The organism is Microbacterium sp. BDGP8, assembly GCF_029991045.1.
Taxonomy (GTDB): domain Bacteria; phylum Actinomycetota; class Actinomycetes; order Actinomycetales; family Microbacteriaceae; genus Microbacterium; species Microbacterium plantarum.
The window spans coordinates 2,782,036-2,897,378 of record NZ_CP120712.1 but is presented as its reverse complement, the minus strand read 5'-3'; the positions used below and the strand labels follow the sequence as shown (position 1 = coordinate 2,897,378).

The 115,343-nt window shown below is 70.2% G+C and carries 92 protein-coding genes (2 of these 92 only partly in view); 51 read left to right on the top strand and 41 right to left on the bottom strand.

Translation table 11 applies throughout. The annotated features are described in order from the left end of the window. A protein-coding gene (locus tag P6897_RS13890) for an excalibur calcium-binding domain-containing protein (RefSeq protein ID WP_205289239.1) crosses the window boundary here: on the top strand, positions 1-67 show its end. Its footprint begins 524 nt before the window's first position; only the last 67 of its 591 coding nucleotides appear in the window; its start codon lies off the left edge, out of view; the stop codon is at positions 65-67. Between the two features lie 11 nt (positions 68-78). On the opposite strand, the gene P6897_RS13885 is transcribed toward P6897_RS13890, so the two are convergent. After that, positions 79-1,014, bottom strand: a complete 936-nt coding sequence (locus P6897_RS13885; RefSeq protein WP_274179419.1) for an aldo/keto reductase — start codon at positions 1,012-1,014, stop codon at positions 79-81. 59 nt (positions 1,015-1,073) lie between these two features. On the opposite strand from P6897_RS13885, the gene P6897_RS13880 reads away from it, so the two are divergent. After that, positions 1,074-1,562 carry an SRPBCC family protein gene (locus tag P6897_RS13880; RefSeq protein ID WP_274179418.1) on the top strand — a complete coding sequence of 163 codons (489 nt, stop codon included), beginning with the start codon at positions 1,074-1,076 and terminating at the stop codon, positions 1,560-1,562. Between the two features lie 34 nt (positions 1,563-1,596). Here P6897_RS13880 and P6897_RS13875 read toward each other — a convergent pair whose 3' ends face one another. Continuing rightward, positions 1,597-3,039 carry an HNH endonuclease signature motif containing protein gene (locus tag P6897_RS13875; RefSeq protein ID WP_282501522.1) on the bottom strand — a complete coding sequence of 481 codons (1,443 nt, stop codon included), beginning with the start codon at positions 3,037-3,039 and terminating at the stop codon, positions 1,597-1,599. A 196-nt stretch (positions 3,040-3,235) separates the two neighbouring features. Further along, on the bottom strand, positions 3,236-4,633 hold the full coding sequence (locus tag P6897_RS13870; protein WP_282501521.1) for a hypothetical protein: 1,398 nt from the start codon (positions 4,631-4,633) through the stop codon (positions 3,236-3,238). Between the two features lie 1,364 nt (positions 4,634-5,997). Between P6897_RS13870 and P6897_RS13865 the strand changes: the two genes are divergently transcribed. The 4 genes from P6897_RS13865 (at position 5,998) to P6897_RS13850 (ending at position 11,025) form a co-directional block, all read left to right on the top strand. Then, positions 5,998-6,180, top strand: coding sequence for a hypothetical protein (locus P6897_RS13865; protein WP_282501520.1), 183 nt, complete (start codon positions 5,998-6,000; stop codon positions 6,178-6,180). Between the two features lie 285 nt (positions 6,181-6,465). After that, on the top strand, positions 6,466-7,662 hold the full coding sequence (locus P6897_RS13860; protein WP_282501519.1) for an acyltransferase: 1,197 nt from the start codon (positions 6,466-6,468) through the stop codon (positions 7,660-7,662). 559 nt (positions 7,663-8,221) lie between these two features. Then, positions 8,222-9,586, top strand: a complete 1,365-nt coding sequence (locus tag P6897_RS13855; protein ID WP_282501518.1) for a hypothetical protein — start codon at positions 8,222-8,224, stop codon at positions 9,584-9,586. A gap of 275 nt (positions 9,587-9,861) precedes the next feature. Continuing rightward, positions 9,862-11,025 carry a hypothetical protein gene (locus tag P6897_RS13850; RefSeq protein WP_282501517.1) on the top strand — a complete coding sequence of 388 codons (1,164 nt, stop codon included), beginning with the start codon at positions 9,862-9,864 and terminating at the stop codon, positions 11,023-11,025. A 31-nt stretch (positions 11,026-11,056) separates the two neighbouring features. Here the strand turns inward: P6897_RS13850 and P6897_RS13845 are convergent, their stop codons facing one another. The 11 genes from P6897_RS13845 to P6897_RS13795 form a co-directional block, all read right to left on the bottom strand. Then, positions 11,057-12,118, bottom strand: a complete 1,062-nt coding sequence (locus P6897_RS13845; RefSeq protein ID WP_282501515.1) for a glycosyltransferase family 4 protein — start codon at positions 12,116-12,118, stop codon at positions 11,057-11,059. Continuing rightward, a complete protein-coding gene (locus P6897_RS13840) occupies positions 12,115-13,212 on the bottom strand; it encodes a glycosyltransferase family 4 protein (protein ID WP_282501514.1) in 1,098 nt (365 codons plus the stop codon). The genes P6897_RS13845 and P6897_RS13840 overlap by 4 nt, the downstream gene beginning before the upstream one ends. Beyond that, positions 13,209-13,763: a glycosyltransferase gene (locus P6897_RS13835; RefSeq protein ID WP_282501513.1), complete on the bottom strand. Its 555-nt coding sequence runs from the start codon at positions 13,761-13,763 to the stop codon at positions 13,209-13,211. The genes P6897_RS13840 and P6897_RS13835 overlap by 4 nt, the downstream gene beginning before the upstream one ends. 623 nt (positions 13,764-14,386) lie before the next feature. Next, entirely contained in the window at positions 14,387-15,517 is a 1,131-nt protein-coding gene (locus P6897_RS13830) for a glycosyltransferase (RefSeq protein ID WP_282501512.1), read from the bottom strand. Then, a complete protein-coding gene (locus P6897_RS13825; protein ID WP_282501511.1) occupies positions 15,501-16,451 on the bottom strand; it encodes an NAD-dependent epimerase/dehydratase family protein in 951 nt (316 codons plus the stop codon). The genes P6897_RS13830 and P6897_RS13825 overlap by 17 nt, the downstream gene beginning before the upstream one ends. Then, the gene (locus tag P6897_RS13820; RefSeq protein ID WP_282501510.1) at positions 16,448-17,455 is read right to left on the bottom strand and encodes a GDP-mannose 4,6-dehydratase; all 1,008 of its coding nucleotides are present in this window, start codon (positions 17,453-17,455) and stop codon (positions 16,448-16,450) included. The genes P6897_RS13825 and P6897_RS13820 overlap by 4 nt, the downstream gene beginning before the upstream one ends. A 28-nt stretch (positions 17,456-17,483) precedes the next feature. Next, entirely contained in the window at positions 17,484-18,884 is a 1,401-nt protein-coding gene (locus P6897_RS13815) for a sugar transferase (protein ID WP_348997227.1), read from the bottom strand. Positions 18,885-19,361: 477 nt separating this feature from the next. Next, positions 19,362-21,326 carry a beta-L-arabinofuranosidase domain-containing protein gene (locus P6897_RS13810; protein WP_282502599.1) on the bottom strand — a complete coding sequence of 655 codons (1,965 nt, stop codon included), beginning with the start codon at positions 21,324-21,326 and terminating at the stop codon, positions 19,362-19,364. A gap of 2 nt (positions 21,327-21,328) precedes the next feature. Further along, positions 21,329-22,252 (bottom strand): carbohydrate ABC transporter permease, encoded by a 924-nt coding sequence (locus P6897_RS13805; protein ID WP_274179402.1) that lies wholly within the window; start codon positions 22,250-22,252, stop codon positions 21,329-21,331. Between the two features lies 1 nt (position 22,253). Beyond that, on the bottom strand, positions 22,254-23,159 hold the full coding sequence (locus tag P6897_RS13800) for a sugar ABC transporter permease (RefSeq protein ID WP_282501508.1): 906 nt from the start codon (positions 23,157-23,159) through the stop codon (positions 22,254-22,256). Between the two features lie 57 nt (positions 23,160-23,216). Further along, a complete protein-coding gene (locus tag P6897_RS13795) occupies positions 23,217-24,518 on the bottom strand; it encodes an extracellular solute-binding protein (RefSeq protein ID WP_282501507.1) in 1,302 nt (433 codons plus the stop codon). Positions 24,519-24,676: 158 nt separating this feature from the next. On the opposite strand from P6897_RS13795, the gene P6897_RS13790 reads away from it, so the two are divergent. The 9 genes from P6897_RS13790 to P6897_RS13750 all read left to right on the top strand — a co-directional run bounded on the left by P6897_RS13790 (position 24,677) and on the right by P6897_RS13750 (position 46,622). Continuing rightward, the gene (locus tag P6897_RS13790) at positions 24,677-25,699 is read left to right on the top strand and encodes a LacI family DNA-binding transcriptional regulator (RefSeq protein WP_269268067.1); all 1,023 of its coding nucleotides are present in this window, start codon (positions 24,677-24,679) and stop codon (positions 25,697-25,699) included. Positions 25,700-25,800: 101 nt separating this feature from the next. Then, entirely contained in the window at positions 25,801-32,067 is a 6,267-nt protein-coding gene (locus P6897_RS13785; RefSeq protein ID WP_282501506.1) for an Ig-like domain-containing protein, read from the top strand. Positions 32,068-32,185: 118 nt separating this feature from the next. Then, positions 32,186-33,199 (top strand): LacI family DNA-binding transcriptional regulator, encoded by a 1,014-nt coding sequence (locus P6897_RS13780; protein WP_282501505.1) that lies wholly within the window; start codon positions 32,186-32,188, stop codon positions 33,197-33,199. Between the two features lie 65 nt (positions 33,200-33,264). Further along, on the top strand, positions 33,265-37,392 hold the full coding sequence (locus P6897_RS13775) for a LamG-like jellyroll fold domain-containing protein (RefSeq protein WP_282501504.1): 4,128 nt from the start codon (positions 33,265-33,267) through the stop codon (positions 37,390-37,392). Positions 37,393-37,646: 254 nt separating this feature from the next. After that, positions 37,647-41,276 (top strand): family 43 glycosylhydrolase, encoded by a 3,630-nt coding sequence (locus tag P6897_RS13770; protein WP_282501503.1) that lies wholly within the window; start codon positions 37,647-37,649, stop codon positions 41,274-41,276. Next, complete coding sequence (locus P6897_RS13765; protein ID WP_282501502.1) at positions 41,273-43,222, top strand: discoidin domain-containing protein; 1,950 nt, start codon at positions 41,273-41,275, stop codon at positions 43,220-43,222. Before P6897_RS13770 ends, P6897_RS13765 begins: the two co-directional genes overlap by 4 nt. 21 nt (positions 43,223-43,243) lie before the next feature. Next, a complete protein-coding gene (locus P6897_RS13760) occupies positions 43,244-44,956 on the top strand; it encodes a LuxR C-terminal-related transcriptional regulator (RefSeq protein WP_282501501.1) in 1,713 nt (570 codons plus the stop codon). A 191-nt stretch (positions 44,957-45,147) separates the two neighbouring features. Beyond that, a complete protein-coding gene (locus tag P6897_RS13755) occupies positions 45,148-45,501 on the top strand; it encodes a helix-turn-helix transcriptional regulator (RefSeq protein ID WP_282501499.1) in 354 nt (117 codons plus the stop codon). After that, the gene (locus P6897_RS13750; RefSeq protein ID WP_282501498.1) at positions 45,498-46,622 is read left to right on the top strand and encodes a hypothetical protein; all 1,125 of its coding nucleotides are present in this window, start codon (positions 45,498-45,500) and stop codon (positions 46,620-46,622) included. Before P6897_RS13755 ends, P6897_RS13750 begins: the two co-directional genes overlap by 4 nt. Before the next feature lie 148 nt (positions 46,623-46,770). Here P6897_RS13750 and P6897_RS13745 read toward each other — a convergent pair whose 3' ends face one another. Beyond that, positions 46,771-47,226, bottom strand: coding sequence for a MarR family transcriptional regulator (locus P6897_RS13745; protein ID WP_282501497.1), 456 nt, complete (start codon positions 47,224-47,226; stop codon positions 46,771-46,773). Between the two features lie 111 nt (positions 47,227-47,337). Continuing rightward, entirely contained in the window at positions 47,338-48,093 is a 756-nt protein-coding gene (locus P6897_RS13740; RefSeq protein WP_274179390.1) for an SDR family oxidoreductase, read from the bottom strand. Between the two features lie 78 nt (positions 48,094-48,171). On the opposite strand from P6897_RS13740, the gene P6897_RS13735 reads away from it, so the two are divergent. Beyond that, complete coding sequence (locus tag P6897_RS13735) at positions 48,172-48,438, top strand: hypothetical protein (RefSeq protein WP_282501496.1); 267 nt, start codon at positions 48,172-48,174, stop codon at positions 48,436-48,438. 31 nt (positions 48,439-48,469) lie between these two features. Here P6897_RS13735 and P6897_RS13730 read toward each other — a convergent pair whose 3' ends face one another. After that, complete coding sequence (locus P6897_RS13730) at positions 48,470-48,847, bottom strand: MerR family transcriptional regulator (RefSeq protein ID WP_274179388.1); 378 nt, start codon at positions 48,845-48,847, stop codon at positions 48,470-48,472. A 155-nt stretch (positions 48,848-49,002) separates the two neighbouring features. Between P6897_RS13730 and P6897_RS13725 the strand changes: the two genes are divergently transcribed. After that, entirely contained in the window at positions 49,003-50,532 is a 1,530-nt protein-coding gene (locus tag P6897_RS13725; RefSeq protein WP_282501495.1) for a SulP family inorganic anion transporter, read from the top strand. Positions 50,533-50,562: 30 nt separating this feature from the next. Here P6897_RS13725 and P6897_RS13720 read toward each other — a convergent pair whose 3' ends face one another. Next, positions 50,563-50,751, bottom strand: coding sequence for a hypothetical protein (locus P6897_RS13720; RefSeq protein ID WP_282501494.1), 189 nt, complete (start codon positions 50,749-50,751; stop codon positions 50,563-50,565). Between the two features lie 779 nt (positions 50,752-51,530). On the opposite strand from P6897_RS13720, the gene P6897_RS13715 reads away from it, so the two are divergent. The 4 genes from P6897_RS13715 (at position 51,531) to P6897_RS13700 (ending at position 55,590) form a co-directional block, all read left to right on the top strand. Next, a complete protein-coding gene (locus P6897_RS13715; RefSeq protein ID WP_282501493.1) occupies positions 51,531-52,874 on the top strand; it encodes an HNH endonuclease signature motif containing protein in 1,344 nt (447 codons plus the stop codon). A gap of 377 nt (positions 52,875-53,251) precedes the next feature. Further along, a complete protein-coding gene (locus P6897_RS13710; protein WP_282501492.1) occupies positions 53,252-53,572 on the top strand; it encodes a helix-turn-helix transcriptional regulator in 321 nt (106 codons plus the stop codon). A 52-nt stretch (positions 53,573-53,624) separates the two neighbouring features. Further along, on the top strand, positions 53,625-53,921 hold the full coding sequence (locus tag P6897_RS13705) for an ATP-dependent DNA ligase (RefSeq protein ID WP_112617853.1): 297 nt from the start codon (positions 53,625-53,627) through the stop codon (positions 53,919-53,921). A gap of 118 nt (positions 53,922-54,039) precedes the next feature. After that, positions 54,040-55,590: a UDP-N-acetylmuramoyl-L-alanyl-D-glutamate--2,6-diaminopimelate ligase gene (locus tag P6897_RS13700; RefSeq protein ID WP_282501491.1), complete on the top strand. Its 1,551-nt coding sequence runs from the start codon at positions 54,040-54,042 to the stop codon at positions 55,588-55,590. Here the strand turns inward: P6897_RS13700 and P6897_RS13695 are convergent. After that, on the bottom strand, positions 55,524-55,910 hold the full coding sequence (locus P6897_RS13695; protein ID WP_282501490.1) for a hypothetical protein: 387 nt from the start codon (positions 55,908-55,910) through the stop codon (positions 55,524-55,526). The two genes, P6897_RS13700 and P6897_RS13695, sit on opposite strands and share 67 nt — an antisense overlap. A 163-nt stretch (positions 55,911-56,073) precedes the next feature. Here P6897_RS13695 and P6897_RS13690 point away from each other — a divergent pair, with 163 nt between their 5' ends. The 4 genes from P6897_RS13690 to P6897_RS13675 all read left to right on the top strand — a co-directional run bounded on the left by P6897_RS13690 (position 56,074) and on the right by P6897_RS13675 (position 59,596). Next, on the top strand, positions 56,074-56,442 hold the full coding sequence (locus P6897_RS13690) for a hypothetical protein (RefSeq protein ID WP_112617855.1): 369 nt from the start codon (positions 56,074-56,076) through the stop codon (positions 56,440-56,442). A gap of 133 nt (positions 56,443-56,575) precedes the next feature. Next, positions 56,576-57,598, top strand: coding sequence for an SDR family oxidoreductase (locus P6897_RS13685; protein WP_282501489.1), 1,023 nt, complete (start codon positions 56,576-56,578; stop codon positions 57,596-57,598). A gap of 25 nt (positions 57,599-57,623) precedes the next feature. Then, positions 57,624-58,139: an ASCH domain-containing protein gene (locus tag P6897_RS13680; RefSeq protein WP_282501488.1), complete on the top strand. Its 516-nt coding sequence runs from the start codon at positions 57,624-57,626 to the stop codon at positions 58,137-58,139. A gap of 152 nt (positions 58,140-58,291) precedes the next feature. Further along, positions 58,292-59,596: an alpha/beta hydrolase-fold protein gene (locus P6897_RS13675; protein ID WP_282501487.1), complete on the top strand. Its 1,305-nt coding sequence runs from the start codon at positions 58,292-58,294 to the stop codon at positions 59,594-59,596. Positions 59,597-59,603: 7 nt separating this feature from the next. On the opposite strand, the gene P6897_RS13670 is transcribed toward P6897_RS13675, so the two are convergent. From P6897_RS13670 to P6897_RS13635, 8 genes are all read right to left on the bottom strand, one after another. Beyond that, positions 59,604-62,114, bottom strand: a complete 2,511-nt coding sequence (locus P6897_RS13670; RefSeq protein WP_282501486.1) for a DUF2156 domain-containing protein — start codon at positions 62,112-62,114, stop codon at positions 59,604-59,606. Positions 62,115-62,169: 55 nt separating this feature from the next. Further along, a complete protein-coding gene (locus tag P6897_RS13665) occupies positions 62,170-63,060 on the bottom strand; it encodes a hypothetical protein (protein ID WP_282501485.1) in 891 nt (296 codons plus the stop codon). A 47-nt stretch (positions 63,061-63,107) separates the two neighbouring features. Then, positions 63,108-64,121, bottom strand: a complete 1,014-nt coding sequence (locus P6897_RS13660; protein WP_114587642.1) for a LacI family DNA-binding transcriptional regulator — start codon at positions 64,119-64,121, stop codon at positions 63,108-63,110. Next, entirely contained in the window at positions 64,114-65,649 is a 1,536-nt protein-coding gene (locus tag P6897_RS13655; protein ID WP_282501484.1) for a sugar ABC transporter ATP-binding protein, read from the bottom strand. The genes P6897_RS13660 and P6897_RS13655 overlap by 8 nt, the downstream gene beginning before the upstream one ends. 55 nt (positions 65,650-65,704) lie before the next feature. Further along, the gene (locus P6897_RS13650; RefSeq protein ID WP_274179375.1) at positions 65,705-66,724 is read right to left on the bottom strand and encodes a sugar ABC transporter permease YjfF; all 1,020 of its coding nucleotides are present in this window, start codon (positions 66,722-66,724) and stop codon (positions 65,705-65,707) included. Continuing rightward, positions 66,721-67,764, bottom strand: a complete 1,044-nt coding sequence (locus P6897_RS13645) for an ABC transporter permease (RefSeq protein ID WP_112617864.1) — start codon at positions 67,762-67,764, stop codon at positions 66,721-66,723. Before P6897_RS13645 ends, P6897_RS13650 begins: the two co-directional genes overlap by 4 nt. Continuing rightward, positions 67,761-69,278: a sugar ABC transporter ATP-binding protein gene (locus tag P6897_RS13640; protein WP_240309640.1), complete on the bottom strand. Its 1,518-nt coding sequence runs from the start codon at positions 69,276-69,278 to the stop codon at positions 67,761-67,763. Before P6897_RS13640 ends, P6897_RS13645 begins: the two co-directional genes overlap by 4 nt. A gap of 92 nt (positions 69,279-69,370) precedes the next feature. Continuing rightward, positions 69,371-70,351, bottom strand: coding sequence for an ABC transporter substrate-binding protein (locus P6897_RS13635; protein WP_114587640.1), 981 nt, complete (start codon positions 70,349-70,351; stop codon positions 69,371-69,373). Positions 70,352-70,855: 504 nt separating this feature from the next. On the opposite strand from P6897_RS13635, the gene P6897_RS13630 reads away from it, so the two are divergent. The 5 genes from P6897_RS13630 to P6897_RS13610 all read left to right on the top strand — a co-directional run bounded on the left by P6897_RS13630 (position 70,856) and on the right by P6897_RS13610 (position 74,791). Further along, on the top strand, positions 70,856-71,215 hold the full coding sequence (locus P6897_RS13630; RefSeq protein WP_282501481.1) for a linear amide C-N hydrolase: 360 nt from the start codon (positions 70,856-70,858) through the stop codon (positions 71,213-71,215). Positions 71,216-71,354: 139 nt separating this feature from the next. Continuing rightward, positions 71,355-71,525, top strand: coding sequence for a CsbD family protein (locus P6897_RS13625; RefSeq protein ID WP_094260399.1), 171 nt, complete (start codon positions 71,355-71,357; stop codon positions 71,523-71,525). A gap of 159 nt (positions 71,526-71,684) precedes the next feature. Then, positions 71,685-72,056 (top strand): sigma factor, encoded by a 372-nt coding sequence (locus tag P6897_RS13620; protein WP_282501480.1) that lies wholly within the window; start codon positions 71,685-71,687, stop codon positions 72,054-72,056. Between the two features lie 75 nt (positions 72,057-72,131). Then, on the top strand, positions 72,132-73,142 hold the full coding sequence (locus P6897_RS13615; protein WP_282501479.1) for an LLM class flavin-dependent oxidoreductase: 1,011 nt from the start codon (positions 72,132-72,134) through the stop codon (positions 73,140-73,142). Further along, positions 73,139-74,791 carry an alpha-amylase family protein gene (locus tag P6897_RS13610; protein ID WP_282501478.1) on the top strand — a complete coding sequence of 551 codons (1,653 nt, stop codon included), beginning with the start codon at positions 73,139-73,141 and terminating at the stop codon, positions 74,789-74,791. Before P6897_RS13615 ends, P6897_RS13610 begins: the two co-directional genes overlap by 4 nt. Before the next feature lie 153 nt (positions 74,792-74,944). Here the strand turns inward: P6897_RS13610 and P6897_RS13605 are convergent, their stop codons facing one another. From P6897_RS13605 to P6897_RS13595, 3 genes are all read right to left on the bottom strand, one after another. Then, entirely contained in the window at positions 74,945-75,865 is a 921-nt protein-coding gene (locus P6897_RS13605) for a hypothetical protein (protein WP_282501477.1), read from the bottom strand. A gap of 6 nt (positions 75,866-75,871) precedes the next feature. After that, complete coding sequence (locus tag P6897_RS13600; RefSeq protein WP_282502598.1) at positions 75,872-77,398, bottom strand: polysaccharide biosynthesis tyrosine autokinase; 1,527 nt, start codon at positions 77,396-77,398, stop codon at positions 75,872-75,874. Between the two features lie 96 nt (positions 77,399-77,494). After that, positions 77,495-78,094, bottom strand: a complete 600-nt coding sequence (locus P6897_RS13595; RefSeq protein WP_282501476.1) for a low molecular weight phosphatase family protein — start codon at positions 78,092-78,094, stop codon at positions 77,495-77,497. A 23-nt stretch (positions 78,095-78,117) separates the two neighbouring features. On the opposite strand from P6897_RS13595, the gene P6897_RS13590 reads away from it, so the two are divergent. After that, positions 78,118-78,885: a CPBP family intramembrane glutamic endopeptidase gene (locus P6897_RS13590; RefSeq protein WP_240309639.1), complete on the top strand. Its 768-nt coding sequence runs from the start codon at positions 78,118-78,120 to the stop codon at positions 78,883-78,885. 25 nt (positions 78,886-78,910) lie between these two features. Continuing rightward, a complete protein-coding gene (locus P6897_RS13585) occupies positions 78,911-80,545 on the top strand; it encodes an ATPase (protein WP_282501475.1) in 1,635 nt (544 codons plus the stop codon). On the opposite strand, the gene P6897_RS13580 is transcribed toward P6897_RS13585, so the two are convergent. Continuing rightward, on the bottom strand, positions 80,537-81,598 hold the full coding sequence (locus tag P6897_RS13580) for a PAS domain-containing sensor histidine kinase (RefSeq protein ID WP_112617938.1): 1,062 nt from the start codon (positions 81,596-81,598) through the stop codon (positions 80,537-80,539). The genes P6897_RS13585 and P6897_RS13580 overlap by 9 nt on opposite strands. A gap of 51 nt (positions 81,599-81,649) precedes the next feature. Then, positions 81,650-83,347, bottom strand: a complete 1,698-nt coding sequence (locus P6897_RS13575) for a PAS domain-containing sensor histidine kinase (RefSeq protein ID WP_282501474.1) — start codon at positions 83,345-83,347, stop codon at positions 81,650-81,652. A gap of 228 nt (positions 83,348-83,575) precedes the next feature. On the opposite strand from P6897_RS13575, the gene rplM reads away from it, so the two are divergent. The 3 genes from rplM to glmM are packed head-to-tail and all read left to right on the top strand — an operon-like array spanning position 83,576 to position 85,907. Then, positions 83,576-84,022, top strand: coding sequence for a 50S ribosomal protein L13 (gene rplM / locus P6897_RS13570; RefSeq protein ID WP_112617876.1), 447 nt, complete (start codon positions 83,576-83,578; stop codon positions 84,020-84,022). A 29-nt stretch (positions 84,023-84,051) separates the two neighbouring features. After that, entirely contained in the window at positions 84,052-84,543 is a 492-nt protein-coding gene (gene rpsI / locus P6897_RS13565) for a 30S ribosomal protein S9 (RefSeq protein ID WP_023954328.1), read from the top strand. Positions 84,544-84,548: 5 nt separating this feature from the next. Then, positions 84,549-85,907: a phosphoglucosamine mutase gene (glmM, locus tag P6897_RS13560; protein WP_112617877.1), complete on the top strand. Its 1,359-nt coding sequence runs from the start codon at positions 84,549-84,551 to the stop codon at positions 85,905-85,907. A gap of 72 nt (positions 85,908-85,979) precedes the next feature. Here the strand turns inward: glmM and P6897_RS13555 are convergent, their stop codons facing one another. Together P6897_RS13555 and P6897_RS13550 are read right to left on the bottom strand one after the other, a co-directional pair. Next, positions 85,980-90,029, bottom strand: coding sequence for an IPT/TIG domain-containing protein (locus tag P6897_RS13555; RefSeq protein WP_282501473.1), 4,050 nt, complete (start codon positions 90,027-90,029; stop codon positions 85,980-85,982). A 174-nt stretch (positions 90,030-90,203) separates the two neighbouring features. Next, positions 90,204-91,220 (bottom strand): NAD(P)/FAD-dependent oxidoreductase, encoded by a 1,017-nt coding sequence (locus P6897_RS13550; RefSeq protein ID WP_274179362.1) that lies wholly within the window; start codon positions 91,218-91,220, stop codon positions 90,204-90,206. Between the two features lie 157 nt (positions 91,221-91,377). Between P6897_RS13550 and P6897_RS13545 the strand changes: the two genes are divergently transcribed. Then, the gene (locus tag P6897_RS13545) at positions 91,378-93,108 is read left to right on the top strand and encodes a hypothetical protein (RefSeq protein WP_282501471.1); all 1,731 of its coding nucleotides are present in this window, start codon (positions 91,378-91,380) and stop codon (positions 93,106-93,108) included. A gap of 7 nt (positions 93,109-93,115) precedes the next feature. Here the strand turns inward: P6897_RS13545 and P6897_RS13540 are convergent, their stop codons facing one another. Further along, a complete protein-coding gene (locus P6897_RS13540) occupies positions 93,116-94,060 on the bottom strand; it encodes a Ppx/GppA phosphatase family protein (protein ID WP_269268822.1) in 945 nt (314 codons plus the stop codon). 56 nt (positions 94,061-94,116) lie between these two features. On the opposite strand from P6897_RS13540, the gene coaA reads away from it, so the two are divergent. The 10 genes from coaA (at position 94,117) to P6897_RS13490 (ending at position 102,978) form a co-directional block, all read left to right on the top strand. After that, positions 94,117-95,082, top strand: a complete 966-nt coding sequence (gene coaA, locus P6897_RS13535) for a type I pantothenate kinase (protein ID WP_274179360.1) — start codon at positions 94,117-94,119, stop codon at positions 95,080-95,082. A 93-nt stretch (positions 95,083-95,175) separates the two neighbouring features. Beyond that, entirely contained in the window at positions 95,176-96,390 is a 1,215-nt protein-coding gene (locus tag P6897_RS13530) for a hypothetical protein (protein ID WP_282501470.1), read from the top strand. A 37-nt stretch (positions 96,391-96,427) separates the two neighbouring features. Continuing rightward, positions 96,428-98,278, top strand: a complete 1,851-nt coding sequence (glmS, locus tag P6897_RS13525) for a glutamine--fructose-6-phosphate transaminase (isomerizing) (protein ID WP_274179358.1) — start codon at positions 96,428-96,430, stop codon at positions 98,276-98,278. Positions 98,279-98,303: 25 nt separating this feature from the next. Further along, entirely contained in the window at positions 98,304-98,660 is a 357-nt protein-coding gene (locus tag P6897_RS13520) for a holo-ACP synthase (RefSeq protein WP_112617885.1), read from the top strand. Continuing rightward, entirely contained in the window at positions 98,657-99,793 is a 1,137-nt protein-coding gene (gene alr, locus P6897_RS13515) for an alanine racemase (RefSeq protein ID WP_282501469.1), read from the top strand. The genes P6897_RS13520 and alr overlap by 4 nt, the downstream gene beginning before the upstream one ends. Continuing rightward, positions 99,790-100,293 carry a tRNA (adenosine(37)-N6)-threonylcarbamoyltransferase complex ATPase subunit type 1 TsaE gene (gene tsaE, locus P6897_RS13510; RefSeq protein WP_269268828.1) on the top strand — a complete coding sequence of 168 codons (504 nt, stop codon included), beginning with the start codon at positions 99,790-99,792 and terminating at the stop codon, positions 100,291-100,293. The genes alr and tsaE overlap by 4 nt, the downstream gene beginning before the upstream one ends. A gap of 36 nt (positions 100,294-100,329) precedes the next feature. Next, positions 100,330-100,992, top strand: a complete 663-nt coding sequence (gene tsaB, locus P6897_RS13505; RefSeq protein WP_274179356.1) for a tRNA (adenosine(37)-N6)-threonylcarbamoyltransferase complex dimerization subunit type 1 TsaB — start codon at positions 100,330-100,332, stop codon at positions 100,990-100,992. Further along, on the top strand, positions 100,989-101,456 hold the full coding sequence (gene rimI, locus P6897_RS13500) for a ribosomal protein S18-alanine N-acetyltransferase (RefSeq protein WP_269268830.1): 468 nt from the start codon (positions 100,989-100,991) through the stop codon (positions 101,454-101,456). Before tsaB ends, rimI begins: the two co-directional genes overlap by 4 nt. Continuing rightward, positions 101,453-102,520 (top strand): tRNA (adenosine(37)-N6)-threonylcarbamoyltransferase complex transferase subunit TsaD, encoded by a 1,068-nt coding sequence (tsaD, locus tag P6897_RS13495; protein WP_274179355.1) that lies wholly within the window; start codon positions 101,453-101,455, stop codon positions 102,518-102,520. The genes rimI and tsaD overlap by 4 nt, the downstream gene beginning before the upstream one ends. Next, the gene (locus tag P6897_RS13490) at positions 102,517-102,978 is read left to right on the top strand and encodes a hypothetical protein (protein WP_274179354.1); all 462 of its coding nucleotides are present in this window, start codon (positions 102,517-102,519) and stop codon (positions 102,976-102,978) included. The genes tsaD and P6897_RS13490 overlap by 4 nt, the downstream gene beginning before the upstream one ends. Here P6897_RS13490 and P6897_RS13485 read toward each other — a convergent pair. Beyond that, complete coding sequence (locus P6897_RS13485) at positions 102,957-104,192, bottom strand: class I SAM-dependent methyltransferase (RefSeq protein WP_282501468.1); 1,236 nt, start codon at positions 104,190-104,192, stop codon at positions 102,957-102,959. The genes P6897_RS13490 and P6897_RS13485 overlap by 22 nt on opposite strands. A 142-nt stretch (positions 104,193-104,334) precedes the next feature. On the opposite strand from P6897_RS13485, the gene groES reads away from it, so the two are divergent. The 3 genes from groES (at position 104,335) to P6897_RS13470 (ending at position 107,227) form a co-directional block, all read left to right on the top strand. Continuing rightward, entirely contained in the window at positions 104,335-104,631 is a 297-nt protein-coding gene (gene groES / locus P6897_RS13480; RefSeq protein WP_023954390.1) for a co-chaperone GroES, read from the top strand. Positions 104,632-104,753: 122 nt separating this feature from the next. Continuing rightward, positions 104,754-105,695: an EamA family transporter RarD gene (gene rarD / locus P6897_RS13475; protein ID WP_274179352.1), complete on the top strand. Its 942-nt coding sequence runs from the start codon at positions 104,754-104,756 to the stop codon at positions 105,693-105,695. Between the two features lie 173 nt (positions 105,696-105,868). Next, positions 105,869-107,227 carry an ABC transporter substrate-binding protein gene (locus tag P6897_RS13470; RefSeq protein WP_112617893.1) on the top strand — a complete coding sequence of 453 codons (1,359 nt, stop codon included), beginning with the start codon at positions 105,869-105,871 and terminating at the stop codon, positions 107,225-107,227. Between the two features lie 305 nt (positions 107,228-107,532). Here the strand turns inward: P6897_RS13470 and P6897_RS13465 are convergent, their stop codons facing one another. From P6897_RS13465 to P6897_RS13445, 5 genes are all read right to left on the bottom strand, one after another. Then, a complete protein-coding gene (locus tag P6897_RS13465; protein WP_282501467.1) occupies positions 107,533-108,513 on the bottom strand; it encodes a hypothetical protein in 981 nt (326 codons plus the stop codon). 114 nt (positions 108,514-108,627) lie between these two features. Beyond that, the gene (locus P6897_RS13460; RefSeq protein ID WP_091503903.1) at positions 108,628-109,350 is read right to left on the bottom strand and encodes an ABC transporter ATP-binding protein; all 723 of its coding nucleotides are present in this window, start codon (positions 109,348-109,350) and stop codon (positions 108,628-108,630) included. After that, positions 109,347-110,336: an ABC transporter ATP-binding protein gene (locus tag P6897_RS13455; RefSeq protein WP_240309641.1), complete on the bottom strand. Its 990-nt coding sequence runs from the start codon at positions 110,334-110,336 to the stop codon at positions 109,347-109,349. Before P6897_RS13455 ends, P6897_RS13460 begins: the two co-directional genes overlap by 4 nt. Before the next feature lie 37 nt (positions 110,337-110,373). Then, on the bottom strand, positions 110,374-111,354 hold the full coding sequence (locus P6897_RS13450) for a branched-chain amino acid ABC transporter permease (protein ID WP_269268837.1): 981 nt from the start codon (positions 111,352-111,354) through the stop codon (positions 110,374-110,376). 5 nt (positions 111,355-111,359) lie between these two features. Next, complete coding sequence (locus P6897_RS13445) at positions 111,360-112,634, bottom strand: branched-chain amino acid ABC transporter permease (RefSeq protein WP_274179350.1); 1,275 nt, start codon at positions 112,632-112,634, stop codon at positions 111,360-111,362. A 251-nt stretch (positions 112,635-112,885) separates the two neighbouring features. Between P6897_RS13445 and guaB the strand changes: the two genes are divergently transcribed. Further along, the gene (gene guaB / locus P6897_RS13440) at positions 112,886-114,391 is read left to right on the top strand and encodes an IMP dehydrogenase (RefSeq protein ID WP_094261156.1); all 1,506 of its coding nucleotides are present in this window, start codon (positions 112,886-112,888) and stop codon (positions 114,389-114,391) included. A gap of 195 nt (positions 114,392-114,586) precedes the next feature. Continuing rightward, positions 114,587-115,343, top strand: the 5' portion of a protein-coding gene (locus P6897_RS13435; RefSeq protein WP_282501466.1) for a DUF559 domain-containing protein. 104 nt of this gene lie beyond the right edge of the window; only the first 757 of its 861 coding nucleotides appear in the window; the start codon lies at positions 114,587-114,589; its stop codon lies beyond the right edge, outside the window.

The following is a 115,343-nucleotide window of genomic DNA, read 5'->3' as shown; positions in this document are numbered from 1 at the left end:
CCGGACGGGGGATCCCGGTTACGGGCGTCACCTCGACCGGGACGGCGACGGCATCGGCTGCGAGTAGGTCTCCCGGGCTCAGGGCACCTTGTGCCCGGCGGCCTGGATCAGCCCGTACCACTCGCCTCGCGTCAGGGGGATGTCGCTGCCTTCGGCGGCATCCGCGACGCGCTGGGGGTTCGTGGTGCCGAGCACGACCTGCATTCCGGCGGGGTGGCGGGTGATCCACGCCGTCGCGATGGCGGTCGGGGTGACGCCGTACTTCGCGGCCAGCTCGTCGAGCTTGGCGTTGAGCTCCGGGTACTCCTCGGCACCGAAGATGACGCCGTCGAAGAAGCCCTTCTGGAACGGAGACCAGGCCTGGAGCGTGATGCCGTTGATGCGCGAGTAGTCGACGAGTCCGCCGCCGTCACGGGTGATCGAGTCGTCTTCGCCGGCCATGTTCGACGCGAGCCCCTGGGCGATGATCGTCGAGTGCGTGATCGACAGCTGCACCTGGTTGGCCACGAGCGGCTGAGTCACCGCCGTCTTCAGCAGGTCGATCTGGCGGGGCGTGTGGTTCGAGACGCCGAAGGCGCGGACCTTGCCCGATGACTCGAGGTGGTCGAACGCGCGGGCGACCTCGTCGGGCTCGACGAGAGCATCGGGGCGGTGGAGCAGCAGCACGTCGATGCGGTCGGTCCCGAGCGCTTCGAGCGACTCCTCGGCGGAGGCCACGATGTGCTCGTACGAGTGGTCGAAGTGCCAGTCGTCGGCGACGATGCCGGTCTTGGTCTGCAGCGTGATCTCGTCGCGCTCGGATGCCGTGAGCTTGAGCGCTTCGGTGAAGCGTCGCTCGCACGCGTGGCGCGACGAGCCGTAGAGGTCGGCGTGGTCGAAGAAGTCGACGCCGACCTCGCGGCAGCGGTCGTAGAGGGCGCGGATGTCGTCGTCGGAGAGCTCCTCGATCCGCATCATGCCCGCGACGACGTTGGGGACCTGGATGTTGCTCTGACCGAGGGGGACGCTGCGCATGATTCTTAGTATGCGCCGCGGGAGCAGGACGCGCGGCGGGGGCATGCCACGATGGGCGGATGCCGGTCGTCGAGTCGCGTTGCGTCGTTCCCGTGCCCGTCGACGTCGCGTTCGCGGTGTCGCAGACGCAGGGCGAGGTACGGAAGCGGTGGGATCCCTTCATCCGGCGACAGCACCTGATCGGCGCGGATCGGCCCGCGAAGGGCGTCCGCACGTACACGGTGCAGCGATTCGGGCTGGCGATGGAGAGCGAGTACGTCTCATACAAGCCGCCGTCGAACGTCGGGATGAAGATGACGAAAGGCTCGTGGTTCTTCGCTCGGATGGGCGGCGGATGGCGGTTCAGTCCGGTCGAGGGTGACCCCTCGCGCTCGCTCGCGGTGTGGCGCTACAACTTCGCCTGCCGTCCGGCGTGGCTCGCGCCGCTGGCGGAGCGCATCGGCGCGATCATCCTGCAGCGCGACATCGACCGGCGGATCGCGGGGTTCGCACGTGGATGCGAGGATCCGGTCGTGCTCGCCGAAGCGGAGCGCATCCGGGGCGTGTGACGGCGCCGGGCAGCGTCGGCCAGCGCCGGCCAGCTCAGAAGGGCGGTGGCTCGTCGTTGCCCACCACGGGTGGTGGCGCCCCGCCGGCGTCGGGAACGAAACACACCGACGGGATCGGAACGTCTTCGCGGTACACCCGGCCCAGCGGTGAGGTCCACTCCAAAACCCCGCCGCCGACCTGCCTGACCTCCCATTTCGTGAATTGCTTCATCGAATGGTGTCGTTGGCACAGGTGGGCGAGGTTGAAGATGTGGGTGTGCCCGCCGAGGGCGTAATCGATGGTGTGGTCGAGTTCGCATCGGATCGCGGCTCTGCGGCATCCGGGGAATCGGCAGTGCTGATCGCGCGCTTTGAGTAGGCGGCTCATCGCCGCGGTGGGCCGGTAGGTGTCGACTTCGACCGGGGTGCGGGTGATCGGGTCGATGAAGAGCCGGTTCCAGATTTTGGCGCGGCCGGCGAGCTTGCGGGCGGTGTCGGCGTCGATGAGCGCGGCGCCCACGAGCTCGGCGGGGGCGTCGTCGACGCCGGTCACCGTCTCGGATGTCAGCGTCACCTGGACCTGCGCCCGGATCGCACCCAGCGGCCCGGCGGCGTCGCTGCCGTACGTCGGGTCGACGACGGGGGCGCCGCCCAGCAGCAGGTCGCCGAGGATGTCGGCGCGCAGCTGATCCATCGTGCGGACATCAGGCGCGCCACCATCGGCCGGCGCCGCAGCATCCGCCGCCGCAGAACCCTCACCCGCCGCGGAGCCCTCACCCGCGGCAGCATCCCCAGCCGGACCATCCGCAGGCGCCTCCCCGGCGGCGGCACGAGCGTCTTTGACGGACTGCGCCATGGCGGTGAGGCGGTCGTGGATGCCCGCGGCGATCACGGTCGGCAGGGTGGCGCCGAGTTCGGACATGCCGTCGGTGCCGTGCGTCACCCAAACGCCTCGCTTTGCCGCGGCGGTGCGGTGTCGCTCGGCGAAGGACTCGGACCCCATGCGGGCGGCGAGGTTGCGGAGCGGCTCTCGCACGCGCGAGGCGATATCGCGCTCGCAGATCGAGATCGCCTCGCGCGCATAGTCGTCGCGGATGTCGTCGGCGAGGCCGCATCCCATCCGGACGACGACGTCGACGTGGTCGCGCGTGATGCGCTGCTGCTCCCACGCCTCGAACACAGCGGGGTAGTCGTCGACGATGGTCAGCGCGTGGTCGATCTCGCTCTGCGCGCGGCGGTCGTGCGACCGACGCACCCCGGCGATCTCGGCGGCGATCGAGCGCATCTCCATGTCGGAGCCCATGCCGCGCGGCCGCTCGCCCGAGCGCGCAGCGACGCGCAGAGCGCTGCGCCCCGCCTCGGCGAGCGCACGGGTCATCGCGATGTTCGCCGCGTGGAGCAGATCGTCTGCGTGAGAGACCCGATCGACGATGCCGGCGTACGGCGAGCTCGACGAGCCGGCATCCGGTTCGTGTGCGCTGTCGCCGTTCGTTGACATGTTCCCATTATTGCCAGGGGGTCAGACATTCGCCTCGAATATCCGTACATCTGGGGAGAACAATTTTGCGGCTCGGTTGGGGAGGAATGGGCGGCCCCGGCGCAGCCCGTTTCTCTACAGCGAGCTCCTGGATTTGTCGTCTCTCCATGACGAATCGAGGGATAGATCGAGAGACGGGCTGGTTGGCAGTGCCGACTCACGTGGTGGTTGCGGTGGAAATCGCGAGTGCCACGGCGGGGACGATCAGCACGAGGCTTGCAACGGCCCACGAGATCACCTCCGCGGCTCGCGCCCACCCTTCGCCGCGCTCTTCCGGCGGTGAGACCGTGGCGATCTGTTCGCGCGCTGCGGCGGCGAGTATCAGCCCGAGGGGGAACATGACGCTGACGAACGGACTGATGACAGCGAGCCGGTTCAACGGCAGCGTCGCAGGGCGCCTGCTCTCGTCCCGCAGGACACCGTCGTCGAGCCGGTTCGCCTTGCTTTCTGCGAGCTTGATTGCGATCGCTCGGAGAAGCCGGCTCTCGGCGGGACCATCGTCGGAGCGCGGCCGCCGTCGCCGGCCGGTGAGATAGAACGCCATGCCGGCGTTGCTGCAGGTGACGACGGCGAATCGAAGAAGAGCGTCGGCCGCAGCGCGGACCGGGTTCGTCCCGTCGGCCGATTCGATACTCGCGATGACGATCGTCCCCGAGACGCCGACCACGGCGAGGATGAACGGCAAGAACGCGGGTGTGAGCGGTGACCACCGGCGGCGAGCGGCCGCGACGAACGTGTCGTACACGGCAGCCGTGACGAAGACGGCGAAAGCCGTCAATGCGGCGGCGCGCGCCACGACCACCTCAATGTCGGCAGGTGTGACCGCGTTGAGCACGAGGAGCTGAGCAACCACAAGACCGACGATGCGCGCAATGTCGCCGATCACCCCACGCACGGATGACGGCCCCGCGCGGAGCTTGAGCGCGGAAAGGGCTGCGCGCTGTTCTTCCGCGGCAATCTTCCCGCGCGTGCGACGCACAGCTGGGTCGGTCGGTGGGAGGGGGACTGCCGCAGCGGCGTCTGCCGCGAATAGCGCTAGGAGGATTCCGATAGCTATCGGGCCGAAGCCGCGCACCAGGTCGATGCCGGTCGGCGCGGATTCGATCATGTAGGGGATGGCGATGTAGATGCCCAAGCCGAGCGAGGTGGGCACGAGCAGCGCGGCGATCAGTGTGAGTAGTTGCTGCCGTCCTGCCGATGCTGTGGGCTGTTGAAGCGCCCCGGGGTCTCGTACGGCGAGTTGCAGAGTGGTGACGAACAGGCCGACGACACCGAACGCGGCGAGTGCGTCGCCGCCGTCGAACCGTGGCAGGACGAGCCGGGGCGCGTCTGGGTTGAGCTGGGTGAGGGCGAAGAGTGAGACGAGCGCGAGGGCGGCGACTCCGCGACCCAGCGTTGCGCCCAGAGTCCGTGCGTACTGCGAGAAGTCCTCGTCATGGGCTCGCAGCAAGTCGGCGAGATCGTCCGCGACCGATTCCTCTTCGGCAACCGGATCGGTGTCGGCGGGTGCGCTCAGCGAGGCATTACGAGGCGGCCGTCGGCTACGCAAGAGCATTGTCGCGAGGACTCTCATAAGGCGATTCTGCCGGTGGGCGCCTCGCCGTCGTGACGGCGCCGGGCATGTGACTTCGCCCGTCAGGTTGCGCCGATGTCACTCGCGTGGACGCGCGAAAGGCACGCAGGTGACCGTGATCGCTAGAGTGGCGCCGCGGGGACATCCGGTCGCTTCGGCAGACGCGGCAGCGGCCGCTCGAGCCGGGCGGTGACCGATTGGACGTGATGCGACGGAGTGCGGCGCGAAGGCCGCGCCGCCTGTTCGTCGCGACCGTCGGGTGCGTCGCCCTCGTGCTCGCGATGGCCGCGTGTTCGCAGGGGCGCGTCGACCCGCAGGAGTACGACCCGTACACGGTGGCGCAGCGTGCGGATGCGGCGGCGGCGGCCGAAGCAGCGCTTTCGCGCGCGGCGGGCGGGGTCGTGCTGACCACGGAGACCACGGATGTCTGCTCGCCGGGGCAGAGGAACTGGTGGGTCCACGATCTCAGCGCGTGGACCTGCTCGCGTTCCTCTCGGTGGCTCATTGCGCCTGCGAGCGGCGACCCGGGGGAGGTGATCGCCGGATACCGGGCTCATCTGACCGCCGCCGGATGCACGGTCGATGAATCGTCATACGGGATGGTCGAACGCTACGGGGCTGACTGGGGAGTCGCGGGGATGTATGAGAACGGTGAGCCCTACACCGTCGACGACCTTCCCTCGGCGTCTGCGATGTGCGACAACCAGTCGGTGGGCGTCGCTTTTCGGACGCTCGCTGCGGTGCGGGCCCCTGCCCCCGCGCTGTCATCCTCACTAGTGATCGAATACGACGCGCTCGACCTCGAAGCGGTGACCGGCGCGGGAATACCTTTCGGCGTTGTGCTCCGCACGAGCCGGGGCTACCACTCTGTCGACTGGACAGGCGAGATCAGCGGGAAGAAAGAGGATGACGCGCAGTCGGACTTCCCGCCCGGCTGGTGCGCCTGCCATAGCGGCGGCGACTGCGACTCCCGGGCGGATGGGGGCGTCACGGGTGAGAGCCACGTGTGCGTTCGGTCAGCGACTGCGGCGTCGGCCGTAGGCGGCGGCCGTCGCGATCATAGCGACGGAGAGCAATGCGGAGATGAAGAAGACGGTGGTGTCCACGGTGGCTCCTCACGGTCGTCGGGTGCACGCCACGCTACGCGGAAGACGGATGCCGCGGGCGGCCCGTTTGTGGCGGAACCTCAGCGCCGGCGCAACCCGACCGGTAGTCGATACGGGTGGTAGCCCTGGGTTTGCTCAGGCCTCCTGTGCCCGCGGCGTAAGCGGCGTATCGTCGCGTCGTGTCGGGAGCGGGGTGCCGACGTGCATCGATCAGGGGCGGTCCGCGGAAGGGGAGTAACCATGCGCAAGTATCGAGTGACTCACATCTACGACGCAGCCGATGGCTGGCGCCAGGTGCAGCCCTTCGTCCTGACCGCTGACATCCGCGATGAGCTCGTGCGGGGCGGATGCAGCATGGTTCGAGTCCGCTCAGGGCTCACGCATCGCAAGCTCTCGCTCCTCCGGGTGCGCGACCTGCACTGAGGCGGACACTTAGACATCAGTGGGCGCTAGGCTCGGGTCCCGTGAGCGGGACCGGGGATAGCGCCGAGCGATGCCTTCTCCTCATCTGAAAGGGAAGCTGCTCACGCCTGAAATCGACGCCGGCGAGGCGGAGGTAGTCGTGGCGGGGGAGAACCGCGCCCACAGGCGCGCCGGAAGCTCACGATGTCGCCGGTTGCGCCCGTCGCCCCGATTGCCGAGCGCGCCGATGCCACCGGGTAAGCATGCCGCAAGGCGCCAAGAACGGAGTTCGACTGTATGGCAAGCGTGACCCCGATCGAGAAACCCTCCGGACGCGTAAACCTAGCGATGAACGCGGTTCGCTTCATCGCCGCGGTTCTCGTGGTCATCTTCCATCTGCGCACCCTGTTCATCGAGGACTACTCGCAAGTCGTCGACCCCAGCCCCGTTACAACCGGGATCTACGCCTTCGCTTCGCTGGGCCATCAAGCTGTCATCGTGTTTTTCGTTCTGAGCGGCTACTGGGTCGGAGGGTCTGTCATCCGTGCCCTGCAGCAGGAGAGATTCTCCGCTGGGGTGTATGCAAGCGCGCGGCTCGTCCGACTCTGGCTTGTCCTCGTTCCAGCGATCGCGCTAACGCTCATGCTTGATGCCATCGGTTTCGCGGCACGGCCACAGAGTGACATCTACTCCGGGTCCGTCGCATATCATTCGCTGCTCCCAGCCGAAGGCGTTGGATCCCGATCTGGCCCGGGCGAGGTGATCGGCAACGCCCTGTTCCTCCAGGACGTCTACGTGCAGCCGCTCGGAAGCAACAGCCCGCTGTGGTCGCTCGCTGCGGAGTTCTGGTACTACGTCAGCTTTCCCGCATTGCTGATTCTGGTGTGGCGTGGGGTGTCGATTCGAGCACGCGCTACAGCCGCCGCGGTCGTCTTCGTCGCCGTCGCTGCCATCGCGGCCGGCCCGCTTGAGGGTCACGCTCGTGTGGCCCTGCTCGCGCCGACCTGGGCGATTGGGGCTGCGGTCGCTGCCATGCGCGGGCCGGTATCGCGGAAGCTCTTGTCCATGTCGCGGCTGAGTTCGACCATTCTTCAGGTTGGACTCGGGATGCTCGTCCTCGGAGCCGCGGTCGTTGACAGCAGGGTGTGGAGCACCGGCACCACCTACTTCCTCGCTATAGCGACTGCTCTTTGGCTAGCGAGCCTCGTCGTCGATGCGCCATACCCAGTGGTTGGGCGAGCGCTCGCACCAATCTCGTGGTCGGCCGAGTGGTCCTACTCGCTCTACGCGATCCACATGCCCGTGCTGACGCTGATCGCCGCACTCCTCGTTCCGCGCGCGTCGGACCGGTGGGCGATCAGCCCCCTAACGGTGGGTCTCTGCGCGGTGTTGACGCTAAGCGTCATGGCGGTCGCCATGGCCTTCTACTTCTGCTTCGAGCGAAACACGAACGCGGTGCGAGGTTTCTTGCGCAGAATCCCTAACTCCGCGGTGGTCAGTTGATCGACGGTGTGCGCGTCGTGCGCGTTACACGGTCGCCGTGGCCCTCGTGCGGTGATCACCTGGCTCGTCTGGCTCGGCTCTCGCGATGCGGATGCGCAGTGGCTTCGGTTTGCTCACGCCGCCTGGGTCAGGCGTGCGCGCCATAGCCTCCGGTTACTCCCCGCGCCGAGGCAGAGCCCCGCGCACAGGTGGGCGCCAGCCCGTTTCGCTACAGGTAGTCGACCCGGTGGTGCTGCTGCGGATGGCTTGCCAGGCCGCTTTTCGTGTCGAATCACTGGGCGCCCGGGATCGCGGGTCTCGCGAGCGAGGTCGACTCCCATAGGCGCGCAACCGCAACTCCCGCGCTCGCGCGGTCGGATCGGACAGAGTCGCATGGGTTACGAAGGGGCAGCCTGTCCTGAACAGCCGAGGACGTCTGCGGGGTGATGCCCTACGGCTCGATCGCGGGGCTCGTCGCCCGAGGGATGTCGAGTTTCGACGCTCAGCACTCGACCTCGATACTGAGCCCGACCGGGCTGCCATCATCTACGTCGGGGATCCCACTGCGATACGAGGAGTTTTGCTGCTGTACGTTGGGAAAGTGTCCGTATGGCCGACGCTTACCGTAATCACGATCGACGTGGTAGCGCTGTTCTTCGTTGGCCTTCGGCTACGGGGTGTGGTCGGTTCGTTGCTGGTTGTTCAGGCTGTCTACTGGGGCCTCGGCTACATTGCCCGCCCCGTGGCTCTGTTGACCTTCAATCCAGCCCCCCAGCTCGGCGACCCGCTAGCTGACGTGAGGCTAGCTTCTGCCGGTTACGAGCGGACCATCGCCGCGGCGCTATCGCCGACAGTCTTCGGCATGACTCTGTATGTGGGGTTGATGACTCTCGTGGTGCTCGTCGTTCGCCGAAGGGCGGTCGCGGGAACGACGCGCTTCGAGCTCGCTCTGGCGCATGGGTTCGTGCTCTTCAGCCTTGGATGGACATTCCGAGTTGTCTACCTCGTTCTCCGGGACAATCTCACACTCACACTGAGCGCCATCGCCGCGATCGCAGCAGGGGGCATTATCCTCTTCGCCCGCAAGCCGTTCACTCCCGTTGTAATCGCCGCGCTTGGCGGGAGTGAGCTGATCTGGTCGGTGTTGACCCAGAGCAAGACCCCGTTCCTGGCGCTCGCGCTTTGGGTTCTCATCCGGCTGATCAGCCGAGGTGGGATCACCTGGAGGGTTGCGGGCATCGGCGCTGTAGCTCTTGGAGTCTTCTTCTTCATCCAGGATCTTCGTGTTGACGCGGGGCGTCTTCAGAACACCGAAAGCTATGCGAGCGCTTACCCGCTCTGGGTGCGGCCCATGCTCCCCCTCATCGCGCGCTTCGACGCGCTCCAGAGCTCGGCCGACGCCTGGTTCGCGGGACCGGCATCGTGGATGCCGCCGTTAGAAGCGACGGGCCAGTGGCTTACCTCTTTGCTGCCGCAGTTCCTTCTGCCTGACGCTAAGCCGCTCGCGGGAGCTCAGTGGGGCGAGGAGGTTCGTCGGATGTCGCTGAATGTAACCCCTGGTGCGGCCCTTGCGGAGGGACCGTTCGCGGAGGGCTGGGTCATAGCGGGGTGGCCCGGCGTGGCCTTCGGCGCCAGCTTCATGGCTCTCGCCGTGATCGTGATTGCCGCACTGCTGACTGCTCGCAACACGGCAGCCGCGTTACTGGGCTTGGCCATGACGAGCGCCCCTCTGCTTTTTGAGCGAGGGGTCCTCGCATTCGGCGAGGGCCTGGGGAAGGGGCTGCAGACGACCATCGTGGCAGGAGCAGTGCTATTTCTCTTACGAATGAAAACCTCTCGCGGAAAACCGCGCGGCATCGTTGCAACGCGCGGACGAGGTTCGCGGCCGTTGGGAGCGCCGGACGCTCGGCTGCCCGGTGTCAGTCGCCGCGATCGTGAGGAGTGAATCGTTATGCCGGTCAGCCGCCTCGAGCACCGTGGGGGTGCCCCCAGCACTTGGCGCCCCGAACGCCGCGAGACATCATTGGCTGCGCCTGCATCGTGGGCGCGTTGGCGGCGGGAACCCAGCTCCAGCGCGGGGCCAGTGAATGGTGCTCGACGAACAAGTCGTCACGCATCCGATCGCCGAAGTTACGAACCGTGATCGATCGATTGAAGCGTCTCTTTCATTCCCCGCAAGCGCGGCAGGCGGCGCTCGCAAGCCTCGTTTCGTACAGTGGAATGGGTTTGTCCCTCATCTCGGCGCCGATCATCGCACAGACGCTCGGTGCCGATGGCCGCGGCGTGCTCGCAGGAGCGTTCGTAGCTCTACAGGTGGTTGGTTGGGTAGCATTCCTCGGTCTCCCTGGCGGGCTCGCGTTGCAGGTGGAGAAGCGCGCGGAGGTATCTATCGCCGGGGTCGTTGTGGTGGGTGCGATTGGTGTGGTCGCGGCGCTGCTGACATTCTCGATCGCGCCGATCTTGGCGAACGGGGATCCGCGCGTGGAGTTCGGAATCAGGATCGGGGCGGGTCTACTCGCGTTCTGGGGCCTCGGAAACGTGGGGGATCAGCTGGCCGTCATCAGCGGCAAGGTGATCACCTACAACGTGATCCGCTCGGCAACTCTCGTTTTTCCTTCGCTCGCCATCATCGTTCTGTTTCTCATCGGACAACTCTCCTTGGTCTCGGCGTACATCTCGATGTTTCTCGGCCAGGTCTTATCGATAGTTCTTGGTTGCTCCGTTGCGGTCACCGGGCTACGTGCGCCGAATCGAGCTTCGATCCCGTGGCGGTTCAGCCTTCGAAGCTGGTTCGCCGTTGTATTCGACTCTGTCGGTGGTCGCGGTGATCAGTTGGCACTAACCGCGATGACTTCGCCCTCCGTTGTCGGTGTCTACGCCATTGCGGTGACGTGTGCCAACGCGGCCAGCGGGTTGGCTCAGGGAGTCGCGCAAGCGAGTCTCACCGCGTTCGTCCGCGCAGTGAAGAACGGCGCGCACGTCTCGCTTGGCCGGATTACAACCATTTCCATCGCGTGCACCGCCGTCGCGGGGGCCTTCATCCTGTGGGTCGTGACCGTCTTCGGGCAGAGCATCTTCGGGCCAGATTTCGGCGCCCTCCCGCCGATTGTTGCCGTACTCATATGCGCGAGCCTGCTCCAGGACGCCTGGAAGTTGCGGGTCGCGCGTGATTCTGCTCAGGAGACGGCTGGGAAACTGGCGATCGCGTCGGCCGCCGGCCTCGCGGTGATGATCGGCGTCATCATCGCCCTAGCATGGTTCGGCGTCGTCACGGGCTTGACCATGGCCGCCGCCTTTCTCACGATGTGCGGTGTCAGGCTGATCGTTCATGTAGCGCTGACGGCCCTGAGTAGAGGTGGCGGACGATGGTCTGCGCGGGGATGATGCGGTGGCACGTGGACGAGCGAGTAGCGTGCTACCCATAAGCGACGTCAACCAGCGTATTCACGGACGCCTGCGTCACCAGCCTGTCGACCGCGGTGCGGTTCGCTATCTTCTGATCTGCAGTGAGCTCGGCGCCCCGGATCATTCGAGCGCGTAGATCGTCGAAGAGCTGCTCAGGTGTCTGAGCAATATGCAGGCTGCCTCCCTGCCCGACCATCTGCGCCTGATAGAGCGAGCCGGGATTAGGTGATGCAATGACAGCCGTCCCCAGCGCGAGGCCCTCAAATATCGGAATTCCGAAGCCTTCATACTCAGAGGGGGAAAGCAGTGCCCACGAAGCAGATATGGCCTGCTGGACCTCTGCGTCGCTAGCTCCCGAACGGTGGTCAGTAGCGGCAGACCAGTTCCGTGCGTCATCCGCGGGACCGAAGACGATCAGCCGTATCTCGGTGCCGATCTCAGCAGATACACGTCTTACCGCCTCTTCCGCCAGACGCCCCCGTTTCCTGCCGCTGTAGGAACCGACGAACACGACAGTGGGTTCCCCGGTCTTCTTGGTCGCAGGCGTCTGTATGGGGACGACCGGAGGCATGATCACGTCGCAGCGGAAGGCATCACGGCTCTCGGGTCCGATCGCTATCCGGAAGTCCGCGCGGAACTGCGAGTACTTCTCGAGGGCAGCGAGCACATAGTGGTTCAGGCGGCGCAGACCCTTGGAAGATCTGGCTTCAGAGAGCGACAGACCGAGGAAGTGCCTGACGCGCTTCCACGGGCCTCGGCCGAGCGCCCAATCGTCGCCGAAAGCATGTACGACATCAGCATTCCGAAGGGCTTTCACCATGCGACGAGCACGGAGCGGTTGCACGTAGTAGCGATCGATCCTGGAGGACGACGCCGGGAGGTACCGCATGCGGGCGCCCGGCAGCGGCTCTCCGTCCGACTCTGTGATGATCGTGAGGTCTACGATCGGCGCCAGTTCCGCGGCGAGGCGATAGGCATATCTGGCGACGCCGCCGCGGTGGTTGGGGCCGGGCCATTCGAGGCACAGCCACACGACGCGCAACCGGCGCTGAGCGTCTTCCGACAAACTCACGCCCCGAGTTCCCGATACAGAGCGAGGTGTCGCTGCGCGACACTCTCCCACGAGAAGGTCTTCGCGTGAGCTACGCACTCTGCGGCGCTCGGCCGTTTTCCGAGCAGTGCTTCTGTGATCCGACGTGCGAGTTCTGTTTCGTCTCCTGGCGTAACGACCAGGGACGGATCCAACCCCTTCACGCCGTCGGGGAGGCCGCCGCAATCAGTCACCACGACGGGCTTGCCGGCGGCCAGCGATTCGAGCGCAATCAACCCGAAGCCTTCGAGTTGCGTCGTGGGAACTACAGAGATGGTGGCAGCGCTGTAGGCCGCCACGAGCGCCTCGTCGCTCAGCCGTCCAGCAAACGTGATGGAGCCGGGCTTGGCGGATCGCGTAGCGAGCTCTCGTAATTCGTCCTCCGCCGTGCCAGTCCCGACGATCCTCAACTCTGCGTCGGGCACGGAACGCGAGATGTCGTCCCAGGCGCGAATCAGGACGTCGATCCCCATCCGATGCTCGAGGCGACGCACGCAGAGCACGGTCGGTCGCTCCGCCGCCTGCGATGCGCCATCGCCACGAGCGGCGGCGAATCGGCCGGCGTCGACGCCAGGAGCCAGGATCGTGACCCGTTCGGGCGCGATTCCGTACTTCTCGACGAGGATCGCCTTGAAAGGCGCGGACAGCACGATTAGATGATCTGCGTCGTGATACCGGCGGCGCTCGACGACGCGCTTCATCGCGGTGCTCGCTCGACCGCCCCCAGCGACGCGGCTCTCGTCGGCCCAGGGGCCCTGGAAGTGGACGATCTGAAGCGCATCGGGATACCGGCGACGCGGCGGCCCGTACAGGGAGAAGTGGCGATCAACCACGCGCGGACGTACACCCGGGATCGGGCGTCTGGAAGCCAGGACGCGGGAGCGGGTATCGCCCCCCGCCTCCCAGGACAGCGCGCCGGGGATTTCGGGGGCGTCGCCGAACGCCGCCCCCGACGGGGAAGCGTCCTCTAGGCGCGCGGTGGCGCTGAACAGTTCGTAAAAATAGCGATTCAAGCCTCCGGGACGGGTGGCGAACCACTCGGACCCCGTCATGAGTATGGGGAGGGGCTGACTCATCGCTCTGTCCTTCTGGTCGCGGCTCGGTGAACGGCTTCGAAAACATCGCCGTGCGCATCGGTCACTTGGCGGTCGGTGAGGAGGTTCGGGGTGCGGGCCGCGTTGGCCGCAACATGCCGGCGGAGCTTCGGGTCCCGTGCTGCCGTCAGGGCATCGCTCAGGGCGTCCACGCTCCCCATCTCGAAAGTCCACCCGTTCCAGCCATCTCGGACCCATTCAGAAGGGCCCCCCTGGTCTGTGACGATTGCGGGCTTGCCGGCGGCGAGGTACTGCAGGACGTTCTGCCCTAGCGGCTCGGGCCTGATCGACGACTGCACGCAGAGGTCCCAGGAGGCGATCAGGCTCGGAACGTCGGTGACGTGGCCCAAGAAGTCGACCCGAGAGGCTATGTCCAACTGGGCCGCGAGCGACCGCAGGCTCTCGAGGTATGCGTCGTGCCCGAAATCGGCGCTGCCCGCCAGAACGAGACGGGTGGAACCGCTGGGAAAGGCGCGCGCGAACGCGCGCAGAAGCAGATCCTGACCTTTCCATGTGTCGATTCGAGCGACCATGCCCACAGTCTGGATCTCAGACGCGATGGATGACTGCGACGCGTCGCCCGAAGAGCCGAAGGCGCTATGAATCACCTTCACATGAGCGGCCGGTTTGACGAAGGGGCGTGCAGAGCGCAGCGAGGCTTGCGAGTTAGCGATGACTCCATCAGCCCGCGGCAAGACGAACCGTGTCGTCAGCCTGTACCCCAATCCGCCGAGGTTTTGCCGGTCGACGAGGTCCCTGAGATGGACGACGACCGGTTTATTGGTCCCAAGGCAAGCGATCGTGCAATAGAGCCCAGCGCGGGACGTGTTGGCGTGCACTACGTCTGCGGCACGAAAGGAGCGACTCGCTCGTAGTCGGAAGGCTTGATCGAGGACCTGCGTAGCGAACCGTCTCATGCGCGCGAGCCCGCTGCCCTTGCTCGCTCCGGCCGTGTGGGGGCCGCCTATGAACTCCATCACCGCCGCGTCACTCCGCGCTACCTGGCTCCAGACTCCGGGTGATGTCCCGTCACCCGGGACAGCTACGGTGGCCGACCACGGGTGGGGGTTGGACAGCATTCGGATGAGCGCATACTCCGCGCCACCGCGTGCCGTCGAGTGGTCGGCGTGCAGGACCCGTATCGAATGGCGTTCGTTCATGCCGACCCGCCGCTTTCGTCTATGGATTCGATCTCCGCGCGCAGGCGCCGCGCGAAGTGCTCCTCCGAGAAGATCTCGGTGTGGCTTCTGATCAGATCCGCGTCCCAGCTGACAGTGCGTGCAGCCTTTACTGCGGCCACTATCGCGGCCGGCTGTGGGTCGTCGAAATACACGCCGGTCTCATTTTCGCGGACCGTGTCGAGAAAGCCGCCCCAACGCAGAACTATCGAGGGCTTCCCGTACGCGGCCGCTTCGATCGGGGTCAGGCCGAAATCCTCAAAGCTGGCGGAGACCACTGCCTGCGTCCGCTGGTACAGCCATCGCATCTGAGCGTCGCTGAGATTCTTTCGCATCACCACGTTCGGCCCGGCAAGAGAGGCCAGGTGCTTCTCCTCCGGGCCGGTGCCGACGACGACGAGGGGGAGCCCGAGCTGGTTGAAAGCCTCGACGACCGCATGCACGTTCTTGTATGGCAACAAGCGTGAAATGCAGAGATAGAAGCCTGCCTCATGTTCTGAGCTCAAGTCGACGGGGTCTTGGGGTAGCGCGGTGTCGATGGAGTGGGGCGCAGGCAGCACCTCCGCCTCGATCCCGTAGGCATCTCTGATGCGTTGCTGCACGACGGTGGATATGGCGAAGTACTTTGTCGCAGTGGCAGCTTGTCTTCTATCCCACCGTTTGAGGAAGGGCGACAGAATTGTGAGAACCATACGCTGAGGGTTCAGTCCTCGAGAGCCGAGATACGCCTCCCGCTGGTACAACCACCGCGCCGGTGAGTAGCAGTAGACGATCTTGCTCCCGGTGGTACGGAAGCCATGAGCCCAACCGCTTGAGCTGACGATGGTGTGGTCCGCATCAACTGACATGCTGTTCGCTATTGGGGCGAGGAACGGTAGGGCGAGGCGGTGGGACCGTCTGAAGATACGGAAGGCGTTGAGCTTGGAGGGAACGACATCGACACCCTGGAACTCCGGGTACGTAAGGTCGGGCTCAAAGAGGGTCGTGTGTACTGGCGCCTCGGGGAACGCGCGATGCAGTGCTAGGACTACCTTCTCCGCGCCGCCGCGTTGGGTCAGGTAATCGTGGGCGATCGCTACGTTCGCCCGGGGTTCACGCTTTGGCGCCACTGGCAGAGCTCCCCGCTCGGTCTGTCAGGTAGTCGCGGATCGACTGTGTCCATGGAATCGCCGGCTTCCACCCGAATTCTGCGGTCAGGCGCCTGGCGTCGCCAACGATGCGCATCGGGTCGGAAGGGCGAAGCCGACCCGGGTCGATGCGGACCTCGGGGACAGGACGGTTGCTGGCATCACAAATCGTTGCGAGAACATCGAAGCCGTTGTGGGCGGCCCCCGAGGCGACGTTGTAGAGATCGTGGTCGTGACTGGGCGCCACGCTCAATGTGACATATGCACTCGCCACATCGCGCACGTCAGTGAAATCACGGGCCGCATGCAGGTTGCCGGCTTCCAGGGACTGCTCGGGCGGTAACGCATCGAGTGACTGTGCAAGGTCAGGCACAAGAAAACCGGATGCCTGACCCGGACCGATGTGATTGAACGGCCGGGCGACGATCGTGTCGAGGCCTCGACGAGCGTAGTACGCGGCCTGACTCTCGACGAGCATCTTGGCCACCGCGTACGGCGAACTGGCCGACACCGGTGCGGATTCGTCTAGCGCGGTGCTTTCGTCTCGTGGTGGCGCGTAAACCGACCCCGAGCTCACCACCACCATTCGCGGGCGCCGGTTCGCCGCCATGAGCGCTTCGCACATGTTGGTCATGATGCTGCTGTTGACCGAGATGTACTCCTGGGGGCGCTCGAACGACGGGCCTACGGCCGCGAGCCCCGCGAGGTGAACCACGAGGTCGACCTCCGCGGGGATCCGCCATTCCTTACTGAGGTCGCGCGAGAAGTACTCGTCGCAATGCGGAGCTAGCCGATCGGAAGGCTTGGCCTCGCGGCCGGTGGCCCAGACACGCAAGCCATGGCCCGCGGCGGTCGCCGCGACGTGGGGCCCGACGAAGCCGTTAGAGCCGGTGATGAGAAGCGTGCGGCCAGTCACAGCGCTGCGGAGGCGAGGCGCGCCTGGTCCTCAAGGTCGTGCGCCACCATGAGCTTCACCAAGCCGGGGAAGTCGACCTCGCGCTTCCACCCGAGAACTTCCTCCGCCCGGGTCGGGTCACCCAGAAGGATGTCAACCTCCGCTGGGCGCATGTAGGCCGGGTTCTGAACGACGTAGGGCCGCCAGTCCTCGATCCCCACCTCGCCGAACGCGAGGGTGAGGAACTCCTCGATGGAATGCGTCTCTCCAGATGCCAGGACGAAGTCCTCCGGGGCGCTGTGTTGCAGCATGCGCCACATCCCGTCGACGTAGTCACCCGCGTACCCCCAGTCGCGCTTCGGCCAAAGATCACCGAGTTCCAGGTGGGTTTGGAGGCCAAGCTTGATGCGCGCCACGGCGTGAGTGATCTTGCGGGTCACGAACTCGACACCTCGGCGCTCGCCCTCATGGTTGAAGAGGATGCCGCACGAGACGAACATGTCGTAGCTCTCGCGGTAGTTCTTCGCGATCCAGTGGCCGTACAGCTTTGCGACCCCGTAGGGGCTACGGGGGTGGAACAGCGACTGCTCGTTGTAGCCAGCCCCGGGGCGGTTGTAATCGAGGCCGCCGAACATCTCCGAGGTGGAGGCTTGATACACCCGCGTCTGAGCTGTGCGGTTCGTGACGCGCACAGCCTCGAGCACGTTGAGAACGCCCTTCGCCGTCACGTCTGCCGTCAGCGTGGGGTTCTTGAAGGAGTAGCCGACGTGGCTCACGGCGGCGAGGTTGTAGAGCTCATGGGGATCGGCGGCCTCCACGGCGCGCACTAGCGACGTCGGGTCCGTCAAGTCACCCTCGATGAGGCTGACGTACGGGAACTCCGCCTCCACGGCCGTGCGGCGAGGGTTGTTCTGGCCCCGGATGAGACCGAAAACCTCGTAACCCTTCTCGTGGAGCAACTTCGCAAGGTGCCCCCCGTCCTGTCCGGTGATTCCGGTGACGAGCGCGCGAGACTTCTCAGGCAAGTGTTTCTCCTCGGTTGGAAGGGGAGGGTCAATGGGCGGTCTCACCGGGCGATAGCGCGGCGCGGGCGGTGCGGGCGACGATGACGAGGTCGCTCACGAGCGACCAGTTCTCAACGTACGACAGGTCGAGGCGAACGGATTCCTCCCACGACAGGCTGGAGCGCCCGCTGACCTGCCAGAGGCCGGTGATGCCGGGCTTCACCAGAAAGCGGCGGTGCACGTGGTCGGCGTACTTCGCGACCTCTGAGGGCAGCGGCGGGCGGGGGCCGACGAGCGACATCGATCCGCCGATGACGTTGAAGAGCTGGGGCAGCTCGTCGAGGCTGAACTTGCGCATCACACGGCCGACGGGCGTCACGCGCGGGTCGTTCTTCATCTTGAAGAGCACCTCATTGCCCGAGTCGCGTTGCTGTTTGGCAAGCGCCTCGAGCATGTCCTCAGCGTTGACGATCATTGTGCGGAACTTCAGCATCGTGAACTCACGCCCGCGCAAGCCCACGCGCGTCTGCCGGAAGAAGACCGGTCCCTGGCTCGACAGTCGAACGCTGAGCGCCAGGAACAGCAGAACGGGGCTCAGGAAGATGACACCGATCACACTGGCGACAATGTCGACGGTGCGCTTGAGGAAGAGCTGACCGCGACTGAACTTCGGCGTCTCGACGTGCATGAGAGGCACGCCGGCGACGGGGCGCGTCTGCACGCGCGGCCCAGCGACGTCGACGATGCTCGGCGCGAGCACGAGGTGCTGGCGGCCGGCTTCGAGCCCCCACGAGATCTGCTTCACCTTGTCGGGTGGCAGCTCGTCGGTGCTGGTGACGGCGACGGTGTCGGCACCCGTTGCGGCCATGGCCTGGGCGACGGCATCCACGCTGCCCATGATCGGGATCTTGGTTCCCTTGACGGTGCCGGCGACGCGACCCGACGGAACGCACGCTCCGACCACGCGGTAACCCGAGCCGGGCATCCGCTTCAGCTCGCGCGCGAGATGGGTGACGGATGCCTCAGACCCCACCAGCAGCACGCGTGCCGAGTACTCTCCGACGGAGCGTTTCGCGACGAGCCACTGGCGCCAGAGCCAGCGCGAGAACAGCAGCATCCCGACGCCGACGGGCAGGCTGATGAGCAGGAACCCGCGCGCGACGTCGACCCGCGCGAGGAAGGCGATGATCGCGATGACGCCGAACAGCGACAGGCTCGATCGTGCGATGCGCGCGTACTCCTCGGCCCCGGCGCCGATGATGCGGTGGTCGCGGGTGTCGGCGAGGCTGAGCGTCCACATCCAGACGGCGACGAGGCCCCCGGAGAAGAGCCAGTAAGAGATGTCGGTGATGCGCGAGTCTTCGCGGATCGCGACCTGCGCGTTGCCGAAGCCGAACCAGGCGATCTGCGTGCCGTAGACGACCCAGACCAGCACCAGCAGATCGGTCACCCTCAGCAGCGAGGCATAGCGGCGGCGCCAGTCGCGCGGGCCGCGGTGTGCTGTTGCGGACGGTGGCTCGGGTGCGGCCGCCGTGGGCAAAGGCGCGGAAGCCTCGCGCGTTCGGGTGACGCCAGGCGCTGTGGCAGCGGAGAAGTCGTACGGCATGACATCCTCCTCGCGCTGTGTGATGTGGTGCTGAGGGGGAGATCGTATGCCTGAGATGTGTCGGGCATGTGAACCAGGATCGCCAAAATCGGCAAACTTCCCCCACGCCGATGGTACCGGTGCCACGCCTCGGCGTGATGTCGGCCATTCGGTGGACAAGGCTCGAAAAAGCCCGGTCAGGAGCCGGCTTGTCGCTGGGTGGCGGCCGGACCGACTCGTAATCCGTACTAGTGGTCACGCAAGCGGGACATCGCCTCGATCAGCTGCCCCGGACATGCGTCCGGCTCGTGCGGCGCAGGGACCGCACGAGCCGGACGAACATCACTCGACGGGCAGCCAGACCCGCATCGTCGAAGGGCCGCGGTTGGCCCAGTCGTGGTACGCCACGAGGGGGACCAGGTCGCCCTCGCCAGCCGGCGCGGTGCCGCTCGCAGTCCGATTGCCATATGGCCATCCGTCGCTTTCGTCAGGGCGCAGCCCGACCCGCAACCACACGCGACCGTCGCGCTCGACCGGCTCGGCGTCGCCCGCGATCGCCGCCCGGCCGACGTCGGCACCGCCGGGCAGGTCGGTCGATTCGAGCGCGAGCACCTCGGGGCCTCGCTCGACCGCGACGCAACCGCGCACGGCGTCGATACGCGCATCGGGGGCGACGAGGCGCGGCGCCATCGGCAGCTCGAGCTCGACGACCTCGCCGGTGCGGAAGTCGCGGCGCACCTCGACGCGGCCCGGAGCGGCGGCGTCATCGTCGATGACCGCGCCCGCGGCATCCCGAACGCGCAGGCGCGCACCCTCGGCCCACTCGGGCACGCGCAGCGACAGGGTCCACGCGCCGCCGGCATCCTCACTGACCACCACCCGCACGACGCCGTCGGCGGGGTAGGCCGTCTGCACGTCGAGCGACACCATGCGGCCGTCGGGGAGAACCGTGCGGATCTCTGCCGGCGCGTACTGGTGCAGCTGCACGCCCTCGTCATCGGCGGTCGCCACGTAGGCGTCGAGGCTCGCGAGCGTGCGCGCCACGTTGGGCGGGCAGCACGACACCTCGAACCACGGCGCGCGCAGCGACGACGACGCGCGCGGCGACGTGCCCTCGGGATCCGCTTCGACGCCGGGCACGCGCTGGTGCAGCGTGTTGGCGTAGAAGAAGCTGCGACCGTCGGCCGCGGGCGAGGTGGCTACAACGTTGTAAAGCGTGCGTTCGATGAGATCGGCATACGCGGCATCGCCCTCGGCGAGCAGCAGCCGCCACGAGAACATGATCGACGCGATACCGGCGCACGTCTCGGAGTAGGCGCGGTCCGGCGGCAACTCCCAGTCGTCGCCGAACGCCTCGTCCTGGTGGTGCGACCCCTGACCGCCGGTGATGTAGGTGCGGCGGCCGCGGGTGCGCTCCCACTGGCGGCGCAGGGCGGCGAGCAGCTCGTCGTCACCCGCGTCGACGGCGACGTCGACCGCTCCCGCGGCGAGATAGTTCGCGCGAACGGCGTGCCCCGCGAGGGCATCGGCGTCGCGGACCGGCACATCGTCCTGGAAGTAGGTGCGCCCGAACTCGATGTCGCGGAGCGTCTCGTTTCCGCGGCGCTCGACGAACAGCTCCGCCTGCGCGCGATAGCGCTCGTCACCGGTCACGCGGGCGAGCTCGGCCAGCGCGGTCTCGACCTCGGGATGCCCGCAGAAGGCCGGGATGCCCGTCGGCCCGAAGACCTCGCACACGAGGTCGGCGGCACGTCGGGCGACGCCGAGCAGGCCGTCATCCGCTCCCGGGCGCGTGCGCTCGCGGGCGACGGCCGCCTGGAACAGGTGACCGAGGCAGTACAGCTCGTGCCCCCACTCGAGGTCGGACCAGCGCGGCTCCTGGCCGGGACGGCCGAACTTCGTGTTGAGGTAGCCGTCGGGCTCCTGCGCTGCGGCGACCCGGGCGACGACCGAGCGCAGCGTCGCCTCGAGCTCGGGGTCGTCGCTGCGACCGATCTCCCAGGCCACGGCCTCGAGGTACTTGTAGACCTCCGAGTCGGAGAACTCGCGCCCGCGGCGTCCGGCGGGAAGCGTGCCCGCGGCGGCGCGATCGAAGTTGGGCAGCCAGCCCTCGGACTCGAGGCGGCCGAGCACATGGCCGAGGGTATGCGCCGCGTTGATGCGCTGGCGCTCACCCCAGAAGCCTCCGGTGATCCGCACCTCGTGCAGACCGAGCGGACGCAGCCGCGAACGCGCGGGCACGACGGGAGCGGCAGCGGCGGCGGATGCCGCAGAGCCGAGGGGGCGGGTGGGGAACGTAGTCGACATGGTCATCCCTTGAATGCGCCCGACATGAAGCCGCGCACGTAGTGACGTTGAAGGATCAGGAACAGAACGATGCAGGGCAGCGCGAGCACGACGACACCGGCTTCGGTGACCCCGTAGTCGATGACGCCCATCGTTTGGCCGCGCAGGTTCGCCACCGCGAGGGGCAGCGTGATGCGCGAGGTGTCGTTGATGAGGATGAGCGGTGCGATGAAGTCGTTCCACGCGGTGAGGAACGCGAACAGACCCACCGTGATGAGGCCCGGCTTGACCGCGGGGAGCAGCACGCGCCACAGGGCGGTGAGGCTCGTGCATCCGTCGACCAGCGCCGCCTCGTCGAGCTCGCGCGGCACCGATTCGAACGAGATGCGCATCATGAACATCGAGAACGGCAGCTGGAACATCGTGAGCACGAGCGCGACCCCGACGAGCGAGTTCTGCAGGCCGACGGCATTGAGGATGACGTACAGCGGGATGAGCAGCGTCGCGTACGGCACCATGAGGATCGCCAGCACGAGCAGGAACAGCGCGTTCTTGCCGGGGAAGTTGAACCGCGCGAACGCGTACCCGCCGAGGAAAGAGGTCAGCAGCGTCAGCGCTACCGTCAGCAGCGACACGAAGAGCGAGTTGCCGAGGTAGACCCAGATGCCCGACTGGAAGTTGGCGAGGGTGACGTAGTTGCCGAACCCCCACCCGTCCGACTGGCTCGTGCCGGCCTGCGGGCTCACCGAGGCGACACCGGTCCAGACGAGCGGGTACAGGAAGATGATCGCCAGCGCGCCCGTGAACACGGTCGACGGAATGCCCCACAGCAGGCGACCGGTCGGCCGGCGCCGCGTGCGCGGCCGGGACTTCGGGATGACGATCGTGCGCGTGGTGTCGGGGGCGGCGGGCGGGACGGAGCCCGCCGGGGCGTCGGTCAGAGCCATGTCAGGCCTCCTCGGGGCGACGGAACGCGCGCAGCTGCACGACGTTGATGACGACCAGGGCGAGCAGGATGATGACCGACAGCGCCGCGGCGACGCCGAGGTTGTTCTGCCCCTGGAACGCGATGTTGTAGATGAGCTGCACGACGGTCATCGTGCTGTTGTCGGGTCCGCCCTTGGTCAGGATGTAGAACTGGTCGAACGCCAGCAGCGACCCGGTCACGCACATGACGGTCGTCAGTGCGAAGGTCGGACGCAGGAGCGGCACCGTGATGTCGCGGAAGATCTGCCAGCGCGAGGCGCCGTCGATGCGGGCGGCCTCGTAGACGTCTTCGGGGATGCCCTGCAGGCCCACGAGCAGCAGCAGCATGTAGAAGCCCGCGTACCGCCAGACGATGAGGAACACCGTCGACCACAGGGCGCCTTCGGGCGTTCCCAGGAAGGTGATGCCCCACGATTCCATCAGCCCCGCGAACGGGCCGGCGATGGGGGAGTAGAGCACGTAGAAGAGGAGGGATGCCGACGCCAGGCCCAGAGCGCTCGGCAGCAGGAACGCCGTGCGGAGGAAGCCCTTCCAGGCGGTCGACTCCTGCACGAGCAGGGCGAGTCCGAGACCCAGGCCGATCAGCAGCACGGTCGTGATCGCGGTGTAGACCAGGGTGAATCGCACCGAGTCCCAGAACAGCCGGTGGTCGAGGGCCTCGGCGAAGTTCGTCGGGAAGTTCGGCCCCATGTTGCCGCGCAGCAGCGGCCAGTCGGAGCCCGACATCTGCAGCACCAGCACGAGCGGGATGAGGAACAGGGCGATGACGAAGAGGGCGGTCGGGGCGGCGTACAGCCAGCCCTGGACCGGTCCGCCGAGGGCGGTGCGCCGATATCGGGTGCGGCGCGGTGATGTGGTGAGTGCCACGTCATTCCTTTCGGAGGGTGGGGGCGCCGCCGCGCGGCGGCGACGCCCCCGGGTGTGTCACTGACCGAGGATCGCGGTGATCTCGTCGTTGTCGGCGTCGACCGTCGAGGTGCCTTCGAGCACGGCGTTGCGCACGAGGGTCAGCCAGGGGCTGCCCGGGGCGTTGAACGCCTGCTGGAAGTTCAGCGCGACGGGCGTCTGACCTTCGGCGGCGACCTGGTTGATCGTCACCTGGCGCGGGTCGGCCGAGGCGTAGGTGTTCTCAGCGAGGTCGCCGCGCGAGACGGCGTTGCCGTCCTTGGCGAGCACCTCGACCTGAGCGTCCTCCGACATCATCCACGAGAGGAAGTTCCACGCCTGCGCGGACTGCTTCGAGTCCTTCGAGATGCCGATGCCGTCGCCACCGACGAACGTCGAGGCGCCGCCGTCGACACCGGGGATGCCGGCGACCCCGGCCTCGAAGTCGAGGCCGGACAGCAGGGTGGCCGGGAACGGCATGACGCCGACCTTGCCTTCCTGGAAGCCCGCGACCCAGGTTGCACCGGTCTCGTCGGCCGAGCCGGGAGCGACAGCGCCGGCAGCCTCGAGGTCCTTCCAGGTGTTGTAGACCTCCTGCGCGGCGTCGCCGGCGAGAAGCGACTCGGTGCCGTCGTCGCTGAGAACCTGCTCACCGGATGCCCAGACCGAGGGGAACCACGTGAAGACGAGGCAGCCACCGCAGTTCAGGCCGGTCGAGGTGCCCGAGACGCCCGGCTTGCCGAGCTCCTGAACCGCCTTGGCCGCGTCGGCGAACTCCGACAGCGTCGCGGGAGCCTTCTCGGGGTCGAGGCCGGCTTCGGCGAAGAGCTCCTTGTTCCACATCAGCATCGACAGGTCGAGGACGAAGGGCAGTACGTGCTCCTTGCCGTCGACCGTGCCGGCCGACAGGTGGCCCTGGTTGATGTCGTCCTTGTAGTCGAGGCCGTCGACCTGCGCCGTGATGTCCTGGAACAGGCCCTGCTCGACCCAGTTCGGCACGTAGACGATGTCGGCGGCGAACAGGTCGGGGAGTCCTCCCGAACCGGCGGCGGCGCCGACCTTGGCGACGTAGTCGTCGTTGGGGACGACGGTCAGCTCGACCTGGTTCTCGTGGCTGGCGTTGTACGCCTCGACGAGCAGCTTCGCCTGACGCTCGAGCGGTGCGCGCGTCCACAGCGTCAGCGTCGTGCCGTCGTCGGTTCCTGCGGCGGGAATGTCGGCCGGGGCAGCGGTGTCGCCACCGCCGCTGGTCGAACACGCGGCGAGGCCGCCGACGAGGACGCCGGCGACGAGCGCGGCGGTCGCGGCCCGGAATGCCGGGCGGCGCCGGAATGGGGTCATTGCAGTCTCCTCTTGCTCTTCATTGAGCGGCTGCGCCGTTCGGGCGGGCACCGCGTGAGTCCGGGAATCCGAAAAAACCGAAATCCCTTTCGGGAAGGTAACCTAGGTTAGGACGGGCGTCAAGACGGCCGGATGTAACGATGAGGAAACGGATCAACATGGCACCGACCGATGGGCAACGCGCCACGACTCTCAGCGATGTGGCACGTCGCGCCGGTGTCTCGATCGCGACAGCATCCAAGGCTCTGAACGGTCGCGGCGACGTCGCCCCGGCCACCCGCAAGCGCGTGCTCGCCGCCGCCGACGAGCTGACCTTCACCCCGAACGCGGCGGCGCGCAGCCTCCTGGCGGGGCGCACCGGAACCGTGGGACTGCTCACGAGCGACCTCGAAGGCCGCTTCATGATTCCGATCCTCTCCGGCGCCGAAGACGCCTTCGGGGCCGGGCAGGTCAACGTCTTTCTGTGCGATGCGCGCGGTGACGCCATCCGCGAGCAGCACCATCTGCGGGCGCTCCTCAGCCGCCGCGTCGACGGGATCATCGTCGTCGGGCGGCAGACCGACCCGCGCCCCTCGCTCGGGCAGGAGATCCCGGTGCCCGTCGTCTACGCCTACTCGCCCTCGGACGACTCCCGCGATCTCTCGCTCACGCCCGACAACTACTCCGGCGGGCGCCTGGCGATCGAGCACCTGCTCTCGTGCGGCCGCACCCGGATCGCCCACATCACCGGCGATCCGACCTACGCCGCCGCGCAGGACCGCCTCGCCGGTGCGCGCGCCGCGCTCGGCGCCGCCGGCCTCGACTTCGTCGCCGAGCCGATGTTCGCCGCTTGGACCGAGCACTGGGGTCGTGACGCGGCCGCGATGCTGCTCGAGCGGCATCCCGACGTCGACGCGGTCTTCTGCGGCTCGGACCAGATCGCGCGCGGGGTGCTCGACACGGCGCGCGACCTCGGGCGCGACGTGCCGGGTGACCTCGCGGTCATCGGCTACGACAACTGGGAGCTGCTCGCGGGCAATGCGCGACCGCCGCTGACCACCATCGACGCGAACCTGCAGCAGCTCGGCCGGCAGGCGGCGCAGCGCATCTTCGACGCGATCGACGGTGCCGACATCGGATCGGGCACCCACCAGCTTCCTGTCAAGCTCGTCATCCGCGGCTCGACGATCGCCCACCGCTGACGCTACCGGGGTCACAGTTTTTCGGGCTGTTTCGAAATTCCCGAAAAGCGTTGCGGAACCCGGCATCCTCTCTGTAGCGTCCGAGCACGCACGCGTCGCTCATGGACGAACGGCGCCGAGAGGAATCAATCACCGTGGACTGCACTCCGACGACCTCCGGTCGGCTCGGGCGAACCGCGATCGCTACCGCAGCGGTCACGGCCGTGCTGGCGACGACCTTCGCGGTCGCGCCCGCCTACGCCGCCAACACAGACATCGGCTATCCGACCTTCACGGGCAGCCCCAACCCCGTGCCGGACACGGGGGTGACCTACACTCCCGGCAACCAGCTCATGCGGATCTTCGACGCCGACGTCGCCGCAGGCGCGGGTAGCAACGCCCAGAACGACTTCTGGATGGACGAGATGCTCGCCCGCACCGGCACCGCCGGCAGCTTCGGCGACAACAACCAGTGGCTCTTCACGCGCGGCCGCGCCGCGTTCATGAAGGAGCACAACCCCGCCGTCCTCGGCTTCGCGGGGCAGTTGGCGTACTGGGAGTCGATCGACGGCCGGAGCGCCTACACGATCACCGCTCGCGTCGGCGGCGCCGACATCGCCCTCACCGAGGACACGACCAAGCGTAAGCAGACCCCGAGCTACTGGCAGAGCGTGCACACCGACGCGGGCACCGGCATCGAGGTCGTGCAGACGAAGTTCATCACCGACGCGAACGTGCTCGTGACGAACCTCGACGTGCGCGCCACGGGCGGCGCCGTCGACGTCGAGCTCATCGTGAGCTCTCCCTACGCCGCGACGGCCGAGGGCGACGAGCTCGTCGGTCACGTCCAGGCGCTGAACGACCTGACGAAGCTCTCGCCGCGGCTGTCGGGTGACCAGTTCGCCCCCGCCGGCGCGACCCTCGTGCGCACCCTCGCGGTGCCCGCAGGAGGGACGGCGTCGACGAAGGTGCAGCTCGGCCTCGTCACCGACGAGATCGCCGACTCGCGCGCCGACTACGACGCGATCCGCGAGGCCACCTCGGCGGCGGCGTACACCGCTCACGTCACGCTCTACAACCGGTGGTGGGCCGAGAACGTGCCCTACCTCGACACCCCGGAAGACAACATCGACAAGACGCTCTACTACCGCTGGTGGCTGATGCGTTACAACTTCCTCGACGCCGACATGCCGGGCAACACCTACCAGTTCCCGACCTCGATGGAGGGCGTGCTCGGCTACAACAACGCGATCGTGCTCACGACGGGCATGTTCATCGACGACCTGAAGTACTTCCGCGACCCGATCTACTCGTACGGTCCGTGGGTCTCGGCAGGAGAGACGAGCAAGAGCTACAAGTTCGTCGACAACCCCGGCGACCCCGCGAACTGGTCCAACAGCTACACGCAGTACATCTCCGAGGCGGCCTGGCGCGCCTACGAGCTGCACGGCGGCCCGACCCCGATCGCGCAGAACCTCGCCGAGTACGCCGAGTACGACGTCAAGGGACTCGTCGACGCCTACGACCACAACGGCAACGGCCTCATCGAGTACGACTGGGGCGCGATGACCGGCAACGACGCGGATGCGGTGTCGTTCCACTGGAAGGGCGGGTTCCAGGACCGCGCCGAGAACGCCTACCTGTACTCCAACGCGCTCGCCGCGGCGGAGGCCTACCGCGTCGCGGGCAACACCGCCAAGGCGGACGAGATGGAAGCCTTCGCGCAGAACATCAAGACCCAGGTCATGGACGTGCTGTGGAACCCCGACCGCAAGCTCCTCGAGCACGCGATGGCGAACAACGGCGAGCACGTGCCCTGGAAGGAGATCAACAACTACTACCCCTTCACCGTCGGGCTCGTCCCCAAGCCCGGTGACGCCGACTACGACGACGACTACGTCGAGGCGCTCCGACTGTTCGCCGACGACAAGCAGTACCCGATCTTCCCGTTCTTCACCGCCAACCAGGCCGACCAGGCCGCGTACAACGCGACCGGCGGCCAGGGCAGCAACAACTTCTCGGTGATCAACTCCACGGTGACGTTCCGCATGCTCTCCACCGTGCTGCGCGACTACCCCACCGATGCCATCAACGCGGAGTGGTACAAGAAGCTCCTCTACTGGAACGCCTGGGCCCACTACCAGAACGGCGGCGACAACCGCCTGCCGGACCAGAACGAGTTCTGGGCGAACGGATCGGCCGACCCGCAGAAGATCGACTACCGTTCGTGGATCCACCACACGATCCTCGGTGCGACGAACTTCACGATGATCGAGGATGCGATGGGCGTGCGCACCCGCAGCGACGCCAAGATCGAGCTCGACCCGATCGCGATCGGCTGGGATCACTTCACGGCCAACAACATCCGCTACCGCGACCGCGACCTCACCGTCACGTGGGACCAGCCGGGCGGCGAGCGCCACTACGGCGACGACGTCCCCGAGGGCTACTCGATCTTCCTCGACGGCGAGCTCGCGTTCACGGTCGACGACCTCGCACACGTCGTCTACGACCCCGCCACCGGTGAGGTCGAGGTGCTGGGCGGCGACGCCGAGGTCGTGACGGCCACGGCATCCGCCGTGCAGACGCCGCAGGAGGTGCGATTCGCCGACGACGCCCGCATCGTCGACCTGTTCGCCAAGGCCGGTGCCGACATCCGCACCGCCAGCACGGGCAGCGCCAACCTCGCCGAGTCGGCGACCGCGACGTTCTCGGCTCCCGGGCGCGAGCCCGCGGGCGCCGTGAACGGCACGACGATCAACGAGCCATTCTGGGGCACGGCAGGCTCGCCCAACGAGAAGGACGCGCTGACCGTCGAGCTCGGCGGAGAGCAGACCTTCGACGACGCACGGGTGTACTTCTACGACAGCTCGTCGTCGGCGACGGCGGCCGGCTATGCCGAGCCGTCGGTGTACACGCTCGAGGTGCGCCGGAACGGTCAGTGGACGCCGATCCCGCAGCAGGCACGGATGCCCGCCTACCCGCGCGCGAACTACAACCACGTGCAGTTCGCCGAGGTCACCGGCGACGCCGTGCGACTGACGGTCACCCACGCTGCCGGCGCCAAGACCGGTGTCAAGGAGCTGCAGGTGTTCCGCACCGGTCTCGCAGCGCCGGAGTCGACCAACCAGGCGCCGCTCGTCACCGCGTGGGAGAACCCGCAGGCATCCGTCGGTGGAGCCGCCGCACTCGTCGGCTCGGTGAAGGACGACGGACTGCCCAGCGGTGAGCTCAGCTCGCAGTGGACGGTGCAGAGCGCGCCCGACGGCGCCACGGTGCTGTTCGACGACGCCGCCTCGGCATCGACGACGGCCCGGTTCTCGGACGCCGGCGAGTACGTGCTGCGCCTGACCGCCACCGACGGCGAGAAGACGTCGCAGGCCGATGTCACCGTGCAGGGCGAGCCGGCCACCGCCGGAGCCAACGTCGCACCCGACGCGGTGCCGACGGCCGAGTACACCGCGTCGTGGAACAACGTGCGCGCGGTCAACGACGGCAAGGTGCTCTTCACCGGTGGGGCCCAGAGCGACATCTGGGGAACCTGGTCGGGCAACCACCCGGCCACCCGCTGGCTGCAGTACGAATGGCAGTCGCCGCAGCGCATCGCCGGTGCCGAGATCAGCTTCTGGAGCGACCAGGCCGACCCGGCTTCGACGAGCGGCGTGAATGTTCCGAAGAGCTGGAAGGCGCAGTACTGGACCGGCTCGGCGTGGGCCGACGTGACCGGCGCCTCGGCGTACGGCGTCGACCGCACCTCTCCGAACAACGTCACCTTCGACGCCGTGACCACCACCCGCCTGCGGGTCGTGCTCGAGGCAGCCGGCACCGGTTCAGCGCGCGCCGCCGTGGCCGTCAGCGAGCTGGAGGTGTACGCCGACGCTCCGACGGCGATCGAGCCGATCGACGTCCGGACGGCGGTGGGCACCATCCCGCAGCTGCCGACGACGGTCGACGCGACCTACTCCGACGGCAGCCACGCCGACCTCCCGGTCTCGTGGGCTCCCGTCACCGAGGACCAGGTCGCGGGCGAGGGCAGCTTCCCGCTCTCGGGCATCGTCCCGGGATCGCCGCTGCCGGCGAAGGCGACGGTCTGGGTGCGTGCCACCGCCCCCGGCCAGATCAACCAGGTCGACACGGTCACCACGCGCACCCTCGTGGGTGTGGCTCCGGTGCTGCCGAAGAGCGTCGGCGTGCTGTTCAACGACGGCTCGCGGCAAGACCTCCCGGTGACCTGGAACGCCGTCGAGCCCGCTTCGTATGCTCAGGCCGGCGACTTCACCGTCGCCGGAACGGTGCAGAGCGACCTGCCGGGCACGAAGGCCGCCTCGGCCGCCGTGACCGTCGGGGGCGGGGGAGACGACGCCACGGCGCCGACCGTCGCCTTCGAGGTCTCGCCCGCCGCGCCCGACTCGGGCTGGCACACGCAGGCGGTCACCGTGGCCGTCACTGCGACCGACGACCAGGACTCCGCTCCCCGCACCGAGGTGCGCGTGGACGAGGGGGCCTGGACGGCCTACACCGCGGCCGTCTCGGTCGACGGTGACGGCAGCCACGTCGTGCAGGCACGGTCGACGGATGCCGCCGGCAACCAGTCGGCGGTGGCTGAACAGGTCGTGCGCATCGACACCACCGCCCCGGTGGTGGAGGTCACCGCCGACGCCGTCTCGCGGACCGTGAAGGCGACCGCCACAGATGCGGCATCCGGGGTCGTCTCGGTCGAGTACCGGCTGAACGACGACCAAGCCTGGACGCCGCTGACGGGCAGTGTGCTCGTCGGTCTCGACGAGACGCGGGTCGCGGTGCGGGCCACCGATACCGCGGGCAACGTCTCGCAGATCGTGGAGCGCACCGTTCCCCGGGCCGATGGTGAGCAGCGCCGCAACGTGGCGCTGCTGGCGACCCCGACCGCATCGGGGACGGCAGGCTGGAACACGGTCGACGGTCTGAACGACAACGTCCAGCCGACCTCATCGGGCGATGTCACCCCCAACGACAACGCCAACGTGTGGGGTGTGTGGCCCGAGGTCTCGCCGCAGTGGGTGCAGTACGAGTGGACCGAACCGGTGCGCGTCAGCTCGCTCGGAGTGTACTTCGTCTCGAACATCGACGCGCAGGGACTCGGCATCGACGTGCCGAAGGACTGGGCGGCGGAGTACTGGGATGCGGATGCCGAGGCCTGGGTCCCCGTCGAGGCGACCGGTGACTACGGCGTCGCGAAGGACGCCTACAACACGGTCGACTTCGCACCCGTCGAGACGACGCGTCTGCGCCTGAACCTCACTCCGGCGGGGACCGAGTCGGGCAAGGGCAGCGTCGGCATCAAGGAATGGCAGGTCTGGGAGCAGCCCGAGGTGGTCGTCCCCGACACGCAGGCCCCGGTGGTCGAGGCCGCCGTGTCGCCGGCGGCGCCGGCCAGCGGCTGGCACACCGGCACGGTGAGCGTCAGCGCGACGGCGATCGACGATCGCGACGACGCACCGGCGATCGAGGTCCGCGTCGGCGACGGTGCCTGGGCGGCGTACACCGCGCCCGTCGAGGTCGCCGCGGACGGAACCACGACCGTGTGGTTCCGTGCCACGGATGCCGCAGGCAACACCTCCGAGCCCGGCTCGGTCGAGGTGAAGCGCGACGCGGCGGCGCCCGAGGCGAGTGTCGGTTGGAATGCGGCATCCCGCACCATCACCCCCACGGGGACGGACACCCTCTCGGGAGTGGCGCTGGTCGAGTACCGGTTCGGCGAAGGCGCGTGGGCGACGGCGACGGGCGGGGCGATCCCGACCGGCGATGCCGCGACGACCGCGCAGGTGCGGGTGACGGATGTCGCCGGCAACGTCTCGGCCGTGGCCGAGGCAGCCGTCCCGGCCAAGACGACCGGCGGCACCGACCCGGGGACGGATCCCGGAACGGGTCCGGGCACCGACCCCGGGACGGGTCCGGGCACGGATCCCGGCGGCGAGCCGAGCGGTTCGCTGACGGGCGACGAGGTGCTGCGCCTCGGCGTCACGCAGGTCGCCCCCGGCGGTCAGCTGCCGGTGAGCGTCTCGGGCGCCAAGCCGGGCACGGTGTTCGCGGTGGAGTTCCGGTCGACCCCGGTCCGCCTGGGCACCCTGACCGTGGGCGCCGACGGGACGGCATCCGGTGTGTTCACCGTTCCCGCCTACGCCGAGGCCGGCGTGCACACCGTGGCACTGGTCGTGCCCGGCGGTGTGCTGACGGCGCAGGTGACGGTGGTCACGCCCGGCGCGACGTCTCCCACCGTGTCGGGTCTTCCCGCCACGGGTCAGGAGGCCGGCGTCGTCGCGAACACCATCGGAATCGGCGCGAGCGTGGTCCTGCTCGGACTCGCGCTGGTCGCCATCGGCATCATCCGCCGCCGCCGCGCGGCGTGACGCCGAGGGGCCGGGGGATCACACCCCCGGCCCCTTCCCCTCTCCTTCTTCCTCTCCCGAGAACTCCGACGGCGCGGTGAACCGGTTCACCGTTGAACCGGTTCACCCGAAAGGCATCATGGCCACTATCACCGACGTCGCCCTCGCGGCGGGCGTATCCCGGGCGACCGTCTCGTATGTGCTGTCGGGCAAACGAACGATCTCCGAGCCCGTCTGCCAGCGCGTCCGGGAGGCCGTCGAGTCGCTGGGCTACACCCCGAATGCCGGCGCACGCGCGCTGGCGACATCGCAGACCAAGGTGCTCGCCCTGATGGCGAGATTCCTCTCCGACGAGTTCGCGCCGGCCATGCTCGAGTTCATCAGAGCGGTGACCGACGGCGCTCGTGATCTGGGCTACGACACCCTGCTGGTGTCGGACGAAGACGGCGTCGCGGCGCTGCGGCGACTCGCGGCGTCTCGCATGGTCGACGGGATCGTGCTGCTCAACGTCGGCGAGAACGACGACCGGCTTCGCGTCCTGGTGGAGATCGATCAGCCCAGCGTCCTCATCGGGTCGCCGGGCGACCCCGCGGGCCTCATGGTCTTCGATCTCGACTTCCGCTCGACGGGGCGACTGATGGTGCGTCACCTCCACGCCTTCGATCACCGCGAGGTCGTCCTCGTGTCGCAACCCCGCCACGTCGTCGACCGGGGCGGGGCCTACGTCTGGCGTCTGGCCGCCGGGGCGAAGGAGATGGCGGATCGGCTGGGCGTGACCCTGCACCGTCACCACGCTGCCGCATCGCAGCCGGACGTCGGCCGCCAGCTGCACGACATCCTCGACATGCACCCCGATGCGACCGGCATCCTGCTGAACAACGAGGCCGCCGCGGCGGCGCTGCCGTTCGTCCTGCGGGAACGCGGCCTGCGCGCGCCCGACGACGTCTCGGTCATCGGGCGGTACTCGGACGACTTCGCCCGCGCGTTCTCGCTGCCGTTCACCGCGATCGACAGTGCCGCCGGAGAGCTCGGGCGCCGCGCCGTGGCGCAGCTCGTCGGCGCCATCGAGGACGCCGCGCCCCGCGACGCCCACCTCCTGCTTCCGCCGGTCGTCATCGACCGCGGCTCGGTCGCGCAACCGCCGCAGCCGTGACGACCCGCTCCTGTTCCCACCCCCCGCACGACCCGAACTCCACCGTTCCGAAGAGAGGCAACGACATGACCCATCCACGATCGCGCCACCTGCGCAGACGCGTCACCGCCGTGACCACCGCATTCGCGGTCGGCGGCGGCCTCGCGCTGACCGGCGCCGCCCTGCCCGCCGCGGCCGCGGCGCCCGAACCCGACCTGCACTATTCGATGGACGGCGTCGCCGACGGCGTGGTTCCCGACTCGTCGGGCAACGGCTGGAACGGTGCACTCTCGGGCGCGGCAACCACGATCGCGGGACCCGACGGCGCCGCGCTCGACCTGAGCGGCGGATCCATCCGCATCCCGCGCGACCCCATCGCCGGGGCGACGGACCTCAGCGTCACGACGCGGGTTCGCTGGGACGGCGGCGCGAACTGGCAGTGGCTCTTCGGGATCGGCACCGACAACCAGAAGTACCTCTTCTTCACGCCGCAATCGGGCGACGGCAACCTCCGCACGGCCATCACACGTGCCAGCGGCGGTGCCGCCGAGAAGCAGATTTTGGGCTCGAACCCCCTCCGCGTCGGCGACTGGGTAGACCTCGCCTTCACCCTCGACACCGACGCCGACGAGCTGACCGCGTACATCAACGGCACGGAACTGGCCACCACCACGACCGACATCACCCCCGGCGAACTCGTCACGGCGACGTCGGAGTTCGGCGGGTCGATCGGCCGGTCGTTCTACCCCGATCCGGCCTTCGACGGAGCCGTCGACGACTTCCGCATCTACCGGGCGGCGCTCACCGCGTCCGACGTGGCGGAGATCAGCCGAACCGCGCAGCCCACGCTGCAGTCGCTGACGCAGCAGGTCTTCACCGCATCCACGCGGATCGGCGAAGCTCCCGCGCTTGCACCGGCGGTTCGCGGAGCGTTCTCGGACGGCTACGCCCGAGACATCGCCATCGACTGGGAAGACGTCCCCGCCGAGCGCTACGCCGAACCCGGCACCTTCACCGTGTCGGGCGTCGCGGCAGGCCAGAGCGTCCGCACCGACGTGACCGTCGCCCGGGGCGAGCTCACGGTCGACCTGTCGGCGCGCACCGGCGAATTCCAGGGCGGCGCGTCGGGCCTGCTCTACGGCCTCTACGGCGACGGCATGCCGACCGACAACCTCATCGAGGGGATGAACGTCCGCTCGGTCGCGACCAAAGCGCAGGACGGCGGCCAGCACCCCGGGTCGGACGCACTGGAGATCCTGCCGAACCTCGCCCGCGCGGGCGGCGACGTCTACCTCCGCATCACCGACTACTACCGCGGCTTCCCTTATCAGGTGCCGGGCAGCACGCCCGAAGAGCGGCGCGCCGACTACACCCAGCGTCTAAACGACCAGCTCGAGATGATCGAGCAGTTCGCCGCGGTCGACGACACCCAGCGCGGCTACGTCGCCGATCACCTCGTCATCGAGCCGTTCAACGAGCCCGAGGGCAACATGTTCAGCAACCGCAACGTGCCGTGGTCGCTGTCGGGCAACGTGTCGTGGCTCGATGACCCCACCGTCTACTTCGCGATGTGGGACGACACCTACCGCACCATCCGCGACTGGTCGGAGCGCACCGGCATCCCGCTGCGCATCGCCGGCCCGGGAACCGAGCACCTCTTCGCACAGGTCGAGGGGTTCCTCCGCCACACGGTGCAGGCCGACACCGTGCCCGACATCGTCACCTGGCACGAACTGTCGCACCCGCAGGCCATCCGCGAGTCGGTGGCGCGCTACCGCGGCTGGGAGGCCGCGGCATTCGCCGGCACCGCCTGGGAGGGCGAGCCCCGTCCGATCAACATCAACGAGTACGCGTTCAACTACCACACCTCGGTCCCGGGCCAGATGGTGCAGTGGATGTCGGCGATCGAAGACACCAAGGTCGAGGCGATGATCGCCTTCTGGAACATCAACGGCAACCTGTCGGACTCGGCGGTGCAGCAGAACCGCGGCAACGGGCAGTGGTGGCTGTACAACGCCTACGCGCAGATGAGCGGTCAGTCCGCCACCGTCACCCCGCCCTCACCCGGGGTGAACTACACGCTCCAGGGCGTGGCCTCCATCGACGACGACAAGCGCGTCGCGCGAGCGCTCGTCGGCGGTGCCAACGGCAGCGCGCCCGTCGACGTCACCGGCATCTCGAGCGAGACCTTCGGAACGTCGGTGCGCGTCCAGGTGCGCGAGATCGGGTGGACCGGGCAGATCGGCGACTCGTCGGAGCCGCGGCTCCTGAGCGACCGGGTGGTCGCCGTCGAGAACGGGACGATCACCGTGCCGTTCGGCCGTGACGGGCTGCCGGCGATGACGGACTCCGATGCCTACGAGATCGTCGTCACCCCCGGCGAGAACGCGCAGCCGATCGACGTCGCCGCCACCTGGCGGGGCTCGTACGAGGCGGAGGATGCCGCCCTGACCGGCGACGTGACGCGCAACGGTCCCGAGGGATCGCCGAACGCCGTGGGCAACTACTTCACCTCGGGGGCCTACAACATCGGCGGGTTCCGCACGGGCGCCGATTCGACCGCGGTCTTCACCGTCGAGGTGCCCGAGGACGGCTCGTACGACCTGTCGGTCTTCTCGAGCAGCCTCAACACCGACCCCGAGATCGCCGACAACGGCCCGACGAACGTGTTCCTCACCGTCGACGGCGGCAGCGAACAGGAGATCCACCTGCCCCTCAGCTACCGCTGGGTCGTGTGGGACCACGCTGACACCCGGGTCGAGCTGAGCGCCGGACGTCACGAGATCGCTCTCTCGACCTCGAGCGTGGACGGATCGCGTTCGACCCAGGGTGACGCCATCATCGATCGCATCACGCTGGAGACGACCGAGGCGGCCCCGAGCACCGTGTACGAGGCCGAGCACTCCGACCACAACGGCGAGGTGTCGGTGCAGAACCCCGGTTCCGTCGTCCTCGACGCCGCGGACTCGGCGACCTTCTGGGTCTACAGCGACACCGACGGCGAGGCCTACCTCGAGGTCGCGGGCGCGGGCGGCGGAACGGTCAGCCTCAACGGTGACGACATCCTCGACCTCTCGCGCGCGGGAGCGGCCAACGTCCAGCTGCAGGGCGGCGTGAACAAGATCGTCGTGCGCGGTGCGGCATCCCTCGACAAGATCACCGTCTCGGGCTCACGCGACAAGATCGAGCACCGCACCTACCAGGCCGAGGACGGAGCACTCGCCGGGACGGCGACGGTCGTCGAAGCCGACCTCGCCGACGGCGGCGCGGCGGTCGACGGCATCGGCGGCGAGCCGGGTAACGACAACACGCTCACGTTCACGGTGGATGCCGCCGAGGCGGGTCCGCACGCGGTCGTCGTGCGGTTCTCGAACCCCGAGCAGGTTCCGGCCACGCACTACAACCCGAACCCGATGGCCCGTCACGCCGACATCTCGGTCAACGACGGCGCCGCGCAACGAGTGCTGTTCGTGCCGACCTTCCACCGCAACAACTTCTGGGAGCGCACCCTGGTGCTCGACCTCGCCCAGGGGCAGAACCAGATCCGGTTCGCATCGTCGGAGCAGCCGAACTTCGATGGCGAGACCTTCGCCGAGGACAACTTCCCCGGCATCCCGTTGCGGGCGGAGCTGTCTCCGATCATCGACCGGATCGTCGTGTCGGCGCTCACGGCGTCCGCCGGCTCGACCCCGGACCCGGACCCGGAGCCGGAGCCGGAGCCGACGCCCGGGCCCTCGACCCCGCCGACCCCCGGCCCCACGGCGGGACCGACGCCGAGTTCGACGACGCAGCCGACGACCTCGAAGGCTCCGACGTCAGCGGAGCTGACGGAAGCGACGCGCGACTCGGTGTCGGGTCCGACGACGCTCGTGCGCGGTGAGACGGTGAGAATCACCGTCGGAACCGCCGCGGCCGGCCGAGACGTGTCGGGCTGGCTGCTCTCGACGCCGAGCGCGCTCGGATCGGGAACCGTCGCCGCGGACGGAACCGTCTCGCTCCGCGTGGCCAGCGACGCGCCGCTCGGCGAGCACCGTCTCGCGATCACCGGCGCGGACGGCCGCGTCATCGGGTGGTACGGGGTGACCGTCGTCGAGCCGGGATCGCTGGCGGCCACGGGCGGCACGTTCGCCCTCGGTGCCTGGGTGCTCGGCGGCGCCGCGCTCGTCGGCGCGGGTGCCGCGCTGGCGCGGTCTCGCCGACGTCGCCTGAGCTGACCCGGTCGTCGTCAGGGGGTGCGCACGCAGACCGCGCGCCCCTGACGGCGCGCCTCGGCGCCGGCGCGCCGCGCCCCGATTTCGAGCTGTTTCGAAATCACCGAAAAGCATTGCGGTCGCATGGGCGGGCTGGATAGCGTGCCATCCACGCACGTCTCCGGTCCACCTTTTCGGCGGGCCGGCCGGCGCTGTTTGACCCCGCCGCACCCCGTTTCTCTCCGCGGCACCCGTCGCTCCGGTCGAAGGAGACCGTCATGCCCCGCTCGCTTCCCCGCCGCGCATCGGCCGCCCTCATCGCGGGTGCCGTCGTCGCCGGTCTCGCCGTCGCCGTGCCGGCCCCCGCGGCCACCGCGCTCGACAACCCGATCCTCGGCGACGGCTCGGTGTACTCGGCCGATCCCGCCACGCTCGTCGTCGACGACACCCTCTACGTCTACGCGGGGCGCGACGAGGCGGGGCCGACCACGAACGACTTCATCATGAACGAGTGGCAGGCCTTCTCGACCGCGGACGTCGGCGGCGGAGAGTGGGAGCGGCATCCCGCGCTCATGCGTCCCGAGCAGGTCTTCGACTGGGCGACACCCGGGCGCGCGTACGCCGGACAGGTCGTCGAGGGCGCCGACGGCCGCTTCTACTGGTACGTGCCCGTGCACGAAGCCGGCAGCGACTCGCCCGACCCCTTCGGCATCGGCGTCGCGGTGTCGGACACCCCCCTCGGCCCCTGGACCGACGCGGTCGGGGCGCCGATCGTGTCGCAGGAGATCCTCGGCAACGACGCCCACAACATCGACCCGACCGTGTACGTCGCGAGCGACGGGCGCGTGTGGATGTACTGGGGCAGCTTCGGCCGGCTGTTCGCGATCGAGCTCGGCGCCGACATGACCAGCCTCATCGGTGAGCCCACCGCCATCACGAGCGGCGTCGACGGGTTCTTCGAGGCGGCGTGGCTGTTCGAGCGCGCCGGCACCTACTACCTCGCCTACGCCGCGAACACGGCCGGCCCCGACAGCTGGTGCACGCCCGCGGTCTACCACGCGTGCATCGCGTACTCGACGGCGCCCGGACCGCTGGGGCCGTGGACATCGCAGGGCCGCATCCTCGCGCCGGTCTCGTCGACGACCAGTCACCCGGCGATCACCGAGTTCCAGGGGAAGTGGTACATGGCGTACCACACGGCCGACGCCGAGGGCGGCAACCACTTCCGCCGCTCGGTCGCCGTCGATGCCCTGCGCTGGGACGACTCCGTCACCCCCGCCCGCATCCTGCCGGTCGTCCCGACGCTCGGTGCCGAGCAGGTCGAGACCCCGAGCGCGAACGTCGCGCCGCAGGCGACGGCCTCGGCATCGAACGAGCCGATCCCTGCGCAGTACTGGATCGCCGCGCTGAACGACGGAATCGTCCGCCCGAACCCGCTGCCGCCGGACATGTGGGGCTCGTACGACGGCGACCGTGCCGCGGCGGAGTGGATCCAGTACGACTGGACCGAGCCGGTGCGCATCGACCGGTCGACGATCCAGTTCTGGAGCGACCGTGAACCCGGCAGTGGCGACGGTGTCTCGGCCCCCCGCGCCTGGAAGCTGCAGTACTGGCAGAACGGCGGGTGGCGGGATGTCGAGGGAGCGAGCGGATACCCCACGACGACGCGCACGCCGATCGAGGTGACCTTCGCCCCCGTGACGACGACGCGCCTACGGGCTGTGCTCGACGCCGCGCCGGGAACGGGCGCGACGCCGCGCTACTCGGCCCTGGCGGTGGAGGAGTGGTCGGTCGATGCCGTGGCCGCCGACGGCTACGGCCCGGCGTCTACCCGCACCGCCGTCGGCGAGGCGCCCGAGCTGCCCGAGACCGTCGAGCTGCGCTACGGCGACGAGCGCGTGCCTGCTCCGGTGCGCTGGGATGCCGTCGACCCGGCGGCATACGCGCAGCCGGGCACGTTCACGGTGAGCGGCGTGGCCACGGGCTATGCGGCTGCGCGCGTCGAGGTCACGGTGACCGTGATCGACCCGAGCGACGCCGGCGAGCCCGACGTGACCGCGCCGGTGCTGCAGCTGACGGCCCGCGGCGCGGAAGGTGCCGACGGCTGGTTCGTCGGTGCCGTGACGGTCCGTGCCGAGGCGACCGATGACCGCGACGTGCGCTCGAGCATCGCGGTGTCGGTCGACGGCGGCGACTGGACGACGACGTCGGACGTTCGACGCGTCGACACCACGATCGAGACCGACGGTATGCACACGGTCTCGGCGCGGGCAACGGATGCCGCGGGCAACGTCTCGGCCGAACAGGCCGTCTCGGTGCGCGTCGACCGCACCGCCCCCGTGGCGACGGGTGTCGTCGACGCGCAGGCGCGCACGGTCGCCGCCGCCGCGACGGACGCGGGTTCGGGGCTCGCGAGCCTCGAGTACGCGGTGGACGAGCCGACGGGTTGGCAGCCGTACGGCGCCCCGATCGCCGCCCCCGACCTCGAGCGCCACGTCGTCTACCTCCGCGCGACCGACGCCGCAGGCAACGTGTCGATGCCGGTGCCGGTGACGATCCCGCGCTCGCCCGACGCTCCGCTGACGGGCAACGTCGCGCCGTTCGCCGCGGTGACCGCGTCGTACGCATCGCCGTGGGCGCCCGTCGACGCCGTCGTGGACGGTGCCCTCGGTGGCGCGTCGTGGGGCACGTGGCCGCGTGTCGGCGAGCAGTGGCTGCAGCTGGCCTGGGACCGCCCCGTCACCCTCGACCGTGCGGCCGTGGTGTTCGCGCGGGATGCCGCCGACGACCAGAACGCCGGTCTCATCCCCCCGCGCTCGTGGGTGCTGCAGTACCGCGATGCCGCCGGCGCGTGGCACGACGTCGAGACCGACGACGTCTACGAGCGGTCGACGACCGATCGCAACGAGGTGCGCTTCGCTGCGGTCGAGACCACGGCGCTGCGCGCGCTGATGCAGTCGTGGGGCGCGGCCGAGGCGGGAGGCTCCGTTGCGGCGCACGAGTTCGAGGCCTGGACCGCCGAGGTCACGGAGCCCGTCGACACCACCGCCCCCACCCTGAGCTTCGACACCGCCGACGTGGTGCCGGCCTCGGGCTGGTTCCGGCAGCCGGTGCGTTTCGCCGGCGCCGCCGAAGACGACGCGGATGCGGCACCGGCGGTGCGCGTTCGCATCGACGGCCAGGCCTGGCAGCCGTTGTCGGATGACGTCGTGGTGGCCGATGACGGCATCCATCTCGTCGAGGCCGAAGCCGTCGACGCGGCGGGCAACGTCTCGGACCGCGTCGCGGTGACGGTGCGGATCGACACGGTCGCCCCGGAGGTGCGGGGCTCGGTGAGCGAGGACGAGGAAGGCTTCCTGGTCGACCTGCAGGCCACCGATGACGGTTCGGGGGTCGGCGTCGTCGAGGTGCGCTCGGGCGATGCCTGGGTGCCGGTGCGCGGCGGCGAGCTGCGCGTGGCGAGAGACGGCACGGCGCGCGCACCCCTCGACGGCGTGCTGCGGTTGCCGCGCGGCGGGGGCGCCGTCGACGTGGTGTTCCGCGCGACCGATGTCGCGGGCAACGTCTCGCCGGACCGCTCGCTGCGGGTCGAGACCGGTTCCACCGGGACCGATGAGCCGGGCGTGCCCGGAGTCCCGGGAGGGCCCGGCACCCCCGGCGTGCCGAACGTCCCGGGCGGCGCCGGGGGCGGAGCCGGGACCGGTGTCGCCGGTCCGGGAACCGTGCGCGCAGACGCGAAGCCGAGCGGTCGCCTCGCGAACACCGGTGCCGAGGTGCCGACGGGGCTGGCGGCGGGGGCGCTGCTGCTGCTCCTGGCCGGCGGCGGTGTTCTCCTCCCGCGCATGCTCCGCACCGCCGACGGCGTCGGAGCACGGCCGCGGACCCGCACCGGACGCGCGGGATCATGACGGTCGGCGCCCGCCGCGCGACGGCCGCGAGCCGTCGCACGGCCGCTGTCCTCAGCGCGGTCCTCGCCATCAACGCCGCGGTGCTCGCGGGGGCCTCGCCCGCTGTGGCCTCGCCCGTGCGGGCCGAGGCCGGGCCGGGGTTCGTCGATGTCGACGTCCCGGCACGCGCCGACATCCGTGATCACCGGGTGACGATCGCGCTCCTCGCGCCGCAGGGCTCGGAGCCGTCGTTCGCGGCGGACGAGGCGCGGCGCTCGCTCGAGCTCGTCGACGAGTTCTACGACCGTGAGACGAACGGCGCGATCCGCTTCGAGCTCGAGCAGCTCCTCGACTGGCAGAGCGTCGACCAGCCGATCGGATGCAGCGACACGGCCGGTCTGCATCAGTGGCTGCGCGAATTGATCGGCTGGCAGGGCGGAGCGGCCCGGCACCTCGTCATCATGGTCCCGCCCGGTGACCCGTGCCCCACGTGGGCCAACGGTGAGCAGCCCGGTGATCCCGACGACGGCGGCGGGACGTTCCAGCCCGGGCCCGACCCGTATCTGCTCGCGCACGAGCTCGGTCACAACCTCTCACTGGCTCACGCGTCCAGCATCCGCTGCGACACGGGCTGGGACTATCCCGCCGGCGTGGAGTGCCCGCGCGACGAGTACGGCAACCGGACCGACATGATGGGCGGCGCCTGGTCGTTCCTGCCGCTGTCGAGCCCGACCCTGGCTCGCCTGGGCGTGCTCCCGAACGTTCGCGAGCCGGTGTGCGGCGATGCCCGCACGGCGGTGCTCGACAGCCTGGGAGCCGGGACCCCCGCATCCCGGACGCTCACCTGGACCGACCCCGAGAACCCCGACGCGCGGTACTGGGTGCAGTACAGCGACGCGTCCGACCCGGTGAGCGGCGACGGTGCCTGGCCGAGCCCGTGGCAGGCCGAACGGACCGTGTCGGGCGTTCAGATCCTCCGCTCGAACCCCGCGCAGCCGTACGGCGGTGACCTGCTGGAACGGCCGGGCGACACGACCGAGGCGAACGAGTTCGTCACGGCGGGCGAGACGGTCGCGCTCAACTCCGGGATGACCGTCCGCGTCGACGAGATCGATGAGATCGCGCACCGGGCCACGGTGACCGTCACCGTGCCGTGCGCCGACCCGACGACGGTGCGCGACATTACCGGTTCGGCCGTGGCGACCGCGTCGTACGTGCCTGAGTGGTCGAGCGCGGCTGCCGCCGTGGACGGCGACCCGGGCAGTATGTGGAGCTCATGGCCGCGGGTGGGCGAGCAGTGGCTCGAGCTCACGTGGGGCGGCCCGGTCACCGTGGAGCGGGTGTCGGTCGCCCTCGCGCGGGATGCCGCAGACGACGAGGCGCGGGGGCTCATCCCGCCGCGTGCCTGGCGCGTCGAGCGGTGGGATGCGGCCACCGGCCGGTGGCTCGCGGTGGCGGGCGCCACGTTCACGCCGTCCCGCGACGAGTCGCCCGGCGAGGTGGCGTTCGAGCGTGTCACGACCTCGGCGATCCGGCTCGTCTTCGATGCCTGGGGTGAAGCCGAGTACACCGGATCGACGGGAGTCGCCGACATCGCCGTGTTCGGCGGGAAGGCCCCGCCCCTGGTCGACCCCGAGCCGCCGGTCGTGGTGGACCCGGAGCCGCCGGTCGTCGTCGACCCGGAGCCGCCCGTGGTGGTGGAGCCGGAGCCGCCGGTCGTCGTGCCGGGCGGGTCGGCGGTGCCGGGCGGATCGGCGGTGCCGGGCGGATCGAGCGCCGGCACGGCCCGCGGCGCGGCATCCGGGGTTCGCTCTCTCGCGGCGACCGGTGGCGCTGCGCCGTCGGCGGCGATCGCCGTCGCGGCGCTGCTTACGGTGCTCGCCGGCGGCGGCGCGATGCTCGCGCGACATCGCACACCGTCACGCCCGCGCGTGCAGACGACGAGCCCGCCGCACCTGGCAGACTGAACGCCGACAGAAGGGCGGCGGATGCCACGACACCCGCTTCTCGACGAGGCCCGCTCCGCGTGGCGACGCCGGGAGACCGAGACCGCGGTCCGCGCCGCACTCACCGCACATGCCGCCGGGGATGCCGACGGCCTCGCACTGGCCTGCTCGATCGGGATGCGCGGCTACCGCGCCGACCTGCTCGCCGCCCACCGGGACGACGTGGCTGCATTGCCGGAGGGGATTCTGCGCGAGGGCGTGCTCGCGATGCTGCAGATCGGCGACGGCGACCTCGACAGCGCTGTGGCCCGCATCGTCGCGCTCGCCGAGGTGCCGCTCGCGTCGGTGCCGGGGCCCGTCGCCGGGGATCCGCTCGAGGGCGAGGGGATGCTGCTGCCGCTGCTGCTGTCCTACGTCGCGACCGGCTGCGTCGCATCGGCGTCGTGGGTGCCGGCGCGACGGTGCATCGACGCGGCCCGGGCGGTCATGGCCGCGGCATCCGCTGTCGAGGGCCGGGTCGCGGCCCCGGAGCACGTGGCCTTCGACCTGCTCGGTCTCGACGCGATGGTCGAGCAGCACACGGCAGCGGGGGATGCCGCGCGGCGTGCCCTCATCGAGACCCTGGCGCCGCTGCGGATGCGCAACAGCCTGTCGCCCGCGCATGCGCTCGCCCTCGTGAGCCTCGGCAGCGTCGAGCACCTGTCGGGCCGGCTGGGGGAGGCGGCGCTCAACCTCGCGCGCGGTGCGCGCCTCGCACCCGCGTGGCGGCCCGGGGTGCGCCTGCACGCCGAGGTCGAGCTCGCGTTCGTCCGCGTACGCCAGGGGCGGTGGCGCGAGGCGGCCGAGGCGGTGCGCGCGACGGCTCCGCCGACCGGGTCGATCGAGCACGACTGGCTCGAGCCCCAGGCGCTCGCGGTGCACGGGCTCTTCCTCGCCCTCCGCGGCGACATGGACGCGAGCCGGCCCGTGCTCGACCGAGCCGCGCTGCTGTGCCGCGACACCCCGTCGTTCCTCGCGCAGATCGTGATCACGCACGCCCGCATCATGATGGCGATCTCGCTCAGCGACTGGCCGGCGCTGCGGCGCGCGCTCGAGGATGCCGCCGAGCCCGGGTACCGGCATCCGTACCGCGTCGACGAATGGCGGATGCTGAACCTGCTCGCCTCGTGGCACCTCGGCCGGGTCGACGAGGTACGACGCGGCGTGGCCCTGTGGACCGCCCAGCCCGGAGCCGACCAGAGTGCGTACGCCTGGGCCTTCGTGTCGATCCTGGCGGAGCACGACGAACGGTACGCCGAGGCGACGAAGGCGGTCGACCGGGCCCTCGCGCTGCTGACCCTCGACCACGACCCGCTCGGGCGGGCCTGGGTGCGCGTCGTCGCCGGCATCCACTACAGCCTCTTCGGTGCGCACGGCCGGCCGGATCCGCGGCGCGCGCTCGTCGTCTACGAAGACGCCAGTGCCGAGCTGCAGGAGCTCGGCGCGGGCGGGCTGGCGAGGCGGTACGACGAGGCGGTCGCCGCGACGACGACGGAGATGCAGCGCGGATCGAGCGGCGGCGAGCCCGCGGCGCGGCTGACCGAGCAGCAGCGGAAGGTCGCTGACGCCGTCGGACAGGGGTACACCAGCGGCGAGATCGCCGGCCTGCTGCACCTCTCGAAGCGGACCGTCGACTACCACGTGGCCAACATCATGCGCCGCCTGGGGGTGTCGAGCCGCCGCGAGATCGCCCGCGTGCTCGGCGGGCGGCGCTGAGGTCTGCGCGGTGCGCGGTGCGCGGTGCGCGGTGCGCGGTGCGCGGGTGCGCGGATGCAAGGGATCGTGTGCGAGGCGCCGGGGATGCGGCATCCGGGTCGGGGTGTCGGATCGGATGCCTTGCATCGCGGCACGGGCGGCTGGCTGACACGCAGGGGCTATCTCTAGGTATATAGAGATAGCATGCGGTCATGCAGCCGCTCACACGCATCACCCCGGCGACCGTCGATGTGCTCGAGGCTCTGATCAGCGAGTCCGAACCGGTGTGGGGGCTTCGCATCGTCAACCGCACCGGCCGGCCCGCGGGCAGCGTGTACCCGATCCTCGAGCGCCTCGAGTCGATGGAGTGGGCGACCTCCGAGTGGGAGGTCGACCCGAATCGCAGCGGGCCCCGGCGGCGGCTGTACCGCCTGACGCCGGAGGGTCTCGTCGCAGCCCGCGCCGCCGTCGATGCGCATGAGGTGCGGATGCAGCGCCGCCGAGCGCGTCGGCAAGAGCCCGAGCCCGGACGCGGCCGGGGCGACGCGAGGGGAGTGATCGCATGAACCTCGACCTTGTCCTTCGGGCGGTGAGCCGGACGATGCCGGTTGCGTCGCGGGCACGTCATCTCGAGCAGTGGCGGGCGGATGTCGCCGGGGCTCACGAAGCCGGGGTGCGCCGGGGGGATGTCGTGCGCGGCGCGATCGCGGTCGCCCTCAGCGCGGACCGTGACTCCCCGGTGCTGACCGGCGAGCCCCGAGGCACGGCTTCGCGCCGGCTGAGCCGGCGGGGTGTCACGCTGCTCGCCGCGGTCGGGGCGACGTCGGCCGCGCTGTGGATGACCGGGGATCTCACCTCCCCGGAGGTCGCCATACCGGCTGTGGTCGAGATCGCGCTCGCCGCCGGCCGTTCCGCGCTCAGCGTGCTCCTGTTCGGGGGAGTGCTGCTCGCCATCGCCCTCTTCATCGGCGCGGCCGCGCTGTCGCGGTCGGCGGTCGTGAGGTTCGCGTTCGCCGCCACCGCGCTCGGCATCCCCGTGCTCGCGCTCGCCGCGGTTCGCCCCGTGGCGGCTGGGGTGAGCGCGGCGGGCGTCGGCCTCACCGTCGGCGGTGCCGCGATCGGGCTGGCCGGCGCCTGGCGATCGATGCCGCTCGCCCTGGAGGACCGCTCCGCACCGCTGGCTCGACGGCGGCCGGTCGCGATCGCGGGGCTCGTGTCCGTCACGGCGTTGCTCGTGCTCGGCGCCCTCGATCTGCTGGTGTGGAATCCGCTCGCCAAGGTGCCCGGCTACGAGTTGGACGCCATCTACGCCGCGATGATCGCGGCCGACGGGTTCGACCCGGCGTTCGCTGCGGGGGCGGTGGCTGTGTGGGTCGGGGTGTGGCTGGTGGCGGCGGCCGGTGTGACTGTCGGCTCGCTGACGAGGGGCGGGGCGTGGCTGACGCCCCGCCGGCTCGGCATCCTGTACCTCTCGATCATCGGGGCCGCGCTGTTCCTGCGACTGTTCGCCGGATTCTCGATCGGGATGTCGATCGCCGACACCTTCGCCACCTCGGGCGGTGACGTCTCGGCGCTGTCGCAGGCCTTCCACCTGATCGGGCCGCTCAGTTTCGCCGCGGCGCTTCTCCTCTTCGGCTGGGCCCCGGCCGGGCGTCGGACGACGGGCGTGCCGGTCGCCGCGACCTGAGCCCGGGCGCCCCGGTGCGCGGTTGCACCCGGTGCGCGGTTGCAGGGGATCGCGGGCGACTCGCCGGGGCAGCGGCATCCGGACCGGGGCGTCGGATCGGATGCCTTGCATCGCGGCACGTCGCGGCACGCGGCACGGGCGCGGGGCGTCAGGCGGCTTCGGCGGCGATCCGCATGCGCGAGAGGAAGTCGACGAGCACGGCGGCGGAGCCGGCGGGCATGTCGGCGATGACGTCCTCGACGCGGTGCTGCACGTCCGTACCCGACTGGCGCAGGTTCTCGACCGGGCGATCACCGAGCGTCACGAAGACCTTGCGACGGTCGGACGGATGCGGCTGGCGCCGCAGATACCCGGAACGCTCGAGGCGATCGAGCATCGCGGTCGTGCTCGCGGACGAGATCCCGAGCTCCTGGGTGATGTTCGACGGGGTCAGCGCGACGTCGCGATCCTGCGCCTCGATGAGCTTCTCGAGCGCGATCAGGTCGTTCTCGCACACGAGCATCGAGTCGCGCAGCCGCAGCCGGATGGCGCCCTCCGCGGCCTCATACGCCCACAGCGCGTCGAGGACTGCCGATGCCGACGATGTCTCACCCTGCACTGCCATGACGACTCCCCGTGTTGATCGACCTAGCGGCTCAGTCTGTCCGAGCATCCGGCCGAAGGGGAGCCCTTCCCGTGGGAGCGCTCACCTGGTATGGGCGAAGGAAGGTGAGCCTCAGTGGACCGAGAAACCGCCGTCCACGGCGATCGACTGGCCGGTCACATAGGCCGAGCCCGGGCCGGCCAGGAAGATCGCCGCGGCGGCGAAGTCGTCCGGCACGCCGTTGCGCCCGACGAAGGTGCGAGCGGCCAGCGCGTCGACGACGTCGGGGTTGCTCGCGAGGCGCTCGTTGAGGCGAGTGAGGACGAAGCCCGGGACCAGCACGTTCGAGGTCACCCCGGATGCCGACCACGCCTCCGCCTGCGAGCGGGCGAGGCCCTCGAGGGCGGCCTTCGACGCGCCGTAGGCGCCGCTCGATGCGAAGGCGCGGCTCGCCTGCTGCGAGCTGATGGAGATGATGCGGCCGTACCCGCGCTCGATCATCCCGGGGGCGAATCGCTGGCCCAGGATGAAAGGGGCGTCGAGGTTGACCGCCATCGTGGCATCCCAGGCGGGCTCGTCGAGTTCGAGGAGGGGAGGGCGGATGTTGATGCCCGCCGAGTTCACGAGGATGTCGATGTCGCCGGCCTGATCGGCGAGCTCGTGGCAGCCGGCACGGGAGGACAGGTCGGCGACGATCCCCGACGCGAGCCCGCCCTCGGAGCGGATCTGCCCGACGGTCTCGTCGATCAGGTCACGACCGCGGGCCGCGACGATGACCTCTGCCCCCGCGGCGGCCAGCGCCTCGGCGATTCCCCGGCCGATGCCGGAGCTCCCGCCGGTCACGAGGGCGCGTCGGCCGGAGAGCCCGAAGAGGCTGTACAGATCCATGCGTCCAGCGTACGGAGCGAAGCTGTGTTCGTATAACGCCCTGGCTAGGATCGAAGATCTGTTCTATCCTCGGTTGTCATGACCGACACGACGAGCGCCCACGACGTCACCCTCTGGCTCGTCGACGACGTCCCGGCGCGGATGTTCTACGCGGGCAGGCGATGGAGCGTGAGCGACATCCCGACCCGCCTCCGCGACTCGGTCTGGTCCCTCGCCGCCGACGACGATCGGCGACGGGGGCTCTACGGATGGCGCTTCCAGGCGACGGATGCCGACGGCGAGGCGTTCGTGTTCGACGTCTACTGCGGCGAGGGAGGCTGGCGCGTGCACCGGGCCTACGCCTGAGGTCCGGGGCCGCTCCGCCGTCTCACATCGATCAGATGACGCTGAGCTGCTCGAGGAACTCGTCGGCCATCGCGACCTGCCGGGTCAGCTTCTCGCGCCGCTCGGTCGCGCCTGCCCGGATCGTCTCGAGGCGGGCGCGCAGCTCCTCGTCGGCGGGAGCGGCGGTGAGGGCGTCGACGACGTCGAGCAGTTCGCGCATCTCGTCGAGGCTGTAGCCGAGCGGCTTCATGCGGCGGATGAGCAGGATGCGGGCCACGTCGTCCTCCGTGTACAGCCGGAAGCCGCCGTCGGTGCGCGCGGACGGGGTGACGAGGCCGATCTCGTCGTAGTGGCGGAGCGTGCGGAATGACAGCTCGGTGCGCTCGGTCACCTCTCCGATGCGCATGGTCACCTCATCGCGATTCGACATCAAACCTCACGTTACGTTAGATTCTCGTCGGCGCCGATCTGCGCCGCCCCCTCATTCTTCCTGCGTCCGACAGCCGGCGCTGCGCGGGCTGCGCGACCACTCCGCCCGCGCGATCGCCCCGCCCGCGTCGTCGGGCGCCGACCGAAAGGCACCGAGTGACCGCCGTCACCCCCGCCCGCGACAGCGCCGCGCGCTATCGCATCGAACCGACCGTCCTGCAGGCTCTGCGCAGCCCTCGACTGCTGACCCGCGAGGTGCTGGCGGGGCTCGTCGTCGCCCTCGCGCTCATCCCCGAGGCGATCGCGTTCTCGATCATCGCCGGAGTGGATCCCCGCGTGGGGCTCTTCTCATCGTTCATCATGGCGGTCGCGATCGCCTTCCTCGGTGGCCGCCCGGCGATGATCACGGCTGCGACGGGGGCGATCGCGCTCGTCATCGCGCCCGTCGTGCGCGAGTACGGCATGGACTACTTCATCGCCACCGTGCTTCTCGGGGGCGTGATCCAGATCGTGCTGGCGGTGCTCGGCGTCGCGAAGCTCATGCGGTTCATCCCGCGGTCGGTGATGGTGGGATTCGTCAACGCGCTCGCGATCCTCATCTTCCTCGCGCAGATGCCGCAGCTCTTCGGTGACGGCATCCCGTGGCTCGTCTGGCCGCTCGTCGCCGCGGGGCTCATCATCCTCGTCGCGCTGCCGCGGCTGACGAAGGTGATCCCGGCCCCGCTCGTCACGATCGTGCTGCTCACGGCGGCGGTCGTGGCGTTCGGCTGGCAGGTGCCGACGGTCGGCGATCAGGGCGAGCTGCCCTCGAGCCTGCCCGAACTGTTCGTGCCCGACGTGCCGCTCACCCTCGAGACACTGCGCATCATCGCGCCGTACGCGCTCGCCATGGCGGTCGTGGGTCTGCTCGAATCGCTCATGACCGCCAAGCTCGTCGATGACATCACCGACACTCACTCGCGCAAGACGCGCGAGGCTCTCGGCCAGGGCGCAGCCAACATCCTGTCGGGCGCGTTCGGCGGCATGGGCGGGTGCGCCATGATCGGGCAGACCATGATCAACGTGAAGGCGTCGGGGGCGCGCACGCGCATTTCGACGTTCCTCGCCGGGGTCTTCCTGCTGATCCTCGTGCTCGCGCTCGGCGACGTCGTCGCGATCATTCCGATGGCGGCACTTGTGGCCGTCATGATCATGGTCACCGTGGCGACCTTCGACTGGCACAGCATCCGTCCGGCGACCCTCCGGCGGATGCCGAAGAGCGAGACGGCCGTCATGCTCATCACCGTCGTGGCGACGGTGTGGACCCACAACCTCGCGATCGGCGTCATCCTCGGAGTCATCGCCGCGATGGTGATGTTCGCTCGTCGCGTCGCCCATTTCGTCACCGTCACGCGAACCCTCGACGCCGTCGGTGACGAGCCGGTCGCCCGATACGAGGTCGTCGGCGAGCTCTTCTTCGCCTCGAGCAACGACCTCACCACGCAGTTCGCGTACGCCGACGATCCCGCCCGCGTCGTCATCGACATGACCCGCTCGCACGTCTGGGACGCCTCGACGGTGGCCGCGCTCGACGCCGTCGTGAACAAGTACGAGCGGCACGGCAAGACCGTCGCGATCGAGGGACTCAACGCGACCGCATCCGCTCTGCACGGCCGCCTGAGCGGCAACGTCGTCGGCGGGCACTGACCCGCGGCCGCGCGGTTGCGGGCGGTTCGGTCAGTACGCGGTGAACGACACGAAGGATGCCGGACCGAATCGTCCGGTGGTGGGGTCGAGGTAACGCAGCCCCAACGTCACCGGTCCGGCGGTCGGCACCGAGAACCGCGAGGTGTACCGGCCGTCGGCATCGAGCGCCATCGGCTGATCGCGCCACGGCACCGCCTCGCCCACGCGGGCACGCTGCATCTGGAGATTCGGCTGTCCCGTCGCGGCCAGATCGAAACCCGCTGCGGTCGCGGGAGGCGGCGTGGTAGTGGGGCTCGGAGCGGGCGTAGGTCGCATACGCCTCGTACGAGAAGCCGTCGCAGACGATGGTCGCCGTGACGGCCTCACCGTGCGACTTGTCGGTGACGAGGATGAGGCGGGCGGGCGCCCCCTCGCGGCTGGTCGTGCCCGACGAGCACACGAAGCCGACGTCGCCGCGCTGCCATGACCGCTTGCGGGCGTTCGGCCAGCCCCACGCGACCGTGAGAGTTGCGCCGTCGATCTCGATCCATGACGGACGGATGGCATCCCGAGCGGCCTGCTGACCTCGTGCCCGCGTGCGACCGAGCGGCCACCGCGCGGGAGCGGAACCTGATCGTGCCGACCCGGGTGGGCGGCTCGGCGGACGCGGGGGTGAGGCTCGCGGTCGCGGTCGCGGCTGCGGGTGCGGGCTCCGGCGCGCGGCCGGTCGCGCCGAAGGGAAGTGCGGGTCCGGGTGCCCGATTCCGAGGGGGCCGGACGGGCGTTCATCGCAGGGTGCATGTTGATGGGACGCTCGAGGCGACGGATCGTGACGCGGAAACCCGAAAAAGTTGCGGGGGGAGCCTCGTCGGATGAGATTCGGACCGAGACTGATGGCCTGGCTCGGGGATGCTGGATCGTGGTTTCGTCGATTCCTCCCCAATCGGTCGAGCGAACCGCGTTCTCGCATCGAAGATAAGTTCGACCCGAATGTCGTAACCCGCTGCGACAATGGGAACATGACATCGAACAGCGGTCGCAGGCTCGGAGGCGAAGGCGCCTCGGGTGGGTCGTCGCACGCCGCGGCTTTCGCGGGGTTCGCTGAGGCCCTCGACCTCTTTCATGTCGGGGATGTCGCGCGAATGCGGGCGTTGGCGGAGCTGGGCAGGTCGGCTCTGCGTGAGGCGCGTCGCGACGGGGTACGAGGTATGGCGTCGGACATGGAGCTGCGTTCGGTCGCAGCCGAAGCCGCCGGGATGGCGCGACTCACCGACCGGCGCCTGCAGGGTGAGATCGACCACGCGATGACCGTCATCGATGACTACCCGGCCGTGTTCGAGGCGTGGGCCCAGCGGCGGATCGAACGTGGCCACGTGGATGTGGTCGTGCGGGTCGGCGCGAGGGTGCCCGCCGAGGTGCGCGATTCGTTCGCGGAGGCGGCGATCGCGGTGTGTGAGCGGGATGTGCCCTCCCGGGTGCGGGCAGCGTTGGATGCATTGGCGGCCCGGTTGCATACACAGAACTTCACCGAGCGACACAAGGCCGCGGCGGCGGAGCGGTGCGTGCGGGTCTTCCACGGCACGGACGGGATGTCGAACCTCGTCGCCAACCTCCCGACGGTCATCGCCGCCGGGATGCTCGACCGACTCACCCAGATGGGACAGTCGGTGAAGGATGCCCGGGCGGAGAGTGATGCCGCCGACACGCGGACGATGGATCAGCTCCGCGCAGACATTCTGGGCGACCTCGTCCTCGGCGGGGCGCCGGTGGTGGACCCGACGTATGGGATCGATCGGGCCGGTGGGCTGGGGGCGATCCGGGCACGCGTGCAGGTCGCCGTCACCGCCGAGACGCTGATGGGGCGTGACGAGAACCCCGCCGAAGCGGTGGGCGCTGCGCCGATCGATGCCGATACGGCGCGCGAGCTCGCCGGGCAGGTCAGCGAGTGGGACCGGTTGTTCATCGACCCGGTCACCCGAACCCCGATGGAGATCGACACCTACCGACCCACGGCTTCGATGAAGAAGCTCCTGATGGCACGGGATCAGCACTGCCGATTCCCCGGATGCCGCCGGGCCGCGATCCGCTGCGAGATCGACCACACGATCGACTACGCCCTCGGCGGGCACACCCACATCTTCAACCTCGCCCACCTCTGCCAACGACACCACTCCATGAAGCAATTCACGAAATGGGAAGTCCGACAGGTCGGCGGAGGAGTTCTCGAATGGACCTCACCCCTCGGCCGGGTCTACCGCGAAGACGTCCCCATACCGGCGGTGTGCTTCACGATAGACACCGCGGATCCGCCACCGGATGCCGCACCCGGCGGACCGCCGCCGGACGAACCGCCACCGTTCTGAGCCTGCCCCCGGACTCCGCGCACGAATGTTGGGAAGTCGCGTCACGATTCGGGCTTCGGGCATCCCCTCCATGAGCGCATCGCGTGTGCTCGGGCTCGACTCGCTGGGGTCGCTGTTCGCTGCGGTGGCCGAGACCTACGCGGTGGCCGGACGTCCGCGTGACGCTGGGCTGTACTCCTCGAGGCCCTCGCCGTCGCCGACACCCTGCTGGGAGCCGGAACTCTCGACGCGACCGTACGCGCAGCATGCCGCAGCCACGGCGGAAGCGATCGCGCTCGTCCTCCGCGGCGACCCCGCCGAGGCGACCCTCGCGCAAGGATCGGCTCGGCGTCCGCCTGGCTCATCACGCCGGCGACGTCATCGCGCCATTCATCAGCGTGCCGCGAGAGAAACTGGCCCCGCTACGAGACCGCCTCCGCGAGCGCCGTCCCGACCTCGCCGCCGCGGTTGCCGACGCGACGGAGGAATTCCACCGGCGGGAACCACGCGCGTCACAGGCGCTGCCTGCCCTGACACCCCGCGAGCGATCCGTCGCCTCGGTGATGCGAGGCGGCAAGACCTATGGCGAGATCGCCGGGGAGTTCACGGTCTCCATCAACACGATCAAGTCGCAGATGCGGTCGCTGTTCGCCAAGCTCGGCGTATCGACGCGCGATGAGGCCGTCGTCGTGCTCGAGCGTCACGGCTTCTATCTGTGAGCGGATGATACGCCCCGGCCCCGCGTTGCCCGCAGCCGCCTAGGCTGTGCCGGTGGGCAGATTCTTCTACGACAACGCGGCCAACTTCGTCGAGATCGACGACCGTGCGCTCGCGCATCTCCGGCTGGTCCTGATGACGAAGCTGCGGCGCGGCGAACCGCTGATGTTCGAGACGACCTCGCCGCACGGCACGAGCCGTCGCGATTTCTGGCTGCACCCCACGATCTCGGTCCAGTTCCAGTTCGCCGGCAGCCGCCAGCCGCAGATCAACCCGAAATGGATCGACGCCCTCATGGAATCGGCCAACAGCGCCGACGGTCTGCGGATGGTGCCCGAGCCCCAGAGCTGACGTTCTCCGTCTTAAGCGGCGCTTACGTTACGGTGCCAATCTCAGGCTCCGACGTGTTCTTCCCGCGGGTGACCGCCCGTTCATGGAACTGTCGAGTCAGAGATCGATGGGGCGGTACATGCAAGACGCTGGGGAGGGTCGGAAACTCGACCCTGATTGGTGGGCGACGGGGGTCGCCGGGGGGAACGTACCCGGCGGTCGCCTGCGCGGCGACAGCCGCACCGTGCAAGCCGGCGACGTCTTCGTCGCGCTCGGCCGAGACGAACGGGTCCGCGAGCACATCACGCAGGCGCTCGAGCGCGACGCGGCTCTCGTCCTGACCGACGCGAGCGTCACGCACGTCGATGCGCGGGTGCGCGGCATCCCGAACCTGGCCGCCGTGATCGGGCGGCTGGCCGACCAGTACACCGGTCGTCCGTCGGCCGACATGACATTGGTGGGCGTGACCGGCACGAACGGCAAGACCTCGACGGTGCAGCTCCTCGCGCAGAGCTGGGAGCTCCTCGGACGCCGCGCCGCCACCATCGGCACACTCGGAGCCGGCCTGTTCGGCGCTCTGGCGAAGACGTCGCTCACAACCCCGTCGGTGGTCGACATGCACGAGCTCCTCGCCGACATCCGGCGGGCCGGCGCCGACGTGGTCGCGATCGAGCTGAGCTCGCACGCCCTCACGCAGGGAAGGGTCGAGGGATGCCACTTCGACATCGCCGCGTTCACGAACCTCACCCGCGACCACCTCGACTACCACGAGTCGATGGAAGCGTACGGCCAGGCGAAGCAGGGCGTCTTCCGCCTTCCGGGTGTGCGCGCCGCGGTGCGGAACATCGACGACCCCTATGTCGCGGGCATCGCGCTCCCCGCGGGACTCGACGACGTCACCGTCTCGACGTCCGGCGCAGCGGCGGCGACGGTCCGCGCCGACGACATCCGGATGCGCGCTGACGGCGCCGACTTCACTCTCGCGATCCAGGACGACCGCTTCGAGGTAGCATCACCCCTCATCGGCCGGTTCAACATCGACAACCTCGCGATGACGGCGGGCATCCTCCGCGCACAGGGCGTCGCCCCCGGCGCCATCGCGCGGGCAGTGGGGGAGATCCGCCGGGTACCCGGACGCATGCAGGTCGTGTCGCCCGGCGCCGGCCCGCAGGTCGTCGTCGACTACGCCCACACGCCCGACGCCCTGCGGCAGGCCCTCATCGCCCTGTCAGGCGGCGCCGGCCAGCTGACCGTCGTGTTCGGCTGCACCGGCGACCGCGACCGTGGCAAGCGACCCGAGATGGCCGTGATCGCCGAAGAGCTCGCACAGACGATCATCGTCACCGACGACGATCTGCATCACGAAGACGGCGACGCGATCGTGGCCGACATCCTGGCCGGTTTCCGCTCGGTCGAGAACGTCCGCGTCATCCGCGATCGAGCGGCCGCGATCACGATGGCCGTCGCCCCCGCCGGTCCCGACGACATCGTCCTCATCGCCGGCAAGGGCCACGAGTCGGTGCAGATCATCGGCGACGACGCCGTCGCCTCCGACGATGTGTCGATCGCCACGGCCGCCCTCCGGGAATGGCGCGAGAAGCACGCCGCCGGAAGCGGCGACTCTCAGTTGCCGAGGGTCGAGGGCTCGCCCGCGTCGTTCTCCGCGGTGCTCTCCGACGGCTCGAAATGACCGAGTGACTTCTCCTGCAGGAAGGCGCAGAGCTCTGCAGCGATCTGGAGCTCGTGAGTCAGTGCGTTGAGCTCGTGACTGGTCAGGACGAGAGTGTCGGGCGCGCCCTCGATGGAGACGCACCAGTCGAGGTCGTCGCCCGCCGGCCGCGGCTCGATGTACACGGCGTTCGGCGCGTTCGTGAGCGGGACGAGGACGAGGCCCGTGTCGGCCCCGTCGGAACCGTCCTGCACCGCCACGCGCACCTCTTCGCCGGCGCCGCGAGCGTCGATGAACTCAGCGACCCAGTGCTCGAGGGTCTGCTTGCTGTGAAAAGGCACGTTCTCTCCCGGCCGTCGGCGCTCGTCAAACCGCCCGAGCGTAACACCTCCTCGGCCGGGAGAATCCCGGGCAGACCCGGATGCGACGGGTAGTTCGATTCATCGTCGTATCCAACCCGAAATGACGGGCGATCTCGTTCGATATATGACAAAATCCCACGTGATGAGCGATGACATCCCGCGGGTCCCCGTGCGGACCAAGACCCTCCTGGAGGAATGGGTCGCCGAGTTCCTCGAACAGGGGAAAGTTCCCGGCGTCTCGGTCAAGGTCGCCATCCAGGACGGGTCGGACGGGCTCGACACCGGACTCGTCATCGTGCACCTCGAGAATGCGCCCGCCGACGTCTACATGCAGCCGCGGGCGATCGACGACCCCGAGTGGGAGGCGACCCTCACCGCGCGGTCCGACGACCTCACCCTGACGCCCTATCAGATGGCCGGTCTTGCCGCCGAGGTCGCCTTCGCCGGCAACCTGTGCACGTTCCTGCAGTTCAAGTCGATCGAGTGGGACCGGATGTCGGGCATGCGCTGATCGCGCACGCCGAGACCTTTCCCTAGACCATCGCACCCTGCCTGGCAACAGGTGCGTTCCCGCGCGCTCGCGTGCCGACAATGGTCGCGATCGCGAGCTTCCACCGTGGATGCCTCGGTGGAAGGAGATCGTCATGGCTGCAGCGAGCGGGCGCGGAGTCGCCGTCGTCACCGGGGGAAGCGCGGGCCTCGGTCGAGCCATCGTCCGTGAGCTCGCGCACCGCGGCTGGGACGTCGCGGTCCTCGCGCGCGGACGTGACGGCCTCGACGGCGCTGTCGCCGACATCGAGGCGGCGGGCCGGCGCGCGCACGCGGTGTCGGTCGACGTGGCCGATGCGGACGCCGTCGACCGGGCCGCCGCCGATGTCGAGGGCGCCCTCGGCCCGATCGACCTGTGGGTCAACAACGTCATGTCGGGGGCGATCGCGACCTTCCTCGACACCTCGGCCGACGACTTCGACCGCGCCACGGCTGTCACCTACCTCGGCACCGTCAACGGCACCCGCGCGGCGCTCCGGCGGATGCGCGACCGGGGCCACGGACACATCATCCAGATCGGGTCGGCGCTCGCCCACCGCGGCATCCCGCTGCAGGCGGCCTACTGCGGCGCGAAGCACGCGATCCACGGCTTCACCGATTCCGTCGTCTCCGAGCTCACACACGAGAAGAGCCGCGTGGCCGTCTCGATCGTCGACATGCCCGCCCTCAACACGACGCAGTTCGGATGGGTGAAGTCGAACTTCTCGCAGCATCCGCAGCCGGTGCCGCCCATCTTCCAGCCCGAGGTCGGTGCCCGAGCCGTCGCCGACGTCGCCGACAAGCCGCGCCGGCGCACGTGGGTGGGGGAATCGACCGTCGGCCTCATCCTCGGCACTCGCGTCGCCGGGCGCTTCCTCGACTGGTACCTCGCGAAGAACGCCTGGGAGGGTCAGTTCGCGCCGGGATCGGCTGCGTCCGGGACGGCTCCGAACCTGTACGAGCCGGTGCCGGGCGACCACGGCGCCCATGGTGCGTTCGACGACCGCGCGCGGGGCGGGAGCGTGCAGACCTGGGCCATCCGGCACCGGGCCCCGCTGTACACCGCGGCGTCGGCCGCGGCGTCGGCGGCGCTCGTCGGCCTGATCGCCGGCGCGAGGGCGGTGGCGCGGCGGCGCTGAGACGGGCGGGTGCGAGGATCGAGGGATGAGCGAATACAGCGGATCATCCCGCGCCCTGCCCCTCGACGAAGCCGCCGCGGCCGAGATGTGGGAGCAGTACCGGACGGCGCACCCCGAGGCCGTGCTCGCTGCACCCGAGTACACCGTCGAGCACTTCGGCGACAACGTGCGCCTGGCAGATGAGCTGCTCGGCATCGTTCTCGCCGGCGGCAAGCGTGCCACCGCCGAGCTCGTCGCCGATTTCGTCGCCCGCGGCGATCTGATCCCGCGGATCGGATCGCACTGGATCGCCTGCGACAGCACCGGCGCTCCGCGCATCATCATCCGCACGACCGAACTGCGCCTGGGGCCGTTCACGAGCGCGGATGCCGAGTTCGCCGCCGACGAGGGCGAGGACGACCTGTCGCTCGAGAGCTGGCAGCGCGAGCACCGGCGCTACTGGACGCGCGTCGCCGCCGCCCGCGGGGCGGAGTGGTCGGAGGACGAGGACATCGTCTTCGAGCGGTTCTCGGTCGTCTGGCCGCCCGAGCACGCCGACTGAGCCCGACCGCGTCGCGGCCGTCCCCGACCTGATGAAACCGCCGCGAAAACCGGACCGCGCGCGGGGTCGAGCACGCGGTCCGGTTTACGCTGTGGACGGGTCGGTGAGCCCGCCGCGCCATCCCGGCTCGACGCGACCCTCGGGAGGTCGATGTGAACTGGCTGCTCGACATCAACATCCTCTCCGGACCGGCCGTCGTGATCACGTGCATCCTCGCCGGCCTCGCGTTCGTGTCGCTCGTCGTGCTGCGACCCAGCCGGCGCTGGCAGCGTCGCCGGTGGACGCTGACCGCTGCGGCGGCGGCCGTCGCCGCGGGTCTGTTCGGGATGGCGCTGACGTGGCTGCTGGCGGATCACTACAACCTGTTCGGCGTCGTCCTCACCGCCGATTCACGGATGTGGGTCGCACTCGGATTCGCCGCCATCGGAGTCGCCCTCGCCTCGCTGTGGCGGCCGACCTGGCGACGTGCCGTCGCCGCGCCGATCGCGATCGTGCTCTTCGCAGCTACCGCGGCCATGGGCGTGAACATCGCGTTCGGCCAGTACCCGACCGTGCGCACCGCGCTCGGACTGCCCGCGTTCGGCGCCGCCGATCTGCCGTCGCTCGACGGCGGAGCCGACCGCCCGACGATCGCGGGCTGGACCGCCCCCGACGGGATGCCGTCGACGGGCGAGGTCGGCACGGTCACGATCCCCGCCACGGCCTCTGGGTTTCCTGCCCGCCCGGCCGTGGTCTATCGCCCGCCCGCAGCGCTCACCGACAACCCGCCGCTGCTGCCGGTGCTCATCGTGCTCTCGGGGCAGCCGGGGCAGCCCCAGGACCCGCTGATCGCGGCGCACCTGCAGCAATCGCTCGACGCCTACGCCGCGGCTCACGACGGCCTCGCGCCGATCGTCGTCTCGCCCGACCAGCTGGGCTCACCCGACGCCAACCCGATGTGCATCGACTCGCCGCTCGGGAAGTCCGCCACCTACCTCACCGTCGATGTGCCGACGTGGATCAAGGCCAACCTGCCGGTCCTCGACGCGCCCGACTTCTGGGGGATCGGCGGGCTCTCGCAGGGCGGTACGTGCTCGATCCAGCTCGGGTCCGCCCACCCCGAGCTCTTCAGCGCGATCCTCGACGCCTCGGGTGAGGAGTTCCCCTCGCTCGGCGACGAGGCGACGACGATCGCGCAGGGCTTCGGCGGCGACCGGGCCGCGTACGAGGCGGCCAAGCCCGCCGCGATCATGGCCGCTCACGCCCCTTATCGCGATATGACCGCGGTGTTCGGCGTGGGCAGCAATGACGCCGGCTTCCTCCCGGGTGTGCAGCGGATCTACCAGGCGGCGCAGGCCGCCGGAATGGATGCCACCTACGTCGAGGCCCAGGGGAGCGCCCACGACGCGACGTCATGGTCGTACATCTTCCAGCAGGGGCTGACCGTCATCGCGGACCACTGGGGTCTGGGCCGCTGAGCCGCCGCTAGCGCAGCGCGCCCGCCATGCGCACCGCCTGCGACAGGGTCAGCGTGGGCAGGTAGCAGCGGGTGAGCGCGACCCCCAGCGCGGGGAGCATCGCCGGGTCGGGGTACACGGCCCACAGCGGCACGAACTCGGGCTGGAACTTGCGCTTGAAGTTCAGCAGCGACCGGAACCCGTAGGCCGGCTCGAGCAGCCCGCCCAGCAGGTCGAGCAGTCGCGCGACATTGGTGCGGGCGGCGTCGTCACCGAGCTGCGTCGAGGCGAGCGGCGACCCCGACAGGCTGAGGAGCGTCAGCCCGTCGCCCTTCATCCGGTCGGCGGCGGCGCCGATCACGAACTCCATGATCCCGTTCATCGCATCGCCCCGCCGGCGCATGAAGTCGAGGGTGTATCCGGTCACCGTGCCGTGCTCGAACATCGGCAGCCAGCTCGTGACCGCTTCGATCCGGCCGCTCTCGTGGACCGCCATCATGATGCGCACCGCCGGGTCGTCGAGCTCGTCGACGCCGCCGAGGGTGAACTCCATCTCGGGCAGCGACCGGTCGGCGACCCAGCCCTCGGAGATCTCGCGGATCTGGGCGTGCTGGCCCGCGCTGAGCTCGCGCCATGAGGTCCACACCGCGGTGATGCCCGAGCGGGATGCGCGGTTGGTGGCGGTGCGGATGTCCTGGCGCTTCTTACCAGCCGTGTTCCAGTCGGGCAGGTGGAGCACGGCTTCCTCGGCCACCGGCATCCGCTGCCAGCCGAGATGATCGAAGATGCTGCCCTCGCGTGCGTCGACGCTGTAGAACACCGCCGTCCAGCCGTGGGCTCCGCAGAACTCCACGAAGTTCGACACGACGTCGGGGCGGTCGTGATCGGGGCCGAAGGGGCCGCCGAGGGTCACCGCGATGGTGCCGCGCACGCGGTAGGCGATCGCAGCGTCAGCGTCGGGAGCGAACCAGTACGAGTTGCCGCGCCAGGTCGACATGAACGACAGCGTGTCGCCCCCGCCCCGCTCGAGCACGCCCCGGGCGCGCAGGCGGTCGGGTGCGTCGAGCACGGTGCGCGGATTCAGGAGCACCCGAGCGACCGCCACGATCAGCAGCATCCAGAACACCAGCGACGGCAGGTACCACAGTGCCTGCGCGGCGGCCGATTCGGGCACGAACTCGACGATGTCGGAGGGGATGAGGGTCGGCGGCACGAGGCGCAGCGGGAGCGCCCGCAGCACCATCACGGCGTCGATCCCCGGACGGAAACCGTCGGCGAGGAGGAGCGTCCCGGCGAAGGAGGCAGCGAGCGTCAGGGCGGTGCCGATCGCCACGGTGAGGGCGAACGTGCGCTTGGCCGCCGCGGCCGTCGAGACGCGCGCCGCCCCGCGGAACGCGATCAGTACGACCGCCACGGCCAGCGGCACGATCGCCCCGACGATGACGCCCGTGAGCGTCTGCCAGACGAAGTCGGCGGTCTCGGGGTCGACGGCGGCGCCGATCGCGGCGACCGTGTCGGGCTCGATCACGAGGAAGGTGTAGACCATCCCCGCGAAGATCGCGAGATTGATGGCGACCGCGACCGCGAGCGCGATGCGCCGCCCGCCCCGGATGCCCCAGGCCGCGAGCAGCAGGACGATCAGCGGCAGCAGCGCCACGACACTCGACCAGCCCTGCAGATCGGCGATCGAGGAGAAGTCGTCGGGGCAGGGCGCGCCGGGCGAACCGAAGGCGCACACCTGACCGTCCACCACGCTCAGCGGATCGATGGAGAGGTACCCGTAGATCGACAGCAGCCCGGCGCCCGAGCCCGACGCGGTCGCCACGACCGGGCCGATCGCGGTGATCGCGACGATGGCGGCCAGCAGGACGCGCTTCTCGTAGTACGAGCTGCGCACCAGCCGGAAGCCGCGGACGCGGCCCCCCAGTGCGAAGCCGAGCGCGAAGCCGACGGGAACCGCGAGGAGCGAGAACAGATCGTTCGCGCCGCCGGAGTAGAGGTAGAGCGTGATGGCGGAGAAGAGCGCCAGCAGTCTCGTGCGGCGGCGCCAGATCGTCCCGAAGAAGGCGCTCGCCGCCATCGCCGTCGCCAGCAGCGGGGCGGTGGGGGAGAAGACGTCGACGGCGGGTGCGTTCAACGGGATGCCGGCGAGGTAGGTCTGCTCGAACAGATCGATCGCGAACCCGAGGAACGACGCCGCGACCCCGCCGACGACGTACGCGATCGCGGTCCGCAGGCTTCCCATCGCGCGCTCCGCCGCGCCGACGACGAGGATCACGAGGACGACGAACGCGACGAGCGCCGGCGCCGTCTCCACGACGAAGAGCGAGGTGAGCGAGCTCCACCAGTGACGCACCGCGGTGCCCGCCGGGTCGGCGTCGTCGACCGGGATGAAGCCCCAGTCGATCGGCTGGAAGATCATCCCCGCGACGCTGAGTCCGATCGTCAAGGCCGCGATCAGCAGCGTCACCGGTCGATGGCGCGACCACGAGCGCGCGCTCGTGGCGAAGGTACGCAGGTCGCGCAGGGGTGACGTCACCTGACGCACGATAGTGGCTCCGCCTGTGGGCGCAGACTCCACGCACAGCTCACGCTCATCCGGCTCGAGCAGAGCCGAACCACAGCGCGAAGTAGTAAGCGAAGTTGCGGTTGCCGTACGACGAGCACGGGCCGCCCGAGCCCCACCCCGCCGACATCGCCGCCGGGTCGGGCTGATAGGGCGTGTAGTTGTACAGCGCCGCCGTCGCGTCGTTCTCGATCGCGACATCCGTTCCCCCGCAGGCGGGGTCGGGGTGGAAGGCGATGAAGTGCGTGCCGGGCTGGCGCATGAAGCTTGATGCGCGGTACGAGGCCAGGTCGGTCGCCCCCGCGACGATCTGCGCGCCCACGCCTTCGTACTCCGGGTCGCAGGGAGCGGTGTCGGGACAACTCGCCCCCATCGCCGCCCGCAACCGTCCCTCCGTGGGCGCCCGGGCGGCGCGGCCCTCGACCAGCGACTGCTCCTTCTGCAGGGTGACGAGGATGACGCGGGCCGAGATCCCGCAGGCCTCCTGCACCCGGTGGATGATCTCCGCGACCGGCAGCTCGCCCCCCTCGATCGCGCGGCAGATGACGTCGCCGGTGCGTTGCGAGACCCGAGCCTCACGCGACGAGATCCCCGCGGTGGCGACGTTCAGGCACGCGTCATTGGCGCACTCTCCGATCCGATCGTCGAGGAACGCCTGGATCTCGGCGGCGGAGAGCGCGTCGCGGTCGAAGAAGAGCGCGTCGTCGATGAGGTTCCCGGGATCGATGTCACCGACGTTCGGCGGGAGCGCCCGCGGCTCCTCGGCCGGCTGCGGCTGCGCGCCGGGAAGCGCCGAGAGATTCGACGCCGTCACCCCGATCGCGACGATGACGGTGACGAGCAGCACGGGGACGAGAACGAGCACGGCCGCGATCCCGATCCGGCGACGGCGCCGCCGCATCCGGGATCGAGAGGCCATGGGAACGATCGTGCCGCACCGGGTCACGAGAACGCTGGGAGCGGCGCTCAGCCGTCCGACACCGACGACTGCCGGACGATGAGGCGGGTCGGCAGCGGGGTGGCCTCGGTGACGACATCGGGCTGCTCCACCACGAGCAGGACCTTCTGCATGATCAGGGCCCCCAGCGCCGGGAAGTCCTGCTCGACCGTCGTGAGCGCGGGATGGAGGAACGCCGCTTCGGGCACGTTGTCGAATCCGACGATGCCGACGTCCTCGGGCACCCGCAGACCGCGTTCGCGCAGCGCCGACAGTACTCCGATCGCCATGTGGTCGTTGCCCACGAAGATGCCGTCACCCGCGGCGATGTCGCTCTCGATCGCGATGCCGAACCCGCTCGCAGCCGACCAGTCGCCGTAGGTGAGCGGCGGGATGTCGAGCCGCCTCGCGACGAGCTCGTCGCGCCACCCGCGCACGCGCTCGGCGGCGTCGGGATTGCGGGCGGGGCCCGCGATGTGGTGGATGCGGCGGTGACCGCTCTCGGCGAGGTGGCGCACGGCGCTCCGCGCCCCCCGGTACTGGTCGATCGACACGAGCTGCGGATGCGGCCGGCTGGTGGCGGCGACGGCGACCAGCGGGATGTCGAGCTCGAGCCCCTGGATGGCCGCGAGCACGTCGAGGTCGACCACGATGAGGACGATCGCGTCGACACGCTGGCGCAGCAGGCCGTCGATCGCCGACCGCACGGCGGCGACGTCGCTCTCCGGTGAGCTGATCGCGTCGACGTTGTAGCGTTCCGAGCGCGCCGCGAAGTTGAAGTGGGTCGCGACCGAGGTCGGCCCGAACTGCACCGTCCCCGGCGTGATCAGACCGATGGTCCGGGTGCGGCGGGTCACGAGCGCCCGCGCCGCGGGGGAGGGGCTGTAGCGCAGCTGCGCGATCGCCTTCTCGACCCGCTCGCGTGTGGCGGGCCGGACGTTCGGCATGTCGTTGAGCACCCGCGACACCGTCTGGTGAGAGACGCCGGCGAGTCTCGCGACGTCGAAGATGTTCGCTGCCCGGGGCGTGCGCGCGTCAGTCATCGGCCTCTTCGGTCTTGTCGTCGGCGCGCGCCACGAGGGCGATCAGCAGGTCGGAGCTGAGATCCGCGGCCGGTACGACGTGGGCGATGCGGCCGTCGCGGACGACCGCGATGGTGTGCGAGACCCGCAGCACCTCGTCGAGCTCGGCCGAGATGTAGACCACCGAGACGCCGTTGTCGGCGAGCTCTCCGACCAGGCGCTGCACCTCGGCCTTCGCGCCCACGTCGATGCCCCGCGTAGGCTCGTCGAGCACGACCACGCGGGGAGACAGGGCCAGCAGCCGCGCGAGCAGGACCTTCTGCTGGTTGCCGCCGGAGAGCTCCCGGACCGGGCGGTCGATGTCGGCGGGTCGGATGTTGAGGGCCTCGATCCAGCTGCGGGCGAGCTCGCGCGCGCGGGCGGCGCCCACGGGGCGCAGGATGCCGCGCTGCGCCTGCAGGGCGAGCGTGATGTTCTCGAGCACGCTGAGGTCGCCCAGCACACCGTCGGTGCGGCGGTTCTCCGACGAGTAGACGACACCCCGCCCGATCGCCGACCGCGGGCCGTGGCCCCCGAGCGGGGTGCCGTCGAGGAGCACCGTGCCCTCGTCGAGGCCGTCCACGCCCGTCAGCGCGCGGGCGAACTCCGTGCGTCCGGAACCCAGCAGGCCGGCGAACCCGATGACTTCGCCCTCGGCGAGCTCGAGGTCGAACGCATGTCGCGTGCGGCTCGACCGTGCTCCCCGGACCGACAGCACGACCGGCCCGTCGCTCAGCGGCGCGATGTCGTCGTCGATCGCGGCGAGGCGGGCTGCGGAGTCGCCGAGCATCTTCTCGACGAGCTCGACGCGCAGGAGCTCGGTGGTGGAGTACTCGCCGACGAAGCGGCCGCCGCGCAGCACGGTGACCCGGTCGCACAACTCGTAGACCTGGTCGAGGAAGTGAGACACGAACAGCACCGCGATCCCGCGGGCGGTCAGCTCGCGGACGACGCGGAACAGCTCGGCGACCTCGTCGGCGTCGAGGCTCGAGGTCGGCTCGTCGAGCACGAGCACCCGCAGGTTCGATCCCGAGACCGCGCGCGCGATTGCCACCAGCTGCTGCACGGCGAGCGAGTGCGACGACAGCAGCGAACCCGGGTCGATCGAGACCCCGAGGGATTCGAGCGCCGAAGCGGCGCGGCGCCGCATCTCGGCATGGTCGATCAGCCCGAACCGACGGGGCTCGCGTCCGAGCGAGATGTTCTCGGCGACCGTGAGGTTCGGCAGCAGGTCGATCTCCTGGTAGACGGTCGAGATGCCCGCCGCGAGCGCGTCCGCGGGGCGAGCGAGGTGCACCGGTGCGCCGTCGAGCAGGATCTCGCCGGCGTCCAGGCGGAGCGCGCCGGTGATCGCCTTGATGAGCGTCGACTTCCCGGCGCCGTTCTCGCCCATCAGCGAGTGCACCTCGCCCGCGAACAGCCGCAGATCGACGTTCGCGAGCGCCTGCTCGGGGCCGAAGCGCACGTCGGCGCCGCGCACCTCGAGCGTCGGCGCCGCCTCGGGATCCATGCGCACCATCATGCCGCCCCGATGCCCCGCCGCGCTGCCGCGGCGCGGCGGGCCGTCACCGCCGCGTCGCGGATCGGCTGACGATCACCCGCTGCACCACGACGAACACGAGCAGCAGCGCGCCCACCGTGATCCGCGTCCACGACTGCTCGGCGCCCAGGAACGAGATGATCGTGCGGATGAGCCCGTAGACGAAGACGCCGATGAGCGACCCGACGACGAACCCGCTGCCTCCCGTGAGGAGGGTGCCGCCGATCACGACCGCGGCGATCGTGTCGAGCTCGGTGCCGACGCCGTTGAGGGGATAGCCCGCGCCGGAGTAGGCCGTGAGCACGATGCCCGCGATCCCCGCGCACACGCCGCTGATGACGTACACCAGCAGGCGGGTGCGCACGACCGGCAGGCCCATGAGGCGCGCCGACTGCTCGCTGCCGCCGATCGCGTACACGGTGCGACCGAAGCGCGTGTAGCGCAGCACGAGCGCGGCCAGCACGACCGTGAGCAGGGCCAGGATGCCGGTGGGGGTGATGTACCAGCCGCCGACCGAGAGGCGGGTCGACTGCAGCCACAGCAGGCCCTCGTCGGCGACCTTGATCGACTCCAGGCTGACCACGAAGGCGAGGCCGCGCGCGAGGAACATCCCGATGAGCGAGGCGATGAAGGGCTGGACGTCGAAGAACTGCACCAGCACGCCGATCAGCAGGCCGATCGCGCCGCCGATCACGATCATCGCCGGCACTGCGACGGCGACGGGCACTCCCTCCGACAGCAGCCTCGCGCACAGGATGCCGGTGAAAGCCATCACGGCGCCGACCGACAGATCGATGCCGCCGGTGAGGATCACGAAGGTCATGCCGACAGCGAGCACCAGGAGGTAGGCGTTGTCGAGCAGGATCGACGACAGGATGCGGGGCAGCTGGAAGTTCGGGAAGTTGATCATGGCGCCCGCGATCATCACGACGAGGATCACGGCGGCGGCGAACACCGGCACGAGGGCGATGTGGCGGCTGAGGAAGCGGCGCCACGGGGTCAGGGCGCGCTCGTGCGCGCGGGGGGCAGCGGTGAGCGATGTCATGACAGCACCTTCGCGTCGGAGCGGGCGGAGACGGCGCGGGCCGCGGGGCGGGCACCGGAGGTGAACCAGCCGCGCACACGGCGCGACTGCAGCAGGACGACCACCAGCACGGCGCCGGCCATGAACACCGGGCTCACGGCGGGCGGGACCCCGAGGAAGGTGATCGTGGTCTTGAGGGTCTGGATCGTGAAGACGCCGATGACGGTTCCGGCGATGCTGAACTTGCCGCCCGCGAGCGACGTGCCGCCGAGCACGACGGCGAGGATCGCGTCGAGCTCGATGTACATCCCCGCCGCGTTCGCATCGGCGGCCATGATGTTCGAGCTGTAGAGAATGCCCGCGATACCCGCGAGGGTGCCGCTGGCGATGTAGGTGCCCCAGATGATCCCGCGCGAGCGGACGCCCGCCAGGCGGCTCGCTTCGGGGTTGATGCCGACGGCCTCGGTCAGCATCCCGAGGGCGGTGCGCCGCTGGACGACGGCGACGACGATGATCGCGGCGACCGAGACGCACAGGGCGAAGGGCAGGCCGAACACGTATCCCTGCGCCATGAACTGGTACGGCTCGCTGTTGATCGTCGTGATGAATCCGCGCGTGATGAGCAGAGCGACACCGCGTCCGGCGAGCATGAGGACGAGCGTGGCGATGATCGGCTGGATGCCGAGCACCGCGACCAGGAAACCGTTCCACGCGCCCAGGACGAGAGAGGTGCCGACACCCGCCGCGATCGCGATCGCGACGACGCCGAGATTCCCCGGCTCGGGCGATGCCTCGATGATCGTGAGGGCGACGGCGCCCGACACGGCCATGATCGCGCCCACGGACAGGTCGATCCCGCGGGTGGCGATCACGAGCGTCATCCCGAGGGCGACGAGCATGAGCGGAGCGCTGTTGCGGAGGATGTCGATGAGCGAGCCGTACAGCTGACCGTTCTGCACCGTCACGCTGAGGAACGAGGGCCGTGACACGGTGTTCACCGCGATCAGGGCCACGAGGGCGAGCGCCGGCCAGACGAGCCGGTGCGTGATGAGCTTCTTCACGCGATCTTCTCCTTATCCGAGGGGTTCTCGGCGTCGCCTTCGGCGATGAAGGCGACCAGTGTGTCGACGTCCACATCCTGGGTCATGAGTTCGCCGATCTTGCGGCGATCGCGCAGAACGGCGACGCGTTGCGCGATGCGCAGCACCTCCTCGAGCTCCGACGAGATGAAGACGACGGCGAGGCCCTGAGCCGCGAGTTCGGCGACCTTGCGCTGGATGTCGGCCTTGGCGCCGACGTCGATCCCGCGGGTGGGCTCGTCGAGGATGAGCAGTTCGGGCGCGGTGGCCAGCCATCGCGCCAGCAGCACCTTCTGCTGGTTGCCTCCCGAGAGGTTGCGCACGAGGGCGTTCGGGTCGGCTGGGCGGACGCCGAGGGCCTCGAGGTACTCGGCCACGAGTGCGTCGCGTTCGCTCTGCGGGACCCGGCGCAGCGCACCGCGTCGCGCCTGCACGCCGAGCACGATGTTCTCGGCGACGGTGAGGTCCGCGATGATGCCCTCGGATCGGCGGTCCTCCGAGGAGAACGCGATGCCGTGATCGAGTGCGTGACGCGGGGTGGTCAGACGGGTCGGGACGCCGTCGACCTCGACGGAGCCGGCATCCGATCGATCTGCGCCGGCGAGCAGGCGCGCCAGTTCGGTGCGGCCCGAGCCGAGCAGGCCCGCGATCCCGACGACCTCTCCGCGGTGCACATCGAGATCGGACGCCTCGATGACGCCGCGGCGTCCGACGCCGCGGGCACGCAGAACCGGGACGGCGTCGCGGTCGATCTCGCGTTCAGCGGTCGACGACAGGGCGTCGAGGGCGCTCAGCTCGCGTCCGATCATGCGCGCCACGAGGGCCTCGCGTCCGAGCTCGGCGATGGGGTACTCCCCGACGAGCCCGCCGTTGCGGAGCACCGTGAGACGGTCGGAGATCTCGTAGATCTGGTCGAGGAAGTGCGAGACGAACAGGATGGCGACGCCGCGGTCGCGGAGGCGCCGCATGACGGCGAAAAGCTGCTCGACCTCGCCGCGGTCGAGGCTCGACGTGGGCTCGTCCAGGATGAGGACCCGCGTGTCGATGACCATCGACCGGCTGATCGCGACGAGCTGCTGCACCGCGATCGAGTGGCTGGCCAGCACGGAGTGGGTGTCGACGTCGAGACCGAGCTCCGCGAGATGTCCGGCGGCCGCCTCGTGCGTTGCGCGCCAGTCGATGCGTCCGGCGCGGCGCACCTCGTTGCCGAGCATCACGTTCTCGGCGACCGAGAGGTTGGCGCAGAGGTTCACCTCTTGATAGACCGTCGAGATCCCCGCGGCCTGCGCGTCGGCGGTGCTGCGGAACGAGCGCTCGCGTCCGTCGACGACGATGCTGCCGCTGTCGATCGCGTAGACGCCCGTGAGTGCCTTGATGAGCGTGGACTTGCCGGCGCCGTTCTCTCCCATGAGGGAGTGGATCTCGCCGCCGTAGAGCGTGAGATCGACGGCATCGAGTGCCTTCACGCCGGGGAACTGGATGGTGATTCCGCGCATGGCGACTGCGACGGGGCGTTCCGTGGTCATCATCGACCCGCTTTCTGGAAGGGGTGGCGGCCGGCCCCCGCCGGCCGCCACCCGGTGTCGGATCAGTAGGGGCGGCTGTCCAGGACTTCCTTCGCCTGCTCCTGCGTAAAGCTCTGGTCCTCGACGATGTAGGTCTTGTCGACCGACTCGCCCGCGACGACGGACTTCACGACCTCGGCCGTCTTCTCGCCGAGCAGCGGGTTGCACTCGACGATGAAGTTGAACTCGCCGTTCGCGAGAGCGGTCATGCCGTCCTTGACCGCATCGATCGTCACGATCTGGATGTCGGTGCCCGGCTTCATGCCGGCCGCCTTGATGGCGTCGAGGGCACCGAGACCCATGTCGTCGTTGTGAGCGAAGAGCACGTTGATCTCGGAGCCGAACTTCTGCAGGAAGCCCTCCATCACGGTCTTGCCCTCGGCGCGGGTGAAGTTGCCGGTCTGCGAGTCCAGCACCGTGATGTCGGTGCCGGCCACGGCGGCGTCGAAGCCGGTCTGCCGGTCGGTGGCGGCGGACGATCCGGTCGTCCCCTCCAGGATCACCATGTTCGTCGGCTTCGAGCCGAAGTTCTCGGCGACCCACTCGCCGGCGGTCTTGCCCTCCTGCTCGAAGTCGAGCCCGATCCAGCTGGCGTAGAGGTCCTCGGATGCCGAGACCGTGCGGTCTTCGAGGATGACGGGGATGCCGGCATCCTTCGCCTCCTTCAGCACGTCGTCCCAGCCGTCGCTGACGATGGGGGCCAGGACGATCGCGTCGACGCCCTGGTTGATGAAGCTGCGCACCGCGGCGATCTGCGCCTCGGGCTTGTTGTCGGCGGCGTTGAAGATCAGGTCGAAGCCGTTCTCAGCCGAGAACGCCTCCTTGATCGACTCGGTGTTGGCGCTGCGCCATCCGCTCTCGGAGCCGGTCTGGGCGAACCCGACCGTGATGACGTCGTCGCCGCCGGACGCACCGGGGGAGCTGGAGCTCGCGCACGCCGTGGCGCTGAGCGCAACGACGCCGAGCATGGCGATCGCGGTGACGACGGACTTCACCTGGGACATCGGAAACCTCCTCGTTTCGTCCGGCGGCGTCGCCGGATCTCTGATGCGTGTCACCTCTCGGGGACGCTCGAATGTTAGCGCTCACAACACGGGTGCTGTCAAGAGCGTCTCGGGTCACGAATGCGCAACGCCAGGGGTTCTTTGCCATAGGTCGCCTCGGTGATCCGTTTCATCGAGGTGAGCGCTCACAAGAGCGGTGGGCCATGACTGCACCGAGCGGCGATGCCGGTGTCAAGTGCCCTAGCGAGCGTCGCGCGGATCGGGATAGGGCTGGGCCAGGGCCGAGGGGCGGCCCGTCACGACAGGAGGCGGCACCGTGTGCACAGGAGTCAGTTGCACCACCCGCGATCACTACTTCGGCCGGAATCTCGACCTCGAGTTCTCGTATCACGAGGGAGTGGTCGTGACCCCGCGGAACTTCCCTTTCCGGTTCCGCCGGGTCGACCCGCTCGAGACGCATCACGCGATCATCGGCATCGCGACGATCGCGAGTTCATCCCCTGGGTGCTCGGACGATTCGAGACCGTCGACGAGGTCGAGGCCGCCCTGGCTGGCGTCACGATCGTCGACGTCTCGTTCAGCGAGGCCTTCCCCGCGTCGCCGCTGCACTGGATCATCGCCGACCGCTCGCGTTCGATCACGGTCGAGAGCGTTCGGGAGGGTCTGCGCGTCTCGCCGGAGCTGCCGCTGGATCGCTACAGCCGCGGCATGGGGACGATCGGGCTCCCCGGCGATCTCTCGTCGTCCTCGCGGTTCGTCAAGGCCGCCTTCACGCGTGTCGACATGCACCGGGAAGACCTCGACGCCGATGCTCTCGTGCACTACCCGCTGGTGACCGGCCAGCAGATCAACATGCAGAACTGACGGCGTTCATATCGCATTCGCGCCGTGAACGCGAGCGGGTGCGCGGGCGGAACCGGTCGACCTAACGTGTGATGACCGGGATGAACCGTCCCGGCATCCGGGGATCAGACCCGGACGCAGATCGACGGAAGGGGCCGATATGGGACTCGACGACAAGATCAAGAACGCAGCTCAGGACGTCGCCGGCAAGGCCAAGGAGGCCACCGGCAAGGCGACCGACAACGAGCGTCTCGAAGCCGAAGGTCACAAGGACCAGACCGCTGCCAACGTCAAGAAGGCCGGCGAGAACGTCAAGGACGCCTTCAAGTAAGACGCTCCCTCACGCGAGCGCCCCGGGTCCCCGCGACCCGGGGCGCTCTGCTGTGCGTGCGGCGCCGCGGATCCATTCATATGACTGGATCGGCCTACCACGGGCGGCCTCGAGACTCAAGCGCTTCCTGCCCGGTCCGCGGTGTCGGACGATTCCCTCATGACAGACCTGCTCGCGCCGGACACGGCCGCGGACGAGCCCGCGCGTCCTGGCACCGACGCCGAGCTCGGCGCGCTTCTCACCGCCGTCGCCGCCGGCGACCGGGGAGCGCTCGCCGACCTGTACGACGCGACGTCAGCCGCCGCCTTCGGGCTCGCGCTGCGGCTGACCGCGAACCGAGCGGCCGCCGAAGAGGTGGTGCGGGAAGCGTTCCTGAATGTCTGGCGCGACGCCCGCCGCTACGACCCCGGTGCGGCCCCGGTCCGCGCGTGGATCCTCGGGCACCTCCGGCGTTGCGTCCTCGATCGCGGTGGGCTGGCCGGGCTGCGCGAAGCGCTCACACGCGTCCACGAGACGGGCGGGCCCGCCTGAGCGCCGGCCTGTACCGCACCCGGCGGCATCGAGCAACCCGACGTCGTCGGGTGCGCGGGACCGAAAGACTGGGGCATGGCCTTCATCGGATATCACGCTTCGCACGAACAGCTCGCGCCCAGCGCGCTCCTGGAAGCCGTCATCGAAGCCGAACGCGTCGGCTTCGACGGGGCGTTCAGCGCTGACCATCTCGCCCCGTGGACGCCGCGTCAGGGGCATTCCGGGAACACGATCGCTTGGCTGGGCGCAGCGCTCGCGTCGACGCGGTTCCCCATCGGGTCCGTGTCGACTCCCGGGCAGCTGTATCACCCCGTCGTCAGCGCACAGGCGATCGCCACCCTCGCCGAGATGTTCCCCGGCCGGTACTTCGCGGCGCTCGGAAGCGGTGAGCTGCTCAACGAGCACGTCACGGGGGCGCCCTGGCCATCCAAGGACGAGCGCACAGCACGCCTGGGGGAGTGCGTCGACGTCATGCGGGGGCTGCTCGCGGGTGAGAAGGTCGATCACGACGGCCGCGTCCGCGTGCATGAGGCCCGGCTGTGGAGCCTGCCCACCGGACCGGCGACGCTCATGGCCACCGCGGCCTCGCCGGAGACGGCGCGCTGGGCCGCCGGGTGGGCCGATGGGCTCGTCACGGTCGGGACGATCCGCGAGCAGGTCGCCGAGATCGTCAGCGCCTACCTGGATGCCGGCGGCCTCGGTCCCACGTGCCTGCAGGTCCACATCGCCCTCGCCGAATCGTCGGACGAAGCCGCCGCGCTCGTGCGCGACCAGTGGCTCCACGGCGTCGTGACGCCCCCGGAGGCGTGGGACATCGCTCAGCCTGAGGACTTCGCGGCCCGCGCGGGCGACCCCACAGACGCCGAACTCGCCGAGCACGTCATCATCGGCGTCGACTCGCCGAGCGGCATCGCCGAGCTGGCGGACCGCCTCGCCGGCCTCGTCTCCACCGGTTTCGACCGGCTCTACATCCACGAGATCTCCCAGGACCAACGCGCCTTCCTCGGCGAGCGGGCGGGGGCGCTCCTGCACGCGTTGCGCGAACGGCTCGGCGCGAGAACCGACCTCCCCGGGGGCGCACGATGAGGATCTCCGACACGAGCGACCTCTGGTGGAAGAACGCGGTGCTGTACTGCGTGGACGTCGAGAAGTACCTCGATGACGACGGCGACGGCGACGGCGATCTGCAGGGCCTCGCTCGGCGGCTGCCCTACCTCGCCGACCTCGGTGTCACCTGCCTGTGGCTCATGCCCTTCTACCCGACGCCCGGACGCGACAACGGCTACGACGTGTCGGACTACTACGGGGTCGATCCTCGGGTGGGGTCCCACGGCGACTTCGTCGAGCTCATCCGTACCGCTGAGGACCGCGGTATCCGGGTCATCGTCGATCTCGTCATGAACCACACCTCCGACCGGCATCCCTGGTTCCTCTCGGCGCGCGAGAGCCGCGACTCGCCCTACCGCGACTTCTACGTGTGGCGGGACGACATCCCCGATGACCCCCGTGAGACGCAGTTCCCCGGCGAGGAGGACGGCGTCTGGGAGTGGGACGAGAAGACCGGGCAGTACTACCTCCACAGCTTCTACGCCCACCAGCCCGATCTGAACGCCGAGAACCCGGCCGTCCAGCGCGAACTGGCGAAGGTCATGGGCTTCTGGCTGCAGCTGGGAGTCTCCGGCTTCCGGGTGGACGCGGTGCCCTCGTTCGTCTCCTCGCCCGAGCGCCGCGAGCCGCAGCGTGATCACGATGTCCTGCGCGCGCTGCGGCGCTTCGCCCAGCGGCGCTCGAGCGCGGCGATGCTCGTGGGCGAGGTCAACGTCCCGCACGATGAGCAGGCCGCGTACTTCGGGGCCGACGGCGACGGCGAGCTGCACATGCAGTTCGACTTCGCGAGCAACCAGGCGCTGTATCTCGCGCTCGCGCGAGAAGACCCGCAGCCGCTGCGCTCCGCGCTCGAGAGCCGGCCCGACATCTCGACGATCTCGCAGTGGGCGAACTTCGTCCGCAACCACGATGAGCTCACCCTCGATCAGCTGTCGGACGCCGAGCGCGAAGAGGTCTTCGCCGCCTTCGCCCCCGAGGAGTCGATGCAGGTCTTCGGGCGCGGCATTCGGCGACGCCTGCCTGCGATGCTGGGCGGCGATCCGCGCCGCATCCGCCTCGTCTACAGCCTGCTCTTCTCGCTCCCCGGAACACCGGTGCTGCTGTACGGCGAGGAGATCGGGATGGGTGAGAACCTCGACATCGACGAGCGGGACGCCGTCCGCGTGCCGATGCAGTGGCGTCCCGACGGCGGATTCTCCACCGCCGCCGCGAGCGCGCATCCGCTGCCGTCGCCCGAGGGGCCGTATGGGCCCCAGCACGTGAACGTCGAGGCGCAGCTCATGGCCCCCGACTCGCTGTTCGCGTTCGTCCGCGGGCTCGCGCGGAGCTACCGGCAGTCCCCGGAGATCGGCTGGGGCGACCTCGAGCTCGTACCCGCCACCGCGCCGTCCGTACTCGCGCATGGCGCCCGCACGAGCGAGAGCCGATTCGTCGCCGTGCACAACTTCGCGGGGGAGCCGGTCGCCTTCGAGATCGACCTCGGCGAGGAGCCCGACGGCACCGAGCTCGTCTGCCTCGCCTCGGGCGAGAGCTGGGCGCTCGAGGGGGCCACGGTCTCGATGGAGCTCGACGGCTACGGTGCGCGCCGCCTGCGCGTCACGCGCCCGGGTGACGGGCGCCTGCGCTGAGGGGGTTAATCCGCGGGTGAAGCCTCGGGTGAAATCCTCCCCGGGGGCGGTGTGGGCGTCCGGTTCGCGAGCAGGATGGGGACGGGAGCCCGGGAGACGGGGAACGGAAGGCCGGGGGGATCGTCCATTCCCCGCCTCCGGGCCCGGTCGGCGCTAGCGGGCGATGGTCGTCACGGCGTCGCCCGACCACACGATGACCTCGTCGTCGAAAGCGGCGATCGCCGCCGGCGCGGCCGGATCGCTGTCGGGGATGCACTCCGGGGTCGAGGCTGTTCCCGCCGCGTCGACCCACGTCAGGGCCAAGGTTCCCGCGCAGGCATCCGTCCCGGCGCTCACGAGCGCGGTCTCGCGGCCCAGGACATCGAGAGCGACGACATCCGCGAGCGGCAGAGGAGCGAACGCACCGCTGCCGACGCGGGTGTGGGCGACCCCGTCGCATACCAGCGCGGTCTGCTGCGCCCCCACTCGCACGCTGGCGGGGGTGGCGCAGGGGAGCGCGACCTCGCCCGAGGGCGACGCCAGCACCGTGGGTGCGGAGCCCGAGGGATAGGTCGCTCGCGCCAGGAGATCGGGGTACGGGTCCCAGAACCGGCCCTGCGTGTACGTCCGCAGCAGCTGGGGAGAGCAGTCCGCCGCATCGGCGATCAGCTCGGCCTCGGTGCCGGACAGACCCGACAGCGCGCGGACCTGAGCGATGCCGCGGGAACGCGGGGTGACGTCGACCCAGGTGGTGCCGCCGTCGTCTGATCGCTCGACGACCGGTTCGCCGGCGCCGCAGGCTCCCGCCGTCGCGCGCCACAGCATGCCCTCGGCTGAGCGAGCGAGGAAGCGCTCCTCGGCACCGCCCGTGGCGGGGGTCGCGCTCGACGACGGTGAAGCGCTCGCGTCCGGCCCCGGCCCCCGGAACGAGAAGGTCGGCACGGGGCCCGCGGTCGGCGCGCCCGACGGCTGCGGACTGCGGTCGTGCTGCAGCGCCAGCGCCGTGAGCGCGACCACGACGAGCGCGAGCGCGCCGACGCCGGCCACCGACAACGCGCGGGCGATGGGCGGTGCGGTCAGGTCACGTCGCGCCATGCGCCATCAGCTCGCAGAAGGACCGGAGCGGCGGGACTCGTCGGAGGAGCGAGCGCGGAAGCCGAGGTCATCGAGCGTCGGAGCCGGACCGGTCTCGACCGGCTCGGCGCGGCGTCCCCGACGACCGCGCGGCTGCTTCGCCGGGGCGGCGGGCTTGCCGCGGCGAGCCTCGCGGGCCGCGTTCTCCTCCTGCGTGTAGCCGTAGCCGTAGCCGTAGCCGCCGTAGTACGCGTCGGGCCCGCGGGTGGGCACCATCGTCAGCACCACGCCGGCGACCTTGGCGTCGACGGTCTGAAGAGCGTCGATGGCGCCGGTGAGCTGGTGGCGGGTCGTCCGGCCCGCCGCGACACCGACGATCGCTCCGCTGGTCGCACGGGCGAGGATGGCCGCGTCCGTCACGGGCAGGAGCGGCGGGGCGTCGCACAGCACCACGTCGAAGTCGCGCTCCAGGACCTCGAGCAGCTGACGCATCTGGGGCGATGCGAGCAGCTCGCTCGGGTTCGGCGGGATCTTGCCCGACGGCAGCACATACAGGCTGCGACCGCCCCAGGGCAGCATGACGTCGCCCAGGCGTGCTCGGCCGATCAGCACATCGGTGAGGCCCGCTCCGCCCTCGAGGCCGAGATACTCGTCGACCTTCGGCTTGCGCAGGTCGGTGTCGAGCAGGGCGACCTTCTTGCCGGCGTCGGCGAGGGCGATCGCGAGGTTGATGGTCGTGGTCGACTTGCCTTCGCTCGGCACCGAGCTCGTGACGACGAAGCTGGAGCGGCCACCCATGTCGAGGAACTGCAGGTTGGTGCGCAGCGCGCGGAACGATTCCGCGCGGGGGCTCAACGGATCGGCGTGCACGATGAGCGGCCGGTCCTTCGCCTTCGGGTCGAAGGCGATGGCGCCGATGAGGGGCGACTCGGTGACCTGCTCCACATCGCGCGAGCTGCGGATGCGGGTGTCGAGCACGGTGCGCAGGACCGCGATCCCGATGCCGAGCGCCAGGCCGACGAGGAGGCCGAGCGCGAGGTTGAGGGGAACGTTCGGGCTCGACGGGCTGAGGGCCGGCTGGGCGTCGCGGACGCGCGACAGCTGAATGGGGCTCGCGCCCGACTCGCTCGCGGGGACCGCCGCCGACAGGCTCGCAGCCAGGGCGTTGGCGATGTCCGCCGCCGCGACCGGATCGGTGTCGACCACGGTGATCGTGATGAGCGTCGTGTTCAGGGCAGCGCTCGCGTTCACCTTCTCGGCGAGCTGGCCCGCCGTCGTCCCGAGGCCGAGCTCGGCGATCACCGGGTTCATCACGATCGGCGTCGAGACGAGGCCGACGTACGTGTTGATCCGCGCCTGCGCGAACGTCGACCCCTGCTGCAGCTCGGCGACGCTGCCGGAGGTCTGCGTCGAGACGAAGACCGTGCTGGACGATTCGTAGGTGGGCGTGCGCGTCAGCGAGTACGCGGCCGCGGCGCCCACACCGACGAGGGTGACCACGAGGATCACGATCCAGTTCTTGCGGAGGATGCGAATGTAGTCGGAGAGCTCCATGCTGCCCTTCGGTGCGCGCCACGAGGGCATCGGCGGAAACTCGGATCAGTCTGCCACAGCCATGTTTCCGGCCGGGGTCGGATCGCGCACCTCGGATCAGGAGGTCGTCGCGACCGCCACGACGCGCACCACCTGGTCGATCGCGGGATCGAGCTGCGCCGCCGACGTCTCATATGTCGACCACGACCGGCGGTAGGGGTCGACGACGTCATCGTCCGTCGGATCGGCGGGCGGGAGGACGAGGCCGCGCTGGCCCGCGACCGCTGCGACCGCCGCCCGCAGTCTGCCCGCGGCATCCTGGTCGGCCGCCGTCGCGACGGCCCCCTGCAGCGCGGCGTCCGACAGCGACGAGGCCAGGCGCGCGAACTCGCGCACGGTGAACGCCACGCGTGTCCGCGCGGGGACGAGCTCCGCCACGGCGCGCCGGTGCTCGCGGGCCATCGCCAGGACGAGGTCGGCCGAGACGAGGTGCTGCTCGGTCAGGAAACGAGCCCGGTGCGCCTCGGCATCCGAGGCCGAGATTCCGCGCGCCAGCGCCAGGCGCTGCGCCTCGGGCGTCATCCCGTGATCGGCCAGGCCTCGCGTCCCGGCGCTCGTGACGCGCACGCCCCGGCCGGCCAGACGGGTCTGGAGCATCAGAGCCGCCAGGGGCGAACGGCAGATGTTCCCCGTGCAGATGGTCGCGATCTCGATCATGGGACCTCCGCTAACGTGGGCGCGTGCACACCCACCCTAGCGAGCCGGTCGCGACGACGTCGCGGCGCCCACGTCACCGTCGCGTCGACTGGCGCCAGGGCGGATCGAGCGTGCGCCGGTGGCGCGAGATGATGCTCGCCTGGGCGCTCGTGAGCCTGGGCGCGGGAATCCTGCTGGGGTATCTCGTGCTGTGGCTCCAGCCCGCGGCGTCGTGGTCGGGCCTCGCCGCGACGGCGGCGCTCTGGCTCGGGATGCTGATCCCCGTCGTCCTCGCGCTTCGCGTCTCGCGACCCGCTGGTCTCCTCCGGTTCCGAGCCGCCGACCTCCTCATCGGGCTCGGCTTCGGCATCGTGCTCCGTCTGGTGCAGGGGCTCATCCAGCAGGGGGTCGAGGGGCAGGCCCGCTTCCCCGGGCTCCTGCTCGTCGACGGGCGGCTTCCCGCGAGCTGGTGGCTGACGGATGCCGCCGCCGCGGGGCTGGTCGCCCCGGTCCTCGAGGAGTTCTTCTTCCGCGGGGTCGTGCTCGTCGCGGTCTACACGCTGCTGCGCCGGGCCGCGGGGCCGGCCACGGCCGGCGTGGCGGCACTGCTGGTGTCGACGGCCGTCTTCCTCGTGAGTCATCTCGTCGGCGGGGCCCTCGGTGTCGACGGCGTCCTCTCGATCGCGCTGGTCGGGGTCGTGTGCGCCGGCCTCGTCCTCCTGACCGGGCGCATCTGGACCGGCGTCGTCGCACACGTCGTGTTCAACCTCTCGGGCGTGGGCCTCGCCCTCGTCGGGGCGTTCGCGGGCTGAGAACGCCGGAGAGCGCGGAGCCGGCATGACGACCTGGTGGAACGCAGTCTCCGGAGGCGCCTTCTACACGCGGTGGAGCGCGGCGGTGTCGCTGCTGGTGGCCGGCTTGTTCTCGGTGCCGTCCGTCGGCGGCGCCGGAATCGAGGCGTATCTGCGCGGTGCCACGGTGGCCGTCCTGGGCTGGTCGGTGCTCGCGGCGATGGTCGTCCCGGTCGCCGCGGCCGAACGGCGGCTCGCGTCGCGTCCCGCGCGCGGCGTCGTCGTGCTGGCGTCGCTCGTCGTCGTCGCGACGATCCGTCCCGCCGTCAACGACGCCATCAGCTCCGCCCTGTTCGGCATCGTCCCGAGCGGGCCGGCGTCGTCGCGGATCGCGACCAACCTCGTCACCGCGCTCGCGCTGCTGTCCATCGTCGCCGTCATCACGTCGCGTCACGCCGCCGCACGGGCAGCCGCCGAGCGGTTGCGCGCGGCGCTCGTGCGGGTCGAGCGCGCGGAGGCGCACCGGCAGCATGTCGCGGCCGAGGCCCGCGCCGCGCTCGTGGCGGGCATCGCGGCCCTGCGCCGCTCACGCGAGCGCATGCTCGCCGGACCGATCGATTTCGACGTCGTCCGCACCTTCTCGGAGGATGTCCGCGGGCTCAGCCACCGCATCGACCGCCTGTTGCGCGAGCGCGACGACGAGATGAGCGAGGCCGGCCCCGCGTCGCACGGGAGAGGCCCGGGCCTGTCGATGCGGCTGGTCGCGCCGCCGTGGTTCAGCGTCGCGCCGCTCTACGCGCTGGCGTGCTTCCCCTACGCCGTCGCCGCCGGCGGCGTCGGAGTGGGCCTCGCCGGCATCGCGGGGGGAGTCGTCGTCGATGTCATCGCCGGCGGTGCGGTGCGTCGGTGGGCCCGGCCGCCGCGTCCGGTCGTCTTCCTGCTGGTGTGGATCGCCGCCGGGTGCGCGATGAGCGTCGTCACCTACCTCTTCCTCCCGCGCATCGGTGTGCTCGGCCTCGTCCCCGTGCTCGCCGTCCCGGTCGTCGCGGTGCTGGTCGGCCTCTGCCGCGACGCGCTGTCGCGCGCCCGTACCGATGAGCGCCGGGCGGCGGCCGGGCTCGCCGAGGTCGCACGCGAGGCCGCCGAGATCGATGAGAGCGCGGGCCCGCGGCGCGCCATCGACGTGCTGCACGGGCGCGCGCAGGGCGCCTGCGTCGTCTTCGCGGCCCGCGTCGACGAGCGCGCCCCGACCCCCGACGAGGTGGACGACTTCCGGTGCCGTACCGAGGCCGCGTTCGAGGAGATCCTCGAGTCCGGTGACCCCGAGCGGATGCCGGCGAGCGAGTCGCTGGATCGCCTGATCGAGGCGTGGGCGCCCGCCGTCGCGGTCACGCAGCGCATCGACGACGCGGTCCGGCTGCGGTTGAGCGACCCCGACGCGGCCGAGCGCGTCGTCTCCGTCGTCACCGAGGCGCTCGTCAACGCCGTCAAGCACTCCGGGGCGCGGCGTGCCCGGGTCGTGGCGCGGGTCACCGGATCGGGTTCGCTGCTGCTGCGGGTGTCGTCGCCCGGGCGGCTCGGGCCCGTTTCCGGACGCGGTCTCGGGACCGTCGGGCGACGCGTGTACCAGGACGGCGACGACGTCGTCCTGGAGACGGTCATCACGCTGCCGTCACTGTGAGGGCGGCAGGCGCAGGGTGACGGTCGTCCCGGTTCCCCTGATGCTCTCGATGGATGCCTCTCCGCCGAGTCGTCGCGCGATGTCGCGGACGCTCGCGAGGCCGACGCCCGTGCCGCCGTCGCCCGGATCGGAGAGGCGGCCGCGGTGATAGGGCTCGAAGATCGAGGCGAGGTCGTCGGAGTCGATGCCCCGGCCGCTGTCGGCGACCGTCACCACGGCGGCATCCGGCTCCTCCGACACCGACACGACGATGGTGTCCTCGCTGTACTTGGCAGCGTTGTCGATGACGTTCGCGAGAGCGCGTCGCAAGAGCGCGCGATCGGTCGAGACGTGGGCGCGGCCGGCGCCGCGGACATCCACGCGCTCGTTGACGTCGCCCGGCAGCACGAGTTCCGCCGCCTCACGGGCGAGGGTCAGCAGGTCGGTCTCCTCGCTCTCATCGCCGTCGGTTCCCCGCACATGCGCCGAGAGCTCTGCGGCCATGGCGATGATGTGGTCGGTCACGCGTGAGACGTGTTGCAGCAGACCCGACTGCGCCTCCGGGATCTCGTCCTCGAGCAGGTCGACGTAGCCGCGCAGAGCGGTGATCGGCGAGAGAAGGTCGTGGGCGAAGGCCCGCAGGAAGCCGTCCTTCTCGTCGTCCAGGCGCTTGGCCTCGCTCAGGTCGCGCACGATCTTGACGAAGCCCGCGGGTTCGCCGTCGTCGTCGCGGACCGCGGTGATCAGCACGTGCGCCCAGAACAGCGTGCCGTCGCCGCGCACCCGCCAGCCGGTGTCCTCGACCGACCCGTCGGTGCGTGCGGCGGCGAGCAGTCGCGCCGGCCGACCGCGCTCGCGGTCCTCGCGGCGGTAGAAGCGCGAGAACGACGTGCCGATGACCTCATCCGCGGGGTAGCGCTTCAGACGCTCGGCCCCGGGGTTCCATGACCGCACCACGCCGGCGTCGTCGAGCTCGACGATCGCGACCGACGTCACCTGCGCGGCCCAGTCGGTGGCCGTGCCCGCGAGGACGGCACCCGTCGCGCGGGCGTGGTCATAGGGGGAAGCGCTCATCGTCGTCGTCACCTCGAACGGGCCGAGTTGTCGAGAATCTCAGCGTCGAGGTCATTCTTCCGTCGTGACGAATGTGCCGCCCGCGCTTGACACGGGGTGGTCGAGTGCACGATCGTCGTGCGCCGCACCGGGCAGCACGATCGCCATCGCCGTGCCGCCCGATGCCGAAGCGCCCACGCGAACACGGCCGCCGTGCGCGACGACGGCGTTGCGGACGACCGAGAGGCCGATGCCGAAGCCCTGGATCGCGTTCTCCCGGGCATAGGGGGTCCGGTAGAACGGATCGAACACGCGCGTCCGCTCGATCGAGGTGAGCCCGGGGCCGTTGTCGCTGACGACGACGTGCACACCCGACTCGTCGACGCGCTGGCCGATGACGACCGCGGACGAGGGCGGGCTGAACTTCACGGCGTTGATCAGCAGCTCCTCGAGCGACTGGCGGATGCGCACCGGGTCGAGCACGACCCGGTCGTGCGTCGCACCGATCTGCTGGATCGAGCTGCCGCGACGCTCGGCGCGCGGCGAGACGGCGCGCACGGCCGAGGCGATCAGGTCGCTGAGTGTCACCGGACGCGGCGAGACCTCGGTGTCGGTCGACGCGGCGGCGAGCAGTTCGTTGATGCGGTCGGTGAGCACCAGCACGTTGCGCTCGACCAGCGAGAGGTAGCGCGTCGCTGCGGCGTCGTCGGGCCGGACGTGGTCGGTCAGAAGATCGAGGTAGCCGGTCACGCTCGTCAGCGGCGTCCGCAGCTCGTGCGACACCGTGCGGAGGAAGTCGTGTCGCAGCTGCGCGGCATCGGCCATCTCGGTCACGTCGTGGGCGACCACCAACGTGCCCAGGAGAGTCCCGTCGGCGCGGCGCACGCGGTCGGCGTCGGCGAGGATGGCCCGTTGCGCCGCCGGCGGACCGACCCACTCGACGGCGTCGCTCACCCTGTCGCCGCGCAGGGCGCGGGGGATGAGCTGCTGATGATGGGGTACCGGCGTCGTGCGGTCCGCCGCCAGCACGGCGTCACCCGCGTAGGGAGCCTCGCTGAGCGAGAACCCCATCGCTCGGGAGAGGTCCTCGGCGGTGCGGTTCGCGAGCATGAGCCGCCCCGCGTCGTCGTAGAGGGCGACACCGCTGCGGACGGTGTCGAGCACCGTGCGCAGGACGAGTTCGTTGTCGCGGGCCCGGGCGAGCGCGCGCTCCCGTTCCTCGTGGGATGCGCGCAGGCGGCGGCCGCTGCGCCGCAGATGCTGGGCGGCGATGTTGACGACGACGGCGACGGCGAGGATGAGGCCCGGGAGGGTGAAGACGTTCGCCCACTCGAGCGGCGTGACCGGCCAGCTGCCGCGGACGAAGAAGGGGAGCGAGGTCATGAGCGCCGCCCCGCCCACGGCGGCGGTGAAGGCGATGGGCGGGAAGCCGTAGGCGATCCAGAGGATGGGGAAGATCGCCAGCATGCTGACACCGGGCAGGAGCCACACCACCTCGGTGCGCACGAGCGCGACGGCGACGATGTCCGTCACGGCGAGGGTGACCAGCCAGGAGGGCGAGAACCGCTCCCACGGGAGGAGGGCGCCGGCCATCGACGCGAGGATGACGATCACGACCGCGGCGCACATGAACGGCGACGAGAGTGACTCTGGTGCTCCGAAGGCGAGCGCGACGATCACGACGAACGTGCCGACCACGAACGGCAGCTGCGCCCGGGTGAAGACGCGGATGCGACCGAGGCGAGAGCGCCGCAGTTCGAACAGGGGCATCCGGGGTCTCCGATCGGGGTGCATGAGAGATCGAGGACGGCCCGGGGGGACAGGCGCGGCTTTGATAACGTCGACAGATAGCGTACGCTGTCTCTTTGGTGCGCGTGCCACGCAGGCGTGCCGCTACGAACGTGAGCCCTCCACTGGCGTGTTCGTCCGATTTCGGACCAACCACCCCGGAGCGGGATTCACGAACTCCTCCGTTCGATTCAAGAAAGCAGCACTACTGTGACGCGCACTTTCACCCCCAAGGCTGGCGAGATCCAGCGCGAGTGGCTGGTCATCGACGCAACCGACGTCGTCCTCGGCCGCCTCGCCTCGCACGCCGCCGTCCTCCTCCGCGGCAAGCACAAGGCTTCGTTCGCTCCTCACGTCGACACCGGTGACTTCGTCATCGTCGTCAACGCCGACAAGGTGGCCCTGACGGGTCAGAAGCTCCAGAAGAAGATGGCCTACCGCCACTCGGGCTACCCGGGCGGCCTCAAGTCGGTCTCCTACGAGGAGCTCCTCGAGAAGAACCCCGTCCGCGCGGTCGAGAAGGCCATCCGCGGCATGCTCCCGAAGAACAGCCTGGGCCGCCAGCAGCTCTCGAAGCTCAAGGTCTACGCCGGTGCCGAGCACCCGCACGCTGCGCAGCAGCCCACCACCTACACCTTCGACCAGGTCGCCCAGTAAGCGCCGCGAAAACACTCAAGGAAACACTGATGGCGAAGATCGCTGACTCCCTCGAGGAGACCCCCCAGAACTACTCGACCGAGACGCCCGCCTCGGAGGCTGCTGCAGCCGCCGCGCCCCGTCCGGTCCTCTCGGTCCCCGGTGCCGCCGTGGGTCGCCGCAAGCAGGCCATCGCCCGCGTGCGCCTCATCCCCGGTTCGGGCACCATCACGGTCAACGGGCGCACGCTCGAGGACTACTTCCCGAACAAGCTCCACCAGCAGCTCATCAACGACCCGTTCACGGTGCTCGAGCTCGCCGGCTCGTACGACGTCATCGCCCGCATCTCCGGTGGCGGCCCCTCAGGCCAGGCCGGCGCGCTGCGCCTCGGCATCGCCCGTGCGCTCAACGAGATCGACGCCGAGAACAATCGCCCGACCCTGAAGAAGGCCGGCTTCCTCTCGCGCGACGCTCGCGTCAAGGAGCGCAAGAAGGCTGGTCTCAAGAAGGCCCGTAAGGCTCCTCAGTACTCGAAGCGTTAAGCTCCGTGGCGCTGTTCGGTACGGACGGTGTTCGGGGGCTGGCCAACGGCCCCCTCACCGCCGAACTCGCACTCACCCTGGCCCAGGCGACTGCCGTCGTCCTGGGCCAGGGCCGTATCGCGGAGGCGCGCAAGGCAGCCGGCAAGAGGCTGACCGCCGTTGTGGCGCGCGACCCGCGCGTCTCGGGGGAGTTCCTCTCCGCCGCGGTCGCCGCCGGGCTGGCGTCTTCGGGAGTCGACGTTCTCGACGCCGGGGTGCTGCCGACGCCCGCTGCGGCGTTCCTCGTCAGCGACATCGACGCCGACTTCGGCGTCATGGTCTCCGCGTCCCACAATCCCGCGCCCGACAACGGCATCAAGATCTTCGCCCGCGGCGGGGTCAAGCTCCCCGACGAGGTCGAGCGCCGTATCGAGGAGGCCCTCGCCGGGCCCAAACTCCAGCCCACCGGCGCCGACGTCGGCCGCATCCGCGTTTTCGCCGATGCCGAGGACCGCTACGTCGTCCACCTGCTGGGCTCGCTGCCGCATACCCTCGACGGGCTGCACGTCGTGCTCGACTGCGCGCACGGAGCGGCATCCGGGGTGTCTCCGCAGACGTTCCGCGACGCGGGTGCGAAGGTCACCGTCATCGGTGCCGACCCGGACGGTCTCAACATCAACGACGGGGTCGGCTCGACCCACCTCGACCGCGTCGCAGCGGAGGTGATCCGGACCGGAGCCGACATCGGCATCGCCCACGACGGCGACGCCGATCGCTGCCTCGCCGTCGACGCCGACGGTCGTGTCATCGACGGCGACCAGATCATGGCGATCCTCGCCGTGGCGATGAAGCAGCGGGGGCGGCTGCCGTTCAGCACCCTCGTCGCGACCGTCATGAGCAACCTCGGTCTGCACCGGGCCATGGCCGAGCACGGCATCACCGTCGAGCAGACCGCGGTCGGCGACCGCTACGTGCTGGAGCGGATGAACCAGGGCCGCTTCGGGCTCGGTGGAGAGCAGAGCGGGCACGTCATCATGAGCCGCTACGCGACGACCGGCGACGGCCTGCTGACCGGGCTGCACCTCGCCGCCGAGATGGCTCGGCAGGGCAAGACCGCGGCCGAGCTCGCGGCCGTCATGACGGTGTATCCCCAGGTCCTCGTGAACGTCCGCGGCGTCGATCGCGACCGGGTCGAGAGCGACGCCGGCGTGCAGGATGCCGTCGCCTCGGCGTCCGCGCGCCTCGGCGACTCCGGCCGTGTGCTGCTGCGCGCCTCGGGTACCGAGCCGCTCGTGCGGGTGATGGTTGAGGCGACCACCGAGGCCGAGGCCCAGGCGATCGCCGACGAGCTCGCGGCCGTCGTGGCCGACCGCCTCGCGCTCTGAGTCGCCCTGACAGCCGAGCGGCCCCCTCCTCCTCACGGGGGAGAGGGCCGCTCGTGCCGTCGGGCTCAGGGCTCAGGCGAGCCGGCGTCGCGCGATCATCAGCGCCCCGCCGAGCATGAGCAGCAGCGCCGTCATCGCGAGCGCGCCTGCCCCGTCGCCGTCTCCACCGGTGGCAGCGAGAGAGCTGCTGCCGTTGCCGCTCGATCCGGACGCGGACCCGGCCGAACCTGCCGCGTAGGTGAACGCGCCCGGTTCGACGGCCGTGCCGCACTCGCCCGCGCCCACGACCGTGACCGGCACCGTTCCTGTCGTCGCAGCCGACGGTGAGATCGCGCGGATCACGCCGTCGTTGATCACCTCGAACTGTGCGGGCACCTCGCCGAACAGCACCGCGGTCGCCCCGGTGAAGCACTGCCCGGTGATGGTGACCACCGTTCCGCCCGAGATCGGGCCGGTGCCCGGCGCGACCCCGCCGATGTCGGCGACCGGGTAGAAGGTGAACGCACCCGCGTCGCTCGACCCCGCCGGGGTGGTCACGACCACCGCGGCGTCACCGGCTGCGTGGGCCGGAGTGGTCACGCGCAGCTCGGTGTCCGACACGACGGTCAGAGCCGACCCCGCGACGCCGTCGAAGGTGACCGATGTCGTCCCCGTGAAGTTCGTGCCCGTGATGGTCACGACGGTTCCGCCGGTCTCGGGTCCGCGATCCGGGGCGATCGTGCCGATGACCGGCTCATCGGTGTACTCGTAGCCGTCCGGCAGCGTCTCGCTGCCGCACGCGGCAGCCCCCACGACCTCGACGTCGACGACGCCCGTGCCGGCCGGGACGACCGCGGTGATGCGCGTGTCGCTGTCGACGGTGAAGCTCGTCGCCGGCACGCCGCCGAAGAGGACCGCCGTCGCGCCCGTGAAGCACGAGCCCGTGATCACGACGGTGTTCCCGCCCTCCTCCGGTCCGCCCGGAGGAGTGACACCGTCGATCTCCGTTCCCGCGACGTAGGTGAAGTCGAACGGTGCGCTGTCGCCGTTCGGGTGGACCACCACGACGTCGACGAGTGCCGGCGCGTGCGCGGGTGTCGTCACTCGGATCTCGGTGTCGCTGACGACCTCGAGGTCGGTGCCCGCGATCCCGTCGAACGTGACCGCGGTGGCTCCGAGCAAGCCTTCGCCGATGATCGTCACGACCGTGCCACCGTCCTCGGGTCCGGTCGCCGGGTCGATCGACGTCACGGCGGGCACGTCCAGGTACTCGAAGTCGCCCGCGACGACGTCACCGCCGGGGTGGCTGATCACCACGGGAACCGTCCCGGGTGCGCCCGGAGGCGTCGTCACCCGGATCTCGGTGTCGCTGACCACCTCGAGGTCCGTGCCGGCCGTCTCGCCGAAGCTGACGCCGGTGGTGCCCGTGAAGCCCTCGCCGTCGATCGTCACGACGGTCCCGCCCGTCTCGGGGCCGGATGCCGGCTCGAGGTCGGTCACGACCGGCGGCGCCACGTACTCGTAGCCGTCGGGGATCTCCGCGGTGCCGCAGTCGCCCGTACCCACCACGACGACATCGACGGCGCCGGCCGTCCCCGCGGGGACGACCGCCGTGATCTGGGTCGGCCCGTCGACGGTGAAGCTCGTCGCGGGGATTCCGCCGAAGGTGACTCCGGTGGCACCGGTGAAGCAGTCTCCCGTGATCACGACGGTGTTGCCGCCGGCCTCGGGCCCGCTGCCGGGGGTGACGTCATCGATCTCGGCGACGTCGACGTACTCGAAGTCCAGCGGTGCCGACGCGCCCGCCTCGTTCGTGACCACGACGTCCACGACACCGGGCGCGTGGGCCGGCGTCGTGGCCTCGATGACGGTGTCGCTGACGACCTCGAAGTCGGTGGCGTCGATGCCGTCGAAGGTGACCGCGGTGGTCCCGGTGAAGTCCTCACCCGTGATCGTCACGACCGTGCCGCCCAGCTCGGTGCCGCGCTCCGGAGTGATCGTGGCGAGAGTCGGTGCGCCGGGCTCGACGTAGACGAACCCGTCGTCGACGACGGTGCCGCCGCAGTCGGTGGGGTTGACGATCTCGACGTCGACCACGCCCGCGGTTCCGGCCGGTGTCGTCACGGTCAGCTGCGTGTCGCTGACGACGGTGAGGCCGGTTCCGGCGACGCCGTCGAACAGGACGGCGGTCGTCCCGGTCAGACACGTTCCGGTGATCGTGACGGTGTCGCCGCCGAGCGTCGAGCCCGACGGCGGCGCGATCGCATCCACGGCGGTGACGTCGAAGTACTCGAACGCGAGCGAGTCATCGGCGCCGTCGACGTTCGTGACGGTCACCGCAACGACTCCCGCCACGGCCTGCGGCGGGGTGACGGCGGTGATCGTCCCGTCCGGGTTGATCGTGAACGAATCGGCCGGAACGCCCCCGAAGTCGACGGCGGTCACGGAGTCGAGTCCCGTTCCCGAGATGGTGGTGGTGGTTCCGCCGGTCACCGGGCCGCGAGCCGGGTCGATCGTCAGGTCCGCCGGAACAGCGAGCGGCACGGCCCGCACGGTCGCGGACGCGAGGTTCAGCTCCACGCCCAGGAGCGCGGGTGCGACGGCGACGACGAGCGCGCGCTGCGTGAAGGAGCCGTCGTCGAAGCCGCGCGGGTCGCGGAAGTCGCCCGGGGTCTCCTGGACGTTCGCGGTGAGCGACACGACATCCTGGAGCACGTCCACCAGCGGCGCGAGTGTCGTCACGGTGCCGGTCGCCGCCGTCGTGACCAGGTCCTCGACCGCGTCGGTGCTGAGCACGGTCTCGATGAGGTCGCCGACGGCCGGGAGGATCGAGTCGACCACGACATCGACGATCGGGTCGGCGAGCGGCCCGAGCGGCAGTCCGAGCAGGGTCCCGTCAGCGGTCACGACCGGTGCGGCCGAGCCCGGCGTGCCGAGCAGCCCGCCGACGGTGCCGTCGACCCTGATGGTGAGGTCGCCGACGCTCGGGGGCAGCAGCGGCAGCGCGACCGCGACACCGGTGTCGATCACGATGGTGGCCGCCGTCCCGTTGAGCGTCGCGGTCAGCGCCGTTCCGACGCGTGCGGGCAGCTGAGCGGTGAGGATGTCGCTGAGCGCAGCCGTCACCTCGCCGTTCAGGGTCGCCGCGTCGATGAGCTCGGTCCCGGGCGCCAGCGCGTTCAGGTCGTACACCTCGTCGAGATCGATGACGATCTCGCCCGTGCTGAGAGTCACGGTCAGCGGGCCGGAGACGAAGGGAGTCGCCGTCGCCGTGTCCAGGACCCCGCTGAGGTCGAGAGCGAGTCCCGTGGTCACGGTGGGGTCCTCGAGGTCGACGAGGCCGCCGAGGGCGGTCTCGAGCACGGTGTCGATGCCGCCGAGCAGCCCGCCCACCGTCGTGTCGATGGGGCCGCCGGTCGCACCGAGCGCCGTGACGGACTCGCCGATCGCCGCGAGGTCGGCATCCAGCGCGGCGGTGAGGTCTGTCAGGGCGGGCGCGTTCGCGGAGACGAGACCGCTGGCGATCTGATAGTCGCCGGTGGTCGTCACGCCGCCCGCCGCGCGGGTCGCGAGAGCGGATGCCGAAACCGCGCCCAGCTCCACCGACAGCTCGCTGATGAGCCCGTCGGCCCCCACGGCGCCGAGGACGGGCGTGAGGTTGAGCGTCGTGTTCTGGCCGGGGCTGCCGTCCCCGACGGCGATGGCGCCGTCGGCTGCCAGCAGGCCGGTCGCGGCGTACGCCTCGGCAGCGGTGCTCCGCTGATACTGCTCGGTCGCGCCCAGCGCGACGATGCTGTTCGGTCCGAACAGCTGCAGCCCGAGGCCGATGTCGATCGCGCTCAGCAGCGAGAGGTCCAGCGAGCTGGAGGACTCGGATGCCGGCGGGAAGGCGCCGTAGGCGCCCGCGAGGGCCGCCACGCTGTCCAGGTCGAGCGCTCCACTGCTCGACAGGAAGACCGCCTCCGATTCCGCGCGGTCCGTGGGCGCCGCGATCGCCGCGCCGGCGCCCAGCGAGCCCGCCGTCAGGCCGAGCGCTGTTCCCGCCGCCAGGAACGGGAGCCAGCGTCGTGGCGGCCGGTCGGGTGCGCGTCCTCCCCTCCGGGTCGTGGTCCGCTTCCTCGTTCCCGTGCTCGCATCGACCACCGGGTCCCCCTCATCATCGAACGGAGCCGCGTGACCATCGTCACGCGGGCGACCGCCGCCCCGCGGGGGCGCGCGTCTGCCCGAGAAGCTAGGGAGTGTCGACGGAGGCGAGGAAACGGCTTGACACCGCCTGAGTGAACCATCAGAATCCGCTCAGTATTCACTGAGGAGCGCTCAGGTGATCCGTCCTCGCAGCTCCGCCTCATCGGTGGGCGCGTCGGCGAGGACGAGGCGCGCAGCATCCGTGGCGTCGGCGACGTTCCAGAGCAGCACGCCGACCGGCGCGCCCGTCTCGTCGCGGTAGTACACCACTGTCCGCGGTCCGGATTCGTCGTCGCCGGTCTCCACGACGAGGGTGTCGAGATCGGGGTCGAGGGTGCCGACCGCCTCCCACCGGACGTCGAACACCTGCGAGTAGAAGTACGGGGTGTGGCGGTAGGCCTCGCCGCCGCCCGCCATCGATCGCCCGGCCGCCCGGCCCATCTCCTGGGCGTTGTCCACGTGCTCGACGCGGGTGCGACCGAGCAGCCGGTCAGGGTACGAGGCGATGTCGCCGGCCGCCCAGATCGCGTCGTCGGTCGTGGCGAGGAACGCGTCGACCACGACCCCGTCATCGACGGCGAGCCCGGACTGCTCGGCGAGGTCGGTCACCGGCGAGACGCCGAGGCCGAGCACGACCGCGTCGCCGCGCAGCCGCGATCCGTCGTCGAGCACGACCTCGAGGCCGTCGGCCGACGCGTCCGTGACCACCTCCTCGACCCGGCGGTCGGGCACCAGGCGCACACCAGCGTCTCGGAACAGCCGCTGGTACCGCTCGGCGAGCGGAGGCGGGAACGTGCCGTCGCCGAGTGTGGTGCTCGGGAAGACCAGATCGACCCCCACGCCGTTCTGCACGAGGGCGGCGGCGAGCTCCGCGCCGATGTAGCCCCCGCCGACCACGACGATCCGCTCGCCCTCGGCGGCGAGCTCGCGCAGCCGCCGGTAGTCGTCGGCGGAGCGGAAGAAGAGCACCCGGTCGCTGTCGGGCGCATCGACCTCGTGCGGGCGTGAACCGGTCGCGAGGAGCAGCCGACGGTAGCCGAAGCGCTCGCCGGATTCGTCCTCGACCGTGCGCCCGTCGCGGTCGATCGCGGTCACGGTGGTCCGCAGTCGGATCTCGGCGCCCGTGTCGTCGGCCGTGCCGAGCGGCACCTGATCCCAGGTGAAATCCGGGTGGGCGCCACCCGATCCCAGCGCGTGCCGCCGACTCCAGCCGAGCGTATGATGCGCGCGTTAACGGCGACGTCGCTCGGATTCGCTAGGATTTCGGCCGGTGCGGCAGCGGCCCGCCGAAGTCGAGGGGGCGGATGTGAACCGGGGGCGAACATCGCGACATCGAGCGCGGGTTCGTCCGGGCGTCGCGATCTGGTGGGATGCCGTGTCGAGCGGGCGGTTCTTCACACCCTGGAGCGCCCTCGTCGCCGTTCCCGTCTCCGCCATCGTCCTCGCCCCCTACGCGACCGTCGACACGCCCCTGGAGCTGCTGTCGGCGCAGTTCTCCGGTTTGCTCGTCGCGGGGATCCTGGCTGTGGCCCTGCTGCCGGTCGTGCTCGCGGAACGACGGATACCGTCATCGACGGCACGCGGGGTGCTCGTGCTGGCGGCTCTCGTCGCCGCGGCCGTCGCGCGGCCCTTCCTCAACGACGCTCTGGCGGTCGGTGCGTTCGGACTCGGAACCGACCCCGCGTGGAGCGAGCGCATCGTGACCAACGTCGTCGCGTGGGTGAGCGTGCTGTCACTCGTGGCCGTGACCGAACAGCTCTACGTCAGCTCGCGGACCGCGAGGACGCGCCTCGCCGACGCGCTGCGGACGGTGACCGACGAGCAGCGCCGCGCCGGTCGCTACGAACGGGACACGCGCGAGTTCCTCACGTCCGAGATCAGCGCCCTGCGCACCGCGCTGGCCGCTCTCGTCGCTTCCCCGCTCGACTTCGAGCGCGTGCGAGGTTTCTCCGACGGCGTCCGCTCGGTGAGCCACCGGGCCCGAGATCGCGCGGGGCTCGAGCTCGCCGACATCTCTCCCGACGACGCGGGGCCGTCGGCGATCGAGACGGCACGCACCGTGTTCGAGCGATTGCGTCCGCCGGCGCCGGGCCTCGTCGGCGTCATCTTCGCCGCGGGGAGCGCGCCGTTCGCGCTGCGCACCGAGGGCCCCGTCTTCGCGGCGGTCCTCATCGTCGGGGTGCTCGCCCTGTGCCTCGCGGTCGACCGGCTCACCCGCGGCATCGCCTGCCGCTCGTCCGCGCTGCGACGGGGGAGACGCCTCGTCGGGCTGTGGCTCGGCGCGGGGATCGTGGTGGCCGCGGCGGCGGCGGTGCTCGTGGGGGAGCCCAGCTTCATCCCCGTCATCCCTGCGATCGCACTGCCCGGCATCGCGATCGTGGCGGCGCTGTGTGCCGAGGCGATCCACCGGGGCCGGGTCGAGACCCGTCGGCTGGGCCGTGCGCTGCAGGCGCTCGTCCGCTCCGCCGCGGACCAGACCTCGAGCACGAGGCAGAACCTGGCGCATGCCTCCGACGTCCTTCACAGCCGGGTCCAGAGCACGTGCGTGATCCTCGCGGCCCGCGTGGACGACGAGATCGCGACGCCCGGCGACATCCGCGACTTCGAGCTCGCGATCAGCGCGGGGCTGACCGACGCCCTCGGGGCCCGTCGGCCCGGGGCGGCGCGAGCGGCGGACCTCGCCGAGACCGTGGCGATCTGGCGACCCGTGCTGACGGTGTCTTCCGCGGTGGATCCTGCTGCGACGGTCGCCATGTCGGACGCCCTCGTGACGACGCGCGTCGTCGCGGTCGTGGCCGAAGGGCTCGTGAACGCGGTCAAGCATGCCGCGGCCCGCTCGGCCGACATCGAGGTGCGAGGCGCCGCCGACGGGGCATCCCTGTCGGTCCGCGTCCGCACCCCCGGGCGGTTGCGCAGCGACGCCGGTGCGGCGACGGGCCTGGGCCTCGCCGGGCTCGGACCGTCGGCGCGGGTGTTCCAGAACGGCCGCGACGTCGTTCTCGAAGCCTCCGTGCCGGTCGGCGCGGACGTCGGGTGATCGACGGTCAGGGACGCGGAGCGCTCCATGACAGCGACTCGATGTAGCGGAGAAGCACTCCCTCGCGCAGCGCCCAGGGCGAGACCTCGAGCTCGTCGACGTCGAACGCGCGCATCGCCTCGTGGAGGACGACGGCGCCCGCGACGATCTGGAAGGTGCGGTCGGCGGTGATCCCCGGGAGCTCCTGCCGGGCGGATGCCGGGATGCGGGCGAGCCGCGGGATCCACGAGTTCAGCGCCGAGCGGGGCAGGGTCATCCGCTCGATCCCCGACCAGCCCGGCACCGGGTCGCCCGCGAGCTTCGCCAGCGAACGGATGGTCTTGGAGGAGCCGACGACGTGGTCGGGTCGAGGGCTGTCCGCCATCGACGCGACGATCGGCTTCAGGGTCGCGCGCGCGTGCTCCCGCAGGACGTCGACGGCATCCTCGCCCGGCGGGTCGGCGGGCAGGAACTGCACCGTCATCCGGCCTGCGCCGAGCGGCACCGAGGCGGCCGTGTCGGGCAGCTCGTCACTGCCGGCCGCGATCTCGAGAGAACCGCCGCCGATGTCGAACAGCAGGATCTCGCCCGCGGACCAGCCGAACCAGCGGCGCACCGCCAGGAAGGTGAAGCGCGCCTCCGACTCGCCGCCGAGCACCTGCAGGTCCTGCCCCAGGGCTTCCTCGATCGCGGCGATGACCTGCGGTCCGTTCGCGGCGTCGCGCACGGCGCTCGTGGCGGTGGCGAGGAGCTCAGCGACGTTCTCCGTGCGCGACACCGCGACCGCCTCGGTCACGGCGGCTACGAGGGCGCGGACGCCGTCGTCGCTGATCGAGCCGTCGGGCTCGAGATAGCGCATCAGTCGCAGCACCGTCCGCTTGCTCGTCCGGGCGAGGGGGCGCCCTCCGGGGCGGACATCGGCGACGAGCAGGTGGACGGTGTTCGAACCGATGTCGAGGACTCCCAGACGCACAGGTTCACAGTAGTGGCAGGCCGCCAGCGCCGCCGGGCCTCCGGCCGGGGGTTACGATGAGCGCGATGTCCCCTGAAGATGTGCAGGCGCTGGCGCCGCTCGCTCCCGCCCTGTACCGCGAGATCGACCGCTCCGACTGGTCCCGGCTCGCGGCGGGTGTGACCCAGCCGCTGACCGAGACCGAGATCGTCCAGCTCCGCGGACTCGGGGACCGGATGGACCTCGGTGAAGTGTCGCAGGTCTACCTCCCGCTCAGTCGGCTGCTCTCGCTGTACGCCAGCGCGACCCGGCGCCTCGGGGCCGACACCGACGCGTTCCTCGGCGAGCAGGACAGCACGACGCCCTTCGTCGTCGGCGTGGCCGGATCGGTCGCCGTCGGGAAGTCGACCGTCGCGCGTCTGCTTCGCGAGCTGATGAGTCGCTGGCCCGGGACGCCCCGGGTGGAGCTCGTCACGACCGACGGCTTCCTGTATCCCAACGCCGAGCTCGAGCGTCGCGGGCTGATGGCTCGGAAGGGCTTCCCCGAGAGCTACGATCGCCGCGCGCTGATCGAGTTCCTCACGGAGGTGAAGTCCGGCGCCCCCGAGGTGCACGCCCCGTTCTACTCGCATATGCGGTACGACATCGTCCCGGACGCGCAGATCACCGTCCGCCGCCCCGACGTCGTGATCGTCGAGGGGCTGAACGTCCTGGCACCGCCGCCCGCGCCGCACGAGGTCGCCGTCAGCGACATGTTCGACTTCTCGATCTACGTCGATGCGGATGCCGAGCACATCAGTCAGTGGTACGTCGAGCGCTTCATGGCGCTCAAGGCGGGCGCATTCAACAACCCCTCGTCGTACTTCAACACCTTCGCCGACCTGGACGACGACGAAGCGGTGGCGATGGCGCGCGGCTTCTGGAACGACATCAACCTCCCGAACCTCGTCGAGAACGTCCTGCCGACGAAGCACCGGGCGACACTGATCCTGCACAAGGGCGCTTCGCACGCCGTCGAGCGCGTGCTCCTGCGGAAGGTCTGACTGCCTCGACCCGGCGTTCTGTCAGCGAGTGCTCGCTAAGCTCCGGTGTCTTCTGTTACGCACCCGTCACCGCAACCTGCTAGGTATGGATCCATGGAACTGGGGCGGCGTTCGCGCGCGCTCGTGCGCGGTGCGTTACGCGCGCGCTCGCGGCTGCGCCGCCGGCGGTCCCGGTGGCGGTCCCTCGTCGCGCTGAGCACGGTCGTCGTGCTCGCGGCGACTGCGACCCTCGCTCCCGCGGCGGCGTCGTCCGCGTTCGCGCCTCCGGCAGTGGCCGGCCCGGCCGTGGCGCTCGGCGACCGTGTCGTGCGGCTGAGCGAGCAGGCGGAACCGGACTCGCGGGCGGTGCTGCTCGTCCACGGGTGGCTGAGCACCGTCCTCCCCGACGCCGACGGCCAGCGCTCCTACGCCCGGTCGCCGTTCGCTCGCCCGGTGCAGTGGCGCGACGGCTCCGGTGCGCCGGTGGCGCGGGGGATGACGGCGTCGCTGCAGCAGCGGCTCGAAGCGCGGCCGGGGGTCGCCGTGTACGCGTTCGACTACTCCGCGAACTCCGCCGGGTGGGTCGGCTCGACCGGTTCGGCCGACAATCTCGCCGCCGCGATCCGTTCGATAGCCGACGCCGTCCACGGCCCGGTCGACGTCGTGACCCATTCGATGGGCGGGCTGGCCCTGCGGTACGCCCTGCGCGACGCCCCGGACATCGCCGCGCTCATCGGCGAGGTCGTCACGGTCGCCGCTCCCACGCAAGGCTCGGACATCGCCAATGTCGCGGTCGACATCGCCGGGGCGATCCGCGCCACGATGTCGACGGTGCCGGTGCTGCAGAACCTCGTGCTGCCCTGGATCGGCGCGGTCTGCAACAAGCAGCTCGCGGAAGACGCGCGCGGCGGCTGCGATCTGCCACCCGTCATCCGGACGGGTATCGCCGCCCTCGGCCCGGCAGGTACGTCCCTGCGCGCCGGGTCGGCGGAGCTCGCCGATCTGCCCGACTGGCCGGCGGGTCTGCACGTGCACGCGATCGCGGCGTCCGCCGTCGTCGCGATGCCGCTCCCATCGGGGAAGACCGGGGAGGCCCGCCTCGGCGACGGTCTGGTCGCCGAGACGTCCGCCCTCGCCGGAGCGGCGGACACGACGGTGGTCACATGCCGCAGAGACCTCCCGCCCGGCGTCGGCGGAGTCGGGATGATCCTGTCGGGCCAGGTCGCCGCACCGCCGTTCGGCGGCGCGTGCGGGCACGACGCGGTCTTCTCCAATCTCGAGGTGGTCGACGCCGTGCTGGCAGCGTTGCGCGGGCCCGCGTCCGGCTGAGCTCGAGCGCCCGGGCTCCCGATCTAGGATGGACCCCATGTGCGGAATCATCGGCTATGTGGGTCCTCGTCCCTCGCAGGACATCCTCATCTCGGGCCTGGCCCGCCTCGAATACCGCGGCTACGACTCCGCCGGCATCGCCGTCATCGACGGTGAAGGAGGTCTGGGAACGCGCAAGCGCGCGGGCAAGCTGCAGATCCTGCGCGACGACCTGGCGGCGCACCCCCTGGCCGACGGCACGACCGGGATCGGCCACACCCGGTGGGCGACGCACGGCGGCCCGACCGACGCGAACGCGCACCCCCACCTGGCCGACGACGACAAGCTCGCGGTCATCCACAACGGCATCATCGAGAACTTCTCCGAGCTGAAGTCCGAGCTCGTCGCCGAGGGATACACCTTCCGCAGCGAGACCGACACCGAGGTCGCCGCTGTGCTGCTGGGCCGCGAGTACCAGGCATCCGGCGATCTGGTCGAGGCGTTCCGCGCGACGGTGTCGCGCCTGGAGGGGGCATTCACGCTCCTGGCCCTGCACCGCGACCAGCCCGGTCTCGTCGTGGGCGCCCGCCGCAATTCGCCGCTGGTGATCGGCCTCGGCGACGGCGAGAACTTCCTCGGCTCCGACGTCGCCGCCTTCGTCGAGCACACCCGCCACGCGCTCGCGATCGGCCAGGACGAGATCGTCGCGATCACCCCTCAGGAGGTCACGGTCACCGACTTCTCCGGTGCCGCCGTCGACGTCGAGCCGTTCGAGGTCGTATGGGATGCCGCCGCCGCGGACAAGGGCGGCTGGTCGTCGTTCATGGCCAAGGAGGTCTCGGAGGAGCCCGAGGCCGTCGCGAACACCATCCGCGGGCGCGTGCACGACGGTCTCGTGCAGATCCCCGAGCTCGATGGCCTCGACGAGCTGTTCACCGGCATCGATCGCGTCATCGTCATCGCGTGCGGCACCGCCGCTTACGCCGGCATGGTCGGCAAGTACGCCCTCGAGCAGTGGGCGCGCGTTCCCGTCGACGTCGAGCTCGCCCACGAGTTCCGCTATCGGGATCCCGTCATCGGCCCGCGCACGCTCGTCGTCTCGATCAGCCAGTCCGGCGAGACGATGGACACGCTCATGGCGGTCAAGTACGCCCGCGAGGCCGGCGCGAAGACGCTGTCGATCTGCAACACCCAGGGCGCGACGATCCCGCGCGAGTCCGATGCCATCGTCTACACCCACGCCGGTCCCGAGGTCGCCGTCGCGTCCACGAAGGCGTTCGTCGCGCAGATCACCGCGCTGTACCTGCTGGCCCTGCACGTTGGCCGTGTGCGCGGTGCGCTGAGCGCTGAGGCGATCGCCGAGCAGGTCGCTCAGCTCGAAGCGGTGCCCGAGAAGATCGCCCGGGTGCTCGCGAGCGAGCAGGAGCACATCGAGCAGTTCGCCCACTGGATGGCCGACACCCGCTCGGTGATCTTCCTCGGCCGTCACGTCGGCTACCCGATCGCGCTCGAGGGCGCGCTCAAGCTCAAGGAGATCTCCTACATCCACGCCGAGGGCTTCGCCGCCGGAGAGCTCAAACACGGCCCGATCGCGCTCATCGAGCCCGGTCAGCCGGTGTTCGTCATGGTGCCCTCGCCGACGAGCTCGCCGCTCCTGCACGCGAAGGTCGTGTCCAACATCCAGGAGATCCGTGCCCGCGGCGCGCGCATCATCGCGGTCGCCGAAGAGGGGGATGCCGCCGTCCTCCCGTTCGCCGACGAGGTGCTGCGCATCCCGCTCGCCGAGCCGCTGTTCGAGCCGCTCCTCGCGGTCGTTCCGCTGCACATCTTCGCCATGGGCCTGGCCACCGCCAAGGGCCTCGACGTCGACCAGCCGCGCAACCTCGCCAAGTCGGTCACCGTCGAGTGAGTCCGTCGGGCTGGAAGGGGATGCCGTGATCGTCGGCATCGGCGTCGACCTGGTCGACGTCCCGCGCTTCGAGCGTTCGCTCGAACGCACCCCTCGCCTGCTCGACAGGCTCTTCTCGCCCGCCGAGCGCGCCCTCAAGCCCCGGTCTCTCGCTGCCCGGTACGCCGCGAAGGAGGCGCTCATCAAGGCCCTCGGCGGCTCGGAGGGCGTGCACTGGGTCGACATCGAGGTGGCGTCGGAGTCTTCGGGGCGTCCGGTCTTCGCCCTCACCGGTGAGACGGCCGCCACGGTGGCCGCACGGGGCGTGACGGCGGTGCACCTGTCGCTCTCGCACGATGCGAACCTCGCCACCGCCTACGTGATCGCCGAGGCCGCATCGTGACCGTACGCCCGCTGCGCGAAGCCCTCATCGACGTCGAGGCGATCGAGCACAACGTCCGTCATCTGCGGCGTCTCGTCCAGACCGAGATCATCGCCGTCGTGAAAGCCGACGGTTACGGGCACGGCGCCGTGCGTGCGGCGACCGCGGCCCTGTCGGGTGGCGCGACGCGACTCGGCGTGGCGGACATCGCCGAGGCCGTCGCCCTGCGCCGAGCGGGAATCACCGCCCCCATCGTCGCGTGGCTGCACGCGCCCGGCGCGGATTTCCGCGAGGCGGCCGAGCACGGCGTCGAGCTCGGGATCTCGAGCTTCGCGCAGCTGCAGGCCGCCGCGGCGGCAGCATCCGTCGGGCGCTCCGTCGGTGTGCACCTCAAGGTGGAGACCGGGCTCGGGCGCAACGGCGTCGAGCCGCGCGAGTGGCAGCGCGTCTGCGCGGAGGCGGCGAGACTCGAGCGCATCGGCCAGCTGCGCGTCATCGGCGTCTTCAGTCACCTCTCCAACACGAGCATCGAGGACGACCGCGCCGCGCTCGCCCGATTCCACGACGCTCTCGCTGAGGCGAGCGCGGCGGGGGTGCATCCGCCGCTGCGCCACATCGCCGCGTCGAACGCGGCGATCGCGCTGCCCGAGACGCGGCTGAACTGCGTCCGCCTGGGGCTCGCGATCTACGGACTCTCTCCGCTTCCGGGTCGCTCCTCGGCAGACCTCGGGCTGCGGCCGGCGATGACCCTGCGCACCTCGGTCGCCGCGGTGCGACGCGTGCCGGCCGGCCAAGGCGTGTCGTACGGCTACACGCACCGCACCGCGTCCGAGACGACGCTCGCCCTGGTCCCGCTCGGCTATGCCGACGGCGTGCCCCGGCAGGCCTCCGGCCGCGGGCCGGTGGTCATCGGCGGCCGGCGGTTCACGGTCTCGGGCCGGATCGCGATGGACCAGTTCGTCGTCGACGTCGGTGACGCCGAGGTCTCGATCGGCGACGAGGTCGTGCTCTTCGGCGACCCCACGCTGAGTTTTCCCGCCGCCGCCGACTGGGGTGATGCCGCGGACACGATCGATTACGAGATCGTCACCCGTATCGGCCCGCGGGTGCACCGCACGGCGGTATCGTCCGAGATGACGGGAGGCCGGCGATGAGCGGAATGGACGACTACCTCGGCGAACGCGAGGTGACTTCAGCCGACGAGATGGAGGCCTGGGGGAGGGAGATCGGATCGCGGCTCCGCGCCGGCGATCTCGTCGTCCTCACCGGGCCTCTCGGCGCCGGCAAGACGACGCTGACCCGGGGGATCGGCGCCGGCCTCGGCGTCCGCGGACCGATCCAGAGTCCGACCTTCGTCATCGCACGCACCCACCCCTCGCTCGTCGACGGTCCGCCGCTGATCCATGTCGACGCCTACCGCCTGGGGTCCCCGGCGGAGCTGTCGGACCTCGATCTCGACCTGGACGCCAGTGTCACGATCGTCGAGTGGGGACACGGCATGGTCGACGGTCTTCGCGACAGCTGGTGGGAGATCGAGCTCGAGCGGGGCTGGAGCGGCACCGGGCTCGACAACGCCTGCGGCACGAGCGGCCCGGCGGCAGCGGAGATGGCCGACGCGGCCCCGCGCCTCGTGACGGTCACGCGGCGCCCCTGAGCGCGAGGCCGCACGGCCCGGGCTACCCTGGGTGACGTGATTCTGGGCATCGACACCTCGATCGGCACGGCCGTCGCGATCGTCGACCCCGCGGGCCGTGTCCGCGCCGAGGTCGTCAGCCGCGACCCCCGCGGTCACGCCGAGGTCATCGGCGATCTGCTCGTGCGCGTCTTCCACGAAGCGGGGGTCGACCCCGTCGAGATCACGGCCGTCGCCGCGGGCATGGGGCCGGGTCCGTTCACGGGACTGCGGGTCGGGATCGCGGCCGCACGGGCGTTCGCCCTCGGGCGCGGCGTCCCCCTGATCGCGGTCGCGAGCCACGATGCGGCGGCGCGCGCACACGTCGATCCCGCGTACGCCACCGCCGGCGCGGCTCCCGTCGAGGGCGAGCCGGTCGCGATCGTGACCGATGCCCGCCGTCGCGAGGTCGCCGTCTCGATCTATCGCGTCGAACGGGGGATGCCGGTGCGCCTCACCGACGCGCATCTCGTGCCGCGCGCGTCGACCGAGCCCCTCGCCCTGTTCGGAGCTCCCGCCTCGGAGCTGCCGGAGACGACATCCATCAGTGCCGCAGCCCTCGCCCGGATCGCGGCCGAACGGCTGTCGGCGGGCGCCGCCGACGCGTCGGCCGCCGAGCCCCTGTACCTCCGCGCCCCGGACGTGACGGTGCCGGCCGGACCGAAGAAGGTGGGCACGTGAGCCTGCGGACCGCGACCGGTGACGACCTCGACGCGATCATGGCGCTCGAGCAGGCGTCGTTCCCCACCGATGCGTGGAGCCGCACCGCCATGTCCGCAGAGCTCGCCTCGCCGCACGGGCGCTACCTCGTCGACGTCGAGGACGATCGCGTCGTCGGTTACGGCGGTGTCCGGTCGGTGCGGGGCGCGGATGACGCCGACATCCAGACCATCGCCCTCGAACCGTCTCGGCGCGGCACCGGTCGCGGCCGAACCCTGCTGCGGGCGCTCGTCGCCGAAGCCCGCGACCGCGGCGCTCGCGAGCTCTTCCTCGAGGTGCGCGCCGACAACCCCGTCGCCCAGGCCCTCTACGTCTCGGAGGGGTTCGTCGAGATCGCCCGCCGTCCGCGGTACTACCAGCCCGACGACGTCGACGCGATCATCATGCAGCTGAACCTCCGCGGTGAGGGAGGGACCGACCGATGACCACCGACCTGACCCGCTCCGAACCCCTCGTGCTGGGGATCGAGACCAGCTGCGACGAGACCGGCATCGGCATCGTCCGCGGGCGCACGCTGCTGTCGAACACGATCGCGAGCTCGATGGCCGAGCATGCCCGTTACGGCGGCGTCGTGCCCGAGGTCGCCGCGCGCGCCCACCTCGAGGCGCTCCAGCCGGCGATCGAGGCCGCCGTGGCCGAAGCGGGCGTCTCGCTGCAGGAGCTCGACGCGGTCGCCGTCACGAGCGGCCCAGGGCTGGCCGGCGCGCTCATGGTCGGCGTCGGGGCTGCGAAGGCCCTCGCCGTGTCGCTCGGGAAGCCGCTCTACGCGGTCAACCATCTGGTCGGTCACATCGCGGCCGACATCCTGACCGGTGACGACGTCGAGTACCCGACCGTCGCCCTCCTGGTCAGCGGCGGACACACCTCGCTCCTCCTCGTCCGCGATCTGGTCTCCGACGTCGAGATGCTCGGCGAGACGATGGATGACGCCGCCGGCGAGGCCTTCGACAAGATCGCCCGCATCCTCGGTCTGCCCTACCCCGGAGGCCCCGAGATCGACCGCGCCGCAGCCAGCGGCGACCCCGACGCCATCCGATTCCCGCGCGGACTCTCCCGAGCGTCCGACCTGGCCGCGCACCGGTACGACTTCTCCTTCTCCGGGCTGAAGACCGCCGTAGCGCGCTGGATCGAGCAGCGCGAGGCGGCGGGCGAGACCGTGCCCGTCGCCGACGTCGCGGCATCCTTCCGCGAAGCAGTCGTCGACGTCCTCGTGACCAAGGCGCTCGACGCGTGCGCGCAGCACGGCGTGCCACGGCTGCTCCTCGGCGGCGGCGTGATCGCCAATCGCCGGCTGCGCGAGGTCGCGCTCGAACGAGCCGCCGCCGCGGGCGTCGCGGTGCGCATCCCGCCGCTGAGCCTGTGCACCGACAACGGGGCGATGATCGCTGCGCTCGCCGCCGAGCTCATCTCCTCGGGCGCCGACCCGTCGACCCTCTCGTTCGGCGCCGACTCGACGCTTCCGGTCACCGAGATTCAGGTACGCGGGTGAGCGATGACCGTCGGCGCAGTCGGCGCCCCGCCGTGGCAGCGCCGACGGATGACGTCGCGTCGGCTCCCGAGGCCGCGAGGCTGCCGGGCGAGCACCGCGGTGGGTTCCAGCGCGAGTTCACGCAGCCGACACCGCTGCTGAGCAGCCCCGAGGTCGGCCCGCGCGCCGAGCCCGCTGCGTCGCAGCCGCGCGTCGAGTGGGCCCCGGCGCCCGAGATCCTGCCGCGGTCGGGGGCGTGGGCGCTGGCCCTGGCGATCGTGGCGCTCCTACTGTCGCTGTTCGTCGGGTGGGCGTTCCCGCTGGGTATCGCAGCGGTCGTCATGGCGGTGCTGGCGCTGCGCCGACCGTGGGAGCGTCGCGGGGTCGCGGTGTGGGCGCTCGGCCTCGCCGCGTTGTCGATCCTCTACAGCGCGGGCTGGCTCGTCTGGGCGGCGGCTCAGGCCGGGCTGCTGGACTGAGCCCCGTCGCCGGGGCGGCCCTCACCGTCCTCGACGCGGTCGGCGAGGACGGCCACCCGGCGGTCTCCGACGCGCGTGAGGAGGAGGGTCGCCGACGCGCTCCCCGACAGGCTCAGCTTCTTGCGGAACTGCGCAGGATCGATGTCGACCCCGCGTTTCTTGATCTCCAGGATGCCGATCCCTGCGCGCTTGAGCGCGGCGTCGATCTCGCGGGTCTTCAGCGGCAGGACCTCGCGCACCCGGAACGTCGTCGCGAACGCGCTGGTACGCCCCGTGTCGGAGGTCATGTACGCCGTGCCGCCGGCGAGCATCCCCGCGTCGAGTGAGCGGGCCACGTCGCCGATCAGCCGAGCGCGGATGACGGCGCCGTCTGGCTCGTGCAGGTAGGCGCCCAGATCGCGCGGATCGACGTCCGAAGCATCATCGGCGGCGGTGAGCTCGGCGGCACGATCGCCGCGGATCACGAGGGCGGACCGCCGGACGCCCGGGCGAGCGAGAGCGCCCGACCAGAGGACGAGCTCGATCGTCGAGCCGTCCGCGCTGATCCACTGCGCCTCGCCGTCGGTGGGAAGGTCGTCGCGGTCGAACGCAGGGCCGAGCTTGATGCCCGTCGGCATCCGACCTGCGAGGTCGAAGGCCCACTCGAGCGACGGCGTGTAGTCGGATGCCGCGATGCGCCGCGTCTCGCTGTGGCCCGAGGTGCGGCGAGCGGGGTCGAGCCAGACGGCATCGACGCCGTCGAGATCGGTCTCCTCCGCCCGCCCGTGGCGCACGCGAGCGGCTGCACCGAACGGGGCGAGGTTGTAGGCGGCCAGGGCGGCCGTGATCTCGTCTGCGTCGACGGCCAGGACCTCGAGTCCGATGCCGGCGAACCCCAGGGCGTCGCCGCCGATGCCGCAGCCGAGGTCGGCGACGCGGGCGATGCCGGCATCGCGGAACCTGCCGGCGTGGCGGGCGGCGACAACGAGACGCGTAGCCTGCTCGAGGCCGGCCCGGGTGAACAGCATCCGATCGGCGAACGGACCGAACTTCGCCCGCGCGCGCTCGCGCAGCCGGGCTTGCCCGACGACGGCCGACACGAGGTCGGGGGAAAGGCCCTCGCGTCGCAGCCGCGACACGGCCGACGCGGCATCCGCCGTAGACGAGATCCGGAGGGCGTCGACCAGACGGAGTCCCTCGGGGGTCAGCAACGCGGAGAGCTCGGCGTGATCCACCACGACAGCCTACGCGGGGCGGTGCGGCCGGTTCAGGGGTGTTGGCACTCGCGTTGCGTGAGTGCCAACGTCCCCCTAGACTCGGAGTTGGCACTCTCAGGGTGAGATTGCCAACAAGTCTTGTCGAAGAAAGAGGTAGACCGTGTCGGTTTCCATCAAGCCGCTCGAGGACCGCATCGTCATCAAGCAGGTCGAGGCCGAGCAGACCACTGCGAGTGGTCTGGTCATCCCCGACACCGCCAAGGAGAAGCCCCAGGAGGGCGAGGTCGTGGCGGTCGGCCCCGGCCGCATCGATGACAACGGCAACCGTGTTCCGCTCGACGTCGCCGTCGGCGACCGCGTGATCTACAGCAAGTACGGCGGAACCGAGGTCAAGTTCGGCGCTGACGAGTTCCTCGTGCTCTCGGCCCGCGACGTCCTCGCCGTCGTCGTCCGCTGACGCAGAGCTCTTCCACGAAGGCCCGGGTGCATCGCATCCGGGCCTTCGTCATGGCAGGCGTGCGGCGGCGGATGGCAGTCCGTCGTGACCTCGCCGTGTCATGACCGTCCTATGCTTGGCTCGTGACACCCCTCGATCCCGCCCGTGAACGCTCGCTCGGCGGGATCTACGCTTTCTCGGCCTACGTGCTCTGGGGCTTCATGCCCCTCTACTTCCTCACGCTCGCCCCGATGGGGCCGTTCGAGGTCGTGTCGTGGCGCATCCTGTTCTCGCTGGTGTTCTGCGCGATCCTCCTCACGGTGCTCCGGGCCTGGGGCAAGCTGATCGCGATCCTGCGCACGCCGCGCCTGGTGCTGTGGACCATCGTGGCGGGGCTGCTCATCTACGTGAACTGGCAGGTCTTCCTCATCAGCACCCTCACGGGGCACGTGATCGAGGGGAGCCTCGGGTACTTCATCAACCCGATCGTCACGGTGCTCCTCGGCGTCCTCGTCCTGAAGGAGCGGCTGCGAGTGGCCCAGTGGGTCGCGATCGGCATCGCCGCCGTCGCGGTCGGCGTCATCGTCATCGGCTACGGGGCCTTCCCGTGGATCGCCCTGACCCTCGCCGCGAGCTTCGGCACCTACGGACTGGTCAAGAAGCAGATCGGGCCCTCGGTCGACGCCGTGAGCGGCCTGACCCTCGAGTCGCTCTGGCTGGCGCCCGTCGCGATCGTGCAGGCGATCATCGTTGCGGTCACCGGCGGGCTCGTTTTCGGCTCGGTCAGCCCCGGCCACACCGCGCTGGTGACCCTCGCCGGGATCGTCACCGCCGTGCCCCTGCTGTTCTTCGCCGCCGGCGCCCGTCGCAGCAGCCTCACGGTGATTGGCCTGCTGCAGTTCGTCGCGCCGATCCTTCAGTTCATCACGGGGGCCTGGATCCTCGGCGAGCCGATGCCTCTCGAGCGCTGGATCGGCTTCGGGCTCGTCTGGCTCGCCCTCGTCGTGCTCAGCGTCGACTCGCTGCGCGCCGCTCGTCGTCCGAAACGCGTCGACGAGGCATCCGACGTCGCCCCCGTCGTCTGACGTGGCACCGGTCCCACCCGCGTCATCGCGCGGGACGCCGCGGGCCGGAAGTAACGATCAGGTCGCGTAACAGACCGTTAACACATCGCAACATCCCTGATGCAGCGGCACCACTAGGTTTGACCCAACCTCGCGGGGCTTCGGTGCCGCGTTCCCACTCATCAAGGAGCACAATGGGCGTTCTCACCCGTTCCCGCACCGCGAAGGTCCTCGGCGGTATCGCCGTGATCGGCGCGAGTGCCCTCGTCCTCGCAGGCTGTGCCGGAGGCAGCGAACCGGCTGCATCGGGTGACGCCGAAGGGAACTCCTCGGCCGATTTCCCCATCGACTGCGAAGCGGCCGAGCCCGCGTCGTACACCCCCGAGTACACCTCGACCTCCACCGGTCCCGGCACCGACCTCACCTACACGATCGGCACGGCTCTGCCCGTGACCGGCAACCTCGCCTTCCTCGGCCCGCCCGAGATCTCGGCGACCGAGTTCGCCGCATCGGAGATCAACGCCGCGGGCAAGGGCATCACGATCGACCTCAAGCAGGGCGACTCGGGTGACACCGACAACAAGGCGTACGAGACGGAGATCCCGCGACTGCTGGGCGAAGGCGCCACGGCGATCATCGGCGCGGCGTCCTCGGGCACGTCGCTGCAGTTCATCGACCAGGTCATCGCCGCCAACGCCATCCAGTTCTCGCCGGCGAACACCTCGGCCGCCTTCACCGGCTACGAGGACAAGGGGCTCTACTGGCGCACCGCTCCCTCGGACGTCCTGCAGGGCGAGGTGCTCGGCAACCTGATCGGCGCCGACGGCAACGAGACGCTCGGCATGATCGTCCTCAACGACGCCTACGGCACCGGCCTCGCGTGCTTCACCAAGGCCGCCTTCGAGGCTGCCGGCGGCGAGGTCGTCGCGACCTCGCTCTACAACACCGGTGACACGAACTTCTCGGCCCAGGTCGAGGACGTGCTCGCAGCCGGCCCGGACGCGATCGCCCTGATCACGTTCGAAGAGGTCAAGACGATCATCCCCGAGCTGATCGGTGCCGAGGTGGCCCCCGAGCAGCTGTACCTCGTCGACGGGAACCTGGCGAACTTCGGCGACGACTTCGAAGCCGGCACCATGGCCGGCGCGAAGGGCACCTACCCCGCCGTCGACCCCGCGTCGATCGCAACCTTCCGCGACAACCTGCAGGCGTTCTGGACCGGTGCCGGCAACGCCGAGCTGCAGGACTTCACCTACGGGCCGGAGTCGTATGACGCCGTCGTGCTGCTGGCCCTCGCGGCGCTGCAGGCCGGATCGACGGCCGGCCCCGACGTCGCCGCGAACCTGCAGGCGGTCTCCGGCGGCTCGGGCGAAGGCACGAAGTGCACGACCTTCGCGGAGTGCGCCGACCTGATCATCGCCGGTGAGGCCGCGGACTACGACGGTGTCTCGGGCCCGATCACCTTCAACGAGGTGGGCGACCCGACGGAGGCATCCATCGGCGTCTTCGAGTACGGCGACGACAACAACTACGAGTTCGTCCGCGTCGGCTGATCCCCGCGCACGAGGGCCCCGGTCTCCTGGCCGGGGCCCTTCGTCGTGCGCGCCGTGGGGCGGGCTCGGGGTGTGGGTTGGCAGTTGGTGCCCGCTCCTGGCGCCAGTGTGGGCGCGAGCTGCCAGGTGAGCGCTGGGTGGGCTCGCGCTCGCGCGTGGGTTGGCAGTTGGTGCCCGCTCCTGGCGCGTGTGTGGGCGCGAGCTGCCAGGTGAGCCCTGGGTGGGCTCGCGCTCGCGCGTGGGTTGGCAGTTGGTGCCCACTCCTGGCGCGTGTGTGGGCGTGAGCTGCCAGGTGAAGCGCGGGGTCAGTTCGGGGGAGACCACCCGCGGCGCCGAAGGGCACCGCGCACGAGCGCCACCGCCGCGGAGCCGGTGGGGCGGATGTGCGCGGACGTGAGCCTCACGACCTCGAAGCCGAGAGCGACGTAGGCGGTGTGCTTCTCGATGTCGCGCGCCCACTGGCTCCGCGATGTGCGATGGTGGTCGCCCTCGACCTCGGCGATGACGCGGTACTCGGGCCAGACGGCATCCGCGATCCCCGCCAGCCGCCCCGAGCCATCGCGGATCTCCCGGTCGAGCAGCGGCTCGGGCAGCCCCGCCCCGACGACGGCGAGCCGGAAGTCGGTCTCCAGCGGAGACATCGCCCCCTCGCGGACCAGGCTCAACGCTTTGACGAGCTTCGCGGAACCGACGCGCCTCCCGGAGGCGACCACCTCGGCGAGCTCATCCACCGTGCACAGCCGCGCCTCGGGGCGGCGCCGGCCACGATCGCCGCGCGGCACCCGCACGAGCGCGTCGCCGATCCGCACCAGCTCGCGGACGCCGGCGTCCCGCCCGAGCATTGCCCACGTCGACGCCGGTGACGACAGCCGCAGGCCCCCGAGAGTCCTCACCTCGACGTGCGTCGGCGCGAGCTGACGTCCGCGGATGCCGCGCCGCCGCGGCGCGCGTTCCGGCGCGACGACCCCGACCTCGAGCTCACCGGAGGGCAGAGCACCCGTTCCCCACAGCACCGCGGCTGTGCGCCCGCAGTAGAAGGCGTGTCCGCTCATGATCTGGGCATACGCCCGCGCGCGGTCGAGCACCCGCTGCCGCGCAGCGTGATCCTCGGCGAGCGGGCCGGTCGCCGCGGCCTCCCCGGCTCCCGCTCTCCGGCGCACCCCGCGGAACGGGATGTCGAGATCCAGGGCACGCAGACGCTTGAGCGATACGCCCGCGGCCGACGCATCGGCGCACGAGAACGCTTCGCCGAGGGCGTCAGGCAGAGGTTCCGGGAGTCGCGGCATCCCCCCGATTCTCCCGGTGTAGTCCGCCCCGCGGGGCTCAACGCCCACGCCTTGTGCGTCGCCCGCGCGCATCTCTCGCGGGGGAGGAATCGCCCCCAATCAGGCGAGGCGGGCTCAGGTCCCCAGCGTGCCGAGGTACAGGCCGATGACCTTGGGGTCGTTGAGCAGCTCACGGCCGGTGCCCGTGTAGGCGTCGCGGCCCTGGTCGAGGACGTAGCCCCGGTCGCAGATCTGCAGACAGCGTCGGGCGTTCTGCTCGACCATGATCGTCGTCACGCCGGCCTTGTTGATCTCCGACACCCGCAGGAAAGCCTCGTCCTGGCGCGACGGCGACAGGCCCGCGGAGGGCTCGTCGAGCAGCAGCACGTAGGGATCCATCATCAGCGCGCGCCCCATCGCGACCATCTGGCGCTCGCCGCCCGACAGCGATCCGGCCCGCTGCTGCAGGCGCTTGGCGAGGTCGGGGAAGATGGATGTCACGAAGTCGGTGCGCTCCGCGACGACCTTCGGTCGCTGATACGCCCCCATCTGCAGGTTCTCCGCGATCGTCAGGCTCGGGAAGACGTTGTTCGTCTGCGGCACGAAGCCGACGCCCTTCGACACGAGCTTGTTGGCACGCAGCCCGGTGATCTCCTCGCCGTTCAGCTTCACCGAGCCGGAGCGCACCTTCACCTGCCCGAAGATGGCCTTGAGCATCGTGGACTTGCCGGCGCCGTTGGGGCCGATGATCCCGACGAGCTCGCCGGGAGCCGCGGTGAGGTTCGCGCCGTTGAGGATGTTCACCCCGGGCAGATAGCCAGCGTGCACATCCGACAGCTCGACGACGTTCTCGGTCACTTGCGGTCCCCATCCTTCTCGGCATCCACGGCGCCTGCCGCATCCGTCGTGCCCGCGGCATCCGTCGTCGGCGCCTCGTCGATCGCCTGGTCGAGCTCGTGAACCGTCTCGACGAGCTCTTCCGCCTCGGGCGGCAGTTCGCCGGCGTGCCGGCCCGTCACGACGCCGAGGTCGACGTCCTGGTGTGCGCCGAGGTAGGCGTCGATCACCGCGGGGTTCTGCATCACGGTGTCGGGCGGGCCCTCGGCGACGACGCGTCCTTCGGCCATCACGACGACCCAGTCGGCGATGTGACGCACCATGTGCATGTCGTGCTCGACGAACACGACGGTCATGCCGAGGTCCTTCAGGTCGAGGATGTGGTCGAGCAGCGACTGCGTCAACGCGGGGTTCACGCCGGCCATCGGCTCATCCAGCATGACGAGCACGGGGTCGCTCATGAGAGCGCGGGCCATCTCGAGGAGCTTGCGCTGTCCGCCCGAGAGCGACGCGGCGAAGTCCTTCTCCTTGGCGTCGAGCTTGAAGCGGGCGAGCAGGCCGCGCGCCTTCTCCTCGATCTCGGCCTCCTGCTTGCGCCAGAGGAAGGGCAGGATGCCGGCGAGGATCCCCTCGCCCTTCTGCTTCGGAGCGCCGAGCTTCATGTTCTCGAGCACCGTGAGCAGGCCGAGCGACTTCGTCAGCTGGAACGTGCGCACCTGACCCATGCGAGCGGCCTTGAAGGCGGGGATGCCGGCGAGGTTGGTCCCATCGAACGACCACGACCCCGCGTTGGGCTTGTCGAAGCCGGTCAGCAGGTTGAACAGGGTCGTCTTGCCGGCGCCGTTCGGGCCGATGAGGGCCGTGATCGCGCCGCGCGGGATCTCGAGGTGCTCGACGTCGACGGCGGTCAGGCCGCCGAAGACGCGCTTGACGCCGTCGGCGACGATGATCGGGTCGTTCTTCGCGACGCCGGGGCGGACCTCGCCGCTGCCATCGTCTTTGTGCAGGCCGGTCGCCTTGGGGCGCGGCGTCGGGGGTACGACATCAGCGGACAAAGGTCAGCTCCTTCTTGCTTCCGAGGATGCCCTGCGGGCGGAAGATCACCAGCAGCATGAGCGCGACGCCGACCAGCACGAACACGAGCATCTGGCTCTGCTCGGTGGTCAGGAACGGCAGCCAGCCGATGTTGACGAGGGCCGGCAGCAGGTTCGACAGGAACGCGCGCACCACCCAGAACAGCACGGCGCCGAGCACGGGGCCGAAGATGGTGGCCGCGCCGCCGAGCAGCAGCGCCGTCCAGACGTAGAACGTCTGCGAGGTGACGTAGACGTTCGGGTTGACGTTGGTGCCCATGGCGGTGACGATGCCGCCGGCCGCGATGATGACACCGCCGACGATGAGCGCCTGCATCTTGAAGGCGAAGACGTTCTTGCCGAGCGAGCGCACGGCGTCCTCGTCCTCGCGGATGCCGCGGATGACGCGCCCCCAGGGGCTGCTCATGAGCAGCCAGACGAGGGCGACGACGATCGCGATCGTGATCAATCCGACGATGATGACCCACCACTGGTCGGACTGGTACGTCCACGGCCCGAAGCCCCACCGTCCGGGCGGAAGCGGGTTGCTGGCGCGGAACCCGGCCTGGAAGCCCGAGAGGCCGTCGGCCGATCCCGTCTGGTTGCGGAACGCCGACGTGAGGAAGAGCAGGCGCAGCACCTCGGCGGCCGCGATCGTCACGATGGCGAGGTAATCGCCGCGCAGCCGCAGGGTCGGGATGCCCATCACGAGCGCGAAGACCACGGCGGCGATGAGACCGATGAGCGCCGCCACCGGCCAGGCGAGCCCGAAGGTGAGGATCGAGATCGCGAACCCGTAGGCGCCGATCGCCATGAAGCCCGCGACGCCCATGTTGAGCAGGCCCGCGAAGCCGAAGTGAACCGACAGGCCGATGGCGGCGAGGATGTACCCGAGGGTCGCCGGGGCGAGGATCTGCGCCGCGGTGTTGCTGAGGATCTGAAGGAAGTTCACGATGCCTATCCGATTCGCTCTCGGCGCCCGAGGAGACCCTGCGGGCGGAACAGCAGGATGACGATCAGCACGACCAGCGCGCCGACGTACTTGAGGTCGGAGGGGATCCACAGCGTCGAGACCTCGACGAGGAGCCCCACGATGATGGCGCCCACGAGCGCACCGAACGCGGTTCCGAGGCCGCCGAGCGTGACGGCGGCGAAGATGAGCAGCAGGATGCTGGTGCCCATGTCCCACTTGATGCCCGGACGGAAGTAGGCCCACAGCACACCCGACAGGCCGGCGAGCGCCGCGGCGACGACCCACACGACCCGGACCACCGCATCGACGTCGATGCCGCTGGCGGCGGCGAGCGAGGGGTTGTCCGACACGGCCCGCGTGGCGCGGCCGATGCGCGTGCGCATGAGCCACCACGCGAAGCCGGCGATGACCACGAGCGAGACGCCCATGCTGATCACGTCGGTGAGGGTGAGGCGGATGGGGCCGAGCCCGGGGATGACCGAGGTCGAGCCGCCGGGGAGCTGGGCCGTCCCGCCGCCGACGAACATCTGGAAGATGTAGCGCAGCGCGAGCGAGAGACCGATCGAGACGATCATGAGCTGCACGGTGCCGAGGCCGCGGCGTCGCAGCGGCCGCCAGAGGCCGGCATCCATCGTCAGGCCGAACAGCGCCGAGACGGCGACCGCCAACGGGATCGCGATCCAGATCGGCAGGCTGAACCCGGCCGAGAAGAGCAGCGCGGCGAGCGCTCCGAAGGTGACCATCTCGCCGTGCGCGAAGTTCGACAGGCCCGTCGTGCCGAACACGAGCGAGAGGCCGATCGCGGCGAGGGCCAGCATGAGGCCGAAGTTCAGGCCGTTGACGGCGCGGGAGAGCAGCTGGTCGACGAAGCTCGTCGTCTGCCGCTCGGCCGCCTCGAGCGTGAAGTTGCGCGTGATCGTGCTGGTCGCGCCGAACTCCACCTCGAGCGTCGACTCGAAGCCCTCCGGGACGGTCACCCCCGAGGGGAGGCTGTCCTCGACGAGTTCGACGGTGTACGCGACATCCTTCGTCGGAACGCCGATCGAGAAGCTGCCTCTCTCGTTCGTCTCGCCTTCGGCTTCGAAGTCGCCGCCGGTCACGACGATGGTGGCACCCTCGACGGGTTCACCACCGGTGCGGACGTTGCCCGCGATCGTGAAGGGCAACGACTCGACGTCGTCTCCTGCGGCCATGGCGGGGGAGGCGATGCCCAGGAACGCCACGACGGCCAGGAGGCCGGCGATCAACGTCGAGAACATGCGCCTCGGGCGACGAGCAGCGCGCGTCATCGAAGTGATCGCCACTGGCACCTCCTGAGATAAGTGGACGAACGCCGAGAGGTACCGGTTCTGCTGGTGGCTTCGGCGACACCTGAACGTATGCGCTGATTGTTGCTTGCGTGTTTCCGGTGCGCAACAACGAATGCGGTGTGTCGTTTCGCGGATCTCGGGCGAGGGAATGCCGCGCGGCGCCGGGCGCTTAGAATCGTTGAGACTTCCAAGGAGTGCGCATGAGCGACTACAACGACCCGTTCGGATTCGTCGGCCTCACCTACGACGATGTCCTGCTCCTGCCGGGGCACACCGACGTCATCCCGTCCGAGGCCGATACGTCGTCGCGCGTGACGCGGCGCATCACCGTGGCCACCCCGCTGCTGTCGGCCGCGATGGACACCGTCACCGAGGCGCGCCTCGCGATCGCGATCGCGCGTGAGGGCGGCATCGGCATCATCCACCGCAACCTCTCCATCGAGGAGCAGGCGGCGATGGTCGACCGGGTCAAGCGCAGCGAGTCGGGCATGATCACCGACCCGATCACGACGACCCCCGACGCGACGATCGAAGAGGTCGACGCGCTCTGCGGGCAGTACCGCATCTCGGGCCTGCCGGTCGTCGACGACGAGGGGCACCTGCTCGGCATCGTCACGAACCGCGACATGCGCTTCGTCTCGGGCTTCGAGCGGCAGACCACCAAGGTGCGCGACGTCATGACGAGCGAGAACCTCGTCACCGGTCGCGTCGGCATCGGGGCCAACGAGGTCATCGCACTCTTCGCCCACCACCGCGTCGAGAAGCTCCCCCTCCTCGACGAGGAGGGCAAGCTCGCCGGTCTCATCACGATCAAGGACTTCGACAAGAGCGAGAAGTACCCCCTCGCGACGAAGGACGACCAGGGGCGCCTGCGCGTCGGCGCGGCCATCGGCTTCTTCGGCGACGCGTGGCAGCGGGCCGAGGCTCTCCGCGACGCCGGCGTCGACGTGATCGTCGTCGACACCGCGAACGGGCAGTCCGCGGGCGTCATCGACATGGTCAAGCGCCTGAAGGCGGATGCATCCTTCGAGCACATCGACGTCATCGGCGGCAACGTCGCGACCCGCGAGGGTGCGCAGGCGCTCATCGACGCGGGTGTGGATGCCGTCAAGGTCGGCGTCGGTCCGGGCTCGATCTGCACCACGCGCGTCGTCGCGGGTGTCGGCGTGCCCCAGGTCACCGCGATCTACGAAGCGTCGCTGGCCGCGCGCGAAGCCGGCATCCCGATCATCGCCGACGGCGGTCTGCAGTACTCGGGTGACATCGCCAAGGCCCTCGTCGCCGGCGCCGACTCGGTCATGCTCGGGTCGCTGCTCGCCGGAACCGACGAGTCGCCGGGCGAGATCGTCTTCCAGGGCGGCAAGCAGTTCAAGCAGTACCGCGGCATGGGGTCGCTCGGCGCGCTGCAGACCCGCGGCAAGAAGACCTCGTACTCGAAGGACCGGTACTTCCAGGCCGACGTCCCGAGCGACGACAAGCTCATCCCCGAGGGCATCGAGGGTCAGGTCGCCTACCGCGGCCCCGTGTCGGCCGTGGCCTACCAGCTCATCGGCGGCCTGCGTCAGTCGATGTTCTACGTGGGCGCGCGCACCGTCGAAGAGCTGAAGGCTCGCGGCAAGTTCGTGCGCATCACCTCGGCCGGGCTCAAGGAGTCGCACCCCCACGACGTCCAGATCGTGGTGGAGGCCCCGAACTACAAGCGCTGATCCGCGCGCGCCCGCGCGCGAAGCTCGGAGATTCTGACGAAGGTCGGATCGATCGCTCCAGATCGTCCGACCTTCGTCGCATTCTCCGAAGCGCGACCGGTATGGGTCCTCCTCCCCAGGGCGAGAGGGCTGAGGGGTTTCCCCAGAACCGGGGAGGGATGCCGCGGGGCCGCGGCGCCGCACAAGGATGACGGGATGCCTCGCCGTTCCACAGCATCCGATGTCACCCGGTGGGTCGAGGGCGCCGGTGGCATCGCGCACCGCAGTGAGGTGCTCGCCGCGGGGTTCTCCGTGCGGTTGATCCGCGACGCGGTCGCTTCGGGCGGCTTGCGGATGGTTCGCCGCGCCTGGTGCGTTTCTGCAGGGGTACCGGGAGACCTCCGTGCGGCGTCCGCCGGCGGAAGACTGACCTGCGTCTCGCTCGCGCGGCGGCGCGGGTGGTGGCTGCCCGACGATATCTCGTCGAAGCATCACGTGCACCTCTTGCCGCACGCGTCGTCCACGGGGATCGACGCCGACATCATGGTGCATTGGACCCGCCCGCTCTGCCCGGTGGCGCGGACTGATCTGCAAGCCGGCATCGAGGATGCGCTTGGCCACATCGCCCAGTGCCTGCCGCGGGAGGACGCGCTCGTGGTGTGGGAATCGGCCGCCCGCACCGAGGCCCTCGCGCCCGAGACCCTCCGGGCTGTGCCGTGGCCGGCGGTCGCGGCGCGCGATCTCGCCGGCGCGGTCACGGGGCTGTCTGACTCCGGCCTCGAAACCTTGGTCTTCGCGCCGCTGCGTGCACGCGGGATCTCTGTCGTGCAGCAGGCGAAGGTCGCCGGTCGATTCGTCGACGGCCTCATTGGCGAGGCGCTGGTCGTTCAGGTCGACGGATTCGCGTTCCACGCCTCGAGTGCGCAGCGCACCGCAGACGTCGCCCACGACACCGAGCTGCGGCTGCGCGGCT

What these genes read in the sequence shown, in the direction of transcription:
- P6897_RS13785 (WP_282501506.1), top strand. Translation starts at nt 25,801, where the DNA reads ATGGACGAACGGCGCCGAGAGGAATCAATCACCGTGGACTGCACTCCG.
- P6897_RS13875 (WP_282501522.1), bottom strand. Translation starts at nt 3,039, where the DNA reads ATGTCAACGAACGGCGACAGCGCACACGAACCGGATGCCGGCTCGTCG.
- P6897_RS13655 (WP_282501484.1), bottom strand. Translation starts at nt 65,649, where the DNA reads ATGGATCCCGAGGCGGCGCCGACGCTCGAGGTGCGCGGCGCCGACGTG.
- P6897_RS13575 (WP_282501474.1), bottom strand. Translation starts at nt 83,347, where the DNA reads ATGCCCCTGTTCGAACTGCGGCGCTCTCGCCTCGGTCGCATCCGCGTC.
- P6897_RS13865 (WP_282501520.1), top strand. Translation starts at nt 5,998, where the DNA reads ATGCGCAAGTATCGAGTGACTCACATCTACGACGCAGCCGATGGCTGG.
- P6897_RS13755 (WP_282501499.1), top strand. Translation starts at nt 45,148, where the DNA reads ATGCAGCCGCTCACACGCATCACCCCGGCGACCGTCGATGTGCTCGAG.
- P6897_RS13810 (WP_282502599.1), bottom strand. Translation starts at nt 21,326, where the DNA reads ATGTCGACTACGTTCCCCACCCGCCCCCTCGGCTCTGCGGCATCCGCC.
- P6897_RS13635 (WP_114587640.1), bottom strand. Translation starts at nt 70,351, where the DNA reads ATGTCCCAGGTGAAGTCCGTCGTCACCGCGATCGCCATGCTCGGCGTC.
- P6897_RS13445 (WP_274179350.1), bottom strand. Translation starts at nt 112,634, where the DNA reads ATGTTCTCGACGTTGATCGCCGGCCTCCTGGCCGTCGTGGCGTTCCTG.
- P6897_RS13760 (WP_282501501.1), top strand. Translation starts at nt 43,244, where the DNA reads ATGCCACGACACCCGCTTCTCGACGAGGCCCGCTCCGCGTGGCGACGC.
- P6897_RS13835 (WP_282501513.1), bottom strand. Translation starts at nt 13,763, where the DNA reads ATGGTCGCTCGAATCGACACATGGAAAGGTCAGGATCTGCTTCTGCGC.
- P6897_RS13790 (WP_269268067.1), top strand. Translation starts at nt 24,677, where the DNA reads ATGGCACCGACCGATGGGCAACGCGCCACGACTCTCAGCGATGTGGCA.
- P6897_RS13610 (WP_282501478.1), top strand. Translation starts at nt 73,139, where the DNA reads ATGAGGATCTCCGACACGAGCGACCTCTGGTGGAAGAACGCGGTGCTG.
- P6897_RS13840 (WP_282501514.1), bottom strand. Translation starts at nt 13,212, where the DNA reads ATGAGTCAGCCCCTCCCCATACTCATGACGGGGTCCGAGTGGTTCGCC.
- glmS (WP_274179358.1), top strand. Translation starts at nt 96,428, where the DNA reads ATGTGCGGAATCATCGGCTATGTGGGTCCTCGTCCCTCGCAGGACATC.
- rpsI (WP_023954328.1), top strand. Translation starts at nt 84,052, where the DNA reads ATGGCGAAGATCGCTGACTCCCTCGAGGAGACCCCCCAGAACTACTCG.
- P6897_RS13660 (WP_114587642.1), bottom strand. Translation starts at nt 64,121, where the DNA reads ATGACTGACGCGCGCACGCCCCGGGCAGCGAACATCTTCGACGTCGCG.
- P6897_RS13650 (WP_274179375.1), bottom strand. Translation starts at nt 66,724, where the DNA reads ATGACATCGCTCACCGCTGCCCCCCGCGCGCACGAGCGCGCCCTGACC.
- P6897_RS13595 (WP_282501476.1), bottom strand. Translation starts at nt 78,094, where the DNA reads ATGATCGAGATCGCGACCATCTGCACGGGGAACATCTGCCGTTCGCCC.
- P6897_RS13700 (WP_282501491.1), top strand. Translation starts at nt 54,040, where the DNA reads ATGCAAGACGCTGGGGAGGGTCGGAAACTCGACCCTGATTGGTGGGCG.
- tsaE (WP_269268828.1), top strand. Translation starts at nt 99,790, where the DNA reads ATGAGCGGAATGGACGACTACCTCGGCGAACGCGAGGTGACTTCAGCC.
- P6897_RS13780 (WP_282501505.1), top strand. Translation starts at nt 32,186, where the DNA reads ATGGCCACTATCACCGACGTCGCCCTCGCGGCGGGCGTATCCCGGGCG.
- P6897_RS13795 (WP_282501507.1), bottom strand. Translation starts at nt 24,518, where the DNA reads ATGACCCCATTCCGGCGCCGCCCGGCATTCCGGGCCGCGACCGCCGCG.
- P6897_RS13735 (WP_282501496.1), top strand. Translation starts at nt 48,172, where the DNA reads ATGACCGACACGACGAGCGCCCACGACGTCACCCTCTGGCTCGTCGAC.
- P6897_RS13885 (WP_274179419.1), bottom strand. Translation starts at nt 1,014, where the DNA reads ATGCGCAGCGTCCCCCTCGGTCAGAGCAACATCCAGGTCCCCAACGTC.
- P6897_RS13740 (WP_274179390.1), bottom strand. Translation starts at nt 48,093, where the DNA reads ATGGATCTGTACAGCCTCTTCGGGCTCTCCGGCCGACGCGCCCTCGTG.
- P6897_RS13600 (WP_282502598.1), bottom strand. Translation starts at nt 77,398, where the DNA reads ATGGAGCTCTCCGACTACATTCGCATCCTCCGCAAGAACTGGATCGTG.
- P6897_RS13620 (WP_282501480.1), top strand. Translation starts at nt 71,685, where the DNA reads ATGACAGACCTGCTCGCGCCGGACACGGCCGCGGACGAGCCCGCGCGT.
- P6897_RS13585 (WP_282501475.1), top strand. Translation starts at nt 78,911, where the DNA reads ATGACGACCTGGTGGAACGCAGTCTCCGGAGGCGCCTTCTACACGCGG.
- guaB (WP_094261156.1), top strand. Translation starts at nt 112,886, where the DNA reads ATGAGCGACTACAACGACCCGTTCGGATTCGTCGGCCTCACCTACGAC.
- P6897_RS13640 (WP_240309640.1), bottom strand. Translation starts at nt 69,278, where the DNA reads ATGCGCGGAATCACCATCCAGTTCCCCGGCGTGAAGGCACTCGATGCC.
- P6897_RS13690 (WP_112617855.1), top strand. Translation starts at nt 56,074, where the DNA reads ATGAGCGATGACATCCCGCGGGTCCCCGTGCGGACCAAGACCCTCCTG.
- P6897_RS13775 (WP_282501504.1), top strand. Translation starts at nt 33,265, where the DNA reads ATGACCCATCCACGATCGCGCCACCTGCGCAGACGCGTCACCGCCGTG.
- P6897_RS13615 (WP_282501479.1), top strand. Translation starts at nt 72,132, where the DNA reads ATGGCCTTCATCGGATATCACGCTTCGCACGAACAGCTCGCGCCCAGC.
- P6897_RS13680 (WP_282501488.1), top strand. Translation starts at nt 57,624, where the DNA reads ATGAGCGAATACAGCGGATCATCCCGCGCCCTGCCCCTCGACGAAGCC.
- P6897_RS13765 (WP_282501502.1), top strand. Translation starts at nt 41,273, where the DNA reads ATGACGGTCGGCGCCCGCCGCGCGACGGCCGCGAGCCGTCGCACGGCC.
- P6897_RS13850 (WP_282501517.1), top strand. Translation starts at nt 9,862, where the DNA reads ATGGGTTTGTCCCTCATCTCGGCGCCGATCATCGCACAGACGCTCGGT.
- P6897_RS13870 (WP_282501521.1), bottom strand. Translation starts at nt 4,633, where the DNA reads ATGCTCTTGCGTAGCCGACGGCCGCCTCGTAATGCCTCGCTGAGCGCA.
- P6897_RS13720 (WP_282501494.1), bottom strand. Translation starts at nt 50,751, where the DNA reads ATGCAGCGTGCCCGCGTGGGCGAGGCGGTGCCGTGGCGCGATCAGCCG.
- P6897_RS13625 (WP_094260399.1), top strand. Translation starts at nt 71,355, where the DNA reads ATGGGACTCGACGACAAGATCAAGAACGCAGCTCAGGACGTCGCCGGC.
- coaA (WP_274179360.1), top strand. Translation starts at nt 94,117, where the DNA reads ATGAGCGCGATGTCCCCTGAAGATGTGCAGGCGCTGGCGCCGCTCGCT.
- P6897_RS13605 (WP_282501477.1), bottom strand. Translation starts at nt 75,865, where the DNA reads ATGGCGCGACGTGACCTGACCGCACCGCCCATCGCCCGCGCGTTGTCG.
- P6897_RS13465 (WP_282501467.1), bottom strand. Translation starts at nt 108,513, where the DNA reads ATGCCGCGACTCCCGGAACCTCTGCCTGACGCCCTCGGCGAAGCGTTC.
- P6897_RS13715 (WP_282501493.1), top strand. Translation starts at nt 51,531, where the DNA reads ATGACATCGAACAGCGGTCGCAGGCTCGGAGGCGAAGGCGCCTCGGGT.
- tsaD (WP_274179355.1), top strand. Translation starts at nt 101,453, where the DNA reads ATGACCACCGACCTGACCCGCTCCGAACCCCTCGTGCTGGGGATCGAG.
- P6897_RS13750 (WP_282501498.1), top strand. Translation starts at nt 45,498, where the DNA reads ATGAACCTCGACCTTGTCCTTCGGGCGGTGAGCCGGACGATGCCGGTT.
- P6897_RS13685 (WP_282501489.1), top strand. Translation starts at nt 56,576, where the DNA reads ATGGCTGCAGCGAGCGGGCGCGGAGTCGCCGTCGTCACCGGGGGAAGC.
- P6897_RS13470 (WP_112617893.1), top strand. Translation starts at nt 105,869, where the DNA reads ATGGGCGTTCTCACCCGTTCCCGCACCGCGAAGGTCCTCGGCGGTATC.
- P6897_RS13580 (WP_112617938.1), bottom strand. Translation starts at nt 81,598, where the DNA reads ATGAGCGCTTCCCCCTATGACCACGCCCGCGCGACGGGTGCCGTCCTC.
- P6897_RS13730 (WP_274179388.1), bottom strand. Translation starts at nt 48,847, where the DNA reads ATGTCGAATCGCGATGAGGTGACCATGCGCATCGGAGAGGTGACCGAG.
- P6897_RS13530 (WP_282501470.1), top strand. Translation starts at nt 95,176, where the DNA reads ATGGAACTGGGGCGGCGTTCGCGCGCGCTCGTGCGCGGTGCGTTACGC.
- P6897_RS13665 (WP_282501485.1), bottom strand. Translation starts at nt 63,060, where the DNA reads ATGGCCTCTCGATCCCGGATGCGGCGGCGCCGTCGCCGGATCGGGATC.
- P6897_RS13745 (WP_282501497.1), bottom strand. Translation starts at nt 47,226, where the DNA reads ATGGCAGTGCAGGGTGAGACATCGTCGGCATCGGCAGTCCTCGACGCG.
- P6897_RS13805 (WP_274179402.1), bottom strand. Translation starts at nt 22,252, where the DNA reads ATGGCTCTGACCGACGCCCCGGCGGGCTCCGTCCCGCCCGCCGCCCCC.
- P6897_RS13770 (WP_282501503.1), top strand. Translation starts at nt 37,647, where the DNA reads ATGCCCCGCTCGCTTCCCCGCCGCGCATCGGCCGCCCTCATCGCGGGT.
- P6897_RS13880 (WP_274179418.1), top strand. Translation starts at nt 1,074, where the DNA reads ATGCCGGTCGTCGAGTCGCGTTGCGTCGTTCCCGTGCCCGTCGACGTC.